This is a genomic window from Patescibacteria group bacterium, assembly GCA_018897195.1.
Taxonomy (GTDB): domain Bacteria; phylum Patescibacteriota; class Patescibacteriia; order Patescibacteriales; family UBA12075; genus JAHILH01.
In genome coordinates, this window is record JAHILH010000005.1 from 1 (window position 1) to 115343 (window position 115343).

A 115343-nucleotide genomic window follows, 5' to 3' on the forward strand; every position below is an offset into this window, starting at 1 on the left:
TACTACCACCACCTCTTGGCATTATGGTGTTAATATTTAAAACATCGCCAGGCATAAGAAGTGTCTTGGCATAATCAAGAACTATCACCTTGCCATCAGGTCCAATGTCGGCGTCGGTATAAGTGTGGGAGAAGATGATTTGTGGCGTTTTGCTCTTCCTCACTCCAGTCATCTGCGGCATTGACGGCACCGACTCTCCAAAAAGGAAAGCAAATGCTATTTTCGCACCACCGCCAACAACGCCACTGCTTTTAATTTTCGGAATGACATTATCGGCTTGAACTGGTTGAATAGCTGCCTCGGCAACACCCACGCCATCTCCTGACATAAACATAAACGTTTGCGCCATTAAACAGGTGAGCAGCATACCAACAACAACATTGCGCGGCCAGTTCTTTTTCTCGCTTTCTCCAGACTTATAAACAAAGACCAAAACTGTATAGCCGATAAGCAAAAGAAATGTGGCCTCAAATAGAACTTCGGACCGATTCATTTCCAACCAGCCAGCCTTTCCAAAATGAGCTCCAATTGTCTGACTTGTCATCATGCCAAACTTGACTACGTGGGCAACATATCCCCTCAGCAATAAGAAAATAAAAAGGCTACCAATAAACTTCAGACCAAATTTGACTATACTGCTCCAAAAATCAAGAACAATAGCATCCTTTCCGTAGATCTCCCAAATATACGGCACTACAAAAAGAAATGCCACCCAGGAAAATACTACAAAAAAAGGAAACCGTGTAAAGCCGATACAGACAATCCCGGATATAACAAGAATTGCTAGGGTAATCATCGCCCATTTCACAACCTGCTCCGGGAGCGACATAATTTTAGACGTAGCCGTAGTCATGTTCTCCTCCTTAACTTCGCAAAGCTTTTATAAGCACCTGAAACATCTCAGAAAAGAAATCGATGCTCAAGATTGTCATAAGCAAACTACCTTTTTTTCTGCTCGCATTACTTGCCTCATCGCCAGCCTTAAACGTTTCTTCGGTAACACTCTCCTTGAATCTTTTTACGTTCTCCATAAGGTCTGTAAGACCATTTGCCACTTCATCATGAAATGAAACAACAAATGATAACGGACAAAGCACCAACAGAAAAACAATAAACGCCTTCCACCAGAACCAGGTTCGATTAGTGCTCTCGAGCCACTTAGAAAAATACGAAGGGGTTGTTATTTTTTTCTTTTCCTTAGCAGCGTCTTTCGCAACAATATTTGATTCTGCCAAAAACATATTCAACTCATCATCAGTTGCAAAACAATCAAAATCAAGATGGTTGTTCAGCTTTTCCACATAAACATTCCAGTCTTCAAGCCCCTTTATTTTCTTGGACTCACACCTCTTTGATGCCGCCAAGATTGCCTTCATATCGGCAACTTGTTCATCACTTAAGTTTTTGCCACGCATCAATTTTTCATTAACTGCCTGTTGAAGATTATCATCGTAAACAGCCCGAATTTCATCGCGGACATATCGAGTTGACGTGGCGAAGATTGGCTCCCCCGCGCCAAAATACAAACCGCCGATAAACAACAAGACAGTTGACAAAGCGACTGCGTAAAAAATATTATTGTTATTGTCAACGATCTCGTTTACAGCAACAAAAAATACCATTCGAAACCGTACATTAATAGTTGCTAAAAAAAGAATCGAGCCAATGATTGTAAGCGCAGACACCAAAACAAAAAAAGTATGGTCTGCTGCAAATGCAATCAATAGCAAGCCAATGACAAAAAATATCCCGTAAGTCTTAATTCCGGTATTCATTTCGAATATCTCCTTTTTGATTCTGCCAAGCTCCGGAAATTTGCCAACAAGCCCAAGCTGGGTAGTGGCCCCCATTCTCTTTTTGGACCATCCAAATAAATCGGATAATCTGTCGTGGTTCCAATAAGCTGAACAACAATCTTTCTTCTTTCTTCCTTAAATCCGTCAGGATTCAAGGGAATGGACAAAAAACCATTAGCGTCGGTCTTATCGAAATACGTCCGCCCCTTTACGAGAATAGTATTCCATTCTCGCTTCATCTCTTCTGAAATTCTAACGTCCATGCTTCGCAGTGGTCCATTGTAAACGATTATCTGGACATCAAGATCATATAAACCATCTCGACCAACTAACCGCTCCTCAATTTCAAACTTTTCAGGCTTCTTCGGCTCTGTTGGCTTTACCGCCACAGGCGTTTCTTTATCACCAGAACCATCAATAGCATCAGAAGCTTCTTTCTTTTTTTTCCCTTTGCCCTTATAATGCGCATTAAAACATTTTGAGCAATAAGGCTTGCCTTCATAAGCTTCCTTATTACAACCATCCTGTTCGCATGTAGTCATATCCGTTCTCCTCGGTTATTTTTAGTATAAAATTGTCAAAGAGCTCACCATTGAACTCCTTTTTTTTAAATTAAAAAATTCTAGTCCAACAGATAAATATAGCACATTTTGGCAAAAAAGTCAACACTAAATCGCCTAAATCAATAAAATGGCTAATATTAAAATAGAGCTAGCTATAAACTCAATATTCCTTGACACAATCAAAATAATATGTAATTATAACACTCATAACTTATTAAAATATATTTTTAGTATTATTAATACTTGGACTCGATTTTATTAATCTTTATAGAACTCACATAAAGAGTTTTGGGGCGATTCACATCGCAAAACAGAGATTTGATAAAATTGGAGGCGATTGCTTTCCTTTGGAGTTTAATTTCTTGTGATACCAAAACAATTTATGACAACATTTAAAGACCTGGGGCTTAATAAAGCCATCCAGCAAAGTCTTGACGACTTAGGATTTACAACTCCTTCGCCTATTCAAGCTGAATCTATCCCTTTTTTACTTAGCTCAACTGAGGACTTGATTGCCTTAGCGCAAACCGGAACCGGTAAGACGGCCGCTTTTAGTATTCCAATCATTCAACAACTTGAGAATAATTCCAAGGACTTACAAGCCATCATCTTGTGTCCGACACGTGAATTGGCTTTACAAATCTCGAAAGACATCGTCGCTTTCACTAAGCATTCCAAAGAAGTAACTTCATTGGCAGTTTATGGTGGCGAGAGCATTACTAACCAAATCAGCACCTTAAGACGGGGCGTGAATATTGTCGTGGGTACTCCCGGACGTGTGCACGATTTGATTCGTCGCAAGGCTTTGAAATTACAAGATATTCGTTGGGTAGTTTTGGACGAAGCAGATGAGATGTTAGACATGGGCTTCAAGGATGACCTTGATGCGGTCTTGGCGGAAACACCAGAAACAAAACAAACTCTATTATTCTCCGCAACAATGTCGAGCAGCGTGCGTAGTATTGCTAGCAAATACATGAGTAAGCCTCATGAGATTAGCATGGGTGAAAAAAATATCGGTGCTGATAACGTTACTCATGAATACTACATCGTGCAAGCGCGCGATCGCTATGAAGCTTTACGTCGTTTAGTTGATTCCCTACCGGATATTTATGGTATTCTTTTTTGTCGAACCAGACGTGAGACACAGGAAGTAGCGGACAAGTTGAAAGAAAATCATTACAACGCTGAACCACTTCATGGTGAGATTACGCAAAATATGCGTACCCAGATCATGGACAGATTTAGAAATAGAAAAATTCAATTACTAGTAGCCACTGACGTGGCTGCGCGTGGCATTGACGTTAGTGATTTAACTCATGTTATCAACTACAACCTGCCTGATGCCAACGAGACATACGTTCACCGCAGTGGCCGAACTGGTCGTGCCCAAAAGAGTGGCACCTCAATCACAATTTTGCACCCAAAAGAAAGAAGTCGGATTATGGATATTCAAAGAAAAGTTGGTAAACCGTTTACGCAAAAACAAGTGCCCCAAGGTGAAGATATTTGCAAGAGCCAATTATTAGGTTTTGTTGATAAAATCAAAGACGCGGATGTAAATAAAGAACAGATTGCACAATACCTACCAGCGGTAAACGAAAAATTAGACGGACTAAGTCGTGAAGACTTGATTAATCATTTCATCTCATACGAATTAAGTCACTTTTTAAAAGACTACGAAGAGTCACGTGATTTGAATACTAACGCAACTAGCGGACCAGCCAAGGAAAGAATGGCCAGCGAAAACGTCGCTAGCTTCAAAATCAATTTGGGCAACCGTGATGGTTTTGATATCAAAGGTTTGTTTGGCTTAATCAATAGCAAGCGCGAATTAAAAGGTTCTGAGATCGGCCGTGTCGATGTCCTACCTGGTCATTCCGTTTTTGGTATTGATAAAAAATTCCAAGATGCGGTCTTGCAAGCCTTGAACGGCTCAAGCTACCGTGGCAAAACTCTTGAAGTTACTCAAACAACTCAATCCAACGAACCACGCCGAAAATCTTTTGGCGGTTCTAGAGGTAGCAGCTTTGGCGGATCACGTGGTGGTCGCAGTGAAGGCGGTCGTGGCGGCTTTAAGGGACGTAATGAAGGCAGAAGTGAAGGTGGAAGTGGTAGAAGTTTTGGCGGACGCAGTGAAGGTGGACGTGAAGGTGGCTACAAAAAACCCTTCGGTGGTGCTGCTAAAAAAGGAAAATCAGATGGTTCTGATGTTTTCAAATTTGGCTACACTAAGAAAACTAGAGTTAGTTAAACAAAACAAATTTAGATATAAAAAAAGCTGTTCTCATTCGAGAACAGCTTTTTGAATTTATAAAATCTTATTTTGCCTTTACGCCCAATTTAGTTAAGATAATAGACATCGGACAATAGCCAGTTAGGGCAAATAAAACCATCACCGAGCCGACAAAAACCGTTAAATAGAAAAAACTAGACGACACCTGAATTCCTAAAAAAACACTGATAGGCACCAACAAGCCAGCGATTAAAAATAATAATCTCTCAAGATACCAATGATCTATTGGTTGTCTGTAAATAGCCATAATTTTATATAATAATTAATTATAAATACATTATACCGCAAGTAAAGAAAAAAAGCTATCCGAGATGGATAACTTTTTGATTATTTTTTTCATTAACTTGTCCGCATAGGCTGCTAATTTCTTTCAGGATGCCAAATATGCTATAATGAACATAGATTCTAATAATTAAAATTTAAATTTATGAAAAAAATTATTCAAGTATTATTGATAATTATTTTAGTTACTTTTTTAATTCTAACCGCTATCGCAATTTTTAACCCCCTTAATCTTCGCACCAAGTTTATTGGCAGCATTATCAATAGCTATTTGAGTAGTAATATTAAAAATTATTCACCAACTACCGATAGTCAAAATATTGCCACAAGCTCCACCTCCACCTCCACCTCCACCGAAAGCAGTATCACGGGAACAAGTGCGGATAAACATCCTCTTCTAAATGAGAACCAAGAAAAAACCCTTGAGAGTTTTGGCGTTAATGTTTCGCAATTACCGACTAGCATAACAGCTGGCATGCAAACCTGTTTTATTGAAAAACTTGGAACAACAAGAGCTTATGAAATAATGAAAGGTGACACACCTAGTGTCGTTGATTTTTTTAAGGCTAAGGATTGTATTGGAAAATAAAATACATATTAATCATAAATTATCTTGAATAAATACAGTATTTTTTCAAATAAAAAAGAGCCGTTCTTTAAAAAGAACGGCTCTGTGTTGTTTTAGTCTTACTTTTTCTCTGATTCCCAGTAGCCTTGATTCGGCCCGATGGTTGAGATAGATGATGCAACATTCGCACCTGGGTAAAGTTTTTTTATACACTTACCAACTCTCCTGGCAAGACGCTGTCTGACCATTTCATTTCTACCAGGCTTTTCAAGCAAGCCTACAATTTCAACGATAATCTCTTCTCCCAAGCCATAGGCCATAAGATCGGGAACAAACAAACAGGTCATATCATTTTCATCCTTAAGACCAAGCTCTGAAATTGATACCACTGCCTTAACAATTGCCCTATGAAGACGATTCAATGCTTTTTCACTCTGACTGGGCGGAAGACACCATACTCTTATTACCGGCATAAAAAACCTCCTTAAAATGAATTGTTAATCAAGCTGACATTTATAAATTATAATGAGCAATAAATTATAATAACATTAAACATAAATAATGTCAACATACAACAAAGCCATGGATATATAAAAAAATAACGCTATTAATTAGCGTTATTTTCTCGTGCTCGGGAACAGGGATTCGAACCCCAATTAACTGGACCAGAACCAGTCGTCCTACCATTAGACGATTCCCGAATGATACTTATATTTTCTATTCTCTCCCTCACCCCGACCCTCTCCCGGCGGGGCGAGGGAGAATTAATTTCACTCGTTTGTTTTTAACAAACTATCCAACTACTTTCCCACCAAATGTCTTCAACAGACTATCCAACATATCGCCACCACCATTGCCACCTTCAACTTTCTCCACTGTCTCGGTGACTTGATTCTCGCGAATAATTTGCTCAGCTACTTCATCGGTCGGATCATTGTCAAAGCTAACCTCATGTGTTTCACTGATGTTTAGGGCTTCATTGACTATGGACTCGATTACTATCGTAGAACCAAAAATTTGTTTTAGGGCATCACTAACTACTGCCTTCACCGCCGGTTCTTCAATACGATCACGGTGGAATTTGAACTTAAAAAATAATTTCAAAACTCCATTCTCAACAGCACCGGGAACACAAGCACGTAAGACAAAACTCAAAGAGTGATTGTTTTTTTGCACCACCGCTAAAACATCATTCCATTTGGACATCATTTGTTGACTGCTAAAATTAACATTATCGCCCTGAGCATTAACCACTTGTACTGAATTTGGTTTCCGGGTTGGCTCTTGCCCCGTTTTTAAACCACTACCTGTGCCACTATTATCCGTAAAAACCGGGGCTGACATAGTTGGCGTTGAACATAATTCAATAATCGCCACCTCCACTGGTAATTGGATTATAAAACTTTCCTTAATTTCATTGCCAGCTTTAGTGAATTTTTCGATTGCGTTGATAACGCGACCAACCTCAATTTCCTTCAAAATTTTACTAATTTTCACTTCCACACCTTCGCCTAGCTCCAAACCAAATTTCTCAGACAATTTCAAATTAATTTTACCCAACATTATCTTACGCAACAACTCAATCAAGTCTTTTAAAAATCTTTTTAAATCTACACCTTCGTCCATCACTTTATTCACCAAGGCAATCGCTGAGGCGGCATCTTTCTTGACCAATAGTTCAATCAAAGCAATCGCTTCGCCAATGTCACTACGAGGAATAACTAGGTTTGCGTCTTCTTGGGAAATACGACGCTTGCCATCTTTTATGTTTTCAGCAATAGCGATGATTTGTCCAAAAACACTTTCCGCATCACGCATATGTCCTTCTGACTGACGAGCAATATCTTCAAGAACCAAGTTATCGATTTCGATCTTTTCACTATTGGCAATATATTGCAATTTCTTTACCACATCAGTAATGTTAATGCGCTTAAAATCAAAACGCTGGCAACGAGAGATAATGGTCGCCGGAATCTTGTGCACTTCAGTTGTTGCTAAGATAAAGATAACATTCTTGGGTGGTTCTTCAATAACTTTCAAAAGGGCGTTAAAAGCCGAAATGGACAGCATGTGAACCTCGTCGATGATAAAGACTTTAAATTTTGCGCCCGAAGTAGAGATTTTTGAGACCGCGATGATGTTCTCGCGAACATTGTCAACGCCAGTGTGACTCGCTGCATCAATCTCAATTACATCCACGCTCTTGCCAAGAGTAATTGCCTCACAGCTATCGCAGGTATTACAAGGCTCACTTTCGCCCTCCTTGCGATTGACACAGTTAATTGCCTTAGCAAAGACACGCGCAATTGTAGTCTTACCAATACCGCGTGGACCACAAAAAAGATAAGCATGGGCAATCTTGTCCTGCTCAATTTCATATTTTAAAGTAGTTTTGATGTGATTTTGACCGACTAATTCATCAAAATTCTGCGGTCGGTATTCTCTGTATATTGTCATATAATTTAATAACCGTCATCCCCGCGAAGGCGGGGATCCAGGCGCCACAGATAGTGGATACATTATTATAGAGACTAATCTAAATATAAATATTGATAATAAATAATGCTTTGTAAATTTTAATCCTCCATATACCAAAAATAATCTATGAGGTACCTGGATCCCCGCCTTCGCGGGGATGACGGGTGAAAAAAAATTGCTACATATTTAAATTGCCTAATAATTCTAATAACACAATTTAAAAATGTAGCAATTTAATAAAGATTTTAATTTCGCACAATATTATCAACGGCTGCCCATTTACTATCACCCGTCTTTGGCACCAAGACTACCACTTCATCGCCAACAGTACCACGGAAATATGTCACACTAGCAGTTAAAACTTTCAATTTAAGACCATCGGCGTTCACAATAAATGAGCCACCGCCACCTTGCTCCAAAGTACCAACCACGCGCTTGCGATCAATCGGACCGATTTGTTTGTAAACAAAAGTTCCGGTTGGTGTAATAGTTAATTTCAGAATATCACCTTCAACTAATTTTGACTTAGACGCATAATTTGCGGGAATACTGTATTGCTTACCGTCTGGGCCAATCATATTTTCACCATCAAAGACACCTTCAACAATTTTTCCTTCACCGTCATGTTCATCCTCGCCACCCTTATTAAAGCTGTCGTCATGAATCTGGCTGATTGCAATTTTGTCCAAATCGCCAATACCAGCAACACCGGAAATCAAATTTATCAATCTCTCGTTATTCTCTCTAGCATTTTCCAATAATTTTTTAATCAAAACAAATTTTGACTTACTCAAAACAACCACATCCTTATCACTTTTAACATCATCGGAGTTATCACCTTCTTCAAGCTCCAAGTCGTCAACATTGAATTCATCATCCATGTTCATGTTTGTTTCTGCCATATATTTGTGTTTTTGCCCAGCTAATTAAACCCTCCCTTTTTATTTAATAAAACTAGGTAAATTAACTAATTTTAGTTATTTTGTGGTCACCTGGAATTTAAATATTCCTGACCATACAAAAAACTTATAGTTTTTTTATATTTATTATCTAAGATAATTTATTTTATTATCTCTAATATATACCATTTATCCAGGTTTGGCAAGAGCAAATAGCAAGGGTTTTTATGTAGTAGTATTCTCATTTCGTTAGACTTCCCCTCACCCCAACCCTCTCCCGCCGGGGCGAGGGAGTCTTATTAAACACTGGTTCGACGACGAATTTCCGCCTCAATAATACTGCGATCTTGGCCAAATTTGAGACGGCTCAAAGTCTTTATTTTTTGTGCCATTCCCTCTCGCTCAATACCAGCAATCGGCCAAGGGCAATGCATGGAAAAAGGACGACTGGCCGTATTATCAATAAGAAGTTTTGTATAAACAGAATATTTTTCAACATTTAATAAATCATACTGACTAAAGACAGGACTAAATTCTTTTTCCAAAAATTCCGCATCTTCGGTGCCAATTCTAAAACTCACCATCGAACCGACGTTACCAAAAACGGCGTCCTTAATTGTCGTGTCACCCTTATTGACCATCTGTCCGATATATTGATGAGCGATGGTTAAATTCAAACTATATTTACGCGCCTCGGACAAAATAGAGCAAATTGAATCGGTGGTAAAATTTTGAAACTCGTCGATATATAAATAAAAATCCTTACGTTGTGCTTGCGGAATATCCGTACGCGACAAAGCATTCATTAAAATTTTACTAATTATGATCATGCCCAAAAGATAGGCATTCATCTCGCCAATGGCACCTTTGGACAAATCCACCAAAAGAATTTTTTGTTTATCCATAATATCGCGGAAATTGAACGAACTATTTTGTTGGCCGATAATCGGGCGCATCGTGTCATTGGAAATAAACTGTGTCAACTTGGATGTAATATAGGGCACGACATTCGCCAGGGCCGCATCACCACCCGCCTTCTCGGCTTCTTGCTTCCAAAAATCAACCACAGTTTGGTCCGCACAGCGCTCTAATTTCATTTTTCGAAAAGCTGGATTAGCCAACACTTTTGGCACTTCCATTAAAGTTGAACCGGATTCTGGATCAGACATAATCAAGAGCAAGGCATTGCGCATATATTGTTCAAAGATTGGACCACCGGTCGCCTTTAAATCGTACAACTTATCAAAAATCTTAATCATCTCATTAATTACAAAAGTTTTTTGCTCCGGATATTTCGGATCAAACTCAATCAAATTCAAAGCCATCGGCCGTTCAATGTCCGCCGGTCGGAATAAAATAACGTTTTCTGCTCTCTCGGGCGGAATGCGGGACAAGATATCGCTTACCAAGTCACCATGCGGATCCAAAACGCAAACGCCCTCACCATTAATAATATCTTGGACAGCCATATTGGCAATGAATTGTGACTTACCACCACCAGACTTACCAACTACATACATATGACGACGACGATCGTCACGCTTGATGTGCACGTCTTTTTTAACACCACGATGCACATTATAACCAAGATAAACCCCTTCACTTGGCGTGTCTACCGGTGCCGGGGCATGACGAGCAGTTAACCATAAAATATTCGGCGTCTCGGTGTCTTTTAGGGGTAGATGAAAAAGACTAGCCATCTCTGTTGTATTTAACAAAAATGATTTACCTTCATTAAAACGACGATAGATAAAATCATGAATAATGCGCTTCTTGTTGCCGGTATTAATACGGCTTGCAAAGCTGTTGCCATATTCATAAGAATTATATTGACTAAAAGCACTCGACAAATTTTCTAGATAGGTTTGCGCTCGTCCCTTATCCCGCGCTGCCACCACGATGCGTAAATTTACATCCATACCCGCACGTGCATTTTTTTCTTCAATACCTTTTAGAGCCTCTTGCTCCATTACAGTTAACATTTTTTGATTCTCGGACCTATTTGCCAAAGAAGGATCAGCCGAATGAAATACATCACCCAAAAAACCTAAAATTTTATGCAAGACCCCGGAGCTAAGTGCCTCTGATAAAGATTTTTTTTGATTAGCCTTACGAACCACCTCGCTCGCCTTGTAGTGCCAAGAATTTTTTGCACTACGAATAGTATATTGGATCGCCAAACCCTCATCTTCATCCACCTTGGACATAACATTGATCAAAGAATTTGTTGAATCAGTATCTTGCTTTAAATAAGTACGCAAAGGTAAAACAAAATGTCTTGTTGTTTTTAAAGTGCCGGCCAAAATTTCAGACTTGTGATTAAAAATATTATAATCCTTCACCTCTTCCAATGACGCGTCCGGATAATGCGCATTGATTTGTTGTTCAATATAGCGCTCTGCTCCGCGTGGGGCCACGATATAGAAATGAATCTTTTTCTTATTCGCCACAATCTCAAAAGAATAGCTATCATTACGACCATATAACCAAGCCTTAAAACCCCGCTCCGCCCGCAAGCCACCTATAGAAGAAAAGATTGTCTCACCTTTGGCAATTTCTTCGTGCAAGGATTGAACCCGATTTGTTTCATTGCCCTGGTTATTTCCTTGTTTGTCTTGAGGTAAACGGACTAAAAAAATAACGTAACGCTGAAAAGTCTTCTGCAAATATTTTTCCCGAATTATCAAGCGCGCAATATATAAAACCAAAAACAAAACAGCAAAAGCCGCCACATACCAAAACCAGCCACTCAAATCAATAACATAATCGTTGTTTATATTTTGTTGTAGTCCGTAATCCATAGACAATATCTTTAAATTAATTAATCATTGATTGAATTATTCCACAATCCCATCTCCACCTGCAATATCATCATCCTCTAATTTACTGGTCTCCGCTCTAGTCGTTTGTGATAATGACGACTTAGTCTCATTGTCATTAGCAGTAATTGTGGAACCAGTTAACAAAATCATAATTCTATTTTTATCATCATCTGTCGGCTTAATGCTAATGCTAAATTCAGCATTAGACTCCATGGCTAAGGCTGGTAGACGACTTATGGTCCAAGTTACCTCTCTGGTTGTCTCATTGTAATCAAGCGAGCCAACGGAAAAATTAGCCTTATTAGCAAAAGTTACATAGTCTGGCAATTTTGTTGTCACCTTAACATCACCAAGCTCGTGTAAGCTATTGCTCAAATTCCAATACACTTTATAGCTTGTTACTTGTCCAGCCTTTGGCGGGTTTGGTCCGGATCCTACGGGTACATTGTCAGCACTAAAATAACGCACCTGCTCGTTTAATTTCAAGTTACTATTAATCTTGTTAATGATTACATTGCTCTTGTTTTCATTTTTCTTCGCATCGGTGTTATTGCTTTGATCACCAACTGCGAACTGAGCATAACTAGTAATGGCGTAACTCTTGTCTGCGGTCATCTTCTCAACATTCAAATCCATCAAATTAATCGAAAAGTCAATTGTTCCATCTTTGTCCGGTGCAATTGATGCTAATTCCGGAATTTCATTTTTAGTCCAAATAATCATATTGCCTTTTACTTTGCCCTTGGCTGCGTCGCCCAAAGTAGTCCAGTTCAAAAAATCACCATCCAACACTGCCATCAAAACCACATCCTTCATTTCCGCATCACCGCCATTCTTATACACCAAGGAGTAATTCAAAGTATCGCCAAAATTAATACCTTGGTCGTCGCGCTTACCATTAATTATCATGGTTAAATTTAAGTCACTTTTAATCACTGACAGTTTCAATTCTTTAGAGTAAAATTTTACATACTTAGAATCACCAACCAATTTCTCAAAATTCAAAACTATAACCTGCTCCTCGGTGCCTTTCTTGATAAATTTAAATTTAATAGGGATTATTTTTTCATTGGCTGTCACCTCATCAACCTGCCAAACACCTGGTCTAATAACTGAATACTTTGCCAAATCATCACCAGCTGGTGCTGTCTTAGGTTTAACAATTTCCACATTCTCATTCACCTCCTGCGAAATGCGAAAATTATTAATGAAATTATTATCACGCGCACTGAAACGAATTGTTAAGTCATTTACCTCATCAACCAAGACATTACTAGAATAGTCCAAGTCAATATTCATCCCTATATCCTTGATTTGCGTCATCGCCGAAGTTTCTTTTTTAAATTCAGATGAAAAATTTTCCGGCATATAATCCATCTTGGCTGCCAAAATTCCTGATTTGCCCTCCTCGCCAATCATAATTCCCTTGATTTTAATTTTCCCGTTCACGCCAGCCTTAACATCGCCGATATCCCAGCGTGAATTATTCTCATTCGAAGGTGGAAAAGAATCAATAAAAATAAAATTATCAGGATAAGTGACGCTCACGACTACATTTTTCAAATTAATTGTATTGCTAGGATTGCCATAATTAATTGTATAAAAAAACTCCTCCCCAACCGTTACTTCATTTTTGGTTTCAATAGTGAAATCAACCGCGGTTGCATTCAAACCTTGATTAACAATAAATTTGTTATAAGCATAATAGCCACCGCCACCAAAACCACCCACCAAAAAAACAAACATAAAAAACCAAAAGAAAAAACCATGCTTCTTTAAAACTTTGAATTTTTTTACATCCACCATCTTGCCATCATCATCTTGATAGATTTCATTCAAGCTCTCCTCAATCTCCGCCTCATTCGCTTCATTCTCCGGACTAAAATACTCTTCACTTCCTTCTTCACTCTCCGCCTCTTCCTCAATAATGTCTGCGACCTCCTTAGTTTCTTCCGCCTTGGCATCGCCTGGCAGATTTACTTGCGTGAATTCATTCAAGCTTGATTCGCGAAGATTGATTACAACATCGTCATCATCAATCACCTCATCTGCTTGTTTTTTGTTTGACTTGTTAAACATATATTTAAATTAATTTTGAATTTCCAATTTTGAATTTTGAATGAATTTTGCTGGAAATTATAAACTTCTATATTTAATAAAATTAAAAAAACCAAAAAAAACTGAAACTAAAATTTACTTTCCAATACTCAGCAACACCATCCAGTTGCGATCAACATTCAACTTATTCCTGTAATTAAAAGATTCATTATTCTGCCATGCGACTTGCATATTAGCTGGCAATGTCAAATTACTCACAAACTCACTACCCTGTGAACCAGGTTGTTTTTGCACCAACAATTTCAAAGGCACATAACTAGAGTCATCTTCACCATTAACAATTTTTTCCCAAAATGTTTTCGGCTTCACCGGTTCAGTTTTTTGAACCTTAAAAGGTAGTCGATATCTAATTGTAATTAAAACCTGTTCACCGGGATCAACCATAGACCAGTTCGCGAAAACCGTCTTGCCCAATTCTTTATAAATCTTAGTATTACTAATGCCGTCCATGCCAAAGGTGCCTTCACCACGCATCACATCTTCATCTTTTTTCCAAGTCTCCATTGGCTTTTCAAAAAACTTTCCATCGGGCTGACTAAAACCACTTGCACTAATTAATTCACTACCTTCTGGCACATAGACACGCATCCAATTTACATTGCGCACTCCCACATGATCTTCGCCACGAATAGCCGTATGCCGTCTTTGAATTGTCAAAGTATTAATAATACTGCCGTCTGTTTGTACTTCCTTTAGGAGGGCGATGTTTTCTTTTATTTTCTTGTCGGTTTTAAAACCGGCAATATTGGTATTTGCCACCATTAGATAATCACCATCAATATTTTGAATCAGTCCCGCCCAATCGAAATCGCTTACTAACTTTTCCAAATCCTCATCAACAAAATATGTTAAAATTTGTTTTTCATTTAAGTTTTGATAGGCCGCATTCAGGATGCGCAAAAAATCCTCTCTATTTAATTCGTTGGATGCCTTCGTTATAATCAAGTTCATCATGTCGCCAATGATTTTCTTTGGCTCATGTTTTTGTGTCTCAACTTTTACCAAAGTTGAAGTCGCCGTCGTCGTCGCCATTTCCGGCTTTTGCTCAACTATGTCTTGTACTACGTCCCAAAAATTATCACTTGTAATCACAACACCATATTTCTCAGTCAAATCAAGTGGACCGATTATTTTCAACAAGTCATCCATTACATTCGGTGTAATTGCAATCACACCATCAACAGTTGGGCCGTTACTCTTTTCATAAAACCACATCAACTTCTTCGCCGACATCGCCCAATCCGGCCACCAGTTCGCATCCCAAAAATGCCAAAGTGGATTGACCAATTGTAATGGCTCTGGCGCGGCTACGCGCTCGAGGTAGCCAGCCTCGGTATCATAACTACCACCTTTCGGCACTTCCAAATTAATCATTTCGCCATTATGGAAATCCGCCAAGGCATAAGAACCGATAAAACCGCCACTACCCCGCATTTCCGTATTATTCTGAAAAACAATTAAATAACGTCGGTCTTGATCAAAGCCCAAAATCTTACGCGTGCCATCAATCAGCCTCATCGCCTCATTGAATAAATTGGAAATATCAACTGAGCTCTGCTGAAAGACGCTTACCTTGTCACGATATTCATCAGGTAAATTATTCAAGTTAATTTTTTTCAAAATGTCTCCCAACTCCACAATCTCAGCATTAGAACTATTCAAATTTTCATAAACAACATTCAAAACATCTTTCATTTTTAAATTCTGAGACTCAAACAAATCCAAGGAACCACCGATACGATTGGCAATGCTTGCCGTTAATTCACCAGCACGCAAAAAAAGATCAGCTTGTGCGGCTAACTTAATATTCTTGTTCGGCACCACTTTGGCCAAAGCACCAAAAACCAAGCTCACATTTTTGATTTCATTTTGAGCAGTTCTAAAATTATCCGCCGCCTTATTAAAATTTTTCGTCGCTTCGTCAAAATTTAAACTTGAAACATCGCCAGAGCTATTTTTCATATCATCAACTGCTGATGCTGATACACCCAATACCTCGCCTTTAAATTTCAAAAAGTCGCGATAGTGTAAATATGCTTTCAAGGGCAAAATTAAAACCAACAACAAAATCGCGAAAGTTGCCACTTGTCTTACAAAAGAAAAACGCAGTGCCGGAATAACATTCCTAATATCAAATTGAAAATGCTCTTTAGCCACCTCAACAGGCACCTCCTTGTGAAGCACTGGTCGCACTGTTTGCAAATATTGATCCTTGGCAATCCGCGCCTCTCGACGAATACGTGCCCACAGAGCAACATGGTCACGGCTTTTTTTATAAGCAAAAATAAAAGTTAAAAAGAAAAAACGAATACCAAATACAAACAGCCAACCCGTGCCATAACTAATCTTGCAAAGAAGATTAAATAAAAAATAGAAAGACAATTTCTTGTATTTCTGATGAAAAAAGAAATAATAATAACTAGAAAAATTCGGCAAAATATTTTTGAAACCAGCCAAGAATTGCTTAAAACTAAATTTAGGCAAAAGCTTTTTGAGGCTAAATTTATTTTTCTCCTTCTCAATCCGTTTCAAAACAATCTCTTCCTCACGCTTAAAATTCGCCGCCAAATCAACCATAAAACGAGAAGCCTTTCCTCCGCCCTGAATATTTAAAGTATGTTTTTTTTTCTCAAATGTCATTTACGATTTAAATTATAAATTTTTAAGCCTTACGATCTCATCAGCCTTAATCTTCGCCTCTTGTTCAATAAAAAACTTATTAACACCTGGAATAATTAAAAGCCATTTTTTTAACAGTTCAATAATCTTCCCAACTTCTAACTTCGCCTTATCTAATATGTTATTTATTTCTTTAGCCGTCTCCTCACCCTTAATTTTGAACTCTTGTTGTTTGTCCGGTGGCATTTGTATATACATATCCCGCACATCCTGTGACATAATGTCCTCAATCTCCTTCTGTCTCTTGGTATTCTGACTAGCAAAACCGCCAATCGGCTGAATACCGCCGAGCTCTCCCTCGGTTTGAATCGCATTTATCACCTCGCTGGCGGCCTGTTCCATATCCTGTCCACCCTCAAAAACTCTCTCCCTTTCAGGCAAGTTAACTCTTTCTAGATTATTTTCTACTTCTAAGCCCCCAACAATTGATTCTTTTCTCTCAATGTTGGCAAAATTTTTATCATCGGTCATAAGCAAAATCGACACTTTTTATTTCGTCGAATAAAAGTTATTAACACTGATTATTATAACATATTTTTGGGTAAAATAAAAAGAGTGTCAGTCAATTCCACTATCACAAAAGTAATTTTAAATTCTTGCAAATTAACCACAATTAACTTAAAATTAAAATATAACAAATTAATATTCATACTATGCCCATCGAACAAGAGTTAACGAAAAAAATTGTTAACCGAGAATGTTATAATGCAACCAGGCATAAAGTCGGCGCAATTATGAGAACGGACCATAATTTAGACCGATTACCTTTATTAAAGGACGCGATAAATTCCCTACTTAGGCTACCAATTATCAGCCTAATTCATATTTTAATTTACACCGATGAGGACAAAGGACTTTTTCGAAATGAATTAATTAAAGAATTTGGTGCGGAAAGAAAAAGAGTAACATTCGATGAAGTCGGTGTTGGTTGTTTTTATACCGACATCTTAAACGATGCAATCAACGAACAAACCAGACAAGGAATTGATTATTCTCTCGTCTTGTCACCCGAAGCTCATCTTTATATCACGAAAGAGAATGTCGAAAAACTGCTTAATGCCGCCAAGCAAGGATCCTATTTCACAACACTAGCACTAAACGAATACAAACACCTGATTGAAATGGGTTGTCCTGTTACCGCACTTACTCTCTATAAAAATACAGCCGTTAATTTTACTAATGTTTGGAAGATTGGTGCTACGGTAAAAGGGACCGACATGGAAGAAAATAGCTACGGCATGAGCGAAATATATGTTGCTAAAAATCTTTTAAATAATTTTGGGAATGGCAGTATTGTCATTGTTGAACCGAGCGGTGGGCACCTAATTGAATCAGATGACGCCAAAAGCAAACAATGGCGAGAGCAAGTCATGGCGACCAAGGAGGAAAGGTTTAAAAAAATGTGTGCCTTATTGCAAATTGATATCAACGAATTGAAAATGAATATTACATATCTCAAATAAGTTTAAAATGGCTAATTTTAAATAAACTATGCCTCGTACTATTGACAAATTTTCTTAAGTATGCTATAAATAAGGATTAGTTGATCTTTTACAATTTCATAAACCTTCACGGCCACTGATGTCGCCATGGAGCATTCGAATGATGCGTAAAGTCACAAATTCTAAAATTTAAACAATAAATTGAAAACCGCGTTATCGCTGTTTTTTTGTTGCCAAAATCAAGAAAGGAGATAACCATGAAACAGTATGTGACTCTCAATGTTCGCGGAAAACGTATATTAAATATACACGGAGACGTGAAATTGCGAGCGGTAGAAGATTTCTCCATGTTTTGTGGAGAAATCGCAACCATGACAAACGGCGAAAAAGAGGTAATCGGCACTGGAGAGGGACATTCCGATTTTTCTGGCCTTGAAGTTGTACTTGAACCGAGTGGTGAGCACAAATTAATAAGCTGGCAAAATCTCAATGAGACACGGATGGATATTTTTGGACAACCCAATTAGCAGTAAACCACAACAACCAATTCAAAGAATGGAGAAGAGTAATGAAAAATGCAAACGAAAGCGTAGCAGTAGTTGCACGATCATTTCAGAAAGGAAAAACCGCGGAAACGGTTGACATGGTTTCATTTCGGAAACATGTCGACGCCTTCAGGGGCGTTCTCAACTGTTCCAATGTCGATCGCCTGGTCGTAGTCACCTGCGGCGAAGGGAAATTTTCGGAAATCCCTGACGCCGACGGTCTCTACCCCACCGTCAAACACCTCACGGAAGCTTTTCCGGAGGAAGTCAAATCCGGTCGTCTGATCGTTCACGTTTGTATGAACTGGGGCAACAACCCCGGCAGCGGCGAAGCGCTCAATGACGGCCTCAAGATTGCTGAAAAGCACGGCGCGAAATATGTCCTGAATTGGTCCCCGGAGATGGAATGCAGCCAGGATCTGATCAGCGAAGCGATTGCCTATGCCGAAAAGAAAGGCCTGGTGGTCGTTGGTGGCCTGCGCCAGAACTGGTGGGAAAAACCGCAATGGAAAGTCCCGCAGAACACCCTCGCCCTGTGGCGCGTCGATGTCCTTTGCAGAATCGGTGGCTTTGCCCCAGAATGCAACGGCACCGGCGAAACGGTCGAAACTGCTGAGTTTGGCGCCGTTCCCTTGGCTGGCATGGAAGACTTCCACGCCCTCCTGCGCATCGTACGCGACGAGCCCAATTTCAACTGGGGCATGATCAAGAAAGATCCGCCCCTCAGATGGGACACGAACTTCGAGCCTGGCTCGGAACGTGAGCAGAACCACCTGAAGAAGGTCGCCCGGCAGTATATCGTCATGAAGCGATACGCTGAAATGGTTTTTCCCAACATTGCCTTTGGCGATGTCATGGATAAACTGTTTGCGAAGATGCATCTCGCGTAACGAGCAACGAACACCTTAAGCCACACTCTATAGCAAAAACTATAAAGTGTGGCTTATTTTATTTTCAATTATTATTAATTTATGTTATAATATAATCAAATAAGTTTTCCACAATTATAAAAAATGTCCAACTATCAAAAGATCTCAAAAAATATACATGAAGTTACCATTGATAACCCCAACACTGTTGGTGGTGAATTGACTTGGTTAAATATTACCGATCCAGGCAAAGCTGAGATTCAATTTTTACGCCAAAGTAAAAAACACAACTTCTCACTCGCCCATCTTCAAGCTTCCTCCACTAAGGCAACGGCGCAAAGACCTTTGGTGGAAAAAGGTAGCGACTATCTCTTTCTCATTCTCCATTTTCCCGTCATGCGCAATGGTTCGATTTTTTCAACTGAGATTGAATTTTTTATTGGCAAAGATTATGTTGTTACCCTTCATGAAAATATCAAAGTTCTAAATGATTTTTTCAGCATTTGCAAAAAAGACGGCGAACGCTTACTGTCAACCAAGCACGAATCAACGGCTGTTTTGCTTTACGAAATATTAGAAAGATTAATGGTTGATACTTATCAAGTCTTAGACAAGATGAATATCTCCATTAACAACGTTGAGAAATTAATCTTTGAACAAGAAACTAAAAAAGCCGTTTCTGATATTTTATTTTTACGACGAAATATTATTAGCACCCGTCGCATTATGCAAAGCCACAAGAATATTATCAAAAAATTAACCCAACCAGAAACTGACTTAGTTGAAGACGCAGAGGTTCGTAAATATTATTTTACCTTATTAGAATTATCCAAAAGAATTTGGGAATCCCTAGAAAACCAGAAAGAAATGATTGAAGTCTTGAACAGTACTAATGAGTCGTTAATGAATTACAACATGAATGATATTATGAAAACACTGACAATAATCTCCGTAATTGTCTTTCCGCTCACCCTCTTTGCCGCTATATTCAGCATGAAAGTTGAAAACGGCATGCCCTTTCTTACTACACCGTATGGTTTTTGGTTTATCATCGGCTTAATGGTTATTGGAGGCCTATCAATGCTTCTATTTTTCAAAAAGAAAAAGTGGTTATAAGTTAACTACAAAGACAAAATAAAAGAACGTTCAATTATTGAACGTTCTTTTTGATTATATTCCTAATGTCTTCGATTGTTTCTACGCGCACAAACTCTTCACGTATCTTTCTAGCGCCCGGCAGGCCCTGCACATACCAGCACAAATGTTTCCGCATTTCTAATATCCCAGTCTTTCCTCTCAACTTAAACGCCGATTCGGCATGTTGTAAAGCAACATCAAAAACACTTGCCGGCAATTCACCACTTTTAATTTCACTAAAAATCCACGGCTTCCCAAACGCTCCCTGAGCAATCCCCAATCCATCTGCGCCAGACTTTATTAATAAATCTTGCGCACTTTGTAAATCCTTCACACCACCATTAGCAATAATAATTCCGCCAAAATGATTCCGCGCTTGTCTAATAATTTCCGCATCCACTTCACCCACATGCATCTGCTTCAAATCCCGCCCATGAATCATTACCGCTTTCACGTCCAAATCCTTAATATTATCCAAGAATTGTAAAGCGTCCACGTCGCCGGCTTTTTTTCGAATCTTCACAGACACCGGCACGGTCGCCGTCTTCACCACCACTTCCACCACCTTGCGTGATTGCACCAAATCCTTCGCCAATTCCGCCCCCGCATTCTGTTTCGCCACCTTTGGCACAGGACAGCCAAAATTAATATCAATTCCATCCGGTTTAATTTCTTTTTCAATTATCCGCACCGCCTTTTCAAAATTCCCCTCCTCACTCCCAAACAACTGCACCACATAAGGCCGCTCCGATTCCTCAAACCGCAACATCTCCAAAGTTTTCTCCGGCGCAAAACTAAGCGCATTTACCGATGCCATCTCACTATACACCACATCCGCACCATAAGCCTTGCACATCTGTCGAAAAGCCGAATCAGACACGCCCGCAATAGGAGCGAGACAGTAAAAAGGTTTATTCAGTTTTTGCCAGAAATTATTCATAAATTATTTTTTAACAGATACCAAAATCCCAAAATCTTTTTCTAATTCAATCTGGCCAAGCTCACTCACATCTTTTAAAATAATCAGCGCATAATTGTGCCCTGCTTTCAAGTCCACACTTTGCAACGCCACGCGCACTTTTCTTTTATTCCGATTTCGAATCACCGCCAATTTAGAAATTTTCTTACTAACAATAATAGCGACCTTGGTGTCGCCATCTGTATTGGGCAAGAATTTTAACAATAAAAAATTACTCTTCCGGCCGCGACCGCGGGCGAAGAGTTCATCAAAGTCTTTCTTTCTTGTTAGTGATTGATATTTCATTATTTTTTATAGTCTTTTAAATTATCCAATATTTCCGGAAAAGCAAAATCGCCCGTCCCTTCACAGAGATGATTGCCTTGTTGCAATAAATCGTCCTCTGGACTATCTGTATTTTTAATGACAATTATATCCGCGTTAAATTTTTCTTGCATAACAACCGCGCTCTTCAAAGGAATCAAGGGATCATTATCTGATTGATAAATGATAAACTTCACGGCACTTTGTTTTACTTTTTCATAATCAAGCAGTGTATTCGTAAAACTTTCCACCTCAGGAATACCCAGTGACTCAGAAAAACCAGCAACTAAAATCGCCACGGCCGCTTTTTGTCCGACTGGCACTTGCTCCAAAAATTTTAAAATCGCAATCACGCCCAAACTATGGCCGATGAAATAAGTATTTTCATCGACGACACCAACTAATTTATTCAAATACGCAATCCATTCGTCTTTGACTGGATGAGCCGTATTCGGCATCGCCGGCACAAAAACCTCAAAGCCAAGCTTGCTTGCTTCTAGTTTTAACCAAGGAAACCAATTACTATTTGGATCAGCTTCCCAACCATGGATTATAAATAGTCTTTTTGACATAAGTTAATAGAACTTATTTACCGCAGCATTTTTTATATTTCTTCCCTGATCCACAAGGACATAAATCATTGCGACCAACTTTGTTACCATCTTCATCTTTTACCTTTTCATGAATCAAGTCAACTGTTTCGCGATGACCGGCACTGTCATCTTTTTTATATTCTGCAAAACTAGCTGAGTTATCGCTCATAGTTTTCTCGGGAGCGCTGAATTGCTTCGCCTGTTCAAGCAAACTTGGCGCTTTAATTTCTTGCGCTTGACCGCCGTGCATCATGCCAATCTTATAAATACTATACACCACTTCCTTATCAATCAAATTATTAAGTTGGTTATAAAGACCGAAGGCTTCTTTTTTATATTCAATCAAAGGATCACGTTGACCGTAACCACGTAGGCCGATGCCTTGGCGCACGCTCGCCACTGCTTCCAAATGCTCAATCCACATCATGTCAATCGCGCGAATCAAGATTGATTTCTCGATATCACTCCAATCAACGCCCAAATCTTTGAGTCTCATTTGCAATTCATCATAAACATTCTTGGCCATTCCGTATAAATGCTCAATAATCTCTGTACGCGCTTTCGCTCGGTCGAACTTATGATCACCTTCCAAAAATTTCTTTTGTAAATCATCTTTTAATCGTTCTCCAATCGGAAAAATTGTGGTCATCGTCTGATAAATCTCGGCCACATTCCAATCCTTGATTTCATCAGCTGCCGCATGAAAAGCCACCACCTGCTCAATTTCATTCTCCACCATTGTTAAAATAATATCACTCAAAGTCTTCTTTTCGCCCTCAACTTCCGTAGAGGATTCACTTAATTTATTTATTTCGGACAAAGTCAAAATCTCCAAACGCTTACGATAAATCGCTTCTCGGTGTTTATTAATCACATCATCATAATCCACTAAATGCTTACGAATATCAAAGTTATTGCCTTCGACTTTTTTCTGAGCTGATTCAATAGATCTAGAAATTAGCTTATTCTCAATCGGCATATCTTCCGGCAATTTTAAACTAGTCATAATCGACTTCATTCGATCACCACCAAATATACGCATCAAGTCATCATCCATCGACACAAAGAATTGTGATGAACCAGGATCACCTTGACGACCGGCACGACCACGAAGTTGATTATCAATACGACGTGACTCATGACGCTCAGTACCAATCACGTGCAAACCACCCAATTCTTTCACCTTGCGGCTACTTTCCTGCCACTCGGCATATTCAGGACTGTCCTTTTCTGGTGCCACACCGCCAAGCATAATATCAACACCACGACCAGCCATATTAGTGGCAATCGTAATGGTACCCAGCTTACCGGCATCAGCAATAAAGCGCGCTTCCTTATCATGATTCTTGGCATTCAAAACTTGTGGCCGTAAGCCCTCGCGCTCCATAAAATTTGCCAAGAGCTCATTCTTTGCAATTGAAATCGTACCCACTAAAACCGGTTGCCCTTTTTTATGCAATTCCTTTACCGCTTGTGTCACCGCCGCAAACTTACCCATCTCCGTCTTGTAAATTAAATCATTTTGGTCAATTCTCACATTCGGCTTATTCGTTGGAATTGACACCACCTCCAAATTATAGATCTTATGAAACTCTTCAGCTTCTGTCGCCGCCGTACCAGTCATACCGGCTAATTTTTCGTATAATCTAAAATAATTTTGAAAGGTCACTGTTGCCAAAGTTTGCGATTCACGTTGAATCTTCACACTCTCTTTAGCTTCAATCGCTTGGTGCAAGCCCTCACTATAACGACGGCCATGCATCAATCGGCCGGTGAATTCGTCAACAATAACAACCTCACCATCTTTAACGATATAATCACGTTCGTTCAGGAATAATGCATGTGCTTTCAAAGCTTGTTCAATATGATGCACTTCACGAATGCCACCAATGGTATAAATATTCTCCACGCCCAACCATTTTTCCATTTTAGTAATACCAGCCTCAGACAATGTCGCCGCTTTCATTTTTTCATCAACGTTATAGTCTTCATTTTCTATTAATTGTTTTACCAGTTCAGAAAATTTATAATATTTATCAGTTGACTCTTCTGCTGGTGCAGAAATAATCAAAGGAGTACGCGCCTCATCAATCAAAATAGAATCAATTTCATCGACAATGGTATAATAAAAACCACGTTGCACCATCTGGTCCAAGCTCGATACCATATTATCTTTCAAGTAATCAAATCCGAATTCATTATTTGTTCCATAGACCACATCGCAGCGATACGCGTCTTGACGTGGCACCCGCTTGAAGTGTTTTAACTTCTCTTCCGTCTCAGCCTCATTAATATATTCCGGGTCATACTTCAAGGCACTCTCATGAATGATCACACCCGTTGTCATGCCCAAGGCTTCATAAATACGCGCGGTCAAACCAGCACCAACTTTAGACAAATAATCATTCACGGTAATCAACTGCACACTCTGTCCAGTCAAGGCATTCAAATACAAAGGCAAAGTCGCTACCAAGGTTTTACCCTCACCAGTCTTCATCTCTGCGATCTGCCCACGGTGCAAAATAATACCACCAACCATCTGCACATCATAATGCCTCTGCCCCACTGTTCGTCGCGCTGCCTCACGCACAGCTGCAAACGCCTCCGGCAACAATGCATTTAGCTTTTCTTGTAATTCCAGCTTAGACTTTTCATCCTTATTCTTCTCACTGGCTGCCTGCAATTGATAATTAGTAATTGGTATAATACCTAGTTCCGCGCGTAATTTTGCGGTTATACCCTGAAGCTCTTCAACACTCATAGCCTCATATTTCGCCTCTAAAGCATTAATTTGATCAACAATCGGTTGCAAGCTCTTAATTATTTTTAAATTTGGGTCTCCAAAAATTTTCGTAATAATAGACATAAATGCTCAAAAAAAAGCCCATACAATCACAGGACAAGTTTATAATAAATTTATTATTGAATAATATGCTTATTATAATAGCATTAGCTAGAAAAATCAAGATTATGTGAACCCTTCTCTATTGACACATCGTTTTTTATTATATATATTGATATATTATTATAAGAACAGTAATAACGAATCATTTTTTTATTCCTTCCCCAAGCTTGGTATAAAAACATTATTTAACCTAATATTAGGAGAAATACGTCAACCAGCCATTTTTTTTATTGCAAAAAAACTTCGAATTATGCTAACTCAAGACCAACAAATTTTTGAGCAGATCAAAAAATCTCAAAACATATTGATCACTTTCAATAAAACTTGGAGTGGCGACGCTGTTGCCTCTGCTCTTGCCTTTGGTATGGTTTTGAAAAAAATGGAGAAAAAGTTCGACATCATTGCCGAAAAACTCGAAAGATCAAATACTTTCAAATTCCTGCCTAATTATAATGACATCAAAGAAAATATCGAAAATCTACGCAAGTTCATTATCTCCCTTGATACCACTAATTCTCGAATTGAAAAAATTAAATACAAAAAAGAGGAACACTCTATCGAATTCATCGTCTATCCCAGTGATGGTTTTTTCTCGCACGAAAATATTACTTCCCGCTCTGGTGAATTCAAATATGATTTAATCATCACCCTTGATACTCCAGACCTAGAATCGTTGGGCAGAATCTATGACAAGGATACAGAATTTTTTTACCAAACCCCTATCATCAACATTGACCATCATTCCAATAATGAGGGTTATGGTCAAATCAATAAAACTGAACTATCAAATATCTCCACTTCAGAAATTGTTTTCAACATCATCAATGACACTTACAAAGATTTAATTGACGAAAACATTGCGACCTGCATTTTAGCCGGTATTATTTCTAAGACCAATAATTTTAAGACTCAGAACATCACACCACAGGTTTTAACTATTGCCTCTCAGCTTATTACCCTTGGGGCTAGACGCGAGCAAATCGTCAGCAAGCTCTATCGCTCTCGCTCATTAAATATTCTCAAACTTTGGGGCCGAGTTCTGGCTCGATTATCAAGCGCAAACGACAACAAGTTGGTCTGGTCAGTTTTAACCAAACAAGACTTAATTAAAACCAGTACTAACGAAGATGAAATTCCCGAAGTTATCAATGAACTAATCACCAATATCCCACAAGCAATGATTATTGTTATTCTTTACGAATCAGAACAAAATGACCAAGTTGTTACTAAGGCCATTATTCATACTATGAAAAATATTAATAGCCTCGACTTAGTTAAAAAATATAGCCCTATCGGCACCAAGAGCTTCTCCAGAATTACTCTTGCGAAAAACCCTAAAGAAGCGGAAACAGAGATAATTGAAACTATTAAAGAAAATCTAGGCAAGATAATACAACAATAAATGTTGTCTTGAAATAAATACTTTTCAATGATATTATAATTAAAGAATGACTAAAAATTAGTCTTTTTTAATTTTACACAAAATGCTCGCATAGCTCAGTTGGTTAGAGCACGGCTCTTATAAAGCCGGGGTCGACGGTTCAAGTCCATCTGCGAGCACATAAAAAACAAAGTTCAGACTTTGTTTTTTTTTATTATCAATTTTTTCAAAAAAAACAGCGCATGGTTTTTCCCATGCGCTTTAAAACGACTAAAAAGACACTCTTAATTGCCAAGTTCATCTTCTGACACAATTCGATGAGCCAGGCCATAATGAACCGCTTCACGAGCTGACAAGGTTGCCTCCGCCCGCATCAGACTTAAAAATGTTGACCGGGATATACCTGATTGTTCCGAAATGAATGCCAGCATCCAATTCTGAGCATTACGCATTCTAATGCGTTCCTCCTCAAGCCACTCGCGACGCAAAGACCTTAAACGCTCATTCTCCCAATCAATAGCTGCGTCTAAATCACAAATAGTTATTTCATGACCGTCATTGCTAATGGCTCTTACCTCATGAAAGAAAAAAACGCCATCAGGAAGAACTAAACGCTTTTTTCCCAACAAAAAAAGAATCACCGCCGCCGATCGAACATCACGACAAACTGAGGTAAAGCTGTGTTGCAAAAGAAATGGAGCCAAGGTTGAGAAAAATTCAAAACTTCCGCCAGGCGAATCAATCCATACCATTTGCCCCCCCCCCCTCTCTTCTTTTGCAACATTTTCAATAGGCATTGAACCGAATCCAGGGAAACTTCACTTGAAAAACCAATGTTTTGACCATGCATGACATCCTCCTTTTTCTAATGAATCTTACGGGAATTCCCTCAGTCTTATATTTTATGATAAATACGAATATTAAAGAACTAAAAAATAACATTATAATATTTGTCATATTATGTCAATTATTTTCTAACAACCGACATTCTTTCAATTTCCAAAAATCTTTGCTAAAATAATAACATGAAAACTCAACAAAAAATCTTCAAAATTTTATTAGTCACCGCTCTTATTCTCGCACCACTTGTAAAAGTTTCCGCCAAGGAGGCACGCATTTTTTTATCATCTGGGTATGGAGTTTATCCGGCTGGCAAGGATATAATCACCCGCTTAATTATCAACAGCGGCGGCAATGCTGGCATCAACGCTGCTGAAGGGATAATCAAATTTGATCCGAAATTTTTAAAAATTAAAAGCATCAATAAAAAACCATCAATTTTTACTCTTTGGCCTACAGAGCCAAAATTTTCTAACGCCAGTGGCACAATTGAATTTGGTGGCGGCTCCCCGACTAAATACAAAGACACAGCTGGCCAAATTTTTACTATCACCTTTACACCTTTAAAATCCGGAAAGACTGATTTGACAATCGCCACCACTACTGCCAAAATTTTAACCGCCGATGGAATTGCTGACAACATTTTAAAAGAAAAATTTCAAAGTTTTATAACCTTTGGCAATTCCAGTGCCTTGAAATCTGCTGCATCTTTGACAAAAAAAATGTCTGGCAAAATCCTCTTACAAGTGGAAAAAAACGGTGAGGCTTGGTATGTCTACCCTACCGACAACCGTCGCTACTTCCTCGGACGTCCCGAAGATGCTTTCAATCTCATGCGCAAACTTGGCCTTGGCGTCAATCACGCCTACATAAAAAACTACAAAACCTTTCCCGCAAAAGTTCTGGGTAAAATTCTCATTGATGTCGAGGATGATGGCCGAGCTTATTACATCTACCCAGTAGACAAAAAAGCCTACTACCTTGGTCGTCCCAAGGATGCCTTTCGCATTATGCGCGAAAAAGGCTTAGGTATTAAAAACTCAGAATTAGACAAAATTGACGATTGGGCAATATAAATTCAACTATGAATTATCCAGTCCGAGGCGGGTCTGCCTTGAGCGAAAAATAAAAAAGCTATTCGTTACAGCGAATAGCTTTGTTTGTTTTTAAAAGAAATTAATTTGTTATCTCGACATAATCCAACTCTTTCTCCTTTTTATACAGAAGATAAAGCGTACCAAGACAAAACGCCAAAAAATCCATGTTGCGCTCAATGTCCTTAATCCTGGTCGTCAGAAAAGTTCGATCAGAACGAATCAAATAACAATGCCGAACATGTTCCCACTTGTAAGATTGACAACTAGCAAACGCTTTTTCCAACCAACCCTCATCATTGAAATCAATAAAGGGATACAAGGCAAGAACTGCGTCCTTGGGATTAATCTTTTTACAATAAGACATTATTGTCGTTACATGTGGCTGCAAAACATCAGCCAAACAAGGACCATTTTTATTTTTTTCAGCTTCCTCATTAACCTTCTTTTTGGCCTGAAGAATTACGGCATGGCACTCATCTACGAGTCTTAGCATATCGTCCATTAGAAATCTCCCCTTTTATAATGAACATTCAGAAAATAACCACAGACGTCGTCCATGATCACCATTTTTCCAAAGAACAAAAAAACACAATAAAATCAAATTAAGATCTTATTGCATCTAAAATAGATATTACACAATTTTCACAAAAAGTCAATATTAGCAATTTCCCTCAGTTAATATTGGCAAAAAATATGTTGGTGGACGCGGGGGGGCTCGAACCTCCGACCTCTACAATGTCAATGTAGCACTCTAACCAACTGAGCTACGCGTCCTTATTATATTATAACCTTAAACCACCGCCCTCATCGCCCAAGGCAGGTCATCCTCGTGCTGACAAGCAACAAAGCTAGTCGTCCGTTTAATTAATTTAACATATTTATTAAAAAAGTAAACACCAAGTCCAGTGCTTGATTTATATCTTAAATACTATTATAATATTAATAACTTTATAAACTATTAACCTAGTAAAAAATATGAAAAATTTTTTAAAGAAATTCTCAAATAGAAATAATGCACTAGAAGAAATTTACGAAGATGACGATATCGAAATGGAGAGTGAAAATGACAATTGGCTCAATGACGCCGAAGAAGGACAACTATCTATTGATGTTTATCAAACTCCAAAAGAAATTATTATCAAATCAACCATCGCCGGTGTTAAACCAGCTGATATCGATATTGCAATCAATAATGACATGTTAACCATTCGAGGCAAGCGAGAAATGGGCAACGAAGTCAAAGATGGCGATTACCTATTCCGTGAATGTTATTGGGGTGCTTTTTCCCGTTCAATTATTTTGCCAGTGGAGATTCAAGCTGAGAAAATCGACGCATCATTGGAAAACGGCGTTCTAACCGTTGTCCTGCCAAAAGCAAAACCCGCTAAAGAAATTTCAATCAGAGTTAAAGGAAACTAATAATATGGAAGAAAAAATTACAATTGATCGTTTTGAAGACGACAAGGCTGTACTCAAAACCAGCGATAACAAAACCATAATTTGGCCAACCAAAAAATTACCCGAGAATATCAAAGAGGGCGATGTTTTGTTATTTACCATTCAAACTGAAAACGAAAAAACCATCAGAAATAAAGAATTGGCCAAAACTATTTTAAATGAAATTTTAAATCCTACAGAATAAAACGAAATTTTGAAATATTTATTCAAAATTCAATCCGCCGCGGCGGACAAAATTCGCAACATGTTCCTATTTCACGAAAAATATAAACACCACTATAAATGGCTGAGCGTTCTCTCTGTCATTTTTTTTACAATCATTGTGGCTGTTTTAACAACCTATTCTGTTTTTGAAAAAAAATATCAAAACCGAATTTATCCCGGTGTTTTTTTGGGCACCACTAATCTTAGCGGCTTATCAAAAAATGATGCTGCGGCTTTAATTAATCAAAAAATTGATCAGATAAATCAAGATGGTATTGTTTTCTATTACCGTACCGACAACGCCCCGCTTTATCCCCTCATCTCCTCAATAGAGGGCGATTTAGCTTATCAAATTATTTATTTTGACACGGAAAAGACTGTTAACTCGGCAATTAACTATGGCCGTAACGGGAAATTTTATAACAATCTCTTAGAAAAAATTACCGCCCTGAGTTATAAATACCAAATTGCCATGGACTACACTATTTATGAGCAAGAAGTTGAAAAATTCCTAAATGACAATTTCAAAAGATTCGAAACACCGGCTAAGAACGCTGAGCTTATTTATAAATTAAACAAAAATGATAAAACCGTTACTTTCGATATCAAGGATGAGACTTATGGGCAAATTATCAACATTGCCCAAGCTAAAACCACTCTACGCGATAGACTAAACACTCTCAACCAAGAACCAATTGAGCTTAGTGCTGAAATTAACTACCCGCAAATAAACAAAACTGATGTCCTAAACATTGAGACGATGGCGCAAAAATTTTACAGCAAAGTGCCTATTACTTTAAAATACAATATCAAAAAATGGACATTGGACGCAGACGATGTTTTAGCCTGGCTGCAACTAAAACTTGACCAAGAAGCAAAAGAAAAAAAAGTCTTCATAGGCCTAAACTCCGACAAAATTAAAGATTATCTCAAAACAACCATCGCTTCAAAAATAGACAAAGAAGCAATTGATCCCAAATTCAATATCGAAAATGGCAAAGTATCTGAATTTCAAACCGGACAAGAAGGTATCGCTCTTGATATTGAGGCAACAGCCAAAAAGATTGAATTCTTTTTAAACAGCGACGAAGAAAACAAAGAGCTTGAAGTTATCACTGAAATAAAAAAATCCCTATCAGCTGTCGAAATTGAAAATCTTGGCATCAAGGAATTACTCGGCACTGGTCATTCAAAATTTACCGGTTCACCCAAAAATAGAATTCACAACATCAAGACTGGGGCCAATGCTGTCAACGGCACCATTATCAAACCAGACGAAGAATTCTCCCTCATTGCCACACTTGGTAAGATAGACAAAGACTCTGGCTATTTACCAGAGTTGGTTATCAAAGACAACAAAACCGTTCCAGAATATGGCGGCGGTCTTTGCCAAGTCGGCACCACAATCTTTCGAGGCACCGTTGATACTGGGCTACCGGTCACTGCACGCCGTAATCACTCCTATCGTGTCTCCTATTACGAACCAGCCGGCACTGATGCAACAATCTATGACCCTTGGCCAGATTACCGATTTCAAAACGACACCAATAATCACATCTTAATTTTATCAAGAATGGAAGGCTATGATTTATATTTTGATTTCTGGGGCACAAAAGATGGTCGTATCGCTACTTCCACCTACCCCACAATCTACAACATCGTCAAACCGGCACCAACTAAAATAATCGAAACGGCCGACCTTGGGCCCGGAGAGAAAAAGTGCACAGAACACGCCCACAATGGCGCTGACGCCTATTTCGACTATAAAGTCACCTATCCCCTCCTAGGCACTTCTACTGAGCCAGTGGTCAAGAACACGCGTTTCCGCTCACACTACGTTCCATGGCAGGAAGTTTGCTTAGTTGGCATTGATACCAACAAAAACAAGGCCACTTCAACTGAAACGACTATAAAAAAATAAAATTTAGCAAAATAAAAAACCCAATCACTCTCACTGATTGGGTTTTGCTTTTTTGAATCATGACTGATTCCTCACGCACTTAATATTCAACGAAACAGTAACTCGTTTTCCATCCGCGGTTTTATGCCTGATATTAATCGCATCGATACTAAATTTATTTTCTTTTTCAAAGTGTTTAAGAAGCTCAAGAATGTCGCGTTCAAGCTTTCTTGTTTGCTCTCGATGCTCTTCGGAATTTATAGTCATTGCCGACACCTCCAATTTATTAGTATTAATTCTTAGTTAAAAAAAAGACCAACTTAAGTGGGCAGGCAAGAAATTTCTGCTAGGTATTCCCGAGCCAATTGCAGTAAATAATTTTTATCTTACTTACTTCAATTGGCCCATAAAACCCTAACATTAAATCCCCATGCTTGTCGTGCCTAACCCACTCAAAATGGCCTTCCATCCTTTTTTTGATTAATAAAGTAATATATCACACCCAGAGAAAAATGTCAATAGCTATCCCACAAAACTGAGTCTTAATTGCTAATATTAAATAAAAAAATACGACCAGAAAAGGTCGTTTTTAGCAAATAAAAAAAAGAAATTATTGCTAATTTCTTTTTTTATTTAAAATTACAATTTTAACAAGCGCGCCAATCCCTCAGACAAGGGCAAATCAGTTCTTTCTAAATCCTCGTGCAAATATCTTAACAAATATTCGCGTATTGCAATTGGGTCCATTCCGTCTAATTGTACAGAAATTCGATGTTTTATGCCACTTTTGAACTCAAAATACAGATTTCGCACTTCCTGCTTCGGCTTATAGAGAACTGAAAAATTCTTTAATTCATCATAGTCATAGAATTTTCGCCCCACGATCACGCCTTCATCGGTCAAAGTTATATTTATCATCATCGGCTCCTGACCATGATTTAAGACATATAGCAAGACTGCAATAATGACAATTACGGCAAAAAGAAAGTCGTGAGTTAAAAAAGAAAAAACCAGAAAACCTAAAGCCACCAAACCGGCAATGATATACCAATTTTGAGATCGTTCATAGGCAATATATTCAGGCACATGCCAAGAAATCACCTCCTCTTTTTTTTCATTATTTTCCATTTTTTTAAATATTTTTAAATATTTGACTTTTTTCTGAATATTTTATATATTTATTATAGCAATATTTATATATCTCGTAAATAGGTGTATAAATAGAAGCAGTCTAGATATGCAATAATCTATATATCTAGTTATTTTTTTTATTGCAAAGTTTTTTGGAGAGATGGCTGAGTGGCTTAAAGCAACGGATTGCTAATCCGTCGTACGGGTTTATCCCGTACCGAGGGTTCAAATCCCTCTTTCTCCGCAGAAAAAAATAAAAATCAAAATTAATTTCGGAGGGGTGCTAGAGCGGTTTAATAGGACAGTCTTGAAAACTGTTGAACCTTCACGGGTTCCGAGAGTTCGAATCTCTCCTCCTCCGCACTTGTAAAAAACTCCGCTACGTTGCGGATTTTTTTACAAAACGAATAGCTTTCGTAGTTCAGTGGATAGAACATGGGATTGCGGTTCCCAGGACTTAGGTTCGATTCCTAACGAAAGCACAAAGCACAAAATGCAAAGAGTGAGTCGCTGCTGCGATTCGCTTCTTGCATTTTGTGCTTTTTTATTTCAACAACAACATCATCGCCTCATATTTCGGTTTAATAATTTCCTTACTCTTATCAAAATGCAACTGCTGCCATTTGTTTTCCAATTTAGTTCGCACCGACTCCTTCGCCTCAGATTGAGTTAAATTTTCGTAAACAAAAGCGGCCTTAAAGATGCCGGCTAGATTTTCAAAACTACTCAAGACATCCGCTTCCGCTATTATCTTTTCCTCGACACTATCGCAAGTATTATGTTGAGAGCCACGATGATTTAGAATACACTTTTTTATCAATGCTATCTTTTCAGCGGGATATCCTAGCTCGGTTAATTTTTCTTCAGCAACCTTCGCTCCGGTAATATGGTGGTCATCTCGTCCATAGATAATAGACCCGATATCATGCAACCAAGCAGCAATCAAAATCACCTCCTTATCCCCGCCAAGTTCATCAGCCAATCTGCCGGCATACTGAACAACGGGCACAAAGTGGTGCGGGAACGGTTCGTAGCCATATTTACTACTCGGCTTCAAACATTCAGCCTCAACAAAATTTTTAATTTCTGTAATTATATTCATAAATAAATTTATAAGTATTTCCGCCCCCTCAATTCATCCGGCAAATACTCTTGCTTCTCACTATAATTATGATCTGGCGAATATTTATAATCTTTACCATAACCTAGCTCCTGCATTAATTTTGTCGGGGCATTGCGGATGTGCATCGGCACGGGCAAGGCGCCGTGATTACGAACATCGTCGGCAGCTTTTTTGTAGCCGGTGTAGAGACTATTTGACTTAGCACATTTAGACATATAAACAACCGCTTGGGCGAGAACGACATTGCACTCAGGCATTCCCATGAAGTGACAAGCGTTGTAAGTGGCAACGGCTTGCTCTAGAGCTCGTGAATTAGCTAATCCGATATCTTCTGATGCGAAGCGAACAAGGCGTCGTGCGAGATAGAGCGGCTCTTCACCAGCTTCTAACATTCTTGCCAACCAATAGAGCGCCGCGTTCTCATCGGAACCGCGCATAGACTTATGGAGAGCGGAAATAATATTGTAATGTTCTTCCCCGTTCTTATCATACAACAAGTGGGTTTTCTGAAACGCTTGTTTAATCGTTACTAAGCTAATTTTCTCACTAATCGAACTAGCAAACTCCAAAATATTTAAAGCCGTACGCGCATCACCATTACTCATCTGCGCCAAAGCCTCACGCGCTTCCGGCTCAATCTCAATCTTCAATTCACCCAAACCATTTTCCTTGTCACCTATCGCCTTATCAATTATTTTCAAAATCTCATCCTTGTGCAAAGTCTCCAAAACAAAAACCCGACAACGGCTCAATAGCGCGTTTCGGATTTCAAAACTAGGATTTTCAGTTGTTGCACCAATCAAAATAATCAAACCATTTTCAATATGTGGCAACAGTGCATCTTGTTGCGACTTATTCCAACGATGAATCTCGTCCACAAACAGAATTGTCTTTTTTCCCTCAATCTCATTCGACTTCGCCTCCCGCACCACCTCACGCAACTCCTTCATACCGCTCGTGACAGCGCTCAAACGTAAAAACTCGGAGTTGGTCTGCTTAGCTACAATAAAAGCCAAGGTGGTCTTCCCAGTCCCAGGTGGTCCCCAAAAGACAAGAGACGGCAACTTATCCGCCATAATCGCCTGTCGCAAGATGGTCCCTTCACCAATTACCTTAGCTTGGCCAAAAAAATTGTCCAAAGTTAGTGGTCGCATTCGATCAGCCAGGGGTTTTTTGTTTAATTTATCAGTCATATAGCTATAATATACGCTCTATGTTTGAAAAATGCAATATACACAACTTGGCTAATATTAAAAATATTATTAATAATTTCAAAAATTGACAAAATCAAAAATTATGCTAATCTATATAAAATATCAACCCATAAAATTACACCAGGAGGAGCACCATGGATATCGATCTTTTAAAAAAACTCATTGCAATTATCAAAGACGGAAACTTTCTCAGGGCAGACAATATCACAGTTGTTAATTGTCTAAAATTACGTTCGCTGTGCCACGTTCTAGCCTCCGAAATGCAAATTGATATCCATATGGAAAAAAGTATTGGTGCAATTGACTATTACAAAATATGTGATAATAAAATTGTTACAGAACATAAAGATAATTTAAAAGAGGCGAAAAAAACTGTGAATGACCTCATGACTGTTGCAAGAATGTATATCAAGGAACTCTCATAACAATATCCCAATCATTACGATACCGTTGCACGTCACACTGCAACGGTCTTTTTTTTAAAATCTCGCTTTTTTATTTCAATATGTTAAAATATAAGCATGCTTACTCTTGATACCAAAATTGAAAACCTTAGCAAGGTTGGCGCAACTACCGCCAAAAGACTTAAAAATATTGGCCTGGAAACAATCCAAGATCTTTTGTTTTACTTCCCATTTCGTTATGACGATTTTAGTGAGGTCGTTACTATTAAAGATTTGCAACCGAATACGGTCGTTAATATCGTTGGTGAAATTGATTTGATTCAAAATAAAAAAAGTCTACGCACCAAGATGAATATTACTGAAGCCTTGGTTAATGACGGGACAGATACGATTAAGGTAATTTGGTTCAATCAACCTTTTATTGCCAAGACTTTGCATAATGGCGACCGCGTGTCATTGTCTGGCAAAGTAGACGGTGACTTAAATAATCTCACACTCAAATCCCCGAGCTATGAGAAAATAAATACTCAGCAAACTACGAACACCCAAGGCCTAGTGCCTAACTACCACCTCACCGCCAATATTACCCAGAAACAAATACGCTATTTAATCAAACAAGCCTTGCCGGCGGTTTATCTTGTTCCCGAGTGGATTCCAATTAATATTATCAAGCGAAACAATTTTATCAGCATTGATGATGCCTTAAAAAATTTACATTTCCCTAAAACTGAAAAAATGTTAGCAGACGCAAAACGTCGTTTGAGTTTTGATGAATTATTTTTAACCCAATTACAATCACAACTTCTTAAAAAAGAAATTACTTTTAATAATGCGCCAGTCATTGAATTTAAAGAGGGGGAAACTAAGGAATTTGTAAAATCACTACCCTTTGAACTAACTGATGCGCAGAAAAAATCCGCTTGGCAGATCCTTATGGATATGCAAAAAGATAAACCAATGTCACGCTTGCTTGAAGGTGATGTTGGTAGCGGCAAGACAATCACCGCTGTCGTGGCAATGTTCAATGTCGCTTTGAATAAATACCAGTCGCTCATTATGGTGCCGACTGAAATTTTGGCTGGACAACATTATAATTCTATTTGCAAAACTTTGAGTAATTCCAAGCTGCGCATTGCTCTGTTTACGCGCACCGAGAAGAAAATTAATACAGTCCTGGGTAAGTTGTCTAAGAATAAATTATTGGAAATAATCAAAAACGGCGAAGCAGATATTATCATCGGTACCCACGCCTTGATTCAAGAAGATTTCAAGTGTCACAACTTAGGTCTAGCGATTATCGACGAACAACATCGTTTCGGCGTTGAACAACGCAAAAAATTACTCGCCAAAGCAAACAATAATGCTCCCTCTCCTGGCCAGGAGAGCACCTGTGCTGTGCCTGGCATAAAGGTCGGGGTGAGGTTGTCACCACAAGCACAATCGCTGTCTCCACATCTACTCTCAATGACAGCAACCCCAATTCCCCGCTCGCTAGCATTGGTTCTATACGGTGAACTCGATATTTCCATTATCAATGAACTACCAAAAAACCGTAAAAAAATTATCACAAGTCTCGTCTCAGAACAAAATCGCACTGATGCTTATAAATTTATTTACAAACAAGTCAACGACGGTCGCCAGGTTTTTGTCGTCTGCCCCCTCATTGATCCATCGGATAAAATGGGTGTTAAATCAGTGACCGAAGAATTTAAAAAATTAAACGAAGTGATATTTCCCGACCTCGAAATCGCGCTCTTGCATGGCAAACTAAAATCTGAAGAAAAAGAGCAAATCATGCAAGATTTTGTCGCCAACAAAACCAAAATTCTCGTCTCCACCTCCGTCATTGAAGTCGGTGTCGACGTGCCCAATGCCACCATTATGATGATTGAGGGCGCCGACCGCTTCGGCCTTGCCCAACTACACCAATTCCGCGGCCGTGTCGGTCGAGGTGCGCACCAATCATATTGCTTCCTATTCAGCGACAGCGACTCGCCAAAGACCAAAGAAAGATTACAAGCTATGGAGAAGCACCATGACGGTTTTACACTCGCCAAAATCGATCTCAAACAACGCGGTCCTGGTGAAGTATACGGCACTAATCAAAAAGGTTTTCCAGAATTTAAGATTGCCAATTTATTTGATCACGAATTAATAGAGATTGCCCAGAATGAGGCAGCTAAACTTATAGATGAAAATCCAGAATTAAAAGATTTGCCAGACTTAAAGGAAAAAATTGAGGACTGGAAAAATAAAATTCATTTGGAATAAATAACAAAGAGACCATAACAGTTCCCTCTCCTTGCCAGGAGAGGGTCAGGGTGAGGTAGTTTTCTGTGTATAAAACAAAATTATTACATCATACCATCTTCCAACACCCCCTCACCCCGACCCTCTCCCGCTGGGGCGATGGAGACATAGCACAAACTTCTTGGAATAATAAAAAGAGCAGAATTAAATCTGCTCTTTTTTAAAATCTCAGTTATTATTCTATTCTTTCCCCAACTTCTCCTGCAACAACTGATACGCTTTTCGCGCTACATCACGATATTGAAAATTATCCATCGTGAATTGACGAGCATTGCGGCCCATTTCTTCGCGCAATTTATCGTCAGTCAATAACATTAAAGTATATTTTGCCAACTCATCGATATTAGCACGATAAGCGAAGACTTTTGGCTCATCAAACTTAATCTTGTGATCAACATCAAAACCCATGTGTTCCCAGGCCCATTCTTCGGTCAATGTGACTGTCTCGCCGACCTCAGCCAAGAAACCGGTTTTGCCATGAACAACTGTGTCCACTGGTCCACCAACATTGATGGAAATAACTGGCTTACCACATGCTTCCGCTTCCATCTGAATCATACCGAAACCTTCCAATCTGGACGGTGCTGCGTAGATATCGCAGGCGGACAATAAATATGGAATGAAATCGTGAGAGAAGGCACCGGAAAGATAAACAATTTTATCTCGATCTAGGCCTAATTCCTCGATTAAGGCTTCTTCTTCTTGGCAATGCACCTCAGAAGATTCACTCTCCCAGTGTTTAAGCACATATTTCCAGTCCTTAAATTCTTTATCAATTTTAACTAAAGCTCTGAACATTTCTTGTGCGCCTTTACTTGTTACATCGCCACCGATTGTCAAAATCATCTTCTCGTGTGGTTGTACGCCCAACATCTCACGGATCTTGGCCACTTTTGGATCACCGGCAAAAGGCTTCACTTCTTCTGGATCAAAACCAATTGGCAAAGTGACAAAATTCTTTGTATCCACGCCGTCACGTTTATAAGTATCAGTCACCCAATTACTAGTCGTAAAAACCAAAGGCAAATCACTGATAGCCTTGTGATAATTTGCCACCCAGCCATTCGCCACTAACCACGGCACAGGAATTGATCCGTTATTTTGTGGTGAAAAAATAATATCCTTGGCATAAGTCCAACAACCAATACCGATAGAAACATCAGGTTGATAAGCGTTGAACATCCATTGCTTTTGGAAGCTTGGTGAATAATGAGAAGGCATTACATCAACACCATTCTCTTTCATTCCTCTGTATAATAAATTACCCTGGATGCTAAGTCCATCCGGTTCTGGCGGATAAGCATGTAAAACTGCAACTTTCATAGAATTTTTTTTGCTGATAGTTTGTCTTCCCTCCTGTGAATTTACAAATCTATTACAAATTTACGAATAAATATATTTAATTTTTAACAATAAAGCCTTCTGGATTGGTGCAATAATTAATATCTGGGCCATCCGGCGCAAATCCGTAAATCATGGATACAATATCACGTTTCGCCTGATATTCTTCATCGGACAATTCAACCACCTTGCCACCTTCCTTGTCTAAAATAATTTCTGAGTAATCTAGCGTCTTGTCCTTCTTTTGATAATTAAAATAAAAAATCTTTTCTGGCTGTAAAAATCCTTCCTCTAGCAACTTATTTACTGCCCGATGAACTGCAATGTGTCGGCTATGGCCATACTCACCGTTTTCATTATGAGTAAAGACATATTGAAATTTTTTATTTTTTAATTTCTTGCGCAGTAACTTCTCTGCTTCTTCCGTCGCTTCATCAAGAGTCAACTCGTCAACGTCGTCCAGATCTGTCATGATACTCTTGGCACCGAGATACTCACACACACGCGCAAACTTTGGTGCGCGGTCCGCATCACTCGCACGACAGAGTGCAAATATGGTCCATCGCAAAGTCTTGTATCTCGCTATCGTGCCCCCCATCCAAATCGTCTCGTCGTCGGGATGCGCTACAATTACAAGCGCCTTTTTATTTTTTTTCAACAAGTCATTCATACTCTATATATTCTACCAAAAAACAAATAATAATTCAAATCATCTGTCCACACACAATGCGACACGCGCGCAAAGTCGTAAAGAAATCGTCTACCGTTTCTTGATAATTATTTTTGTCAGAAAAATTGCCAACAAGTACCCGACTAGCACGCCACCCAAAAGTATTATCCATTCATAGATCCCAAGACTGGTAACGTGAAAAAATGAATTTAGCGGTGTATATAAAATCATCAATTGCAGTAATACAGAAAAAGTTAAAGCGCTCAACAGCCACGGATTAGACATCCAACTTAAACCCTCAAAGCGCCTAATACTTGCGATTCTCACGAATTCATGCAGAATAAAGCCAGTAAACAAGGCAGCCCTGGCCACATTTTCGCCATGTGGCAAAATTAACACAAAGGTCGCCAACAAAATAATTGTTTTCATTATCCCAATTGAAACAATCATCAAACTCAATTGTTTATTTATAATTGGTTCGCCATTTTTACGAGGCTTCTTACGCATCACCGCCGGTCCGGCCGGATCAACGCCAAGCGCCAGAGCCGGCAAGCCATCAGTAAGAAGATTGATCCACAAAATCTGCACTGGAAACAAAATCGGCTCCTCTAAGGTAAACAAAAGTGTCGATAAAAAAATCACCGAGATTTCAGCAAAGTTGGAAACTAATAAATAATTTATAAACTTTCGAATGTTGTCAAAAATTCTTCTACCCTCACGCACCGCCACAACAATTGTTGAAAAATTATCATCTAACAAGATGATGTCACTCGACTCTTTGGCTACTGCCGAACCTTTAACACCCATAGCAATACCAACGTCAGCTTTTTTTAAAGCCAAGGAGTCGTTCACGCCGTCACCAGTCATGGCAACACGATATTTTTTTTGCAAAATATCTAATATTTTTAGCTTATGAAAAGGAGTTGTGCGTGCAAAAACATTAACACCATCGCTAAGTTTTTTTTCCAATGCCCCTGTAGTCATTTTTTCGATCTCCCAACCTTCGACAACACCCGCACTGTCCAATCCAATCAAATCCGCTACAGCTTTAGCTGTTGTTGCATTATCGCCAGTAATCATAATCACGCGAATGCCCGCCGTCTTGCAATCACTGATAACTTGCGCTGTCTCCGGGTGAGGCGGATCAGCCATGGCCTGCAAGCCTATCCAAATCAAATCATTTTCATCACTGGTTATATTCTCCAAGTCTTTATAAGCGAACCCCAAGACACGCAAGGCACTCGTTGAAAAAACTTTATTTTGTGCCAAGATATTCTCATGATCTTGTTCATTAATTTTTTCAACCTTACCGTTAAGCATAATGCGATTGCATTTTGCTAACAGTATTTCTGGCGCCCCCTTGGAGTACATCTTTAAACCATCCGCAACATCCTGAACAATCACGCTCATCATTTTTCGCTCAGAACTAAAAGACGCTTCATCAAGTCTTTTGTATTTTTTTTCAATCTCATCTTTTAAAAAACCAAAGCGTTCACCAATCTTCATTAAGCCAATCTCTGTCTGTTCACCAAGATATTTTTTCTTCCCCTCAGGATGGCCTTCCACTTTTACATTATTACAAATAACACCGCACTCCAACAAAGGGGCTGTTTCTATTTTTTCATTCTCATCCAACTCCACCGCATCAACGCCAAAAACTTTATTGTTTAAATACAAAAAACTGACCGACATTTCATTCTTGGTTATTGTGCCAGTTTTATCTGAACAGATAATATCAATCGCTCCAATTGACTCAACCACACTCAACTTTCTAATGAGGGCATTATTTTTATACATTGAATTGGCGCCCACGGCCAAAGCGAGCACGACGACTGCTGGCAATCCCTCTGGAATCGCGGCGACTGCCAAAGAGATTGCCGTTAGCAAAGAAGTATATAAATCATATTTTAAATAGGTAAAAATAAAAACAATAACAGTAATTGCCCCAGATGCCCAAAATATTTTTTTACTAAAATTCTCAATCTCTTCTTCAAATAAACTTTTACGCTCCTCAATTGATTGCAAGGCGTTCGCAATCTGACCGATTTTTGTTTGCATGCCTATTTTCAAAATCTCAATTTTGGCATTTCCCACATGAATCGAGGTGTCCATGAATATTTCCTCATTATTTTTTCTCTCTACTACTTCAGATTCACCCGTCAGTATCGATTCATCAATCTTTAAATTGTACGACTCCAAGATAAGCGCGTCGGCTGGCACAATATCACCCGCCTCTAACAAAACAATGTCACCAACCACCAAGTTGATAACTGATACTTCCGCAACATGTCCGTCACGAACAACCTGAACATTTGGAATAGAGTAATACTGCAAAGCCTCAATTGACCTTTCAGCCTTATATTCCTGAAAAAAACCGGATAGACCGGTTATTAAAACTATTATTAAAATTAAGACCGTATCAAAGAGATTGGAAGTTTGTCCAGGTAGATAACCAATAAAAAAAGAAATGGAGGCCGCCAAGACAAGAAGAATGATTAATGGCGATGTAAATTGTGATAAAAAAATTTTCCACGTGTTTGCCTTCTTTGTCCGCTTAATTTCATTTTTACCAAATTGTTTTTGCTTTTCCAAAACCGCCTCAGTGCTTAATCCTTGTGTAATCATGTAAAATTATCAATTAATAATAAATATTTATGCTAAAGAAAAAAATAAAATACCGCTAGCCACGGCAACGTTCAACGATTCCATATCTGGAGAAATATTTATTTTAACAAACTCATCAGTCAACACCTGGATAGACGAACTAACTCCATGAGCTTCACTGCCAAGCACTAAACAATACTTATTGTAGGCCTTAAAATCGCGTACATCCCGAGCGTCTTCCATTCTAGTTGAGATTATCGGCATCCTCGGTTTTATTTTTTTCAAAATTTCTAAGTCTTTATCAATATCAATATTCAATTTAAAAATCGCATCCTTGGATGCTTGGATAGTTTTAGGATTATAAAGATCAACGCAATGCTCATCTAAGACAACATTTTTAAAACCAAAGGCTAAGGCTGAACGCAAGATTGTGCCTAAATTACCCGGGTCGCTGATATTATTCAAATAGACAATTTTATCACTAAAATCGAGGTCGCGCTTTTTTATTTTATACACTGCACAAATACCAGACGGCGTCTCTAGACTAGAAAAAGCTTTATTTATTTGCTCATTGATCACAAAATAATCACCTGCTCGTTTTAAAATGTCAGGTAATCTTTCCGACTCGCTTTTCAAAAAAGTTTCAGTCACAAATAAAGACTCGAAAACAATCCCCGACTTCAAAGCATCGCTAATAATTTTCAAATTCTCCACTACAAACTCCCCCGCTTCTTCGCGATGTTTTTTTTGATTAAGTTTTTTCAAGTGCTTAATTTTTTCGTTGTCTTTGCTTATAATTTTCATACAATTTTATTGACTCCCTCGCCCCGCCGGGAGAGGGTTGGGGTGAGGGAGCCGTCACCGAAAATCTACCTCACCCTGCCCCTCTCCTATCCAGGAGAGGGAACTATATTGCTAATTTTTAATTATCTAAAATAAAATTTTCTTAAGCTCTCCTCGTCTCTCATTATAGTCCGGCAAAATACTACCAACTAAATCCCAAAATTTTTTCGAATGGTTCATCTCGCGCAAATGGCAAAGCTCGTGCACCACAACGTAATCCGCTAAATCCTTTTCTAAAAAAAGTAATTTATAATTAAAATTCAAATTCCGCTTCGAGCTACAACTCCCCCACACCTTTTTTTGATTCTTGATAAAAACTTTTTCATAGGGCAATTTCAATAAACCATTGTAGTGGGTCAATCTCTCAGTAATAAACCCTCGCGCCTGCTCTTTGTAATCCTGATACTTCTTGTCCTTAAAAAGATTGGCAAACGGATTATTCTTCGCCTTCTCAATAACCCCCACCACCCACTCGGAATTCTTTAAAAGAAATCCCTCAGCCAGCCAGCGATTGGCAAACCAGGGCACCGTCACGGTCAAACCCGAAGACTGACAATAGGAAATCCTCATCCGCCTTGAGCGCTTATTTTTTTTATACAGATAATCAACCAACTGGCCGTTTATTTTAAGTTGTTTTTTCATCTCAATTTAAATATAGGAATTTCTGAGTCAGCACTTGTGCGCATTGGTGCGCCCCAAGTACCAGCACCACTTGAAGTGTAAACCTGTAAATCACCAAAAGTATTTAAACCATGATCAAAACCTTTAAAAATAAAATCCGTAATCAAGCCAAAGGGAAACAATTGACCACGATGCGTATGTCCTGCCAAGAGCAAGTCGATGCCAGCATCAGCAAATTCATTAATCTTATCTGGAACATGGTGCAAGAGAATAGTCGGCTTAGCGCTCGAATAGTTTTGCCAAGTATGAATCTGATCTTGGTAGCTCATGCCACCCAACTGAAAAGCATAATTAATCCCTGCTAACTGCACACCATTCAAATCCACAAACCCATTGGACAAAAGATTGATGCCCACTTTTTTCAAGTCTGTATCAAGTTTTTCTTCGCCGGCATAAAAATCATGATTACCAGTAGTAAAATAAACTCCCATGGGCGCCTTAAGTCGTCCGATATGGCTAATCAATTGGTCCATGTTGCCGTCCGTACCATCAAATAAATCACCGGTAATCACAATCAGGTCTGGCTTTTCCTGATTAACTAAATCCAATAATCGTTGCACCGACTTCACACCATAGACTTGTCCAAAATGCGTGTCAGAAACCTGCATCACCCGCTTGCCCTGCCACGTCGCTGGCAAGTCCTTGAGGATAACATCAAAATTTTTCACCTTTACATCCGAGGCATGATATACTCCCCAGGAAGAAAACAAGAAAAAGAAGGCAAAAATAACAATACTAATTATTCTAAAATCAGCCCGACATTTTATCAAGCGATGCGGCCCTCTCAATACCCACAAAACAACCGAAGCCAAGAGAAAATTGACCAAATAGCCTAACCATAGAGAAGAAGCAATATAAAATAAACGAATCAACCAACTACTATCTACCCGCGCTAAAAAAGACGCCAAAATAAAACTAAAAGAAACGGCGATACCTACATAAAAAAGAATCTTAATGCCCCGTCGCTTTTCAATCGCAAAAAATCTAATTACGGAAAAATAAACAAACCAGTGCGTTCCTAGGATCACGGTCAAAACTACTGTTAGAAATAAAAAATAAGCTAGAAACATTTACTATAATAAAGATTAATAATACTTATTATACCAAATATCGAGAAAAATATCCAATTTAATCAATCTTTTCATTTTTATGCAACATTCCCAATGCAAACCAGAACAAAATGACTCCCATATGCAAACTCCACCACCAATGATCAAACATCATCATGAAAATCAGGGGCAAAAAGATGCCAATTTGATAAAGATCAACTTGATTCCTTTTTGCTCGTTCAAAAAGTTCACCAAAGATAAATTGTAATAAAGAGATAAACAAAATAAAACCAAACAAACCAACTTCCGCCCAAACTAACAAGAAAGAATTATGCACTGGTTGGTAAAACCAGTTCACCTGATCTGGTATTTTGGCTTTTTCCGCCAAAGTATAATTACCTAGGCCAACGCCGAAAAACCATTTTTCTTTAATAATACCAATCGAGTCGCTAATCAAACCACTACGTTCACTTGAAGAAATATTTTCTAACCGCGTATTACCGAACAAGCGATCGTCAACCAAGAGACCGAACTGCGAATAGAAAACCGCAAATAAAATTCCAGAAAATAATATAATTTTTAAAACTTGCAAGTAAACTAGTAAATTCTTCTTAACCACGGCTACAGCCAACATCGTAGCGACACCAAGCGCTAGACCGAGCCAGGCTGTACGCGAAAAAGTAAAAAACAGGGCTAATAGAGACGTAAAATACAAAAAAGAAAACAACAAAAAGATTTTATTAGCAATATTTTCTTCCTTATTCAAAGTTTTGATATACGCAAAAAGTAAAAATAAAATTCCTACCACCAACAATCCGCCCAAAATATTCGGATGGTCCTGTCCACCATAAGCTCGTAGCCATCTTTGCCAAATACCATCACCGCCCAAAACCTCCACCACTGAAACGCCCGCATCAGAAGGATTATGTGAAGCTAAGCCCAGCCACTTATACGCAAAACTCGACTGACTTAAGAATTGCCAAATCGCTAAAGCGGCTTGCGCAAAGATGCCCATAGCCAACCAAAAAATTACCCTAACTTTTTCAATTGGAAATTTCACCAACACAAAAAACAAACCAATCGCCAGCAAAAAACGTCCATACAAGAATAAGGCGATATGGCTATCAAAACCCGCAAAGATAGACATAAAAACAATAAACTCCAGGCCACCCACCAATGACAAAAGTGCATTTTTCATAAAAGGAACTTTCACCGTCTTTTCTTTCTTAAAACTATAAAACACAAACACCGCCAATAAGACCAAGATTAAAATATCAATGCCATACAAGCTCATCGTTTTATACTCCGAATAACCACCGTTAATCTCCCCTGCCTTAATAATCCAACGCGTTTGCAAGGGCAAGAAAAAAGCGACCGCGTAAATTAGTTTTTCAATAATTTTATTCATAATTTTTTCCATTATTTTAGTTGTCCAGCTATCTCGCTGTCTAGTTGTCTAAGTTTTATCAAATATAAATTTTTGTAATATTCTCGTCTATCATTCGAAATCAATTTTAACACGCCGTCATTAATCACTACGCGTGTATCTTTATTCATTAACTCCTTCAAAACAGGCGACATTACTTTTAATTGATAATTCTTCAAATTAATATCCAAGCCACCAATAAAAAGATCTATCACGTCGCGATAAAAAACAGAACTCTCTCGTCTAATCATTAAATCATTTTCAGTAACCGCCTCCGACCAATTCGGCATCTTATCTAAAAACCAGTTATTGGCTTGAATTAATTTATAATAATAGTTGTCACGACAATAAATCGGTAACAAATTCGCCAACCAAAAATAAAAATAAACATCATCCGCCATCATCAATTTTTGCAAATTTAAATTTTCCGTGGTCACAAAAAAACTCAAACAAATTTTATCCCTCACATTGTTTAGGGTTGGTCGCAAACCTAATAACTTCACCAAAACAACGGCAAAAAAGCGCGTAATCCAAATCCTCTTATGTTCAGTGACTATAAAAAGATCAATATCACTCTCCTCTTTCATATTATCAGACCCAATCACATTGCTAATCGCAATCATTTTAATCCACGGAATAAAACTAAAAATGCGCGCTATCTTCAAGGCCTTTTTCTGTTTCTTCTTCGCGATAATGCCTCGCTCCCTGCGTTGCTCATACAAGCTTTCGCGCCCTGGTAAAAAATAAAATCCGTCTTTCTCTTCTAAAAAATCACCCTCATCATTCAAAAAAGTCAAAATCTCGTCCAGACCACATTGATAATCACAAAACTTCCAAATTTCCATCACAGTTGGGGGAAATTCAAAGACATCAAAAAAGGCAACCACGCGCGTGATAGCCTCCTTTATTTTATTGTTTTTTTCTACTTGATTATCCATATTTTAACTAATCACCACTCTTTGGTCCGTCTAATAGCATTGCCTCAATCTCCGACTCGCCGCCGACAATCTTAATTACATCTTTATCAATCTTCTTAAATTCTTTATAGGCATTATTATAATGATTCACCGTCGTATTCATACTCGCACCTAATTTCTTTAAAAAATCATCATAACTATTAATATGCTTGCCCAATTTTTCCACGTTCACCTTAATACTCTTGGCACTCTCTTCAATTTGTAAGGCCCGTAAGCCCTGTAGGACAGTCTGCAAATAAGCCAAGAAAGATGTTGGCGACACGATAATGACATGCTTATCCTTGAAAGCATAGTCAATCAGGTCGCGTGTATTAATCTGCACCGTGCCAACTTTATTTACTAGTAAATCATAATAAATCGCCTCTGATGGAATAAACATAAACGCAAAATCCATCGTATTCTCCGCCTGCTTCACGTATTTACTCGTTTCATCGATGCGCATCTTCAAATCTTGTTTAAACAACTTCTCAAACTTCTCCCGCGTCTCCTGATCGGTCGCCGTCAAGATTCTTTCGTAATTTTCCAAACTGAATTTCGAATCGACGGGAATGATTTTGTCCTTCACAAACACCACAGCATCAACAATCGTGCCGTCCTTGAAAGGATATTGCATTTGGTAGGAATTTGGTGGTAAAACATTTTTTAAAGTTTCTTCTAAAAAATATTCACCGAGTACGCCACGTTGTTTCGGATTTTTCAAAATGTCTTGCAAGTTTTTTAATTGCTCAGAAAAATTCACGACTTGTTTATTCGTCTCATCCAACTTGGTTAATTTCTCAGTCACCTCAGAAATAAGTTTAGCCGACTGTCCACTAATCCCATGCACTGTCTTCATCGTCTGTCCTAATTGCTCCTGTGTATTGCGATATTGTTCTTGTGTCGTCCGATGTGTTTCTGCCAACTTCCGATCCAAAGTTTCTCGCAACTCTTTATTCTGATTTCCTAGCCCGGTTAAACGCTCTAACATGGTCGTTATTTTATCATCACTTCCATTACTACTATTTTTTAATAACAAAAAAATTACTACTCCGATTCCAGCAATTAAAATTATTAACAAAACTGTGATAATGGCTAAATTCATATATTCGTAATTTTTAATTCATAATTCATAATTGATTACATTTTACCAATAAAAAAACCTAAGCACAAGACCTAGATTTTATCTATAAAATATCTAATATTAGGATTAAACTGCAATTTCTTTTTTCGATTTCCAAAAGAAAAAAGCAACTACGCCAATAGTAATCGTTGGCGATATCCAACCAGGCACGTGAATCCCAAAACTATCTACCAACATTATCGTTCCCAAAAACAAAACTGAATACATCGCGCCATTTTTCAGATAAACATACTTCTTAATCCTATCAATATTGCCAATCGTTAGTTGTCGCACTACGAAGGCGCCGATACCATTTCCAAAAAGAATCAAGGGCACCGCCAATGTGAAGGCGAACGCGCCCAAAACTCCATCAATCGAAAAAGTGGTATCAATCACCTCTAAATATAAAATCTTGCTCCAATCCGACATATTGCCCGCACCACTCAATAATTTCTGCTCACCAGCTTCAGCATTTTGCTTAAAACCATGAGTAATAAAAAAAGCAGTTGAACCAACAACGGCACCAAAGGCCATCATAGTGTTCGTTTTAAGCCCATACCACACAATAACGGTTAAAATTATAGACACTACAGCATAAAACCACACTCCTTGTTCATAAAAAAATTTCTCCCCGCGTAAGCCAAAACTCTTAGTCTCCAAAAACAGCCAATGAAAAAATAAAAACACTAAAAAGATTCCGCCGCCAGCCAAAAGAATCGGCGCCGAGGCCTCAATTGCCCCCATCACCTTCGGATCACTAGAAAAAGTCGCCGTCAAAGAACCAATCATGCCCAGCTCAGGCATTACCGCCCAGACAATCAGCCATGGCAAAAGTCCGCGCACCAAAAAAACCGCAAACAACAGTCCCCAAAAAAGAAACCATTTTCGCGCCTTGGCTGACATCGTCGACAAAACCTCCGCATTGATAATCGCATTATCAATACTAGAAATAATCTCAAAAAGAGACAAACCAACAACTGTAAAAATCATTGAAAAAATAGGCATATGCTTTATTATATCTCATATATAATATTTTATCAATCTAAGTCAAATTGACTTTAATCTTTAATTGCGCTTTAATAAACAAATAAAAATAAACAGAAAAATAAAAGCCTAAGGAGGCAATCATGGAAACTTTCTTTTCAGCCAGCGGCCACTTTTTGTTTTTTAATAACTTTTTTCCAACAACCGTCCGTTGCGGCATTGCTACGAATTTTTTTGGTGACTGTAATTATTATTACGAAGGCAGAACCGAAGACTGCATCAAAAATTTGGGTAAAGTTTTTCACGCTTCCGACATTTTTATTCCATTCCCTAAAAACGAGACAACGATTATCAAGGCGCAAAAAAATGTAGAGACTGGAATAAGAAACATAAGAAGCCTGCTCAAAAAAAGAAAAGAAACACCCGTAATCCACAGGGCTGATGGTGACGGCATTATCTTGCGACACAAAAAATTCCACAAATGTCGTCCGCTACTAATCTTTCCTACCGGTGATTGCCCCATTGTTCTTTTGCACAATAAAAAAGTGAGCGCCCTGCTCCATTGCGGTTGGCGCGGTCTGCAAGGAAACATTTTATCACTGGCGGTAGAATCCCTGCTGTCACAAAAATTAATTGAGCCGGCAAAAACTAAAGCCATCATCTGGCCGGGCATTTGCCAAATGCATTACCCTGTCAGTGAAAATGTCGCCCAATATTTTCCCGACACCGTCAATGATGGTTGTCTGGATTTGGCAGGCACGGCACACAAAGAATTATTGTCCTTGAAATTTTCCCGTAAAAACATTACCATCCCAGATTACTGCTCCTTTCATTCCCAAGAAAATGAAGAAAATATTTTCTCTTCCCATCGCCGTGGCGACACAACTCGCAACGCCGTCTTTATACTCCCCGACCTCCATAACCTCTCTGAATAAGAGAGGTTTTTTCTTTTAGAAACAATGGCTTGCCAAAAAAGTATTTTTCTGCTATATTAAATACAGGTAAGTGAAAGAAAACATCGGTTAAACAAATTAACCGCAAATTTTAGCCAAAAAAAGTTCCAAACGCAAGGAGAAAGATGATGAAAAGATGGATACTTATTTCGAGTCTAGTTTTATGTTCACTGCTTCTTTTTATGGCCCATAATAGAGAAAAACAGGCGCAAACAGCACCTGCTATCAATGAGCCACCGAAAGAAACAAAATTAAGCCCAAACAACTCAAGCTTAGAACCTGATTCCGATAAAAACAAATTCCTCAGTCGGGAATATTATCGAATCGACCAATCAAGTGTCTGTGAGGATGAAAACACCCACGACACAGCAGAGCCACTCAACTTCGATTTTGATCTCAAAAAGTTCGCCAAAAAAATGCGGGAACATGACAAAATCATCGGACCTGCCTCGCAAAAACACCAAATGCCCAAAAAACTGATTGCAGCCGTTATTCGCGTTGAATCAAATTGGGACACTCTCGCCGTATCAAAAAACGGCGCCAAGGGGTTAATGCAATTAAATCCGATAACTCAAGAAGAGACCGAAGTCAAAAACCCTTTCAACGCAAAAGAAAACGTTGATGGCGGCACAGAATACCTCGGAAAGATGTGCAAAGAGTTTGGAAGCATTGAGCTTGGTCTAATTGCCAACAATATTGGACCAACACGGTTAAGAAAAATATTAGCCGGCAAAGAACGCGGTAAAATACCCCCAAGCGCAAAAAAATACGCGCAGAAGGTTCTGTATTTATACCAAAACGTTTAAATTCACTTACCTGAAAAAAACCAAGGCATAACCCTGAGAAGTTATGCCTTTTTTATTTTGCCAAAAAAATAATTTATTTCTTCGAATACGGCAAGCTCGCTGCTGTAATCGAAATCAATTCCCGCAACCACCCGCGCTCTTCAATCCGATCACCATCAATCACCATCGAAGGCTTCGCTCCTTCCCAAGCACAACCCTCTTGATAATAATCGCCAACAAACTTCTTCCCCGCCTCGGTGATTTTCAAAAACAAAGTATCATCGCAAACAAAACCAACCACCTTTCCGTCGCAATACAAAGCATACTCACCAAACATTTTTCGCGTTCTGATGTCATCCGCTGGATCTAATTGATCCAGAATAAAATCCATGGTTGATTGGCTTGTTGCCATATATTTATTCTTAAATTAAAACTATATACATCATAAAAATATCATAAAATATATAAATAGTCACGACAAATCATTCTTGACATATCTTGCGAATTGTGCTAACATTGTATATTCTACAAAAAGTAGACAGCACATTCAACAATCAATACAACTAAACAATATAAGAAGGAAAGAAATGCTTAAAAAAATCCTAATGATTATAAACGGTGCAAGAAGCAGAGAATCTTTTTTTCTAATCATCGCCTCATTTTTTCCAACGACTGATTGGAGATATAAGCTTATTGAAAAAGCTTACAATGATGCAAAAGACGCTTTTCGCGGCAGATTTCGGGACAGTGGCGACGAAAGATATTTTGAACACATCCGAGCAGTTACTCTTATCCTCATTCTTTATCTGAGGGTTACAAATTACAAACTGATTGTCGCTGCCCTTCTGCATGATATCGTCGAAGATATTCCATCTTGGACAATAGCACGCGTAACAAAAGAATACGGCGAAGAAATTGCAGCATACGTCGACTCACTGACAAAGCCAAGTCATCTCTTTAAAGACAAAGAGAAATGCAACGAAGTTTACCATCGACGATTCGAGAATGCCAGACGAGCATTTTTCCTAATCAAGCTCGCTGATCGACTTCATAATTTGCTAACCCTCTGGGCCTGCTCAAAAGAAAAAAGATTACGAAAGGTAATTGAAACAGAAATTCACTACCTTCCTTATGCCGAAAAGCATTTCATTCTTTATCATGAAATACTAGCGGCTATTGAATCGTTGAAACAAGAAAAAAAGTCCACCAAAAAGAAAACTGTGTAAACAGTAAAGGAGTAAAAATACAAAAGGCATAACCCTGAGAAGTTATGCCTTTTTAATTTACACTAATTATTAATGATTACTTTTTAATTCTAACAAGCGCTGATACTGCCACTCTCGCTCCTTTATAACCCTTGCCAGAACATCGCCTTTTTTAACATTATCTCTAATCGCTGTCGCTGCATAAATCGCCGCCACAATTGCATGACCAGGCGCATGCACCGTCGCCACCGCCTGTCCAGCCGCCCGCGCCGCGGAACGTGCCGCACTATATTCCTCAGCATCGCGCGCCGCTGCATGTGACGCCAGAGACGCCCCACGAATAACAGCCATCTTAAATACACCCGTCTTCACCCACAAACGCCCCACCGCAATCGCCAATCGCGGACGTTTGTCGCCTGTATATTTTTTCTCAAAATAAGGCAACGCCCGCTTCGCGCAATCACACGCCCAAATCACCAAGGTTTTCTTATCCGTTTTCCAGGCCAATGCAGCGATTTGTTCATCTAATTCAGTTTTGACCATTATTGGTTTTTTCATTTTTTTAAATTAATGATTGTGCTACAAAAAAGAAAAAACATGACTATCGTCCGGATGAGAATCTTTTGACAATAACAATACTTCGGAATTGCCAAAATGAAATTGTGTTAAGACATTTTTCCAATCTAGCTTATAGTAGGCAGTATAAATCATTTTACCAATATCTCCATGACAAACCAACAATACGCTTTTGCCATGACCATGATTTGAAACTTTTTCAATTATAATCTTTCCTCGTTCAACAAGATCAGGAAATGTCTCAGCACCTTCCGGATTTAAAAAATAAGTAATTGTGTCGGTCTTAATAATATCGGGAGTACACAATGATTCAATATCTTTGGCCGGCAAACCAGTTAGAACACCAAAATTTCGCTCAATTAATTCCAGCAAAACTTCAGGTTCTTTAACACCAATTGTCGAGGCAATAATTTCTGCCGTCTTTTTTGCTCTTTGCAATGGCGAACAATATATCGCCTCGAAATTCAAACCAGCCTCCTTAATTTCTTTCGCAAGCGCATTCGCCTGCTCAATTCCAAGGTCGGTTAATGGCATATCACGATGACCATTTAAAATACCTTTGATATTGTCTTGGTCTTGACCATGTCTGGCTAAATATATTTTCATAAGTTTTCTTGCGGAGAAGGAGGGATTCGAAAACTACTTTCGTGTTTTCATCAACGTCTTATAAACATTGACTTTGTTTGATATCATTGAGAAGTTAGCGACAAAACAGCTTTCTCAACTGTTCTCAAATACATTAAAATTCTCTAACCATCCTTACTGCTTTGACACAAAGTTTGCCACAATCTGTGATGAACGCAACATTGGAAGTAGTAAGGCGGGGGGGGTTAAAATTCGGAATCAAATATAAAAGGCGGGGGTATTTTATAGTGTATATACACGGCTTAGAAATAAGGATTACAAAGTCTCTTCGTACGACTGCTTGATTATTTCAAAAACGTCATCAACCTCTTTTAATGTTTTTATTTTAATTCTACCCTTATAGCCCCACATGTGGGTGCTTATATCATTTACTATTTTTTTTGGATCGTTATATTTAGGACTTCTAACTAAAACATCTAAAACGGTTTTCCCAAATTCAAATCGGATAAAACTTTTGGTTGTTCGATATGTAATACCAGTTTTCTGATTTGCCACCTCTTCAACCTCTGGCAATGCCTGAATTTTTTCTTGTAATTTATAAAAAATATCTTTTATCTCGTCTGTTGATTTATGTCGGTTGAGATGAAAATTAATATCATAAGCTTCTTCTCCTTCAACTTCTATTTGCACAATATCTTCTTTTAATTTTTTAGACTTATTAGGCATGTAAACATTTTCCAAGTATAAAATGTCCTGATTATACGGCACATATTTAATCAATTCCACACTATCCACTTGCTGAACTGCAATTATAGTCCGCTTGTCGAAGCCTTGAGCTACTAAAATTACACGTGGACTTGTCCAGTTAACCTTTATTTCCCTGCCAAGCTTATCGGCAACCAATAGATCAAAATGTCTTTTATTATTTTTAAGCCAATCAAAATAAAAAAGCCCCTGAACAAAGATGGCATTATCTTGACCCCATTTGTATTCAATAATTACTGGAGAATTAGTTTCATCAAGTGCTAAAGTATCAATTCGCCCATCGGTTGTTGGGTATTCAATCGACAAAAATCTCATACCCAATAACTGCTCAAGATTATCAGCAAAAAAATCCCTTAATTCGGCCTCGTTTTTAAAATGGTTGATATTAGAGTAAACTTGATTGGCTTTTTTGTTTTTGATTTGAAAAATTGGCATAATGTTTTGTTATTATTTCATTATATAAATGACTATTATTTTATACTTAAATTTACAGCAACTTTTGTTGCAATATTTATAATATTTTTAGCAATCACAAATAGGAGAATTTCTTATCACTCAGTAAAATCGCTTAGATTAATAATTAATGGCATAAATGTTTTTATACGTTTATCACTTATTATATTGAATGCCTCCCCCTCTACCACTCAAACATGTCAACAATATTCTCAATCGCGCCCTTGATGCGATCCACAATCCCCTGTCGCTCTAAAATCCTTGGTGCCTTGGGCAGTAAATCAACAATCTCTTGTCCTTGTGGTAATCGTTGCGTGTATAGATATTCACCAATCAGTTGCTCAATCTTTTCAACGGGAATATTTTCCGCTTGGGCGATATTCTTCAATGAGTTCGAGCGCTCACTAGCCCAGAAATCACTAAAGGCTTTTTCAACATTGTCAGACTTGTCGATCTTGGGCAGATTTTCTTCGATAAACTTTCTAATTAAATCTTTCTTCATACGCAGTTTAACATCGCGGTCGAAGATACGCAAAATCTCTTCGGTCTTTTTCTCGCGCACCGCCTTGGAGCTGATATTTTTTAAGCCCGCAATCAGTTGAATAATGTAATCAAAATTAATCACATCGCGCATGGTCAGTTCTAATTCAAAATCAATCTGATCCAAAATCGATTCCACGCTACTGTCGTGGTTTTTTCGTTCCTCGTGAATATCTAAATACTTGCTTTGGTAATCGTAAAATTCCTGCTCGGAGATGCCTAGGTCGGTAAACGAAAACTCAGCGAAGGTTTCGAGTGACGACTTAATGCGCAATAAGTCGCGGAATGATTTTACAAATTCAGCTTTTTCCTCTTCACTCTTTAGAGTGTCGATCGAATCTAGCGTTGGCACTTTCTCTCGCAACTCTACTAGTTTATTTTCAAACTCATTTTTTTGTTCTTCGTATGGCTTTTTAAATACTACTTCTTTCGCATTTTCATCACCAAAAAGTGCCAAGGCTTTGTCGGTGGCTACTTTTAAATTTCTGAATGACACGATATTACCATGTGGCTTATCGGAGTCCAACAATCTGTTCGTTCTGGAATACGCCTGAATCAAGCCATGGTAACGCAAATTTTTATCGACATACAAAGTGTTAAGCCTTGGACTGTCAAAGCCAGTCAAAAACATATTGACCACCAGAATTAAATCAACCTCCTTGTTCTTGATTCGCTTTTGTAAATCGCGGTAATAGTCATAAAATCTATCAGTAGTAAAATTGGTTGAAAATGTCTTGTTATAATCTTTGATACAATCTTCCAAGAAATCGCGTGAGTGTTTATTACCCGCTGTGCCCTCACCTGCGAATACATCCACATCCAGCATGTCAGAGCTGTCATCCTCATTGGCTTGATAGGTAAATATTGTCGCGATTTTAAAATCGTCTGCCTTCTTCTTTTTAAATAATGAATAATATCTTTTCAAAACTTCAATATTAGTTACCGCAAATAGTGCATTAAACTTTCCATTCTTTGTTTTTCGTTTCCAATCCGCCAAGACATAGTCAGCGATCTTATTCAATCGATCATCACTCTCCAAGATTTCTTTTGTATCAATCCCCTCCACCAAGGTCTCGGCAAAAATATCCGCATCCAAAGTGTCAGGATCTTTTTGTGTGTATTTGCCAACATACTCGACAGCGAAGCCAAGCACATTGTCATCAGAGATGGCATGCGTAATAATATAACGATGTAAACACTCGCCAAAAACATCAGCCGTGGTCACTCCACCAACATTATTATCGGCGAATATCGGTGTGCCTGTAAAACCAAAGAGCTGTGCCTTTTTGAAGAATTTTTTAATTCGTCCGTGCGTCTGTCCGAATTGACTACGATGGCATTCATCGAAGATGATTACCACTTTTTCATCGACCAAATAGTCGAATTGCTTTAGATACGCCTCTCGCCCAATGGCAATGTCTAACTTCTGTATAGTAGTCACAATCAATTTTCGATTCTTATCCTTGAGTTGTTTCACCAAGCTCATCGTGTTATCGGTGCCGTCCACTGAGCCATCAGAAAAAGAATTAAATTCTTTCGTCGTTTGAATGTCTAAATCCTTGCGATCCACCACAAATAAAACTTTCTTCACCTCTGGCATCTGTGCCAAAATCTGACTCGCCTTAAACGAGGTCAATGTCTTACCTGATCCAGTCGTATGCCAAATATAGCCATTCTTATCTGACTCACGCACGCGTTCCTCAATCTCTTTAACAGCATAATATTGATAAGGTCGCAGTGTCATGGGAATTTGCAACGATTCAGCTAGCACAATATACTCCGCAATCATTTCCGACACGGTGCATTTTTCCAAGAACGCATCAGCAAACTCATCCAGCTTGGTAATTTTACAGTTATCCGCATCAGTCCAATAAAAAGTCTGCTCGAATGACTGTTTCGGATTGTTAGAAAAATATTTAGTATTTACACCATTAGAAATCACAAAGATCTGCACATACTCAAAAAGCGTTCCCGTAAACGAGTGCTTATGATACCGCTGAATCTGATTAAAAGCCTCCTTCATCTCCACCCCTCGGCGCTTGAGCTCAATATGCACCAATGGCAAGCCATTAACGAGCAAAGTCACATCGTAGCGATTTTCATATCGTCCAACTTGAGTGATTTGATTGGTTACTTGGTATTCATTCTTACACCATTGATCCATATTAAAAAACCGCACATAAAAAGTGCTCTCATCGTCACGAGCTAACGCAAATCGGTCTCGCAATATTTTCGCTTTTTGAAAACGATCGCCTTTGTTTAGGTGATTCAATATGCGAGTGAACTCGGCATCGGAAAATACTGCTTGATTAAACAACTCTAACTGAGCGCGAAGATTTAGCATCAACGCGTCGTTGTCTTCAATGACAACGCCAGCAAAGCCTAGACGGTTTAGTTGCTCAATTAATGTTTTTTCTAGTTGTTGTTCGGATTGGTGGGTCATAAATTATTGTTAACATATCTCAGTAGCAATCCCGTTTGGTATATTAAAAATTCATTTTCAGAATCATTAATTTCACCATCGTTGTGCTTACTATTTTCATTAAAATATGTATCAAGATAATTAAAAATTGATCCAATTATATTTCGCACTTGTGCATCGCGTCCATCTGTTTTTAATTTTTTTTGTAATTCCAGAATATTGGCATTTAACCCTCTTGTATTTTTCATTACATATTTCAAAAACTCTTCCAAAGTCCTACGAAGACTATCTGCTGATTTTATATAATTTTTTGCTTGATAAAATTTTAATGCCTGGACAAAATGATCAGCGCTATTACTCTTTAAAAATGACAGAGGATGATCAACTAATTTGTCGTCAAGAACTTCTTCACCTTTTGGATATAAAATAACATCATCACCTGCGACCGTAATTGATAAATTTATGTCTGAATAATTAACTGCATCTAAAACTTTATCGTAAAGTATACTTCTGCTATATATATCACGACGATCATATCCAGTTCGTGATGATATTTCTAATGAAAAGATCAACTCAATTAGACGATAAAATTCTTTTTCACTATTTTCCTGATATAGCCGATTTTCTATGTTTTTACTCCACACACGATCCCCAAAGGTTTCGCTTTTCCACACTTCTTCAATTCCGTAATACTGGCAAAACAAAGAAACACTTTCTTTGCTCACATAACTATCAATATTCTTAAAAATATTTAAAATTCTTGTCTTGAATTTTTTAAATGCCTCCTCGTAAGATTCTGAGGATTCGACACTCCACCTTTTATTAAATTTCTCCATTCGTTCTCTTAGATTCATATTATTTATTTCAACAACCATCTGACCACCTCACCCACACTCTCTAGATTGAGCGATGCGTTGTTTGTTTTAATTATTATTCCAACCAAATTAAATGCAAAATATCGTGAATCTTATATATTAAAATAGTGCCTGTTGGTTATCACAAGCCGTTTCTTGTTTTTTTGCTGGCTTTATTTTATGCACAATTTGATCTTTGTTATAACTTTTTACCTCTTTTATATAAATACCTCTGTTCTGAAATACATTTCCCTTTAACTCTCCAGAAATATCGAAAACTATCCGCATATTATCCTTCACGGCAAATGCTCGCTCTTTGTTAGAAATTTGATCTTTAAAATCAGAATCTTGCATATAAAATTCAATATCATCACCATCTCTTAAAACAGATATTTCATTATAAAAAATATTATCACCATAGTATGTGCCTCTCCATGGTATCCCCTTACCCTCTTTCTTCTGCCGAACTACTGGCGAAATTAACTCAACAACCCCCTCTATATTTTCTCTAAAATACTTAGCATCTAGAATTGGTTCAATATATTTAACAAAATCATTTCGCTCAATCATTTTAGAAAAAACTTGCTCACTTTGGGCATTCTTTAGAATGGTTTCGTTATTTTTTATCATACCATCCCTGTTAAGCGTATTATAAAAATTGTTTTTTCTTTTTTTTAAAATTATGTTTCCACAAACCTCTAGAATCTTTTCTTGAGGAATGTTTTCTACTTCATAATTATTGTTTAAATCCTCTAATTGTTTCTGTAATTCTAAACATTTAACAGTATCATCGATAACCCACAAGCGACTGTCGTGTATGTGCGTCTCATGCACATCTCTATAATTAAGGTAACCAAGAACCAAACCACCGATAGTCATAACTGTTCCGACGGACACTCCTATTTTATTTTTTTTTACAAATTTTACAATGTCCTTATATGACCCTGGCTCAGGAGGTAACAGATAAATATTAAAAACATCGTCTGGAAATAAAATTTCTGACATCTCGCGAATCATCACGACAAGATCTTCGGAGCATTTATTTCTAGTATCCGCCTTAATAAAATGCTCAGAAACTCCGAAATGCGTTTCGATTATAATAAAATCTTCAATTTTAATCTCATCCAAATTCTTCATACGCCACTATTACACAAACAATCCCTGCATCAACCCCTTCTTCCACCCCTCAGCCTTTGCGATCTGTTGTTGCTTAGATTCTATTAAGTTATCGATTGATGTTAAAAAATCAGCTATTTTTTGTTGTTCAAGAATAGATGGAAATGAAAATTTAATTTTAATCATTTGTGACACCTTAACACTTGGCTGAACACCACCCATTTCAATTCTTTTAAACTGATGATTATTTCTCTTTTCCGTGAGCAAATAAAACATGAAGTTAGGATTCTCATTTTTAAAACGAAGCCCTACGATATTTTGAGCGACAACAGATTGTTTATCTCCTCTATAACAAGAACATAACGCAGTCGCGCCAACAGTCGAAAACAAAATATCATTCGGTTGTAAATATTTTCTAAACCAACTACTGAATGTTTTTTCGCTTACATATTTACTAACCCTAGAATAGTCCACAAACTTTCCCCCTAAAGAATTTACCTCCAATAGGGGTATTCCAGATGATTCAATTGGTGGCGTCTTTCCGCGATTATCAATAACAATATTTAAAACATCGCCAAATCTTTTCCTGCTCCACTCACCAAATATCAATCCGTCTTCGCCTATAAACCGAACCTCTTGCGAAAATATCTTCTTAATAATTCCTTTCCTATAACCAGCCAAAGCCTCTTTTTGCGCACGCAAATTTTCAATCCATCCATCTACTACCAAAAAATAGTTGGCAATTTTTTGTTGCTCTGACAAGGACGGAAATAAAACCCTCACAGAACCAAGATCATCTTGACCAATAGTTGTCATCGTTGCCGTCTTACCACGCGAAACTAATTGACGACGAATATTATTAATTTTCAGAAGTCTATCTAAAAACTTTGGAAATATCACACTACTATCAGGTCTCATTCTAATGATGTGTCCGTCAAATGTTATATCATTTTCATCACTGTTTAAAATGTTAGAATAAGCTATACCCTCCTTAACCAAAGATGACCGAGTAAAGAAAATATCCCCAGCAACAGCCTTGTTTCTATTAAATTCTTCACTACTCAACTCGACTCTTGTTAAATTTTTGACATTAATCTCCGTCCCAGAATACATATCTTTAACATTAATAAGTCTATAACCCGATCCAACTTTGCCAGGATCATTAAATACACCATTACTAAAACCACCCAGTTTGAGATCTTTCAATCTCCTCTCATCCCATGCACCAAAAAAACCCGAAAATCTCAACTTCGGAATTCTTTGCGCTTCTGATTGTTTAGTTTTTATTGGCATATTATTTTTAGTTACCAAAGCTTGTTCTTCTCGTCTTTCAACGATCTCAATCGCTCTACGAGCTTATACACCAATGTTGACGGATCTCTTTTTATATAAGAAGAGACTCCTTGATCATTAAAATCTTTTTCCAGTCTTTTCGCATTTTTAATAGCCACCTGCTCCTTGTCTTTTACAAGTTCATAAACATCGAAACTACTTTTCTTGTTATATTTTTTACCGAGTAGCTCTGACAACTTTTTCTCATACTGTCTTCGACCAATGGCAGTGTTTAAAAATTCAAAGTGAAGAATAAACCACAGCTCAAAACATTCATTGGAATAAGCCACATTTATACCATTATCTATAGCTAATTTTATAGATTTATCAAAATGCTCATGATCGTCCCTGTCAAAAACAACCCACCACTCAGTTGCAACATCTTCATCACTACCTTCCTCCTGTTTCATTTTAAGCACCGACTCTACCAATGGCAAAGTATGATCACCAAGACCCCAAACAACTATATCAATCTCGCTCATTCGCAATTCATCCCTGATTGAATTAAAATATTTCGGCTCCGTGTTTATGCCCTCAGTAAAAATCTTAATAACTGTATGCGGTTTGCGAATATTTATTTTTCTTGGAAATTTAGACATAATCTATTTCTTAGTGCTATGAATAAAAGGCAATGCGCCAAATCGCCCTTCGAGATATTTCTTTGAAAATTCCGTATCATTTCTAATATCAAACTCAGCCAAAGAAAATAATTTAGCGGAACCGAATTCATCTTTCTCGGTAAACCAAAACTGATCCTTAATAAACTCCCCTTTGTTTGCGAGCAGGCTGGTGTCATGTGTTGTAACGATAAGTTGGGCGTTGTTCTTGTTTATATCTTTTGACTCAAAGAGATTAACAATAAACTTGGTAAGTATCGGATGAAGACTATTGTCAAACTCATCAATAAACAAAACCTTGCCACCATCAAGCGTATCAATTATCGGACCAAGCGCGGAAAGAAACTTCTTTGTGCCTTCTGACTCTGCATCAATTAAAATCTCGAACGATCCTGATCTATTATTTTTGGCGTCATAAACTGGATGCTCAAAAAATAAAGCATTGCCCTTTTCTACTCGCTTCGTTGCAGAAAACCCCTCTTGACCATCTTTGATGTCAACAGCGCTAACATCAACCTCCTCCACTCTCCCATTGGAAATGCAAAAATCAGCAGTCCTTAAATATTCAAGAATCTTTTCTTTGTAAACCGCATCCTCTTTAAACTTTTTCACGGTAAAGTTTTGATAATTTCCAGGTATAATTCCAGAGATAATATTTATACTCTTTAGAGCCTCTAAAAAATTTAAAGCGAGCGTGCTATTAAACTGAGCCGCCATTGATAAGAACAAAGTGTCCTTACGAGTTCTGTCGCGAATCATTTCAACATCTTTAAATTCTTTTCCAATTTTTATTTCTTGTTCGTTTCGCGAAATATACATTTTTACCGACCCAGACGACGATATCTTAACTAAATCCTCTGAGACAACACGATCATGCATGATTGAGAAATTATATCGATACGCCCCTTCATTAATTCCATCAATAGAAAAAACTAACTCAAAAAAAATCGGACTTTCTCTGTTTTCCTTATTTCCCATAAAAGGAGAATAAGGAAGCATGGAATTCTCTTGTATATTTGCAGAAAATGATACAATACTCTTAAAAAAAATAAGCGCCTCTAACAGTGTGCTTTTACCAGAAGCGTTTGGTCCATAAATAAACGATGTTTTAAGAAGATTCTCACCGTTATCTTTAAAGGTGTGCTTATCATTTTTCTGCGCAACTGTAGAAAAAGTAACCTTATTTTTAAAGGTTTTAAAATTTTGCACCGAAAACTCAATAATTGAAATTTGCATATATTTTACATAATATTAATAATTACATATAAACATTATACATAAATTAATAAAAATTGCAAGTTTTTTACATTTTCTGTTATTTTAATCCATTTCTTTACCCTTGACTGATTATCTGAATAATATATAATATAAATATCAATACCTGTCACGCCTCTTAACAATGCGAAACCGACAGGTTTTTTTGCGTTTAGAACGGCTTGCCAATTCCCAGCTCATCGCAAAACTCCGCAATCTTATTTTGCAAACCAATCTCATTAGCATTCAATTTCCTCAGGCTCTCTGCCACCGCTTCAATATCAATTACCTCCTCCTCTTCAAAAGTATCCACATAGCGTGGAATATTCAAATTGTATTCATTCTCACGAATCTCCTCCATTGTTGCCCGATGGGAGTATTTCTCGATCTCTTTGCGCTCTTTGTAGGTCACAAAAATCTTCGCAATGTTATCATCAGTCAATTTGTTTTGATTCTTTTCTTTTACAAAATCTTTAGACGCATCAATAAACAGAATACCCTCGTCATCACGACGGCATTTCTTAAACACCAACACAGTAGCAGGGATTGAAGTGCCATAAAAAAGATTAGCGGGCAAACCAATTACGGCATCGAGGTAGTTTTGTTTTTCAATGATATGCTTGCGAATATGCCCCTCAGCTCCAGAGCGAAACAAGGCGCCATGTGGTAACACAACAGCCATAGTGCCATTATCCGCCAAGTGGTAAAGCATGTGCGTCACAAAAGCGTAATCAGCCGCACTTTTTGGCGCTAGTCGTCCGTATTGTGAGAATCTGTCGTCATGAGCTAGTTGCGGATCAGTGTCGCCCTTCCATTGAGCCGAGAACGGTGGATTGGCTACTATTGCCTCAGCTTTAAGATCGGCGTGCATATCCTCTTTGAGCGTATCACCGTGGCGAATATCGAAATGGTCGAAGTGAACGCCATGCAAGATCATGTTCATGCGAGCCAAATTGTAAGTCGTTGGGTTTTGTTCTTGACCGAAATAACTAACCACATCAGTGTAGTCACCGATACGAAGCAAGAGTGAGCCAGAGCCACAAGTCGGATCATAGACAGACTTAATTCGTTTCTTGTCTTGAGACACAATCTGAGCCAACAGCCGAGAGATTTGGGCAGGGGTATAAAACTCACCGCCTTTCTTGCCAGCACCAGCAGCGAATTCGCCGATCAGGTATTCATAGGCATCACCAAGTAAGTCACTCTTAGTGTCTTCCAGCTTGAAATCTATACCACTGAGCAAAGACAACACCTCAACTACCACTTCATTCTTTTGATTTTCACGAGCACCTAGCTTGGTCGAAGTTAAATCCATATCATCAAACAAACCCTTAAAATCATCTTCACTTGCTGTGCCTGCTGATGTTTTCTCAATGTCATTGAGAACATTTTTAAGATCCTCCAAGATAAATGTGTTCTCACCTTTTATCTCACCCTTGCCCTTTTTAACCAGATAAGAAAAAAGCTCGGTTGGCTTTAAGAAAAAACCGAGATGACCGATACAGCCAGTTTTAACATGTTCCAAGTAAGTCTTTCCATCCTTAGTATTTTCTTTTATTTCCGCAAATTTAAAATCCTCACTCGCCAAAAGTTTTTCATCAACATAACGCTCCAACTTCTCCGATAGATACTTGTAAAAAATAAAACCAAGAATATAATTCTTGTATTCATCAGCATTCATCTTACCACGGAGCACATTTGCCACGCCCCACAGTTGCTTTTCAAGTAGTCTTTTTTGTTCTTCTGACATAGTTTATTAGTTAAAGTTAGAGATAATAAAACATTAACGATATATTAAAATTTTACTCCAGTATTAGAGTAAAGTCAATTTCTTATTTAACACTTATTTAATACTTATTGAACAAATAAAGAGCTAATAAATAAAAAAATAACACGAAATTTTACATGGTTCGTGCTATTATTAGTGCGAATAGAATATCCGAAGATGCATTCTTTTTTCGAATTGGTTTTTATACAGAGGTCTTGCTTAGCAATACGGCATTAGTATCATAAGCATTCCAATAGAGATGGGTTGTAATAAGTACTAGCAGATCAAATCCCAAGGCTTCAAGTGAAAATAAATTAGTAGGATTGGTATATAAATCATAAAAACTATAGGCCATTAAAATTGGCATCGCACATAAAAAAAGCAAATTAAGCCATCGTCTCTTTGGTAATTTTTGAGCGACCATATAAGCAAGCATGGTTGATAATATTATAAACGATGACAATGACTCAATCTGTGCATCAAGACCATGTTGCTCAACGAGAGATAATATTAACAGAGATAATGATACAAGAACACCGCACGCTAAACACGAGGCAATAAAATAATAAGTTGTCCAAAAGCTTAATTCAGCTATTTTTTGTAGTTTCATAATTTTTGTTTTAGCTATTTAAATTTTAAATAAAAAGTCATCGCCATTTTCTATATATTGATATAACACAAAACCAATACCCAATAATACGGCAACACTACTTATTGTAAGAATATTAAAACCAAGGTCAAAATAATAAACATAAGTAATAAAGTTAAACAAGATTACTGCCAAGGATATTGATAATACAAAGGCTATACCAATAATTTTTCTAAACATTGGGGCTACTCGCAAACTAAGATACATGGCCAACGCACCTGATATACCTGGACCGAATAACTCTTTAAAGAAAATTCTATTAAAATTCATGCCTTCCGTAATGAATAGATTTTGAATAAACATGAGAGCTGACGTCAATAAACCAATAACAAAAATACTAACAATAAAAACTACCACAAACACTGGCAAAATGGCAATAAAGCGAAAAATTATTTTCCAAATATTTAATTCCCACAGTTTTTTTAATTTCATAATTTTTGTTTTAGTTATTTGAATTAATTTTATTATTTAATTATCAGCTTTTTTTAATTTCATGATTTCGATTTAATGCAAATTTATTTACAAGAATGTAAAAAAATACAATTATCAAAAGCAACAAAAATTCATTTACTATTATATTGCCCCAGTTTTTTTTATATTCATACTCCACTCGCCAATTTTTCTCCCAAGGTTTATGAAGATATATAATATCGATATTATTTACTGTTTTTAACAATATAGCCCCATATGATATATTATCAAAGTCGCTACATTCCTTGCTAATCTTTTGCTCCTCTAATTTCTGCATCTCCTTTGCCATGTTATAACTATTTTTTCTAGGACTTCCACTTTCTTCAAGAAATTTTTCCCTAAAGAATTCTAGCATATATGAATATTTATATAATTTCTTTCCATTGTCGCAGGTAATATTTTCAAAATTATCAACGCTCTTAGCCATTTGTGTATATTTTTTAAATATATAGACAGTTCCTAATAAAAAAACAATGGCTAGCAATGCAAATATCGACTTATTGATTATTTTATTTTTTTTCTTAATTTCTGTATTATCAAATATATACATGATTTTAATTTTATATATTTTTATTATTTAGATTTTCTCCATCCAGCTTCAACCGCCTCATCTTCACCACAAAACCAACTCTCGCCCCTCAATTCATCAATTTTAGTTTTGCTATAATAATTGTCACCTATCAAATGGTAAATTTTTTCACCAGTCTTTGAAATGTTGCCCTTAATATTGCACCATGGCTTAAACCAAAAAACTTGAGCAGAAACAATTACAACCAAAACAAAAATACCAGCAAAAATATATTTCATTTTATTATTATAAAAAAAAGACCGTAATAAATCCGTATTACGGTTAGCCTGGCTTAATATTGGCAAAGATTCTTTTTCTATCTTTTTAACTACTCCATCAATTCGATAAATCTTATTTTCATATTTCACAATCTCAGCACCTATGATCGTATTGATTTTATATCTGTACTGTCGAATGTGATCCTCGTCATAATCTTTCGCCCTATCTAGCTCGTCACCTATCTCAGAAATATTTGCCGATCCGTGTTTACACAAAAAAATTAGAACGCGAAAAGCATTGCCAGTTAAACAAAGCTCTTTGTCATTCTCGTCAACTATAGTTTTTAACACTTCATTTAGCGCAAAGTGCTTGTGCTTGTAGATCATTTATTGTGCATTATGTCGAGATAATTTTTGATAAAAAAACGGACACCCGACCTGCAAAAAAATACAATTGGTATCCGTGAAGATCCCGCATGCGTTTTTGGTCGGAGTGTCCGTTCCTGCGCGCATACGAAGAAATAATGCCAAAATGGCACTAATATTAAATCTTCACGATTATGAAATTGTATTTTTTTGCATTTTAATTATACCATGACTACAAAAATTTACAATACACTTTGAGAGTTATTCATCACAATAACAAGACCAAAAAAATATTCATACCAATATCATTAAAAAACCCAGCAAATATACTAGTTGACTTTCTATAAAATATGTGCTATAATATATAATATAAAATGATAGAATTCGCATCATATAGACTCAATTAAAAACATTTAGCATTAAATCTTATTTATCAAATGAACAAACAGACAATTTCAAAATTTTGAACAGAGCACTCCAAGAACAGTTACCGTTCTGATTCTTACTTGTCCATCAACGATTGATCAATAACAAATCAAATTAATATACACATCCGATGATCCCCTCCCCGCGAGATTATGGATGTTTTTTTATATCCAAAAAATATCTTACCAGCAAATCCAACGAGGATACTGCAAATTAAATAAATTATAATTAATGGTTGGAGAATTTAAATATTTCCGACCACTGTTTTGCCACAAGCATAACTTGCAATAAAAATGTATGTCCATGAAATTTAAACCGAAGTTTTTAATTATTCCTTTTCAAGTTTGTGAAAATGAAAATTTAAGAGCATCAGACAAACTTGTATATTGAATAATTCACTACTACAGCAAGATGGGGAAGAAAAAATGCATCGCGTCAAATGAAAGTATTAGAGAGTTAGTCTGATTTAAAAACGAAAGAAATGTACAAGATGCTATTGTTCGTCTGGAGTCAGAATGATGGGTTGAGCGTACATTTAGGACGATCAGTAAATCTAGAAGAACTGGAATAATATGTTACGATTTTCAACAAATTGAAAAAATGAAAAAAAACTTGATCGTGCTGGAGTGATCAATTAACCATCAGATCAGTAATAGTGATAAGGAAACAACTATATCTAAAGATATAGTTAGCGCCAATAAATTGTCGCTAGGTAATACAATTAATAATTGACCATTAACTAATAGATATAATGGTCAAGCTCTACACTGTTCCGAAAATTGCACCGAATTAATGAATAGCCAAATATCATCTAGCGCGTTATACGATCTCCATGATCAATATAATAATTACAGTTATTAATATAGCTGCAAAAAGCGATTAAACAATCACACAGTAATCATAATTTCATAAGATGGCTAAAAAAAATAAGAACAGTCAAAAAATATAACTAATTATTTTACTATTTAACGACAAAAAATCGTTAAATTCAATTAACATTATGCAAACTATTGCAGAAAAAATTTGAGTTTTAACTCGAAGACACCAAGATTGGTCGAGTTATTTAGTATTAACTGAGTTCGTCAAAGACAAACAAATGACGGCAAAGAAAATTAAAAAACTCTTTAACCGATTTGTAGATACAGAAGATTTTGACAAATCAGAAAAGAAATCCATATTAAGACATTTGTTCAACTTATCAAATGCCGTATCAAAGGAAGATGAACATAGTGATCAAGGACAAATCCAACATCATAATAAGGAAATAAATCTGAATAAGCAAAATAATGAATATGCGTTACCAGTGACCAATTTAAGACCACACATATCTGGGCGATTTTACCGCAAAAAAAATTCAAAATTGGTCGCAGGTGAAAAATAAATAACATCTTCGACCAAAGTCACCTTAATTGAATATACCGAGCTTAAATTGGTAATTTGGTATTAAAAAATGCACCTTTAAAAGAGGATTGCAATTAATAAATTTTAATCGTATGATGTTGATGTCATTGTGGCAATTACCACAATCAATGTTGTACTTTAACAATTAAATGAACAATTCAAAACACAACAAACTAATATCACCTAAAGAATTAGCGGATATCCTTGGCTTATCGCTCGCATCAATCTACAGATTAACCTGAGACAGACGAATACCTTTCTATCAGATTGGTTGAGTTCTAAGATTTAAGCAAGAGGATGTTGATAGTTATCTAAGTGATACTAGAGTTGAAATGATGAGTCTATAAATTATATGAGTGCATACAAACGAAAAAACAAATGGTGGGTAGCGTTCATGATAGATGGTCATAGAATCAGACAATGCAGTCCTGATAACACCAAGGCTGGTGCGATAGTCTTTGAATCACAGCTAAGACAAAAAATAGCCAATGGGTCGCTAACGAGAGCGAACAGTAAAGCTAAGTCCATGAGATACAAAGACTTTGTTCCAATGTGGCTAAAAGATTATGTGGAGGTGAATAGTAAGCCATCGGATATTGTCGCAAAGAAAATGATTCTAAGAGTTCATTTACTGCCCTACTTTGGTGAAATGAAAATTGATCAAATTACCAATCGTATCATTGAGCAGTTCAAAGCCATACAGCAAAGAAATAAAAAATCCCCTAAAACAATCAATAATCATTTAGGGGTATTGAGAAAATCTTTGGCAACTGCCGACGATTGGGGTCTACAGGTTACCATCCCAAAAATAAAACCACTAAAAGTAATGCTTGCCGAAGTTAGCTTTCTAACAGTTGAAGAATGTGAAAATGTTTTACAATCAGCTGATGACATCTGGCATGATATGATTCTGTTGGTAATGAAAACTGGATTGCGTTTTGGTGAATTGGTTGCCCTAAACTGGCAGGATATCGATTTTGCAAATAAGCAAATAACCGTCTGTCGATCAATCGTCAAGAACATTCCTCAAAACAGCACCAAGAGCAACAAGATTCGTCATGTGCCTTTTGGAAATGAGGTTGAACAAATGTTAATACTTCGCAAAAGTGCATCAATCAATGAATATGTGTTTTCTAATAAACACGGTGAGTTTATGAAATCAGCCACTTGCAGAACTAATTTAATTAGAATCTGTAAGCAAGTCGGTGTAACTAAAATTGGCTGGCATTTATTGAGGCATACATTCGCATCGCACCTATCGGAAAATAACATCTCACCAATTATCATTCAAAAGCTTCTTGGGCACAGCGATATCAAGACAACAATGAGATATGCTCACCTAGGAAATGAAGTAACCAGAGAGGCGGTGAAGACGCTTGAAAGACCTATTATTTTAGAAGGTTGCCACAATTTTGCCACAAAGGTAGATAATGACACAAAAACTGATAAAATAATAGAAAGATTTACTGCTAATATAAAACAAGAACAGGAATAAAACCCTGCTCTTGTACTGGCGGAGAAGGAGGGATTCGAACCCTCGGTCCGCTTTCACGGACAACGCTTTTCGAGAGCGTCGCCTTCAACCACTCGAGCCACTTCTCCAAATTTATATTTTATTTTTTTACCTTTTTCACAACCTCTTTCTTCTTCTCAACCATCAACCCCTTCACTTCCGCCTCACTCAAATATCGCCACTCTCCCACTTTCAAATCACCCATCTCCAAACTCCCAATTTTTATCCTTGCCAATTCAAGCACATCACAACCTAGAACGCCGAACATTCTACGGATTTGTCTTTTCTTGCCCTGGGTTAAGATTATTTCAAACTTATCAGTGCCAACCGCTTTGATATTTTTGGCTTTAACAATGCCATCGCCATCACCGATGTCGACACCTTGCTTAAAATCGTTTTGAATAATACGTGCCTCAAGGCCTCGACTGACAATACTGACTAAATACTTTTTTTCATGCTCATATTTCGGATGCGTTATTTTCTGAGTTAAGGCGCCGTCGTTAGTCAACAAAACTAAGCCTTCGCTATTCTTATCTAAGCGACCAACCACAAATAAACGTTCTTTGGCGTTGACTAAGTCAAAAATATTTTTCTCATCAACAAACTGGCGACTGGTACAGGTATAGCCTTTTGGTTTATTCAAAATAATATACACCAACTTTTCTTGTCTATAGATTTGCACACCATCAAGCAAAACTTCGTCGTGTTCGTCGACGCGATCACCCAGTTTTGCCACCTTATCATTAATCATTACCAAACCATCCTTGATAAAATCTTCGGCCTTGCGACGTGAACAAACTCCAGCTTCAGCGATAAATTTTTGTAATACTATTTTCATATCTTTATTTTTTATCTTCTTTATTAATCATTAAGTGCCCCATTCCCATTAAGGCTATTAATACCCAGAACATTATTGCCATATCATTCTTAAAGTACGGAACATCCACAGCTCCGTGAATTACGATTGCCGTCATTGCTGACAATAATGTAATTATTATATAGTTTTCTTTTGTACTGGAGCCGTAATTTTGAATTTTATGTTTTGAATTTTGAAGCACCTGGCGGACGCCAATATAATAAAACTTAACAATTATCCAAGTCATCAACAATGCGCCAAGTAAGCCTAACTCTGACCAGAAATTTAAGAAAATATTGTGCGGGTAAAGATAGACTTCAACTGGTCGCCAATATTTCTTTTTGTAATCGTCACTAAACAAAACTAATTTACGATGAAAGTCTGGGTCATGATCTTCGTTAAAAAATATTCCTTCTTGATGATACGGCTTCACCGCTGTTTGATAATTAGCCAGGCCCGCTCCCAAAATAAAACGTTGCGGACTTTCGGTTAACATCATCCAGGTCTCTCGCCATTGTTGCTTGCGCACTTCGCCAGAAAAATCACTTAGCGTTCCTTTTTCAACTATCTTATTGTGCACATTAACATTTACAAAAAACATAATCAGCGCAAATATTAAAACTCCCATAGTTGCTAAGCGCATTCGTTTGCCGATTAATAGACCAAACAAAATTGTCCCCGCCACAACACCCACTATCGCTCCCTCGGAATGCGCAAAGTAAATTGACAATAAAGATAAGATTATTATTACTGATAAAAATATAATTTTTAAAATTTTTTCTTTATTCAAAATTCGAAATTCGAAATTCGAAATTGCTAAGCCATGGCCTGTCATTAATAAAACTAACGGCGCCAAATAAAGACCGAGCGCATTGGGATAGGCAAAGACGGAAACTACTCTTCTTGTTTCTACAGCTGACCAAAATGGATTGGCGATAAAATCACCGGTTATTTTTTGGTAGATTGCAAAGACGGAAATCAAAAAAGCTGCAATCGTCAATGGCCAAATTATTTTCTCAAATACGGAAACCCAGCCTTCGCCAAGACTACGGCGTGGCGAAGCAAAAACATTAAACAATAAAATATAAAACAACAATGGTTCAAAAAAATACGCTTTCCAGATTCCAAAGGCTTCATTGCTAAAGCCCGCAACACCAACGGAGATAAAAGAAATAATTAACAGCAACACCATCTCAATATCAAACGGATAACGACTCAGTCCTGCACCTCCGCTGCGTCGTGTTTTAATATTTTCAATGACCTGTTTATAGCCGTTCAAAAACCAGATTGCGAAAGTCGCCAAAATCATCACCTCCAACATTGTAATGGGAATACCAACTATTTTAAATCTTAGGGTGTAGCTAGGCAACGCAAAAAGAATAAACATTATTGCCCACTGTAAATATTTTACATTTCTCATATGATTAGACTAATTCTTTATCCCTATATCTTATCACCAATATCTAAAAATATAAAGACGCCAAATGGGGCGCCTTAAATATTTTTAAGATCTAGATGTCATTAGTTGATATTTTTATTCAAGGGTCCGACGATAGCCTCAAACTCTTCCTTTTCCAAAGTCTCCTTCTCAACTAAAACCTTTACAATCGCTTCTAATTTTTCTCTTTGACCCTTGATAATAGTCAATGCCATTTGTTTGCCTTTTTCAATAAAGGCCGCAATCTCGACATCAATCTGTTCCGCCATCTTCTCGCTATAATCTCTTTGCTCATGAATCTCACGACCCAAGAAAATCATTTCTTCTTTTTCACCAAAAGTTCGGGGTCCAAGATTTTCAGACATACCATAATCAGTTACCAAGCGACGAGCCAGACTGGTGGCCTTACGCAAATCAGAGGTGGCACCGGTGGTAATTTCACCAAAAACTTCTTTCTCCGTTAGATAACCGGCTAACAACACTGCGATATCTTCCATAAACTCTGCCTTAGTGTGCATATGCTTATCTTCAGTCGGTAATTTAATCATATAACCGGCAGCTCGTCCACGAGAGATTACAGAAATCTTTTGCACTGGATCAGTGTTCGGAGAAAAATGCGCCACTAAAGCATGGCCCGCTTCATGATAGGCTGTTACCTTCTTTTCTCTCTCAGAGAAAACCTTGCTCTTGCGTTCCGGTCCAAGCATTACCTTCTCAATCGCTTCCAACAAGAATTCCATATCAATAATTTTATTATTTTTTCGTCCCGCCAAAATCGCACCCTCATTCAAAACATTGGCTAAGTCAGCGCCACTAAATCCAGGGGTACGTTCCGCAATTCTGCGCAAGCTCACATCCTTGGCTAATGGTTTTTCCTTAGCATGAATCTTCAAAATTTCTTCACGATCTTTAATATCAGGATTATCCAAAACTACTTGACGATCAAAACGTCCTGGTCGAAGCAAAGCTGGATCAAGAACATCTGGTCTATTAGTTGCGGCCATCACAATTACATTCGCACTTGGTTCAAAGCCGTCCATTTCAACCAAAATTTGATTCAAGGTTTGTTCACGTTCATCATGTGAACCACCCAAGCCAGCGCCACGACGACGACCAACTGCATCAATTTCATCAATAAAGATAATACAAGGTGCACTTTTCTTTGCCTTTTTAAACAAATCACGAACACGGCTCGCGCCAACACCAACAAACATTTCCACAAACTCAGAGCCGGAAATATGATAGAATGGCACATCCGCTTCACCTGCTACTGCTCGTGCCAACAAGGTCTTGCCAGTTCCCGGACTACCCAATAACAACACGCCACGCGGAATGCGCGCGCCTAATTCCAAAAACTTCTTCGGCTGTTTCAAAAAATCAACAACCTCTGACAATTCTTCTTTTGCTTCTTTTACACCCGCCACATCTTTAAACGAAACTTTATTCTTTGTATCTTTACCAAACTCTTTTGCCTGTGATTGTCCAAACATCATTGCCTTTGAGTTTGCTCCCTGCACTGAACGCATCATCATAAAGATAAAAACGCCGATTAGCAAAAATGGCAAAAGAATCGGCAATAAAGTTGCCATCCAGTAACCAGCCCCCTCTTCACTCTTCACAGCCACATCAATTCCGATAATTTTCTCCTTGGCAATACCGTAATTACTCATCAACTCAGAAAAAGTCGCTCCCATTTCTTTTTTAACCATTTCCTTAGCCCCATCTTTCAGTTCCACTTCCATTTCATCACCACGAATAATCACGCTTTTCACCTCGCCATTATCAACTTGCGAAATAAATTTGCCAATATTAGCATTTTCAATCTTCGTGCCTTGGCCATAAGCACTAAAAATAAGCGCAATTGCCAAAAACACCAAGATAAAAATGGAGAAATTTTTTAGTAAACTTTTCATGTAAATATATAGGCGACCGGCAACAAAATAAACAGCATCATTTTCTTTGCAAATAGCCAAAAAATCATTATTAATACCTAAATAGTGTATAATAATCGAGGTTTTTAGTCAATACATCGCCCAATAATTGACTTTTTATCACAAGCCTGCTTAAATAGAGTATCAAAGTGATTACAAGTAAAAATAAATCCAAATAAGGAGGGCACACATGAACGATAAATATTGGACCTTTGAATTTTTACTGCACATCACTGGCAAAACATACGCAGACGAAAAGGTAGAGTTAGAAAAAACAATAAAAATTCCACTTCTAGTGACCACCGAAAAAGCCGCCGAAGAACATGCCGGGATGATGGTTAAATACTTCACAACAATGGCCAAAGTGTGTGATACAAAGTATTTTAAAAAATATTGTAAATCCATTAATGACAAAGACGGTCTTTTGTTCAGTGACTTCAGAATATTCCATCAAGGAAAAAGAACCTTGCGTGAAAAAAAACTAGACCTTCACGTCCCAGAAATTACCGCCGGTCCGTGATTTCACCAAACCAGCCCCAGCAACCAGAAAGTTGCCGGGGCTTTTAATTTTACAAAATAAAAAACCCGAGGAAGTATGAGCCTCCTCGGGGTGAAAATATTTTTTTTGTTGTGGTCAGTTTTTCAGGATACAGGTGTATCCATGCGCTTTTAACCATGAGCGCTGATCAAGTCTTTTATTATTAATATCATAACAACACAAGCTAAACCAAATTATAATACATAACATGGCTACCCATTTTTCCGTCATTGTCCCATGAAATATAATAACCGGAAAAGTGCCAGCAATAAGCCAACAAAAAAAGGTAAAATAAATAAATTATGATATATGTCCACTATTTGTCGTTCTACGCCCTTGCTATGCATTACAACTTCTGCACCAAACATTCCCCCAGCAATTACACCAGAGACGAAACCACAAAGAAATTGAAATTTATTAGTCGCTATAAATCCGCTCAACTCTGGACATCTTTGCAAAATCGTAGAGCCAATAATGATAATAACCAATAGACCAATATCACCGTAGCGTGCCGCATGGGAAACATTATAAGAGAAACCTTCAAATCTTTCCCGACCGGCGTCCACAACGAATAAGGTCAATAGATAAAAAATCACAATCGTCGCCCAAATCGGCAACAACGCCAAAACTGCATAAACACCATAATAATTGTTTTCCATGACCATCTCCTTTTGTGTGGTTTTTTATATAAAATGTACGAATACCAATTTAATTCGGCAATCTTGAATATTAGCAGAAAAGCACTGTAATGTCAAGATTACTTGTGTCATTCTCTGATTATGTTATATTCATATTATAAACAAACTCCTGAATCCACGCCTTCGCGATGATAACGGAAGAAGAAAAAAATATGCGCACCCCTCAACGGAAACCCGGCATCTACGCCGGACTTAAAGCTGATCAAAATATTACTGCTGAAAAATTCCACGAATTGACGGCTAAATTAGAGAAGTTAAAAAAAGTTAGCCAACCGCGCGCGATTACCGAGATGAAGCACTCAGCTGCAGATGGCGACTTTTCCGAGAACGCCGCTTACCAAATTGCCAAGGGACGTTTGCGTGGAATCAACCAACGCATCACCGACATCACCGACCACCTAAAACGCGCCGTTATCATTGAGCACAACCAAAACAAAGACCGCGTCGAGCTCGGTCATAAAGTAACCGTCGAAGTGAACGGCAAAGAAAAAACTTTTCTAATTCTTGGCTCGGCTGAGACCAATCCTGACAACAATGTAATTTCAAATAATTCCCCCATCGGCTCCGCCTTGATGGGTAAAAAAATTGGCGACCGAGTGCAAGTGCACTTAGCCACCAAAATTGTGGAATACAAGATTATTAAAATAGAATAGAACAAGCAAAAATCAAAAATAAGTAAAACATAAAAGGATACTCAAAATAACCCCGGGGGTTTGGGGGTGTGAACTAAACGCCAGCCTTAAAATAACAAAACTCTTGCATGTGATAGTGCATTGAACACCCCCAAGACTTTTGGTTACTTTTGGTCTCAAAAGTGACACAAGCGAGAGCGCGTCGCTTAAAACAAAAAAACTTAGCAATATACGCTAAGTTTTTTTAAAATTTCCCCTCACCCCAACCCTCTCCCGCCGGGGCGAGGGAGTTTTTATGCAAAGTTTTTATTTTGTCATAATCTTATCAATAATACCGTACTTCTTCGCTTCTTCAGCCGACATGTAGTAATCACGATCAGTATCCTGTTCAATTTTGGCAATTTTTTGCCCAGTATGTTTCACTAAAATCTTGTTCAACTTATCTCTGGTTTTCAAAATATGTTCAGAACGAATTTTAATATCACTCGCCTGTCCTTCAGCCCCACCCATTACTTGGTGAATCATCACTTCACTATTTGGCAAAGAAAAACGTTTGCCCGCTGCACCAGCTGATAAAAGAACTGCGCCCATGGAAGCGGCCATGCCCACGCAAATTGTTGAAACATCAGATTTTACATATTGCATCGTGTCATAGATGGCCATACCCGCAGATACTGATCCACCTGGGGAATTGATATAAAATTTGATATCCTTATCCTTACTTTCAGCGTCAAGAAATAAAAGTTGCGCGATAATAATGTTAGCCACGTGATCGTCAATCGCCTCGCCCAAAAAAATAATTCGATCACGCAAAAGGCGTGAGTAAATATCGTAAGCACGCTCAACTTGACCTGATTTTTCAATAACTGTTGGTATTAATGTCATATATTTTTTGTTTGTTTATTCCGTCATCCCCGCGAAGGCGGGGATCCAGGTGCCTCGTATATCGTAATTAATATTAAGGAAAACTAAAATAAACAAATCGACGTTATTTATTAATATTTTTAAAAAAATTCTATATAATTATGTATTAAAAATCTGTGGCGCCTGGATTCCCGCCTTCGCGGGAATGACAAGGATTAAACAATTCTCCAATTCCCGTCCACCTCTTCAAACTTGCCATCAACAACAAATCCCGACGCCCGCTTATGACCACCACCGCCCAAAACTTGAGCCAGCTTGGAAATATCAACATCAGGATGTGTGGTACGCAAACTACCCTTAATTTTACCACCCTCTTCTTCGCGCATAAAAACCAGCGCCTTAACACCGGCAAGATTACTGAGAAAGCCGGGAATTCCCTCTAATTCTTCTTCAGTTACCCCACTATTTTTGATATCATCTTTAGTTAAAAAAGAATAAGCGAAATTATAAAAACTATTTATTTTCAAATTACTCATCGCCCGACCCCAGACACGCATCGATAATAAACTTTTGTTGCGCCAAGTGTTTTCCAAAATCATCGGATAACGTGCTCCATAGACCAACATCTCCGAAGTAATCTTAATCGTTTTTTCCGAAGTTGATTCGTAGAGCAAATTACCTGTGTCCGTGAGAATACCTGTTAAAATGCAATTAGCAAAATTTTTATTAAAGCGCACTTTATTAGCTTTAAGAAAAAAATACAACACCTCCGCGGTTGATGACGCCTTCGCATTACGTACTTCTATATTAGAATAGCTGTCAATCTTGGGATGATGATCAAATTCAATCGCGATTTGGTCTTTGTGACGATGGCCAATCTCTTTAGTTAAATTTGTCCGACTCAGACTGCCACAATCAAGCGCAATAAACAAATCGAAATCGGCAAAATTTATTCCATCACGGTCAGATTTAATTTTTTCAACGTGAGGTAAAAAATTAAATTGAAAGGGCGGAGCATCACTGCAAAAAGCGTGATATTTTTTATGTAAAGATTCTAGTAACTCAATCATTATGCCCATCGAAGAAAGCGCATCGCCATCTGGTCGATAATGGGTTACCACCAAAACATTCCGTGCTCCTTTAATTTTTTCATACGCCTCTCGGTATTTCTCTTCTATCATACATTTACTTTCCTCTTTCATCACGCCACAGCTTCAGCAACGGCGGACTCTAGACTACTCTTTATCAATTTCCTCCTGTTTTTCCCCATCATCACGCCATAGTTTTCCTAAGTCGTTTTTCTCATCCATTCTAATCTCCGCAAAAACCTTGTCCATCTTAGCTACGTAGCGTTCTTGATTATCAATACCAAAAGTTAATCTTGGCACTTTACGCATCCGTGATTTCAAGCTTAGTTTGCGAGTAAAGGCACTGGCATTTTTGCGCAACAACTTCAAAGCTGTGCCTGATAAATTCTCTGGCAAAACTGAAATATTGACATTAGCATTACTCATATCAGGCGCACATTTCACGCGAATAATCGTAATCAAGCCACCATCCAAATAGACGTCGCTATTTACAATAACCGCCAAGTCATCTTTTAATTGTTCATTTACTTTTTCAACTCGACTCATATATTAGAAAGTTACTTTTACTTCATTATTTTTATAAAACACCAACACATCACCAACTTCAACCACTATATTACCGGCATAATGCAAGCCACACTCTTCGTCAGTCTCAACCTTGTTAACATTTTGTTTGCCCGCTTGTAGGTTAGTTAATTTACCCGTGCCTACTAATTCCTTATTACGCATTACCTCAATCAGGGCGTCAGATTCAATCACGCCATCAATCACTTTACCACCGACGATTTGCGCTTCTTTCTCGGTTCTAAAAATCGCCAAGACCTTCAAACGACCTAAATCTTCTCTTTCATAGGTCACCACAATACGAGAACGCATTTCAGCTTTAACATCATTTAATAAATCATAAATAACATTATAAGCCTTAATAGAAATATTTTTTTCACGCGCCATGTTTTCGATTGCAATTGGTGTTTTGACGTTAAAACCTAAAATCAAAGAGCCAGTTGCTTCCGCTCGCTTAATATCACCATCACTAATGTTACCCAAGCCGCGGTGTACAACTTTTACACTCACATCCTTGGTATTAATTTTTTCCAAAGATTCTTCAATTGCCTCAATCGAACCCAACAAATCACCCTTGATGATCAAATTAACTTTTTCAGAGGTAGTATTTTCATCGCGTTGGCTAGTCTTATTAAAACTCGCATCAGCCGCTGTTCGTAATTTTTTCTTTTTCACGCGTTCGCCCTCGCCCACTTCCAAAACATCACCAACATTCAACATCGCGCGCAAACCAATAATTTGCACCGGTGTTGCTGGTCCTACTGCCTTCACATTGCCCTCATTATAGGTAGTTAAATTACGAATCTTGCCCACGTCCTTACCATTCATCATCAAGCTATCACCTAAACGCAAAGTGCCGTTCTGCACTAAAATTGTTGCCACTGGCCCTGAGCCTTTGCTCAAATGTGATTCAATCACCGTGCCGGCCGCATCCGCATTGGGATTGGCTTTGACATTTTCCAATTCAGTCTCCGCGGTCAAAAGAATCATATCCAATAAATCAGTAATACCGTCGCCCTTCTTCGCAGAAATCGGCACACAGGTAGTCTTACCGCCCCAATCAGTCGGGGTAATATTTAATTTACCTGATAATTCTTGTTTAGTTTTATCAATATTGGCATCTACCTTATCAACCTTATTAATCGCCACCACAAACGGCAACTTAGCTGCTTGGATGATCTTGTACGCTTCAACAGTCTGAGGCATCACGCCATCGTCAGCGGCTACCACTAAAATCGCCACGTCAGCAATCTTGGCACCACGTGATCGCATGGCTGTAAACGCTTCATGACCGGGAGTATCAATAAATGTAATAGTTTGGTTTCTGCGTACTACTTGATAAGCGCCAATATGTTGAGTAATACCACCGGCCTCACCGCCAATGACATTTGTTTTACGAATAGCATCAAGTAAGCTAGTTTTACCATGATCAACATGTCCCATTACCACAATTACTGGTGGACGATCCAACATATCTACTGCTTGCTCTTTGGATAAAATATCATCGAGTTTATTTTCCTTAACAGCCGTCTCATCTTCACCTTCTTTTCTAATCACCTCAAAGCCAAGTTCAGAACCAACCAACCAAGCTGTTTCAAAATCAATGCGCTCATTCAGAGATGCGAAAATACCGTTCTTAATCAATTCTGCCAAAATCACGTTCACGGGACTTGCTACCAAGCCGGCAAAATCACGCACTGAAATAAAAGCAGGCACAAAAACTTTTTCATGAGTCTCAATACGTACTTTCTTCTCTCTTTCTACGCGCTCTTTTTCTTCTCTTTGTTTATCTATTTTTCGCTTAATTTTTGGCCATTCTTTCAAAATCTTATTCGCGACACTTTTATTAATTTTAATCGCCCGGCCACCAATATCGAAACCTGCTTGCGATAAATAATATCTCAACTCTTGAGGTGTCACTTTTAATAATCTTGCTAGTTCTGTAATATTCATGTAGGATTGAACTAAATAATAAACTGATAAATGCGCCAAGGGGCAAATAGTTAATACTAAATAGTGAGAATTATAAAAGTCAAAGACTTTTTTGTATGGTCGGAATATTAAAATTCCTTGACCATAAAAAAGACGATTAAGTCGCCTTATTTTTCTTTAACTCTACAATGATAAACCAAAAAAGTCAAGAACAAAGCCTAAGTAGTGGATTTATTCTCATCAACAAGCCCGTAGGACCAACTTCTCACACTATTGTCAATAAATTGCGTCGAATTACTAATATTAGAAAAATTGGACATGCTGGCACGCTGGACCCCTTCGCTGACGGTCTTTTAATTTTAGCCATCGGCCGTGACAGCACCAAGAAAATTAGTCAGTTTGTCAAATTAGACAAAGAATACGTGGCCGATTTAATCCTGGGCGCCACCACAGACACTTTTGACAATGAAGGCGTCATCACCCAACACATAACAGCTAACAAACAACAGGCACCGACGGAAAAACAGGTTTTAGAGGTTTTAAATAATTTTATTGGCAAACAGGAGCAAATTCCGCCGATGTTTAGTGCCAAGAAGGTGCAGGGACAAAAATTATATGAATTAGCACGTAAGGGTATTGAAATTGAACGGCAGCCTTGTTCGATTGAAATATTTTCGATTATTTTAAACGAATACACTTATCCACATTTACGCATTACCGTACACTGCTCCACCGGCACCTACATTCGCTCCCTCGGCCATGACATCGGTCAAAAACTTGGTTGTGGCGCTTATTTAAATAAATTAAGCCGAACTAAAATTGGCAAATTTGATATTAAAGATAGTGTTACTCTCGAAAAATTGAACTCGGATAATTGGGAAGAATATATATTTAACCCTGGTGAATAGCCACTCAAATGTTGGCTCCATAGTCCCGAATGGGCTGTGGAGCCGTCGTGCAATTATTTAAATTTCCACAATGAAGTATATTATTAATTGCACTAAGGCTCCACAGGGACGCGGCCACTATGGAGCCAACTATTTATTTCCTCTTTTTCCCAAAATATGTTAAAATAAGATTAATGTTAATAACTAATCTGTAATAAATATTTCGATATTTATTTACAATAGAGAGGGGGTGAATTCATGAAGAAAAAATTATCAAATAAGGTTGCAACAATAGTTATCCTTTTCGTAACTATGTTATCCGCATCTGCCATTTTTGCATCATCAGCATTAGCGCTTGACCCTTGGGCTAGCGGTGGCGCTGGCGAACAAGCCGTAGCAGATATCGGTCTAGGCACAAAAAGTCCAGTGGACGTGGCTACCAACATAATCAACATTATGCTTGGTTTCCTTGGTATGATTGCTGTAGTAATCATCTTGCTAGGTGGATTCAAATGGATGACTGCCGCAGGTAACGAAGATAAAATCAGTGAAGCGAAAAAACTTCTAGCCGCTGGTTTAATCGGCTTAATCATTATCTTAATGTCTTACGGTTTGGCTAAGTTCGTTATTGAACAAATGATGAATGCGACTACTTCCGCATAAATTAGTTTCAAAAATTAGCTAATATTATGAATCCGCCCTGGCGGGTTCATAACCGTGAACACAAGTTCGATTGTATTCACGGTTATGAATAAATTTAATTAATAATTTATAAAATCATTTTTGATTTTAAAAAAACTCTATGTTTAAAAAAATAAGTGCATTTTTCATGATCGCTTTCTCCCTTTTTATAATGAAAGCTTCCCCATCATTAGCCGAGGTTAATATCTGGACAGGTCCGGATGGTGTTGACACTCAAGCAAGCATTGAAGGCATTGGCTTTGAAGCTAATGATCCACGAACAATGGTGGCCAACGGTATCAAGATTTTTCTTGGCTTCCTGGGCATGTTGGCCGTTATTTTAATTCTTTATGCTGGTTTTCTATGGATGACTGCTGCTGGCAATGATGACAACATCAAAAAAGCTAAACAAATTTTATCCGCAGCTGTTGTTGGTTTAGTTATTATCTTAATGTCTTACGGTCTTGCTAGTTTTGTCCTAACTCAAATCAAAACCGCAACTGGTTCATAAACTAATTCGAAAAATACACAGATGACTAAAAATACAATCATCAAAAAAATATTTATTTTCACCTTCTTATTAATGGTTGCTTTGGCAAATGTAAGCTTAGCAGCGACTGATAATACAGGCGATGATACTTTGAAAAATTTAAACAAAACTGCCAACAAAGCTTATACAGGGTCAGAAACTGGAAGCATTACAGGCTCCGTTGGTCAATCATTACCAACTCTAGTTGGAAAAATCATCGGTACCGTTCTTTCTTTTCTGGGCGTCATCTTCATGGTTCTCATGATTTATGGTGGCTTCTTGTGGATGCTGGATCGCGGTGAAGGCTCGCATGCCAAAAAAGCTAAAGACTTAATCGAGGCTGCTATCATTGGACTAGTTATCGTCATGTCGGCTTACGCTATCACCGCCTGGATAGGACAAAAACTAACTACAGGTAATTAATTATTAAATTAATATAAAATGTTAAAAAAAGCCTTAACAATATTAAATACATTGCTCATTGTGATTATTTTTTCAGCAATGTTAATGCCCAGTATTGTTAGTGCCTTTAACGTTAACAACTTTGAAGAAAGTAGTAGTCTTAAAAAAACTGGCGACGAGACTGGTCACACCAGAATGAAGGTAACTGGCTCAAACTTAGAATATACAATCCCCTATATAATAAATTCTGCACTCTCACTTGTCGGCGTTATTTTTCTAATTTTAATGCTTTACAGTGGCTTTCTCTGGATGACCGCCAAGGATGATAACAAGGCCATCGATAAAGCTAAAGAAAATATAAAAAGCGCTTTAATAGGTTTAATAATCGTTCTAGGGGCTTATGCAATCACCCAATTAGTACTTGAATTATTTAAATCAACAGTAAACACAACAGCATGATAAATATTAAAAAATACATTACAATAGTTATTCTGGCCATTATATTATTAGCTAACTCTTCTCATGTTTTAGCTCAAGGTTTAAGTAGTGCTTTTAGTGAAAGCAGCAAGCTAAAAGATATGGCTGGCGCTGGAGGCATGGGCTATAACACTGAAACCACTTCGGATATCTTAATCGGCACTATTATCAATGCCTTTTTATCTGTTCTTGGCATCATCTTCCTTGTCCTAATGCTCTATGGAGGCTATCTCTGGATGACTGACCGCGGTAACGATGACTCAGTTAAAAAAGCCAAGAATGTTATTCAGGCAGCCATTATTGGCCTAGCCATCGTTCTTATTTCCTTTTCCATCTCCTACTTTGTAATTACTAAACTGGGAGACGCGACCTTAACTAAATAAATCTTATGAAAAAAATAAAAATCACACTGGTATCACTTTTCATGTCACTATCATTCGTCAATATTGCCTTTGCAATAACTGCTCCACTCGGCAACCTAGGAAAACTCAGAGAAAAAACTAGTTTTGCAGAGGGCGAAGGAACTGATACTGCTATGGCCGAAAATATCGGCATTGGCATCAATCTTTTTTTAAGTATCCTGGGCATCATCTTTGTTATTCTAATAATCTACGCCGGCTACAAATGGATGATGGCACAAGGAGACGACGGAGAAATTAAAAAAGCTAAAAGCACTATTAATCGAGCTGTAATCGGCCTAATTATCATCATTGGCTCATTTGCCATTTGGAATTTAATCTCTAACAAACTACTTCCAGTTTAACAAAAATATGTATTCACGTTTTGAAAAAATAATTACCCCCGTATTCATCTTCATCTTTGCGCAAGCAGCAAGTGCTACGGAAATAATAAATAAAACTGCTTCCACTGAAATTCGTAAACAGACAGATGCGCTTAGTTACGGTGCTGGTTTTGATAAAAATTTACAAGTCGGCTCAGTCTTGGGCACTGTGATTAAATCTTTTTTTAGCATCATGGGTATTGTTTTCTTAATACTTGTCCTTCATGCCGGCTACAAATGGATGATGGCTAATGGCAAAAAAGACGACGTTGAAGAAGCCAAGAATAGCATTACAAGAGCTGTTATCGGCTTAGCCGTTATGGTTGCCGCCTATGCGCTTACCGCCTTTATTTTCAACCAAATAGACCAAATACGTTAACAATATAGCCACTCAAACAAAAAAAGACGATTATAATAATCGTCTTTTTTAATATCTAAAAAATATCTTACGTGATCAACATATACAAGCCTGCACTCACCAAAGTCGCGCCAATCACTTTTTGAATTAAGACTCCACCGCCCAATTCCTCTTCGCTGACTTTGGGATACTTGGCGGAAATAAAGAGCACCAGCAGAATTAAGAAAACATATTGTACGCCTTGTAAAGAATTAATCAAAGCGACATTGCCCTTGCTAATCGCCCAATTCAACATAATAAACGCGAAAGCAGCTAAAAGGCGAACAGAAAAAAAGAAAAAAAGATTACCTGATTGACCGCCACTATCACTGCGACTTTCTTTAATCGAATGACGCCAAGCTGGAATTAACAGAATGGATACAGAGGCAATAAAACTACCCAGTCGCGACCAGACAAAGGCGCCAACAAAGGGCTGGTGCATATAAATATACTTTATCAAAACGTAATAGGCGGCAAAAAATAATGCCGAGGTAACAGAATTTAGAATCAAGCGCTGCGTCGGACGATAAGCCGCGTGAATACCGCCCAAAATATCACCAAACACAAACCGTACCCGTTCCCGAACTTGCCTAAACAAATAAAACTTTGTTTGTTTAATTGAAATTAAAAGACCACCGCCAATCAAAATCAAAAAAGCTAATAATTCTCGCTCCGATAGCGATTGACCTAAAAAAATAAAGGACAAGATAAAACTAAAAACCGGCACCAGTGCCCCCACGATTGGCACTACTCGAGTAGCCTCAGATTGATGAAGGGCTTTATACCAAAAAATTAAAGTAACTAAAAAAAGAACGCCAGCTAGAATATCCAAGCCCAGCTCCTGCAAATTTGGAAGCCAAAAATCCAGTGGCAAAATAATGAAGTTAAAAATACTCCAAATGCCAACAAAAAAAGCATAAGAAATCGACGAGTGAATTTTTTTGGACAACAAAAACTTATCCGCCACATAAACACCGGCATTGATGAGATATGAAATTACTGCAATGATTAACCACATAAACGTTGTTTCTCCCTCGCCCTGCCCTCTCCTATCCAGGAGAGGTAATTAATAAATATTTTTTACAGAGTAAGCTTATTTTCTTCACAAATTCTCTTATAAACAAACGCGCTCGGTTTTATTTTTCGTTCAAATGTTTTTCGATCAACAGTATACAAACCGAACTTTGGTCCAAAACCGTCTGCCCATTCAAAATTATCCAACAATGACCAGTGGAAATAACCACGCACATCGATTCCTTCTTGAATGGCGCGATGTACCCAATATAGGTGCTCTTTTATAAAGGCAGCACGATATTTATCATGTTCGTCAGCCAGGCCGTTTTCCATTACAATAATTGGCTTGCGAAAACGTCGCAAATATTTCAACACATTATAAATCCCCTTTGGATAAATCTCCCAACCCATATCGGTCATGCGTTCATTTTTATTTTTCTTGAAGGGTGGATAACAAATGATTCGATCATGGAAATAATAATCCAAGCCGACGTAATCCATATACTTCTTAATGCGTTTCAAAAAACGATGATTCCAAAAATAATGAAAGACTTTAGCTAGTAAATTATTCAAAGGGCCCCATTTTAAAGCTGGCTCAAAATCATTTATCAAACCTGTAATGCCAACCTTGGCTTTCGGAAATAATAAGTGAATATTTTTATAGGCACGCTTATGACCTTTAACCAGATTATTAAAGGCTTTTCTGGCCTTGAAAATATTATGCCGATTCGGCGGAAACTTGCCAGACAAGTAACCATTGGCAATATGCACCATTGGCTCATTCAAAGTTACCCAGTAATCAATATAGCCGCCAAACTCTTTCACCACAAAGGCGCTATAGCGATCAAAATACATAACCGCATTCTTACCAGCCCAACCACCCTCAGCGGCAAACCAAGTCGGATTGGTCCAATGCCAGATTGTCAAAACAATTCTAAAACCCCTAAGACGTGCTTGTTCAAAAATCTCTCGATATTTCTTCACCGCTTCTACGTCCCAAACATCGTTTTCAGTCTCAATTCGCGCCCACTCAATACCAAAACGAATTGCATTGGTGTTCAAGTTCTTGGCCAAGTCAAAGTCATCGCCATAATGAGTCCAAAAATTACAAGCGGATCCGCAACTATAATCCTCTTTTTTTAATTTTTTACTTTCTAAAAATGTCTTTCTCTTCTCAGATGACTCCCACTCACTCCAATCATTGGTTACACCGCCCTCAATCTGATAGGAACTAGTCGATGTCCCCCACAAAAAACCCTCAGGAAATTGAAATTCCCCAGACACACCAGCAGGAATCGATAACAAACGATCATCAACCTGGTTACTTAACTGAGAGCTTGTTTCTATTTTTTCCTCCTTGTCCGTCTCAACTTTTACAGACGGTATTACTTTATCTTCTTCGGGCATAATTTTTAAAATTTTAATCAAAGCTTACTCTTATTATACCGAAAAAATACAAATAAAACAAAAACTTTGATATTTTCACCAAAAATAAACAAAAAACTGATAATAAGATTATCAGTTTTTTAAAATTATCAATATTTTGATGACATTATTGTATCACTTCACCGTCAACTTCTTCTGGAGCATCTACGGCACAGGTCTCAGCGTCAACGTCACAGACTGCAGCCTCATCACTAAGTTCCGTAGTATCATCTCCTGCTTCATCAATCGGACAAACATCGCCCTCGGCACATTCAACCTCCTCCTCAGTCTCTGGATTTGCTACCACGTACTCTTCAGGATTATTACATTCCACTTCCTGATCTTCTTTATTATCTTCATTACAAAGAATTTCTTCGCATTCCGGCTCAGACTCACCACAAACCAAGGCGTCACAATCCTCATCGGCCGGGTCACAAAGAGGGATTCGACTAGCATTGCGTTTCACAATCTTGTAATACCAAATATCCGCATCAGCATCACCCGTGCAGGCCTCGCCCTCCTCCATTGACTCTGGGTCGCACTCCCAAACAAAACATTGCTCAGTCGTTGGATCACAGTCTGTCTGGGCTTCAATAATATAGTCTTTTTTAATCATTATCCGCCAATAAGTCACGGCCACCGAACCGACTATCAGTAATCCGAATATTATGAAAAATATTTTTGATTTCTTATCCATTTATTTAGTTTAATTATAAATTTTTTATTTCACGCCCAAAAAAGCTTTTATCTTCTCCGCTAATTCATGGGGCACAGTCTCTGATTTGATAATATATTCAACTACCCCTAATTCATTAGCCCGGTCACGAAAATCTTTTTTATTAGTATTGGTAAAAACAAAAACTGGAACATCCCTCATTCCCTCATCATTTTTTATTTTTTCAATAATATCCAAGCCATTTTCGCCCTTCAACATGATATCAGAAAGAATCAAATCGGGCTTATCGTCAGCCAACGCTATTATCACCTCTGCGCTCGTCGAAGCCACCCTAGTCGACAAACCTCTCATGTCTAAAACAGTTTGAAAAATCATCAACTGTTCCTGTTCATCTTCAATGATTAAAACCTTGTTCATATTGGTAAAATTTGTAATTAGTAATAAATAATCAACCCTACATCTTCAAATTCGCCTGCGCTTCAATGAATTTCTTTACATCCACCTTGCCGATTTGTTTGATTGGTAATTTGATAAAGAATTCAGTGCCTTTGCCGATTTCACTCTCTGCCCAAACATCACCACCATGACCTTGAGCGATTTCCTTGATAATAAATAAGCCTAGACCGGTACCATCGACATACATTGCGGTCGCATTCTTAGCTCGGAAGAATTTTTGGAATAAGTGTGGAATTTCTTCGGCTGGAATACCGATACCGTTGTCCTTGACCGAGAAAATAACATTATCGCCATCGCGTTTGCTATTGATAGTAATCTTGGCATTATCACCCTCGCGCGTTTGCCGTATTTCTGCAGTTGCTTTGGATGATGGTGTATATTTGATCGCATTGGTAATAAGATTAGTAAACGCTTCTTCCAGATATCGACTCTGTCCCTGAATAATCGGCACGGTCTCATCCAAAGAACCAATACTCAAATCAATATTTCGACCCAAGGTTTCTACTTTGAAACCTTCAATCATCGTTTCAAAAAACTTCTTCACCTCAATATCCTCCGCCTGCTTATCCATTACATTAAATTTACTATTCGACAGCGAAGTCGCATTTAAAATATCATTAATAATCTCCTCCAGCTTATTACACTTCACCATCGCTCCATCAAAAAACTTCGTCTTTGTCTCCTGAGGTAACTTATCCATATCCCCCTGCTGAATCATCGACACCACGCCTTTGATTACCGTAATCGGTGTTCGCAGTTGGTGTGAGGCAATATTTATAAACTCATTCTTCGCTTTGTCTAATCTATCTAATTCTTTGTTTACAATTTCCAATTCCTCTCTTTGTTCTACCTCTTTTTTAACCGATTGAATTAATTGCCAACCAAGAACAATCGCAGCAAATAAAGTAATTCCGGTTAGAATTCGATTAATTGGTAACTGAATAAAGGCGAACTGCGAGGCGATAAGAATGATAATACTAACAACCAAGGCCTGCGCTGTCAAAAGTTTAATATTGAAAGCTTTATATTTAACGATGAGGTACGCTAAAAATCCCATAAAAACAGACATACCAAAATAGCCATATTGCTCAATTTTAAAAACATCCACTGAGCCATTAAACAAATTTTCAATACTCGCTATATATGTAGCAATAGAAAAGGAAAAAAGAAACAACCCCATGCCGATTGATACATACAAAATTTCACCTTTCTTTAGACTATCAGATTTTTTATATTCAGATATGGAAAAATACAAAATGCTGGTGACCACCGCCGCTGATAAAATATACACATAATTTATCATTATTTCACCCTCCATCGCGTTGCAATTAGTCAAATCAAAATTTTTGAGATTAAATCGTGTTGATAAGAGGAAAAACACTGGTAAAGTCACAATCAACCACAACATTTTCCAAAAAAATGACACATCCTTTTTTTTGATAAACACATATAGAAAATAAAAACTAAGTATGAAAATAGTAGTTAAAAATAAAAACCAAAACGACCATAAAAACATGATCAATTTAGAATCTATTTGCGTCCAGATAAGTATATCTATCACAGACCAAAGGGAAAATAAAAAAGATAACACAACAAGAATAATAGCTGGGAGTGATTTCCTGGTTTTTAACAATACAAAAATACTCAAAAACAAAGATGTTATTATTGCCGTAAAATGAGAATAGTAAATAAGAACTGGAACATTTTGGGAAAATAATCCAAATTTCAATGTACTAAATATTAATATTGATAATTCATCTGAACAATACATATGACTTGCTTGTGATATTAATTTTTATACTAAAATATTATAAATTTTAAAAATTAAAATAAAAAATTTTTAAATTGCCACGGATCATTCTCATCAACATCTTCGGCAAAATGCTTAATACGCCCTTGTAGCGGTGTCCAATCACTATATTCACCAATCATTATCCCAAGATATGGCTTCGCAATGCTTAAAATTTCTTCATGGGGAATTTCTTCTGGTTCGACAATTCCGCAATTTGGATTTTTTATTGCCCAGATCATACCAGCAAGAACTCCAGCAGATACCTGTAATGACGTTGCATTGTTATTTGGTGCTAGTTTACGCGCATCTTTTATTGAAAGCCGAGATCCGTACCAATAAGATTGTTTTTTATGACCCATCAAAAGTACCCCGAGCTCATCTACACCTTCAACCACATCCCCAATAATTACTCGTTGCTTATCTTGCTGCTTCCAGCCACGAACATCAAATTCCTGCAAAGAACGCCTAGCATCATCACATGGAGTATAAGCAAAATGTACAGTGGGGCGATATTCAGGATTATCTCCACTTCCTATCGTTAAATAATCAGCAATGGATATAGATTCATTATGTGTGATTAGAAATCCAACTTGATTGCCACCAAGAGGTGTCCATGTGCGAACAAGAGTTGACATTCCTTTGCGCTTAAGGCTAATAGCAGCCTTACATCCAAAAGTAAATCGCTCTCCATCTGTAGGAAAATATTTTTCATGACTACCCCATCCCAATTCTGGCATTTGCAAGCTTTCAACAATAAAACTGTCTACCGACCATGAATTTACAAATTCACCATGATTTTTTGGAGAAATACAAACCTGTGTATCTTCCTCGGCAATATGAATTGATTTGATATTAAGTGTTTTAGCCAACATTGCCCATCCCTCTCGTGACACAGGAATCGACTCAAGCACGCCCGTATCACGAGCAATTTGAACAAGTGCTTCTTTAACAAAGCATGAAACCAATCCAGGATTCGCCCCAAGAGTAATGACCGCTGTCGTGCTATGTGCACCATATTTTTTTTTAAGATTTAGGGCACCTTCACGAAGAGTATAGTTTAAATGTTCGTTTACGTTGCTAGCAGAATTACTCCACACCTCCGTACATGTATCGAGATAGATTACTTTTTTTTGTTGACAAAAATCAATAATATCATTACTTGAAACATCAACGGCGAGATGCAGCAGAACATCGCCCTTCTTTAAGAATGGCTTCAAAACTGATTTATAATTATCCTTCGTAAGAGGATTGACAAAAAAATTGACCCCATACTTCTTAGCAATTTTTTCTCCTCGCTTGTCACCCGTAATAATTGTAATTTGATCAGGATTTATTTCTATATGGCGCAAAATTAAGGGAAGCACTCCTTGTCCAATAGATCCAAACCCAAGAATAACTAAACGATTTGTAAATATCATTTCTTTTCAAAAAAATTTATTAATTAATTTCAATACAATATTTAACACACTTCTTGCTATTATTATATAATTAAATATGAATTTAAGCAAACAAAAAAATCGCCATACGAATAAATTCGTATGGCGATGACTGTACGCGTCAATGCATTTAAATTGACAGCAGGAATACTGCAACAAAGGCAGCAATTATTCCACCCACATTGGCAGCACTGAGACTTTCTCCAAAAACTAATACGCCGATAGAAACTGTGGCCGCAAGACTCATAACCGACCAAATAGCGCCAACAATGGCTAAGTTGTTTTTTTGGAGCATTGCTGGCAACCAGGCCATTGCGCCAAGCCCATAGGCGACGAGTATCAAGCCTACATAAATCCAGCTCGGTGAAAGAGCAAATTTCTTTGACAGAAACTCGCCTACTGCAAAGAACAAGGCAGAAATAACCAACCACCAAAAATAATGAATACAATTCAGTGAATTTAATAGCATTGTCCTCTCCTTATATGATTGGGATTACTGTAAAGAACTATTCGATAATTTCTATAATAGCATAAATAAAGAAAATTGTCAATAGGTATATATTTATATAACTAATATTAAACAAAAAATTGCATAATTTAGGGAATAAAAATATAAAACATGAAGAAATGCCTATTTCTGGTATTTTAGGGATAATTTACACCACTCCGAGAATTCGGACCAAGGAGCAATATTCTTCTATCTCCTTTTTTGCCTTGATGAAATTCGGGTCGCTCGGCAAAGATTCAATTTCAAGAAAAAAATAATAATCCCAGCCCTTGTCTATTCTTTTCCGAGAATGTAACTTAACTAGGTTTAATTTTCTCCTGGTGAGAACATTAAGCACATCACTTAATAAGCCTAGACGATCACGAGAAGCAATAATCATTAAAGTATTTTCTTGTTTTAAATTTTTAACTAGATTGTTTTTTTCATTTTTTGACAAAACATAAAACTCGGTATAATTATCCTTATAGTCCTGGATATTTCTCGCCAAAATCTTCAACCCATGTTTCTTAGCTGTTGTTTCATCGGCGATAAAAGCCACTTCCGGATCGGTTGTAGAAACAATTGCCTCAACTGAACTTGATTCAGACGCAAGAATCGCCTCTGGCAAATTAGCACTCAACCACTCCTTGCATTGACTAAGTGGCTGAACGTGCGACTTAACCTGTTTTATCAATAACACATCATCAACTCGTGCTGCTAAGCAATGATGTATTTCCTTAATATAAGATCCAACCACATTAAGAGGATAATCCAGTAAAGAATCAATCGTTTCCTGGACTACACCTGCAATCGAATTTTCCGCCGGCACAACCGCAAAATCAACCATTTCATTTTCAACATTATCAAAAACTTTTTTTATCGTGGGTGCCATTATGAAAGTTCCTGTTTTTGAAAAAATCTCTCGCGCGGCTAAATATGAATATGTCCCAACTGGGCCTAGACAAGAAATTTTGGCCACCTCCGTCTCAAGCACTGATTCATTTTCTTTCATAATTCTTAAAGAAGTTAAACATTAATAAAATCTAGCCATTTGCGATATTTAGGGATTTTTCCTCTGACAATATCTGCATAGCTTTCTTTGATATCTTTAGCAACGGTACCAATATTTCCCTTTCCAATCAATTTATTATCTATCTTTCCAATTGCGTTTATTTCTACGGCTGTTCCAGTAAAGAAAGCCTCTTCAAAATTCTTTATTTCCGCTGGCCGAATATTTTTTTCAACCACTGCAAATTTCTTATCTTTTAAAATGCGGATAACGCTATCGCGAGTCAAGCCTGGCAAGATGCTATCTCGCTTAGGTGTAAATACTTTTTTGCCTTTTACAAAAAAAATATTTTCCCCGGGGCCTTCAGCAATATTTCCCTTGTAGTCCAAAAGCAAAGCCTCATCAAAACCAGATTTTTTTGCATCCAACGCGGCGATTATCGAATTAGAATAATGGCCGGAAATCTTAGCTCCCATCACACTTGACTGCGGATGAATCCTGACATATGGAGAAATCTTTATTGACACACTATCCTTTTCCAAATACTTTCCCCATGACCAGGCCGCAATCGCGAAATGAACTGGTGCGCCAACCGGCAAAAGACCCATCTTTTCTCCGTAGAAAATTATCGGCCGAATATAACACTCCTTGAGTTTATTTTTTTTAATCAAAACTTTGGTCGCTTCCAAAATATCCCCCTTTGAATATGGAACTTCCATGCCTATAGTTTTCGCGGAATAAAAAAGTCGATCAATATGATCCTTTAATCGAAAGATGGCTGGACCATCTGCGGTGTCATAACAACGAATACCCTCAAAAACGGCGGAGCCATAATGAAGGCTGTGATTCAAAATCGGCACAGTTGCCTTTGACGAATCAATAAATTTTCCATTTAGCCAAATAAACATATAATTGATATTTAATTTTAAAAAAAGCCAATTGCAGTCTTTACAATTGGCTTTTCATCTTACTTTTTCTAAATTTATTTCTTCAATTTCTGCGCCAATTGATCCAATGGAATTATTTCACTTTCTTTCGTTGCACGATGAGAGAATTCCCCACCACCAGCAGCTAAAGACTTATTACTGATAATAAAACGTGCGCTAATTCCGATCAAGTCTGCGTCGGCAAATTTTTCTCCCGCCATGGCATCACGATCATCATAGAGTACTTCGATATTATTTCTTCGCAATTCATTGTAAAGTGCTTCGGCTTCTTCATTCTTACCTAAACTAATCAAGTGCACGGCAAATGGTGAGACTGCTTCTGGCCACATAATGCCTTTGTCGTCATTATTCAACTCCACAATCGCACCCATCAATCTCGACGGACTCATGCCATATGAACCCATGACCACCAATTCTTCTTTTCCTTCTTCATTTTTATAAGTGAGATTAAAGGCTTCGGAAAATCTGTGTCCCAAATTATAAATGTCACCAACCTCGATTGATTTGTGCCCCACCAATTCTTCCTGTTTCAAAGTTACGCCAAAGTCTTTCAACACCTCTTCATTAAAATCATCTTTGTTAATGGCGATTCTTTTTTCTTCATCAATAATATACACGACATCTTCACCTGCCTCAGAAAGAGTTTGGAATTCGTAAGAATATTTTGAAAATGAACCACCGGAAGAAATTGTGATGTAAGTCTTATCACCCATACCCAAGCGATCAAAAACGCGCATGTAAACATCTTTCATTTTTTCGTAAAACAATTCGTGTTCTTCGTGACTGCGAGAAAAAGAATACAAATCCTTCATCAAGAATTCACGACCGCGCATCAAGCCTGATTTTGCACGTGACTCATTGCGAAATTTTGTTTGGATTTGATATGGATAAACCGGCAAATCCTTGTAAGAACTAGTATGATTTTTCATCATTCTTGTTATTGCCTCTTCATGCGTAAAACCCAGTCCTAATTCTGTGCCATTTTTCAATTTTGTCTTGAACCAATTATCAACAACATCATCGCTCCAACGATTCGTCTTTTCCCAAATTTCTTTTTCTTGCAAGGCCGTCATAGTTAATTCCTGTCCACCAGCCGCATCCATTTCCTCACGAATAATATTTGAAATCTTATTAATTACTTTAATCCCTAATGGCAAATAAGCATAAGCGCCGGCTAACTCCTTGTTCACAAAACCACCACGAATTAATAATTGGGCATTCTTGCTCACCTCATCCTTTGGCGCCTCTCTTCTTGTCTTGGTAAATAAGTGTGACTGTTTCATATTATTTGAAATTTAATTATCTTTAAATTATAAGCTAATTTTACCAAGAAATTATGCCATTTGTCAATCCCCAACCACAACCAATAAAAACAAAAATATTTATAAACATTTGACAAAAAACAAAATAAATCGTAACTTATAATATCGAACTTTAACAATTTAATAAAAATTATCCAATCTCTATATGGAGAAATATCATGCTTAAATTTAAAAGACGCACATACGATAATGCCAGACAAGTTTCGCGCAGAGCCAAGGAGTTAAGAAACTTTAAATTAATTAAAGAAGCGGACATTCTTTTGCGTGCCGCCATTATTGAGTGGCCGAATAATCTATTTCTCTATAACCAACTCTTATGTTGTCAAAAAGATACCAGTGAAGCTTGGCGAATTTTCTTGCGAATTAAACGAAGTGGACTAATCGCAGATCGCTATACCTACGGAACTTTAATTAATATTTATTTTTTAGCCAGAAAGGAAAAGCATATTGTTGAAAGGCTTGACCCAGGTAACATACCTATTGACGCCCTACCGACTTATGCTGAAGCACTCAGAAAAATCAAGAGCTACGAAGATTGTATCAAATGGTGCGATGTCGCCTTGTCTCATTCTGACAAAAAAGAAATTCGCGAGCATGCCTGGATCAATAAGCTTTATTGCTATATGCACATTGACGGAAAAGAATTTCTACAAGCCATCGCCAATCCGCTACTATCATTAAATAGCCCATATTATTATCGTTATATAGCCGCGAAGGTTTATGGTGGTGCCTACGAAGATTGGGAAAAATCTGAAATTGAAGATATACTCAAAAAAGCATTAGAAAACAAAACTCACAAAAACTTGGGGACTGACATCAGCCATGCCTTAAGCATAATTCAATCATGAATCAACCAAGCCAGGTCTAGATATAAAGACCTGGTTTTTTTATTATTGATTTATCTATTTATTCTGCTACAATAGTCACATGATTTTACTCACCAGAAAAGACATCCTAGAAAACAAAGATTTTTACATTGACGAAATAAAAAACGGCAAAGTTTTTATTTATCCGACCGATACATTGTTCGGCCTCGGCATTGATGCCACAAATCAAAACGGCGTAGAGAGAATTTTCCAAATCAAAAATCGCAACGCCAAGCCCATGCTCATCATTGCACCTTCTTGGCAATGGCTTAAAACTAATTGCGTGCTTACCAAAGAGAATTATTCAACCCTAAAACAAAAACTCCCTGGTGCTTATTCGTTTGTCGTGAACTTAAAAAACAAAACCGCTATTTACGAAAAGGTAAATAACGGTCAAGACAGCCTTGGTGTTAGAATTCCCGATTGTTGGTTTACTGAATTAATCCAGCAAGCCAAAGTCCCCTTCGTCACCACCTCAGTAAATCTCTCCGGACAAGCATCAGCTTTGAAAATAAGCGAGATTCCGGAAAAAATATTAGCGCAAGTTGATTATGTCATTGACGACGAAACGTCATTGAGCGGTAAGGCTAGTACGATTATTGATTTACGTGGTGAAGAGAGAGTATTGCGATAAAATTATTTTCACTTGTTGTAAAATTAATGCAGTCGCACTTTTTTTTCACAACAATTAGTTCATGCGCATATCACTCTACGTCAAGATGATAAGCGAGTTTAATTATTTTTTTAGCAACAATAATTAACGGATCAACAGTTTTGTTATTATCAATATTTAATAAAGATAATTCTGTGCAACCCAGAATAACCATATCCGCCCCTTTATCTAACAAACGTTCAACCAAAGCATTTAACACATAAGCATTTATTTTTGTTTCCACAAATCCTGACTTCAGGCCGGTGCTACTATAAATTAATTCCGTAACCACTTCCTGAGTTTCTTTGTCTGGCAAGATTTCCTCAAAATTATACTTCTCAAAATACTTGCGATACACGCCTGATTTGATTGTGCCGTCGGTGGCCAGGAGGCCAATTTTCTTTACATCCGGGAGACATACCGACAAGTAATTTACTGTTTCTTCCACAAGATTAACAAGTGGTAAAGTCGACTGATTTTCTATTGCCTCGATTTGGGCATGCGCAGTATTGCACGCAATAACGCCAATTGCGGCACCAAAATTTTTTAACTGATTTAACGAGGTAGCAATTGATAAACTAAAGTCCTCGCCGCTTTCGAGACAGGCTGTTCGATCATTAATGTGCGGGTTGGTAAAACAAACCATTTTGATATGATCCTGGTCTTTTTGAGCCGGAGAAAATTTAATAATTTTTCTCTGTAACTCAACACCAGCCAACGGTCCCATGCCGCCAAGAATGCCCAGTGTAAAATTTTTATCAATCACTTGATTCATAGAAATGTTTTTCTAAAAATGTTTTAAAGTTTTCATAGGCAATTTTATCCTTTGCCTTTGTGCCTAATTTTTCTTCAATCTTATCAAATAAATCAGGATATTTATCAATGCCCTCTAAGTCAACGGGGGTGCCGGTAGTAATACCTCCAAAATCACTACCGATCATAACCGCGTTAGGCGCTAATTTGTACAAATATTCTGCTTGCCTAAAGGCGTCTTCCAGACTTGCCCTCGAGTTTGTGGCCAAATATTTTTTAGAAAAAAATATTCCAATTACGCCATGCTTTTTATCCAACAAAGAAATTTGTTCATCTTTGAAATTTCTAGCACCTGGACAAATATTGTATGCATTTCCGTGCGACACCATTACCGGTTTCTCACTTATCGCCATAACATCATAAAAGCTTGCCTCATTGGCATGTGCCAAATCAATTATGATTCCGAGTTTATTTATTTTTTTAATCAACTTTCGCCCAAAGTCACTCAATCCACCCTCATTATTAGCACTCGCCATAATAGCATTTCTTTTTCCCCAGACCAATCCTACTGACCGCAATCCTAGCTCGTAAAATTCTGTTAAACAATTCTCATTCTCTGGCGTTAAAAAATCTAAACCCTCAATGTGCAAGAGTAGTCCATGCTGTTCAGATTCCAATAACGTAGTCAAATCCTTTTTACCCCTCACGATAATCATTTTGTTTTCCTGAGCCAATCTTTGGTATTCGTTCAACTCTGCTCTCACCATCTCTATCAATTCTTCATTAGTCTTATTTTCACTATCAATAAAAACCGAAGCGACCACTAGCTTAACAGCTGAATCATTAATCACCTGAAATCCAGTTTGTAAAACCTCGTCCTCTTTTTTGTTTTGCTCATACCACAGTAAGTCCTGGTGAGCATCAAATACTTGTAAATTCATATATTTAAATTAATAATAAGTAAAAGATTTGAGCTGCTGTTTTTGGCAACAGCTCAAATTATCTAGGGCTTAAGTAGGCGTCGAGAATCTGCCAAAACTTTCAAAAGTGCCTGGCATTCATTCATGGAAAAATTCTCTGCCATTGCACTGACACATAGAGGTTCACCGGCCTTCAAAATGTCATAATGAGAAAAGAAGTGGCCTTCAAGAAAATCATCTTGTCCAAGAATCCTCTTGGACAGTTCATTGCCGTCGTGCATCTCGCGGGCAAGATTAAGCATCTTGCCACTAAACGGTTGACTGAGAATTTTCAACTCCTCCTGTAATTCTGGTGTGTTTTGCCTGCCCTTTTTAACATCATTCAACAGCGCTCGTTTTTCGATTACAATTCTACGATATTGCAAAAGATTGACAATCAAATCATCAAGCGCTGGCATTTCACTTTGCAAAGCTGCAAAACGAAAATTAAACGTGGGCACTACAGTCAAGCGTAGCTTTTCAGGCAACCCCTTGAACTCCGAAACCACCTTGGCATAAATCTCATTAATCTCCCTTTGCCGTGCATCGACTTTGATATAGCGCGCCATATCCGGACCAGCCAGTTCAAAAATGTCATCCCTGTCTGATGCTAGTGCCGCCAGTGCACAGTTTATTACCAACACCGCATGCAATGTTGGCAAAACTCCGTGATGAAGCGGATCAAAGTTTTTACACATAGCCAAGTTATGCAAGCTCTGCATGGTCAGACTATTTGTTTGACAAAAGAGAGACCCGATAAGACGACTATCACACTTCGAAGTATTCCCATCACGATCAACGCAACGATTAAACAGTTCAGGATAGTAAAAATGCAAAATTGCTGACAACTCTTCAACCACCTCCTCTTGTCCGAGATAAAATTGCGATTCTGTGCCAACAAGAGTTGGATACATTTTTCGCAGAACGCCGAGATGAAATTCAGCCAAATTACTATAACCATTTACCAAACCGACAGTCACGTCGCTTAAAACGCCTTGGGAAATAGGCGCGAACGGTGTTAAGACATTCCCCGCTTCACTGACTAAAAACCGTTGACCGCCCAAAATTACATGTGCCGGCCAATAATTCTTATCGTCCTGGGCTAAATTACGATCGTACAGTTGCGCTGGAAAACCAGCAGCCAATAAGGCCATGTTGGATAAGTACTGGTTACCAATGTGACTAGTTCGTGCCACAAAATAACCAGCCTGCAAAGACAGATTTAGGTCCGCTACTGTTAAATCACCACCATCAACAACCTCAATACCGCAATTTCTCATTGTCTTCCTCCCCGAATAGTGTTTAGTGAAAGCCAGACTTAAGCTCTAAAATTATAAAGAACAAAAAAGCAGCTTATTTGTAAGCTGCTTTTTTATAGTTAAATAGAGAGAGTCGAAATATTTAAACACGGAAAAACAGCCTAAAAGATGCTTGCAAATGCAAGGGCAAAGTTCTCCATGTAAAGCTGTTTATGTTTAAATAATTCATATTGATATCAATATAGCAAAAAATATTTTTTTCGTCAATGGGGTTAAAAATTTCTGTTTTAATTTTTAAAAATGTGCAATTCACTCATAGCTCTCGTCATGGCTACATAATTCAAATCTCGTTGCACACGTTTTTTTTCATTAATCAATTCAGCGTCGCAATCAGCAAAATCAAGAGTGTGTTCGTAATTAAGGAAAATTACCACATCAAATTCGACACCTTGTGCTTCGTCAATAGATAAGATGTGAACTTTGTTGTTATCTTTATATTTTTCTTTATACGGTTTTAGATAATTTAAGTCGCGATGGATTAAGCCGATTATCATGCCGTCGTTACTGCTGATTATATCATGAATGTATTTGGTTTCATCTAATTCAGAATTAATCACTTTCTCTATTACCGTCTTGCCCGATTTTATTTCCGCCGGAATAGTGACGTCATAGCCTTGGGTTCGAACATATTCCAAAATCTCTTTCGTATTGCGGTAGACCTTGAAGAGCTCCACTTTGCGGTTGCCGACAAAGTCCTCACCCACCTCTTGCCAGTCTTTCAACGTGCAAAGTTTTGTTTGTTGCGCTAAATCGCCAACATAGAGAACGGCTTGATTTTTATTGGCACAATTTTTAATCAAAGCGATTTGCTCGCTTAAATAATTTTCCGCTTCATCAATCACAATCAAGGAATATTCCACTGGCAATAAACCGCGTTTGATTTTTTCGCGACCATTTTTATCGACCGCTACATAGGTCTCCTGTCTTTTTAGGCCACCGTGTAATACGATAAACGATTTCAATAAAATCGTTAAATCAAAACGGTCCAGAACTTTTTGTGCCAGTTGTTTTTTAAACATATCCAATAAATCATCTTTGAAATATGACACATAAACTCTCGTCAAAGCCTCGGGAGAAGCGATTCCACCAGTCATCTCTTTCAAGGCTTTATTTTTTAAATATTCGTACTGATCTTTTTCTGATTCACTCTCACCAAAGCGATAAACATATTGGTAATTCATTAAGCCCAGAATCTCGCGGGCCCAATCGGAGAAAATTGTAATTGTCACATTGTTTATTCCTAATTGTGGCAGCAGATTGGAGAAATATTCTTTAGTCGAATTGTCATGCACAAAGACAATAATATTAGTGCCAGGAAAATGTTCGGCCGTATCTGGTGACTGCACTAGATAAGCAACGCGATGCAAGGCCAAGGTCGTCTTACCCGAGCCGGCCGGACCAGAGATGAGATACGAGCCATGATAATCTGCGCGAATCACCTCGTCCTGTTTTTTTTCCATTTGTTCAACAATCTCCGGCAAGACAAAAGAATTCTTACGCTGCATCAAATGCTCTTGATAAATCAATTGTCGCGAAGAGCCAATCGCCTCAGAGGCCATAAAGATAATCTTGCCATCGACAATCATAAACTGATTCTTGCGCAACATCTTGCCATGCCGCATCGTGCCATCGGGCAACACATAGCTCACATCACCTGGTTGCTCATAACGAATTAGCGACGCTGGCGTTGTCCAAGAATAAATCTGTTCCTCGGAATAACTAAATTTCGAAAAAAAGATCTCCTCCCGCGCCTTCCCGGCAAACTCAATCTCACAACCAACAAAATACGGCGAGGACTGCAACTGCTCCAACTCACCCACCCGCTGTTCCGAATACTTCAAAACCTCCGCCTCCATAATCCGATCACCGCCAGAAGAATTTCGCAAACGAGTTTTAATTTTTTTCACAGATTCCTTAGTAGTAATAAAAGAAGCTTGAATCTTCTCCACTACTCCCGAAACATGCGCTTGAGCCTGCTCAAAGAGCATTTTTTTGTTTATTGTTGGCATATTTTTAGCATAAAAAAACTGCCCTATTTCTGGGGCAGATTTGTTGCGATTATATATAAAGTTATAATATTATCTTGTCTTATTTTATTCATAAAATTATTATAGAGTATATTTTTATAAGTGTCAATTATGTTCATGGTCTTGCGCACAAAGAGAGATTATTAAAAAAATAATTCTAGCGGACAATTATTTCACGCTTTATAAATAGTATCTTAAATAAAAAAGGCCTAGCATTGTGCTCAGGCCTTTGAAAACTTAATATAATTAGATAAGCAGGAATTCATGAGGTCTTCTCCCACTTTTTTCAAACTTGGGATGACCAATGAGGAACGGGATCCAGTAATCACAGCCGTATATCGAACCAGTCATCTTATAAGCTCGGGCACGACATCCTCCTGCACATACTTTTTTGAATAATTCACAATTGGAACATTCCGACAAAGTATTAAGATCGTGTAATGGATTTTCTGCAATGGCCCGTGCGTATATCGTAGCGATACTGTCTTTCTGCAGATTGCCGGTCGGCTTCTCCGCCAGAAAGACGCACCCGAAGACATTGGCATCGTGATCAATTATCAGACCAGACTTGCAGGACGTACAGAAAGTTACTCCGTCTTCAATTTTGGCCATTTGTGATAAAAGCTCGTTTTGATGGATATCGCGAAGAAATTTTTCATCCGTTACCATTTTACCAGTAAGACAATGCGACGCTCTGCCGACCGGTCTAAGTGCCTGTATATTCAGACTACTTGCCCCAATGTCTTTTACAAACTCCGAGAAAGCATCTACATCTCCAACATTTTTATCATAGACGACCATGTTGACCTCAACCTCGAAGCCAGCATCGATGGCCATCTCAATATTTTTCTTGGTGCGAACGAAGGTGCCTTCTCCTCGCAAGTAATCATGCGAGGCCTCAAATCCATCGAGGCTGATGATAAAAGACATCCTGGCATTATTCATTGAACTCAGGAAGCGGTCCAGCAATAGACCATTTGTCACAATATTGGTACGCACATTCCTCATATTAAGAAAAGTCAGCAACCGTTCAACGGCGTAGTATGTCAGTATTTCACCACCTGACAACCTGAGACTATACATCCCCATCTTTTCCGCATCTATGATGGTTTTTTCCAGAAGATTGATATCAATGGAATGATCGCGCTTTGGATTATCTTCGTCAAAAACGCAGCAATGTCTACATAACAGGTTGCAAGAATCGGTCGGGCTAATTTCAAGGTTCTCAAAATCGCCTTCGCTAATAACGGGAGAACTGACGCCGTCTTCGGCGAAAATGGCGATACCCTCTTCCAGCGCTACCAATAAGGCAATTTCCTCTTCGGAACAAGTTACCCGAGAAGGCTTAAGACTCATTGAAATTATAAGATTGAGAGCTTTCTGATCCGCAAGGGCTTCGTCCCCGTCGGCAAGATTAATGAGTTTTATTTTTCCGTCGCTATATTTTTTTATCAGTAATCCTGAAAAAATCATTAGCTTCTCCTTTTAAAAACGGCGGGAACTATCAGTTCCCGCCGCTCAGGTCATTGGTTAGCAGTTGGACCGCTGAGTTTTACCCAGGGAATTACCAGCCACAAAAGGTTTTTCCTTCTTGGACTTCAACACTGTAATCATGCTTTTTTCACCTCCTTAATGAATATAAAATTTTATAAAGATCTACGATTGTTTGAACGTTAGCATCCAATTCGGAATTTGTCAAGGCTATACAAATACACAAAAACACCAAAAAACCGATGAAATTTCATCGGTTTTTTAAAATATCTAAATTCTATTTTACGCCCAAGTCACACAAGCGACTTTGTCGCCTTCCGACTTAAACCTCATCAATCTCACCCCTTGCGTATCACGTCCGGATTGGTTGACTGATTTAAATGGCAATCTGATAACCTGACCTTTTTCAGAGATAATGACTACATCTTTATCTTTCATTAATTCTGTATTCACCACAAAGGCATTAACTAGTTCACCGGTCTTGGTGGTAACCTTAGAAGTCTTAATACCAGAACCACCTCTGCCTTGAACCTTGTAATCAGCTAACGGTGTGCGTTTGCCGTAACCGTTGGCCATGATGGATAATATTTGAATATCACTTTGCTTTTCTTTTTCTTTATTAATCACACCCATACCAACCACGATATCCTTGTCTTTCAGTCTAATACCAAAGACGCCAGCGGCACCACGGCCCATATCACGAACATCAGCTTCCTTGAAACGGATAGCTTGACCGCCAGCGGTGATTAGTTGGATATCATCCTTGCCACCAGTTGGCTTAGTCCAAATCAGTTTGTCATCTTCCTTGATCTTGATCGCAATCAAGCCGGAACGACGGACGTTATTGAATGAGTCTAGGGTTACCTTCTTCACTAAACCTTTCTCTGTTGCGAAGAATAAGTATTTTGATTTCTTAATCTTATCTAATGGCAAGGTTGAAGTTACTTTTTCACCACCAGATAATTGCAAGAAGTTCACAATCGCTTGACCTTTGGCAATTCTCGATGCGACTGGGATTTCGTAAGCCTTCAATTGGAAGACACGACCTTTCGATGTGAACATTAAGAGGTCATCGTGGGTCATGGTTGTGAACATAAATTCAACCATGTCTTCTTCTTTGGTCGTTAAACCAACGACACCCTTGCCACCTCGACCTTGAACCTTGAAAGTATCTGGGTCCATCCGCTTGATGTAGCCATCACGAGTCATCATCACCATTGCTTCTTCGTTCGGCACCAAATCCTCCATAGAGAATTCACCAATCGCGTGAGAAACTACTTGAGTGCGACGATCATCGCCATATTTATCATTAATCTTGTTAATTTCTTCTTTGATAATATCACGAATCTTTAGTTTTGATTTCAAGATCGCTTCTAAGTCTTTGATGATTTTTAATTTCTCTTTTAATTCTTCATCAATCTTCAATCTTTCCAAGTTCGCCAAGTTCTGCAAACGCATTTCCAAAATAGCAATTGTTTGTCTTTCAGATAATTTAAATTTTGCCATCAAACTTTGCTTAGCAACTTCCTTATCTTTGGAACCACGGATGATTTTGATGACCGCATCGATATTATCTAAAGCAATTTTCAAACCTTCCAAAATGTGCGCTCTCTCTTTGGCTTTGTCTAAATCATACTGTGTCCGTCTACGAATCACCTCTTCACGATGTTTAATGTATTCTTCGAGCACCATTTTCAAAGTCAAAACTTTTGGCTGAATACCATCGACTAATGCCAACATGTTAACATGGAAAGTTTCTTGCAATTGCGTCATCTTATAAAGCGCATTCAAAACTTTCTTTGGGTAAGAATCTTTTTTCAATTCTACCACTACACGCACACCTTCTTTGTCAGACTCATCACGTAAATCACGAATACCTTCAATCTTTTTCTCCGTTACCAAGCTGGCGATCTTTTCAACTAAGGTCGCTTTATTTACTTGATATGGGATCTCCGTAATTACAATACTAAATTTGCCAGACTTGTCCTCAACGATATCTGCCTTACCACGACAAACAATACCGCCACGACCAGTCGCATAGGCTTGCTTGATTGCATTCTTGTCATAAATAATACCACCGGTTGGGAAATCAGGACCTTTCACAAAAACCATTAGGTCTTCAACAGTCGCCTCAGGATTGTCAATTAAATGATTAACGGCATTAATCAATTCACTCAAATTATGTGGTGGAATGTTTGTCGCCATACCAACGGCAATGCCCATCGTACCGTTCAAAAGCAAGTTTGGTAATTTCGCCGGCATCACGCGTGGCTCTTTGTGGGAACCGTCAAAGTTCGGCATAAAGTTCACCGTATTTTTTTCAATATCCAAAAGTAATTCTTCAGAAATGTGTGACATCTTGGCTTCGGTATATCTCATCGCCGCCGCAGAGTCGCCGTCCATCGAACCAAAGTTACCTTGACCTTTTACCAATGGGTAACGAAGAGAAAATGTTTGCGCCAAACGAACCATCGCATCATAAACAGAAGTATCGCCATGCGGATGATACTTACCCAAAACTTCACCGACTACGGTCGCTGATTTACGATACTTACCGCCAGCCCGAAGACCAACGCTCCACATCGCGTATAAGATACGACGATGCACCGGTTTCAAACCGTCACGCACATCCGGCAAAGCCCGTTGTACAATAACACTCATCGCGTAGTCAAGATAGGATTTTTCCATTTCATGACTGATTGACAAGGGTTGCACGATGCCGTAAGCGGTCATTTCTTTTTCCGCCGAAATATGATGAGACGGCTCAGCCACCACACCATCAACCACCTCACCATCAATTAATTCACCCTCCTCTTTGTTGTCTCCATTCTCCTTTTTCCTTGGAGCATCTCTTTTTATAATCCTTTTTGCCATATACGTATTTTAATTTATATATAAATTTTTAATAATTTCTTTAATAATTTTAATACTCGCTTTTTCCCCTCACCCCGACCCTCTCCCGCCGGGGCGAGGGAGTTTAAAACTATTTTTCTAATTTATTTTTTAATTCATTAATAATATCCCTTTCCTCGAAGACGCCTTTAACTGTGCCATCCTCTGTGGTGCTAGACATTAATTTCTCTTGCAATTCTTTCACTATTAATTCAGGCTTAGGGACGGTGGAGGTTGATACCATTTCAGCCTCAGTCACACCCACAACAAAATAAGTTGATGATGCCGTTGTGCTCGCTAGATCAGTTAAATTTGTTGATGTAGTAGTGCTAGTAGCCAGACTCTGATCGATTGTTGTTGTAGCCAATGTTGAACTCGCCTTAGCTAATTCTTGCCTAAGCTCATCTATTCTACCAGACACATCTTTGACTGATTCTGTTAGCTTATCAAAGGAGAAATCAGCATTAGCGCTTGGCTCCAAACGACTTTCTTCAAAAATCTTTTTCGTATCATAAATCCAAAAACCGGCAATCAAAAACATAAACACTCCAACACCGGCCCACATTATCAAAATCTTCTTCCGTTCCTCCCTTTCATAAATAGCCAGTGAATTAAGTCTGCGACTAGACTGATTTTCAGCAGCTCTTTTAGCTTTATCTGCCTTTTCTTTCGCATGAGAAGATTTAATTTCTTCTAGAATGGCTGCCTTATCATCTTCTTGGCTTCGCACAAATGACTCTCTTCTCGTTGCGGTTTTAGTTACTTTTACTTTAATATCAGCCTTTTTATTTTGCAAAACTTCCTCTTTTTTAGGTCGACCAGCTTTTCGGACCGGTTTTTTAGCTGTCATTTCTTCTTGATTTTGAATTTTAGAACTCCTCCTGGTCATAAAATTTTCTATTTAATATTATAAAAGCTAAAAATCTTTATATATAGTCGGGAATTCATCTTCCTTGACCGAAAAAACGACCCAAATTGAGTGTTTATTTATACTAATATTGTAACAAAAACAATCAAGAATGTAAAGCCAAATTCGCGAATGGAGCAATTGTCTGAATTTCACTAATTTCTGTAAAATTAGCTAAAAAATAAGAGCGCTAGTAAATGAATGTCTCTCTCATTTCACCAGAATAAAAGAATTCATAGGCTAGAGAGCCAAAACTATACTTAAGACCGTTAATTTCCAACTCAGAGCCGCCCGCTTCAGCATTATTTTTGGGCTTGGAGTTCTTGAAGCCGATGTTAAAAAGAGTGGCCATTAGCTCAGGACGGTCACCGATGGCAAAACCAGCCCCCTCCCACTGCTTTTCAAATTGCCTCACATACAATGAACCATATAGATAAGAATAGTAAGCATTTTTTTCATCAGACAAACGAGCATAACGCTCAGCGGCGATATCAGAAGATTGGAAATTTAATAAATTTTCATAAGCTGCGCCTAGATAATAATCAGAACTAGGGTCCTTTAGATGATCCTCGATATCAATCGCCGTCTTCTCTTTGATTGCCATCACACCCCAAGCCATCTTGTTGGCATTGGCTAGAATCGACAAAGGCTTGAAAAGTTTTTCATATAATTCACGTTGGGTAAAATACAGACGGAATTGTTCGACAATGCAAATGGAAACAAGCAAACGTGGATTGATGCCGGCAATCTCAGCCGCCTTTTTAATATTAGCTTCATCTTTAATAATTGCTTTCTTAATCACCTGCCACTCTTCAGAGTCAGCCCAATTGTACAGATTTGTACTAGAGGCGCTCACCATCGTAACCAAAATATTTTCATCAATCTTTTTATCAGGCGCATATTCACACGCCACATATTCCTTATAAAGTTCAGCATTATTCTTAATACGAATCTCAGCCGCAACCAACATCTTACTCAATAAAACTTCAGAATTTTTTAATTCATAAACATCAGCAATCGCAGCCGCATTATCGGGATAAGAATTTTTTAATACCGCAATCTTGCAAAGATTAACTTGTTTAAATTTCTTAATACTCTCCAAGGAGGTAATCCGCTTCTCGATTTCCGATAAGGTCAAATCAGAACTTGTTGCTCGCTCCATTATCGGCTCATAAAAACGTGCCGCTTTTTCGTAATAACTATTATTCAAGTCGACCCTGCCCGGAACATTGGTAATTTTAAATTTTACAGCCAAGTAGCCGCCAATCAATACAAACCCTGCCGCAGCCAGGCCGTAAAGAAGGATATAATAAATAATTTTAAGAAGTTTTTTTAAGGTTTCCATATCAACATTATATAGATTGTTTTGGATTTAGGCAAACAAAAAACGAGAGAAATATCTTCTCTCGCTTTTTAGAATTTTTATCAAACCGTATTAGTTTCCACAAGAAGCCGCTGCGGCAGCGTCTCCGCCTGATTCGTTAAAACCGAATCCAGCTGATGGAGATGCAGCTGACATTTCTTCTTTACAAGCATCGGGAGCATTTTCAAAACCAGAACAGATAGTATCCATCAAAGTCTTAGAATCACGGCCGGAAGAAATCTTCTCGCCATTGATTACCAAAGTTGGGGATCCGCCAACGCCGTATTTTGCGTTATCTTCCTTGTAGACATCAAAAGTAGCAAAACTACCTTTATACGTAGACTTGTCCTTGAAATTTGCACTTACTTTATATTTGGTGTCAGTAGCTGCAACGCAAGATTTAATCTTGCCAGCATCAATACCGGTTGATTTGATACAAGCATCACTTTCAGCTGCTTCACCAGCCTTACCACCCAAGAAACATTTCAAATAAGGTAACAATTTTTTAGAGTCTTCTTTTTGCACGCAATATTGTGTCATTTGTTCGTTTAATTCCTTTTCACCATGCATTGCGTAATCACAGAATTTCAAAGTGAAATCAACTTTATCGCCCAAGGCATCAAGAACTGGCAACATGCCCTTTTCGATTTGAGTGCCAAATGGACAATGACTCATTACAAAAAGCTCAACACTTGCTTTTGCTTTTTTTGTTGTCACAGAAGTTTTTTCTGGTGCTGCCGCTGCATCACCGCCATTTTTAGCCTCAGCTTCTTTTTTGGTTTCTTCAATATCCATTACTTGTGGGAAAAACTTCTTACCATCTTTTGATAAATAAGAATTAATCTCCTGACCATTTGGCATGCTTACTACCACCTTATACAGACCACCTTCTTCAGTTACTTCTTTGATGTTAACAGTGTTACCTGGTTGCATCAAATTATTGTTGATAAAATCAGCAGTTAATTTCTTAGCGTCATCAACGCTAACAGTTGCTGCACTTTTGTTTTCAATTTTGCAACCAGTAGTTACAAACACAGCCAAAAGGCTCAAAATAATGATTTTCTTCATAATAAAACATTACTCGAATATGCAAATATATTGCAATTCTTTATATTAATTAAATTAAATATCTTTTAGTATTTTACCAAAATGTGATTTAAATGTCAAAAGGTTATTTAATTAATTCCTTAAGTTTTTCCACCTCTTGCATAAAACTATCCTTATTGCTAACTTTTGTCACTTGTTCTTGTGGCATTGTCTCGTTATATGGATTTATTTTAACGCCATTTTTGACCATTTCATAATGTAAATGCGGTCCAGTTGAAAAACCAGTTGAACCAACATAGCCAATAATTTCACCTTGCTTTACCCTTTGGCCAACCTTAACAATTATCCTTGATTGATGTCCATAGTTCGTTGAATAAGTTCCATTATGTCTGATACTGGTTAAATTACCATAAGGTCCGCCCCAGCCGGCCTTAGTCACTGTGCCATTACCAACAGCTCGAATTGGTGTGCCCATACTTGCCGCGTAATCGATTGCCCTGTGACCTGTCGATACATTAAAAGCCTCAACATAGCGCCTACCCGTCGTAAACCCAGATGAAATATACCTAAACTCAACTGGCGCACGCAAGAACATTCTTTGTACCGAATTACCGTCCTGATCAAAATATCCATTATTCTCCCCGGAATAATACATGGCATATTCTTTACCGCTATTAACATATTTACCAGCCAAAACCCGACCCGGCATAACGTATTCGCCATTCAAAAAGCGCTGTTCCCAGACGAAGGAAAAAATATCATCTACACGTGGATCCATGGCAAAATCTATTGTCCATTGAAATACATCAGCCAAGGCCATAATCGCCCGCTCGTCAATATTATTATCCAAAGCGGCTTGATACATTGATGACTTCACTACACCCTTGGAGGTGATAATTTTTATTTCATAAGGGATTGCCTCTTTCTTTGATTGCCATGCAGACATCTCCGGACTACTCGAGGCGACGCCCGGCGTAATCGTGCGCCAAATATGTAATTGATCCTCGGTGTCGATCTTGTAATAAAGCTCACGCAATTCATTAGTGTCTTTATCAAACGTCAACTCGATAAATTTACCCAAACGCACCTTAGCCAAATCGTAAGATTTAAAAGCACTATCATAGATTGCCATTGCCGTAACATTGTCCACGCCTGAGCTAGCCATCAAGGCGCCGTAAGTTGCACCATCCACGATTTCAATTCTTTCCACACGGTCTTTTTTGTCTTCCGGGGCCTGAATATCAGCCTGCGCATTGCTCTCTTTGATAAGACTATTATCTATAGTATTGTTTTCTTTTTTAGATTGCCAATAAACACCGCTGACACCCAAAAATAGGAATATATATAAGATGATTTTGAATTTTTTAAACATAGAAGCATTATAGCACATTCCCCAATTCAGTATCAACCGAGAAAATATATGCCAAAAATAAACAAAAACCGCCTATCACTAGACGGTTATTTTTTTATTTTTTCGAAAAAGCACTACAGCGCGGCGGCGTCCCTTATTACCTCATCTTCATTACACACAGGGCAAAGTCCTGTCTCCAAGAATTCATAAAGCACATCGACAACTCTGTCGCTTACATCAACATTACAACTCCAACATTCACAGGTGTTATTCCTGATAACTGGTAAAATTGATTGACTAAAAATAACTGTCTCGTAAGTGTTAATGCTGTTCATCCCGGAAGCAATAATTTTTTTTAAAATAACCGCCTCCTTGGAACAATCAGGAAAATCCCTAGTCACTATTTCACTTAACAGCTTTAAAACATTACTAGTCATAAACCGCCCTCCTTTATTATTGCTTATTATCATAAAGAGCAAAAAAAATTATGCACCTTTCTCCAAAAGTGCATAAAATAAAAATACATTATTTGAGAAAAATAGTCAAACAAAAATATTTATTTATAACGTAAAGCATCAAGCGGATTCAGCTTGGACGCGCGAATAGCTGGCCAAACACCGGTCAAAAGACCAACGATACTAGAAAAACCAATAATCAATAAAATAAACCAAGTCGGTGTATAAAAAATATCCATCGCGACTCCACCCAAAGTTTTAGCCAACAAGCCTAAAAGTAAATTAAAAATACCCTGCAAGAAAAAACCAATTGCCAACCCTGCACCACCACCTAAAGTTCCAATCAAAAAAGCTTCTGTCAAAAACAATTTCTTCACATCACGATTTTTGGCTCCAATTGACTTCATAATTCCAATTTCTCTTGTTCTCTGCAAAAGTGAAATTGTCATAGTGTTAAACATGCCGATTGCTGACACAATCAAAGCAACTACACCAAAAGCGGCCAAAATGATTTGGATAATCGCAAAAATCTTATTTGCCTGATCAATAGTTTCGCTAATCGAAGATACACCGTAGCCCATATCAAAAATTTCGCCACGCAATTTGTCAACATCTTTTTGAGTTTTAGCCTTCACTTTTAATTGATTAAATTCAGAAATGTTGAAATCCTTAATGTTGGCGATATTCAAAAAGATATACGGAGAATTATCATTTTTGACCACGCCGACTATTTTAAATTTTTGAGGCAACTCTTTTAGCTCCACCTCACCTTCAACATTTTTATTCTCATCCAAGGCCCGAGAGTCAACCTCCGTTGTTGTTGCCGATGATAAATTTTCATTCCCCCCCTTGGGCACAATAATTGTCATCTTAATATCATTAACTCCTTTTGTGATATCAGTTTCAGATAAATTAAATAATTTCAAAATTGCCGTTGAGACAATAATCTCATTCTCAGTTTTATCGTCAAAGAATTTTCCCATTTCCAACTCCATGCCCGAAAGCGCAAAGAACGAACTTTTGACAAACTCCACCTCGGCGCCTCCGTTAAAATTATTAACATCAATTAAAGAATTAAAACTAACCAAGGGGCTCACTTCTGAAACCAAAGGATTCTTCACCATTCTTTCAATCAAGGGTTGATCTAATTTTAACTCCTTCGAAGTTCCTGAAATAATATCCAAGGCCAACAAAGAGTCAGAGCTGGCAATTTTATCCAGAATAACTTTTTGCAGACCATAACCCAAGGACACCAAAAATAAAATCGCACCAATACCAACGCCAATACCAAGCACGGTTAAAATTGTTCTCATTTTATTCGTCTTAAAGATTCTAGTGGAAAGTTGTAAGATATCTAATATTTTCATATTTTATTTATTTATTTCTTATACGGTTTCGATTCGGACTCTTCGCCAAACTTAATCAACATTAGTAACTCCAATTCTCTGGCGAATTTTTTGGCCACACTCTTGCCAAAACCAGCACCATTCAAGGCCAAGGGCTTGGACACCCCGTCGACAAATCCACCCTTATCAATTTTATTTTCCAAACGCATCCTAATAAACTTTTCCAAATTATCAATATTCTTCTGGATAATATGCGCTTCACTTTGTAATAATAATTGTTTTCTTATTTCGGTTACGGCATCCTCCTCTGCTAATGTACTCTCCTGCGGATTACTAACCTCTTTGTCTACATATTTCTTAATCATCTCCACCTCCAATAATATCATTTCAATCTTGTCAGCCAAAGTTTCGGCCGAACGCTTATCCAAACCAGCGCCTCCTTCCTCTATTGGCAAATCAATCAAACTAAAAACCTCTTCACGCGGAATAATTCCCATTAAGCGACGCTTAATAACATTTTCAATAAATTCAATCTGTTCCCTGGTATATTTCTGCAAAATCTGATCCGTAATCATCTTGGCCTTTAGGGGAATCCACATTGAATTTAGCTGGCTAGACGTAATGCCACCATAGATTTTTAATAAATTTCTCAATTCGACAGGAATGTTTTGGTCATCCTTAACCTTTTCTTCTTCTTTTTCTTTTTTAATCTCTGCCGGTCGCACATCATCATTCACCTCTTCTCTAATAATCACCCCATCCTTCATATAGACAATACGATTGGCAATACTTAATAATTCCGGATTATGCGTCACTAAAATAACAGTTTTGTTTTCTATCTTGCTTAAATCGCGGAAAATCTTCACTACGATATCAGCGCTAGCAGAATCCAAATTACCCATTGGCTCATCTGCCAAAATAATCACTGGATCGTTTACCAGGGCTCGAGCAATACCAACCCTTTGTTGCTGTCCACCAGACAACATCACCGGTGACTTTTTGGCATGTCTTCTAATTTCAAATCTGTCTAACAAGTCCTGCGCTTTCTTCTTACGCTGAGACCGTGAAACATTACGAAACATTTGCGGGAAAATAATGTTGTCCTCCACCGACAATGATTCAATTAAATTATATGCCTGAAAAACGAAACCGATTGTATCGGCATGGTAGTCAGCCATCTGATCATAATTAAAATTTAAAATATTCTTACCCATCACCTCAACCGTGCCCCCAACCGGTCTTTCTAGGCCGGCAATCGCGTTTACCAAGGTTGATTTACCACATCCAGATGGGCCAAAAAAAATAATTAACTCACCGGCATAAATATCGACGCTCGCATTCTTGATTGCGTAGTACTCCGTCGGCTTACCAAAATTATATTTAATATCAATATTTTTTAAGGAAATAACCGGCTGAATTTTACTTTTCTCTTCCGCTTTTACCTCCGCCATTTCACGAAATGAGAGCTCCTTTTTTACAGGCTGCTCAACCGTCTTTTCAACCGAAGCTAGAATAACTGATTCTGGATCGGACTTAAGCACTTTTTTTGCCTCAGGGACAACCGGAATGATAACGGCTTCTTTGTTGTTTTTTTCTTGAATTATTTCTAATTTCAAAATCTTTACAATTTTATCAAATTTTACCTCAACTGCATTTTCGACAGTTTTATTTGGCAAAGCAAAAGAGCTTAACCAATATAGAATATAAACTCTAATATTATCTGCTAATTTGTCATATTCCGCCTGAGAAAGTTTTTTATTTTCTGGATTTAATTCCAAAACTTTAGCCACTAAGGCATCACCGTTGCGA

The 115343-nt window shown here is 37.9% G+C and carries 108 protein-coding genes and 7 tRNA genes (1 of these 115 running past the window's edge); 35 read left to right on the forward strand and 80 right to left on the reverse strand.

Annotated features, from left to right (window positions below):
• The 3 genes from KKD45_04410 to KKD45_04420 form a co-directional block, all read right to left on the reverse strand.
• The coding region (locus KKD45_04410; GenBank protein ID MBU4309737.1) for a hypothetical protein at nt 1-853 on the reverse strand (853 nt) is incomplete at its 3' end.
• Between the two features lie 10 nt (nt 854-863).
• Nucleotides 864-1775 carry a hypothetical protein gene (locus KKD45_04415; GenBank protein MBU4309738.1) on the reverse strand — a complete coding sequence of 304 codons (912 nt, stop codon included), beginning with the start codon at nt 1773-1775 and terminating at the stop codon, nt 864-866.
• A complete protein-coding gene (locus KKD45_04420) occupies nt 1772-2338 on the reverse strand; it encodes a hypothetical protein (protein ID MBU4309739.1) in 567 nt (188 codons plus the stop codon). The genes KKD45_04415 and KKD45_04420 overlap by 4 nt, the downstream gene beginning before the upstream one ends.
• Nucleotides 2339-2741: 403 nt before the next feature.
• Between KKD45_04420 and KKD45_04425 the strand changes: the two genes are divergently transcribed.
• The gene (locus tag KKD45_04425) at nt 2742-4613 is read left to right on the forward strand and encodes a DEAD/DEAH box helicase (protein MBU4309740.1); all 1872 of its coding nucleotides are present in this window, start codon (nt 2742-2744) and stop codon (nt 4611-4613) included.
• Between the two features lie 67 nt (nt 4614-4680).
• On the opposite strand, the gene KKD45_04430 is transcribed toward KKD45_04425, so the two are convergent.
• Nucleotides 4681-4902 carry a DUF2892 domain-containing protein gene (locus KKD45_04430; protein ID MBU4309741.1) on the reverse strand — a complete coding sequence of 74 codons (222 nt, stop codon included), beginning with the start codon at nt 4900-4902 and terminating at the stop codon, nt 4681-4683.
• Nucleotides 4903-5082: 180 nt separating this feature from the next.
• Between KKD45_04430 and KKD45_04435 the strand changes: the two genes are divergently transcribed.
• On the forward strand, nt 5083-5526 hold the full coding sequence (locus KKD45_04435; GenBank protein ID MBU4309742.1) for a hypothetical protein: 444 nt from the start codon (nt 5083-5085) through the stop codon (nt 5524-5526).
• 98 nt (nt 5527-5624) lie between these two features.
• Here the strand turns inward: KKD45_04435 and KKD45_04440 are convergent, their stop codons facing one another.
• From KKD45_04440 to KKD45_04475, 8 genes are all read right to left on the reverse strand, one after another.
• Complete coding sequence (locus tag KKD45_04440) at nt 5625-5978, reverse strand: hypothetical protein (GenBank protein MBU4309743.1); 354 nt, start codon at nt 5976-5978, stop codon at nt 5625-5627.
• Between the two features lie 157 nt (nt 5979-6135).
• Nucleotides 6136-6206: transfer RNA gene (locus KKD45_04445), tRNA-Gln, on the reverse strand.
• A gap of 91 nt (nt 6207-6297) precedes the next feature.
• Complete coding sequence (dnaX, locus tag KKD45_04450) at nt 6298-7962, reverse strand: DNA polymerase III subunit gamma/tau (protein ID MBU4309744.1); 1665 nt, start codon at nt 7960-7962, stop codon at nt 6298-6300.
• A 266-nt stretch (nt 7963-8228) separates the two neighbouring features.
• Nucleotides 8229-8885: a hypothetical protein gene (locus tag KKD45_04455; GenBank protein ID MBU4309745.1), complete on the reverse strand. Its 657-nt coding sequence runs from the start codon at nt 8883-8885 to the stop codon at nt 8229-8231.
• Between the two features lie 296 nt (nt 8886-9181).
• Nucleotides 9182-11683, reverse strand: a complete 2502-nt coding sequence (locus tag KKD45_04460; GenBank protein MBU4309746.1) for a type IV secretory system conjugative DNA transfer family protein — start codon at nt 11681-11683, stop codon at nt 9182-9184.
• A 36-nt stretch (nt 11684-11719) separates the two neighbouring features.
• Entirely contained in the window at nt 11720-13783 is a 2064-nt protein-coding gene (locus tag KKD45_04465; protein ID MBU4309747.1) for a hypothetical protein, read from the reverse strand.
• Between the two features lie 114 nt (nt 13784-13897).
• A complete protein-coding gene (locus KKD45_04470; protein MBU4309748.1) occupies nt 13898-16462 on the reverse strand; it encodes a DUF4012 domain-containing protein in 2565 nt (854 codons plus the stop codon).
• A 12-nt stretch (nt 16463-16474) separates the two neighbouring features.
• Complete coding sequence (locus tag KKD45_04475) at nt 16475-16972, reverse strand: hypothetical protein (protein MBU4309749.1); 498 nt, start codon at nt 16970-16972, stop codon at nt 16475-16477.
• A gap of 182 nt (nt 16973-17154) precedes the next feature.
• Between KKD45_04475 and KKD45_04480 the strand changes: the two genes are divergently transcribed.
• From KKD45_04480 to KKD45_04495, 4 genes are all read left to right on the forward strand, one after another.
• Nucleotides 17155-17964 (forward strand): hypothetical protein, encoded by an 810-nt coding sequence (locus tag KKD45_04480; protein ID MBU4309750.1) that lies wholly within the window; start codon nt 17155-17157, stop codon nt 17962-17964.
• A 236-nt stretch (nt 17965-18200) separates the two neighbouring features.
• Complete coding sequence (locus KKD45_04485; protein ID MBU4309751.1) at nt 18201-18470, forward strand: hypothetical protein; 270 nt, start codon at nt 18201-18203, stop codon at nt 18468-18470.
• A 41-nt stretch (nt 18471-18511) separates the two neighbouring features.
• Nucleotides 18512-19378, forward strand: coding sequence for a hypothetical protein (locus tag KKD45_04490; GenBank protein ID MBU4309752.1), 867 nt, complete (start codon nt 18512-18514; stop codon nt 19376-19378).
• 123 nt (nt 19379-19501) lie between these two features.
• Nucleotides 19502-20473, forward strand: coding sequence for a magnesium transporter CorA family protein (locus tag KKD45_04495; GenBank protein ID MBU4309753.1), 972 nt, complete (start codon nt 19502-19504; stop codon nt 20471-20473).
• Between the two features lie 34 nt (nt 20474-20507).
• On the opposite strand, the gene KKD45_04500 is transcribed toward KKD45_04495, so the two are convergent.
• The 4 genes from KKD45_04500 to secA are packed head-to-tail and all read right to left on the reverse strand — an operon-like array spanning nt 20508 to nt 25235.
• The gene (locus KKD45_04500; GenBank protein MBU4309754.1) at nt 20508-21434 is read right to left on the reverse strand and encodes a tRNA-dihydrouridine synthase; all 927 of its coding nucleotides are present in this window, start codon (nt 21432-21434) and stop codon (nt 20508-20510) included.
• A 3-nt stretch (nt 21435-21437) separates the two neighbouring features.
• The gene (rnpA, locus tag KKD45_04505) at nt 21438-21758 is read right to left on the reverse strand and encodes a ribonuclease P protein component (GenBank protein ID MBU4309755.1); all 321 of its coding nucleotides are present in this window, start codon (nt 21756-21758) and stop codon (nt 21438-21440) included.
• Nucleotides 21758-22348 carry an alpha/beta hydrolase gene (locus KKD45_04510; GenBank protein MBU4309756.1) on the reverse strand — a complete coding sequence of 197 codons (591 nt, stop codon included), beginning with the start codon at nt 22346-22348 and terminating at the stop codon, nt 21758-21760. The genes rnpA and KKD45_04510 overlap by 1 nt, the downstream gene beginning before the upstream one ends.
• Nucleotides 22349-22361: 13 nt before the next feature.
• Nucleotides 22362-25235, reverse strand: a complete 2874-nt coding sequence (gene secA, locus KKD45_04515) for a preprotein translocase subunit SecA (protein ID MBU4309757.1) — start codon at nt 25233-25235, stop codon at nt 22362-22364.
• A gap of 289 nt (nt 25236-25524) precedes the next feature.
• Between secA and KKD45_04520 the strand changes: the two genes are divergently transcribed.
• On the forward strand, nt 25525-26676 hold the full coding sequence (locus tag KKD45_04520) for a hypothetical protein (protein MBU4309758.1): 1152 nt from the start codon (nt 25525-25527) through the stop codon (nt 26674-26676).
• Nucleotides 26677-26760: 84 nt separating this feature from the next.
• A tRNA-Ile gene (locus KKD45_04525) sits at nt 26761-26834 on the forward strand.
• A 105-nt stretch (nt 26835-26939) separates the two neighbouring features.
• On the opposite strand, the gene KKD45_04530 is transcribed toward KKD45_04525, so the two are convergent.
• Nucleotides 26940-27407: an ATP-dependent Clp protease proteolytic subunit gene (locus tag KKD45_04530; GenBank protein ID MBU4309759.1), complete on the reverse strand. Its 468-nt coding sequence runs from the start codon at nt 27405-27407 to the stop codon at nt 26940-26942.
• 273 nt (nt 27408-27680) lie between these two features.
• On the opposite strand from KKD45_04530, the gene KKD45_04535 reads away from it, so the two are divergent.
• Entirely contained in the window at nt 27681-28571 is an 891-nt protein-coding gene (locus tag KKD45_04535) for a cohesin domain-containing protein (GenBank protein ID MBU4309760.1), read from the forward strand.
• Between the two features lie 100 nt (nt 28572-28671).
• Here the strand turns inward: KKD45_04535 and KKD45_04540 are convergent, their stop codons facing one another.
• Entirely contained in the window at nt 28672-29094 is a 423-nt protein-coding gene (locus KKD45_04540; protein MBU4309761.1) for a hypothetical protein, read from the reverse strand.
• Nucleotides 29095-29289: 195 nt separating this feature from the next.
• Nucleotides 29290-29366, reverse strand: a tRNA-Val gene (locus KKD45_04545).
• Nucleotides 29367-29567: 201 nt separating this feature from the next.
• Between KKD45_04545 and KKD45_04550 the strand changes: the two genes are divergently transcribed.
• The 3 genes from KKD45_04550 to KKD45_04560 are packed head-to-tail and all read left to right on the forward strand — an operon-like array spanning nt 29568 to nt 32175.
• Entirely contained in the window at nt 29568-30011 is a 444-nt protein-coding gene (locus KKD45_04550; GenBank protein ID MBU4309762.1) for an Hsp20/alpha crystallin family protein, read from the forward strand.
• A gap of 4 nt (nt 30012-30015) precedes the next feature.
• Nucleotides 30016-30234 carry a DUF3006 domain-containing protein gene (locus KKD45_04555; GenBank protein MBU4309763.1) on the forward strand — a complete coding sequence of 73 codons (219 nt, stop codon included), beginning with the start codon at nt 30016-30018 and terminating at the stop codon, nt 30232-30234.
• 60 nt (nt 30235-30294) lie between these two features.
• A complete protein-coding gene (locus KKD45_04560) occupies nt 30295-32175 on the forward strand; it encodes a VanW family protein (protein ID MBU4309764.1) in 1881 nt (626 codons plus the stop codon).
• 57 nt (nt 32176-32232) lie between these two features.
• Here KKD45_04560 and KKD45_04565 read toward each other — a convergent pair whose 3' ends face one another.
• The gene (locus tag KKD45_04565) at nt 32233-32421 is read right to left on the reverse strand and encodes a hypothetical protein (GenBank protein ID MBU4309765.1); all 189 of its coding nucleotides are present in this window, start codon (nt 32419-32421) and stop codon (nt 32233-32235) included.
• A 372-nt stretch (nt 32422-32793) separates the two neighbouring features.
• Nucleotides 32794-33282: a hypothetical protein gene (locus tag KKD45_04570; GenBank protein MBU4309766.1), complete on the reverse strand. Its 489-nt coding sequence runs from the start codon at nt 33280-33282 to the stop codon at nt 32794-32796.
• Between the two features lie 157 nt (nt 33283-33439).
• Between KKD45_04570 and KKD45_04575 the strand changes: the two genes are divergently transcribed.
• The 3 genes from KKD45_04575 to KKD45_04585 all read left to right on the forward strand — a co-directional run bounded on the left by KKD45_04575 (nt 33440) and on the right by KKD45_04585 (nt 33767).
• Nucleotides 33440-33529, forward strand: a tRNA-Ser gene (locus KKD45_04575).
• A gap of 30 nt (nt 33530-33559) precedes the next feature.
• A tRNA-Ser gene (locus KKD45_04580) sits at nt 33560-33646 on the forward strand.
• Between the two features lie 49 nt (nt 33647-33695).
• Nucleotides 33696-33767 (forward strand) — tRNA-Arg (locus tag KKD45_04585).
• 62 nt (nt 33768-33829) lie between these two features.
• Here the strand turns inward: KKD45_04585 and KKD45_04590 are convergent.
• Both KKD45_04590 and KKD45_04595 read right to left on the reverse strand, forming a co-directional pair.
• Nucleotides 33830-34387 carry an HD domain-containing protein gene (locus KKD45_04590; GenBank protein MBU4309767.1) on the reverse strand — a complete coding sequence of 186 codons (558 nt, stop codon included), beginning with the start codon at nt 34385-34387 and terminating at the stop codon, nt 33830-33832.
• Between the two features lie 8 nt (nt 34388-34395).
• Nucleotides 34396-35601, reverse strand: coding sequence for a replication-associated recombination protein A (locus tag KKD45_04595; protein ID MBU4309768.1), 1206 nt, complete (start codon nt 35599-35601; stop codon nt 34396-34398).
• 155 nt (nt 35602-35756) lie between these two features.
• Between KKD45_04595 and KKD45_04600 the strand changes: the two genes are divergently transcribed.
• Together KKD45_04600 and recG are read left to right on the forward strand one after the other, a co-directional pair.
• Complete coding sequence (locus KKD45_04600; GenBank protein MBU4309769.1) at nt 35757-36047, forward strand: hypothetical protein; 291 nt, start codon at nt 35757-35759, stop codon at nt 36045-36047.
• Between the two features lie 96 nt (nt 36048-36143).
• Nucleotides 36144-38297, forward strand: coding sequence for an ATP-dependent DNA helicase RecG (gene recG, locus KKD45_04605; protein ID MBU4309770.1), 2154 nt, complete (start codon nt 36144-36146; stop codon nt 38295-38297).
• 219 nt (nt 38298-38516) lie between these two features.
• On the opposite strand, the gene KKD45_04610 is transcribed toward recG, so the two are convergent.
• The 10 genes from KKD45_04610 to KKD45_04655 form a co-directional block, all read right to left on the reverse strand.
• The gene (locus tag KKD45_04610) at nt 38517-39659 is read right to left on the reverse strand and encodes a glycosyltransferase family 4 protein (protein ID MBU4309771.1); all 1143 of its coding nucleotides are present in this window, start codon (nt 39657-39659) and stop codon (nt 38517-38519) included.
• Nucleotides 39660-39735: 76 nt separating this feature from the next.
• On the reverse strand, nt 39736-40347 hold the full coding sequence (locus tag KKD45_04615) for a PIG-L family deacetylase (GenBank protein MBU4309772.1): 612 nt from the start codon (nt 40345-40347) through the stop codon (nt 39736-39738).
• Nucleotides 40348-40437: 90 nt separating this feature from the next.
• A complete protein-coding gene (locus tag KKD45_04620) occupies nt 40438-42972 on the reverse strand; it encodes a cation-translocating P-type ATPase (GenBank protein MBU4309773.1) in 2535 nt (844 codons plus the stop codon).
• Nucleotides 42973-42999: 27 nt separating this feature from the next.
• On the reverse strand, nt 43000-43755 hold the full coding sequence (locus tag KKD45_04625; GenBank protein ID MBU4309774.1) for an RNA methyltransferase: 756 nt from the start codon (nt 43753-43755) through the stop codon (nt 43000-43002).
• Nucleotides 43756-43881: 126 nt separating this feature from the next.
• Complete coding sequence (locus tag KKD45_04630) at nt 43882-44436, reverse strand: M48 family metallopeptidase (protein MBU4309775.1); 555 nt, start codon at nt 44434-44436, stop codon at nt 43882-43884.
• Entirely contained in the window at nt 44433-45545 is a 1113-nt protein-coding gene (locus KKD45_04635) for a metallophosphoesterase (GenBank protein MBU4309776.1), read from the reverse strand. Before KKD45_04635 ends, KKD45_04630 begins: the two co-directional genes overlap by 4 nt.
• Nucleotides 45546-45603: 58 nt before the next feature.
• A complete protein-coding gene (locus KKD45_04640) occupies nt 45604-46932 on the reverse strand; it encodes an O-antigen ligase family protein (GenBank protein MBU4309777.1) in 1329 nt (442 codons plus the stop codon).
• Between the two features lie 11 nt (nt 46933-46943).
• Entirely contained in the window at nt 46944-47888 is a 945-nt protein-coding gene (locus tag KKD45_04645; GenBank protein ID MBU4309778.1) for a hypothetical protein, read from the reverse strand.
• A 7-nt stretch (nt 47889-47895) separates the two neighbouring features.
• The gene (locus tag KKD45_04650; protein MBU4309779.1) at nt 47896-49008 is read right to left on the reverse strand and encodes a DNA recombination protein RmuC; all 1113 of its coding nucleotides are present in this window, start codon (nt 49006-49008) and stop codon (nt 47896-47898) included.
• A gap of 105 nt (nt 49009-49113) precedes the next feature.
• Entirely contained in the window at nt 49114-50031 is a 918-nt protein-coding gene (locus KKD45_04655) for a DUF475 domain-containing protein (GenBank protein MBU4309780.1), read from the reverse strand.
• 122 nt (nt 50032-50153) lie between these two features.
• Here KKD45_04655 and KKD45_04660 point away from each other — a divergent pair, with 122 nt between their 5' ends.
• Complete coding sequence (locus KKD45_04660) at nt 50154-50945, forward strand: polyphenol oxidase family protein (GenBank protein ID MBU4309781.1); 792 nt, start codon at nt 50154-50156, stop codon at nt 50943-50945.
• Nucleotides 50946-51091: 146 nt separating this feature from the next.
• A complete protein-coding gene (locus KKD45_04665; GenBank protein MBU4309782.1) occupies nt 51092-51769 on the forward strand; it encodes a lytic transglycosylase domain-containing protein in 678 nt (225 codons plus the stop codon).
• Nucleotides 51770-51842: 73 nt separating this feature from the next.
• Here the strand turns inward: KKD45_04665 and KKD45_04670 are convergent, their stop codons facing one another.
• A complete protein-coding gene (locus tag KKD45_04670; protein MBU4309783.1) occupies nt 51843-52160 on the reverse strand; it encodes a TfoX/Sxy family protein in 318 nt (105 codons plus the stop codon).
• Between the two features lie 175 nt (nt 52161-52335).
• Between KKD45_04670 and KKD45_04675 the strand changes: the two genes are divergently transcribed.
• A complete protein-coding gene (locus KKD45_04675) occupies nt 52336-52974 on the forward strand; it encodes an HD domain-containing protein (GenBank protein ID MBU4309784.1) in 639 nt (212 codons plus the stop codon).
• A 69-nt stretch (nt 52975-53043) separates the two neighbouring features.
• Here KKD45_04675 and KKD45_04680 read toward each other — a convergent pair whose 3' ends face one another.
• The 14 genes from KKD45_04680 to KKD45_04745 all read right to left on the reverse strand — a co-directional run bounded on the left by KKD45_04680 (nt 53044) and on the right by KKD45_04745 (nt 67162).
• Nucleotides 53044-53511, reverse strand: a complete 468-nt coding sequence (locus tag KKD45_04680; GenBank protein ID MBU4309785.1) for a hypothetical protein — start codon at nt 53509-53511, stop codon at nt 53044-53046.
• A 21-nt stretch (nt 53512-53532) separates the two neighbouring features.
• On the reverse strand, nt 53533-54135 hold the full coding sequence (locus KKD45_04685) for a histidine phosphatase family protein (GenBank protein MBU4309786.1): 603 nt from the start codon (nt 54133-54135) through the stop codon (nt 53533-53535).
• Between the two features lie 294 nt (nt 54136-54429).
• On the reverse strand, nt 54430-55314 hold the full coding sequence (locus KKD45_04690) for a DUF91 domain-containing protein (protein MBU4309787.1): 885 nt from the start codon (nt 55312-55314) through the stop codon (nt 54430-54432).
• A 202-nt stretch (nt 55315-55516) separates the two neighbouring features.
• Complete coding sequence (locus KKD45_04695) at nt 55517-58315, reverse strand: type I restriction endonuclease subunit R (protein MBU4309788.1); 2799 nt, start codon at nt 58313-58315, stop codon at nt 55517-55519.
• Complete coding sequence (locus KKD45_04700) at nt 58312-59148, reverse strand: hypothetical protein (protein ID MBU4309789.1); 837 nt, start codon at nt 59146-59148, stop codon at nt 58312-58314. The genes KKD45_04695 and KKD45_04700 overlap by 4 nt, the downstream gene beginning before the upstream one ends.
• A gap of 120 nt (nt 59149-59268) precedes the next feature.
• Entirely contained in the window at nt 59269-60276 is a 1008-nt protein-coding gene (locus KKD45_04705; protein MBU4309790.1) for a hypothetical protein, read from the reverse strand.
• Between the two features lie 18 nt (nt 60277-60294).
• The gene (locus KKD45_04710; GenBank protein ID MBU4309791.1) at nt 60295-61557 is read right to left on the reverse strand and encodes a restriction endonuclease subunit S; all 1263 of its coding nucleotides are present in this window, start codon (nt 61555-61557) and stop codon (nt 60295-60297) included.
• A gap of 11 nt (nt 61558-61568) precedes the next feature.
• On the reverse strand, nt 61569-62195 hold the full coding sequence (locus tag KKD45_04715) for an RloB family protein (protein MBU4309792.1): 627 nt from the start codon (nt 62193-62195) through the stop codon (nt 61569-61571).
• Nucleotides 62196-62198: 3 nt separating this feature from the next.
• Entirely contained in the window at nt 62199-63449 is a 1251-nt protein-coding gene (locus KKD45_04720; GenBank protein ID MBU4309793.1) for an ATP-binding protein, read from the reverse strand.
• A 190-nt stretch (nt 63450-63639) separates the two neighbouring features.
• A complete protein-coding gene (locus KKD45_04725) occupies nt 63640-65217 on the reverse strand; it encodes a type I restriction-modification system subunit M (GenBank protein ID MBU4309794.1) in 1578 nt (525 codons plus the stop codon).
• 220 nt (nt 65218-65437) lie between these two features.
• A complete protein-coding gene (locus KKD45_04730) occupies nt 65438-65845 on the reverse strand; it encodes a hypothetical protein (protein MBU4309795.1) in 408 nt (135 codons plus the stop codon).
• A gap of 18 nt (nt 65846-65863) precedes the next feature.
• Nucleotides 65864-66316: a hypothetical protein gene (locus KKD45_04735; GenBank protein ID MBU4309796.1), complete on the reverse strand. Its 453-nt coding sequence runs from the start codon at nt 66314-66316 to the stop codon at nt 65864-65866.
• Nucleotides 66317-66359: 43 nt separating this feature from the next.
• Entirely contained in the window at nt 66360-66905 is a 546-nt protein-coding gene (locus KKD45_04740; GenBank protein ID MBU4309797.1) for a hypothetical protein, read from the reverse strand.
• A 23-nt stretch (nt 66906-66928) separates the two neighbouring features.
• On the reverse strand, nt 66929-67162 hold the full coding sequence (locus KKD45_04745; GenBank protein MBU4309798.1) for a hypothetical protein: 234 nt from the start codon (nt 67160-67162) through the stop codon (nt 66929-66931).
• A 1867-nt stretch (nt 67163-69029) separates the two neighbouring features.
• Between KKD45_04745 and KKD45_04750 the strand changes: the two genes are divergently transcribed.
• Together KKD45_04750 and KKD45_04755 are read left to right on the forward strand one after the other, a co-directional pair.
• The gene (locus KKD45_04750; GenBank protein MBU4309799.1) at nt 69030-69314 is read left to right on the forward strand and encodes a hypothetical protein; all 285 of its coding nucleotides are present in this window, start codon (nt 69030-69032) and stop codon (nt 69312-69314) included.
• Nucleotides 69315-69686: 372 nt separating this feature from the next.
• Nucleotides 69687-70829 carry a site-specific integrase gene (locus KKD45_04755; protein ID MBU4309800.1) on the forward strand — a complete coding sequence of 381 codons (1143 nt, stop codon included), beginning with the start codon at nt 69687-69689 and terminating at the stop codon, nt 70827-70829.
• Nucleotides 70830-70845: 16 nt separating this feature from the next.
• Here the strand turns inward: KKD45_04755 and KKD45_04760 are convergent.
• The 4 genes from KKD45_04760 to ftsH form a co-directional block, all read right to left on the reverse strand.
• Nucleotides 70846-70936: transfer RNA gene (locus tag KKD45_04760), tRNA-Ser, on the reverse strand.
• 11 nt (nt 70937-70947) lie between these two features.
• Nucleotides 70948-71685 (reverse strand): rRNA pseudouridine synthase, encoded by a 738-nt coding sequence (locus KKD45_04765; GenBank protein ID MBU4309801.1) that lies wholly within the window; start codon nt 71683-71685, stop codon nt 70948-70950.
• 4 nt (nt 71686-71689) lie between these two features.
• Nucleotides 71690-73123, reverse strand: coding sequence for an O-antigen ligase family protein (locus tag KKD45_04770; protein ID MBU4309802.1), 1434 nt, complete (start codon nt 73121-73123; stop codon nt 71690-71692).
• Nucleotides 73124-73224: 101 nt separating this feature from the next.
• Entirely contained in the window at nt 73225-75054 is a 1830-nt protein-coding gene (gene ftsH / locus KKD45_04775) for an ATP-dependent zinc metalloprotease FtsH (protein MBU4309803.1), read from the reverse strand.
• A 208-nt stretch (nt 75055-75262) separates the two neighbouring features.
• On the opposite strand from ftsH, the gene KKD45_04780 reads away from it, so the two are divergent.
• Nucleotides 75263-75592, forward strand: a complete 330-nt coding sequence (locus KKD45_04780) for a hypothetical protein (GenBank protein MBU4309804.1) — start codon at nt 75263-75265, stop codon at nt 75590-75592.
• Nucleotides 75593-75837: 245 nt separating this feature from the next.
• On the opposite strand, the gene KKD45_04785 is transcribed toward KKD45_04780, so the two are convergent.
• Nucleotides 75838-76269, reverse strand: coding sequence for a hypothetical protein (locus tag KKD45_04785; GenBank protein MBU4309805.1), 432 nt, complete (start codon nt 76267-76269; stop codon nt 75838-75840).
• 167 nt (nt 76270-76436) lie between these two features.
• Here KKD45_04785 and KKD45_04790 point away from each other — a divergent pair, with 167 nt between their 5' ends.
• A complete protein-coding gene (locus KKD45_04790) occupies nt 76437-76961 on the forward strand; it encodes a transcription elongation factor GreA (GenBank protein MBU4309806.1) in 525 nt (174 codons plus the stop codon).
• 285 nt (nt 76962-77246) lie between these two features.
• On the opposite strand, the gene clpP is transcribed toward KKD45_04790, so the two are convergent.
• The 4 genes from clpP to infB form a co-directional block, all read right to left on the reverse strand.
• On the reverse strand, nt 77247-77825 hold the full coding sequence (gene clpP / locus KKD45_04795; protein ID MBU4309807.1) for an ATP-dependent Clp endopeptidase proteolytic subunit ClpP: 579 nt from the start codon (nt 77823-77825) through the stop codon (nt 77247-77249).
• A gap of 194 nt (nt 77826-78019) precedes the next feature.
• Nucleotides 78020-78985: a bifunctional oligoribonuclease/PAP phosphatase NrnA gene (locus KKD45_04800; GenBank protein ID MBU4309808.1), complete on the reverse strand. Its 966-nt coding sequence runs from the start codon at nt 78983-78985 to the stop codon at nt 78020-78022.
• A 54-nt stretch (nt 78986-79039) separates the two neighbouring features.
• The gene (locus tag KKD45_04805) at nt 79040-79438 is read right to left on the reverse strand and encodes a ribosome-binding factor A (protein MBU4309809.1); all 399 of its coding nucleotides are present in this window, start codon (nt 79436-79438) and stop codon (nt 79040-79042) included.
• A 3-nt stretch (nt 79439-79441) separates the two neighbouring features.
• Nucleotides 79442-81409 (reverse strand): translation initiation factor IF-2, encoded by a 1968-nt coding sequence (gene infB, locus KKD45_04810; GenBank protein ID MBU4309810.1) that lies wholly within the window; start codon nt 81407-81409, stop codon nt 79442-79444.
• 167 nt (nt 81410-81576) lie between these two features.
• Here infB and truB point away from each other — a divergent pair, with 167 nt between their 5' ends.
• The 8 genes from truB to KKD45_04850 all read left to right on the forward strand — a co-directional run bounded on the left by truB (nt 81577) and on the right by KKD45_04850 (nt 85524).
• The gene (gene truB / locus KKD45_04815) at nt 81577-82296 is read left to right on the forward strand and encodes a tRNA pseudouridine(55) synthase TruB (protein MBU4309811.1); all 720 of its coding nucleotides are present in this window, start codon (nt 81577-81579) and stop codon (nt 82294-82296) included.
• A 291-nt stretch (nt 82297-82587) separates the two neighbouring features.
• Nucleotides 82588-82938, forward strand: a complete 351-nt coding sequence (locus KKD45_04820; protein MBU4309812.1) for a pilin — start codon at nt 82588-82590, stop codon at nt 82936-82938.
• Between the two features lie 139 nt (nt 82939-83077).
• The gene (locus KKD45_04825; protein MBU4309813.1) at nt 83078-83467 is read left to right on the forward strand and encodes a hypothetical protein; all 390 of its coding nucleotides are present in this window, start codon (nt 83078-83080) and stop codon (nt 83465-83467) included.
• A gap of 21 nt (nt 83468-83488) precedes the next feature.
• The gene (locus tag KKD45_04830) at nt 83489-83908 is read left to right on the forward strand and encodes a hypothetical protein (GenBank protein ID MBU4309814.1); all 420 of its coding nucleotides are present in this window, start codon (nt 83489-83491) and stop codon (nt 83906-83908) included.
• A gap of 18 nt (nt 83909-83926) precedes the next feature.
• Entirely contained in the window at nt 83927-84346 is a 420-nt protein-coding gene (locus tag KKD45_04835; protein MBU4309815.1) for a pilin, read from the forward strand.
• Entirely contained in the window at nt 84343-84747 is a 405-nt protein-coding gene (locus KKD45_04840; protein ID MBU4309816.1) for a hypothetical protein, read from the forward strand. The genes KKD45_04835 and KKD45_04840 overlap by 4 nt, the downstream gene beginning before the upstream one ends.
• A 5-nt stretch (nt 84748-84752) precedes the next feature.
• Nucleotides 84753-85127, forward strand: a complete 375-nt coding sequence (locus tag KKD45_04845; GenBank protein ID MBU4309817.1) for a pilin — start codon at nt 84753-84755, stop codon at nt 85125-85127.
• A 7-nt stretch (nt 85128-85134) separates the two neighbouring features.
• Nucleotides 85135-85524, forward strand: coding sequence for a hypothetical protein (locus KKD45_04850; protein ID MBU4309818.1), 390 nt, complete (start codon nt 85135-85137; stop codon nt 85522-85524).
• 67 nt (nt 85525-85591) lie between these two features.
• On the opposite strand, the gene KKD45_04855 is transcribed toward KKD45_04850, so the two are convergent.
• The 5 genes from KKD45_04855 to KKD45_04875 form a co-directional block, all read right to left on the reverse strand.
• The gene (locus KKD45_04855; GenBank protein ID MBU4309819.1) at nt 85592-86560 is read right to left on the reverse strand and encodes an EamA family transporter; all 969 of its coding nucleotides are present in this window, start codon (nt 86558-86560) and stop codon (nt 85592-85594) included.
• A 62-nt stretch (nt 86561-86622) separates the two neighbouring features.
• A complete protein-coding gene (locus tag KKD45_04860; protein ID MBU4309820.1) occupies nt 86623-87963 on the reverse strand; it encodes a glycoside hydrolase family 1 protein in 1341 nt (446 codons plus the stop codon).
• A 145-nt stretch (nt 87964-88108) separates the two neighbouring features.
• Nucleotides 88109-88678, reverse strand: coding sequence for a hypothetical protein (locus KKD45_04865; GenBank protein ID MBU4309821.1), 570 nt, complete (start codon nt 88676-88678; stop codon nt 88109-88111).
• Nucleotides 88679-88702: 24 nt separating this feature from the next.
• Nucleotides 88703-89074, reverse strand: coding sequence for a response regulator (locus KKD45_04870; GenBank protein MBU4309822.1), 372 nt, complete (start codon nt 89072-89074; stop codon nt 88703-88705).
• A gap of 37 nt (nt 89075-89111) precedes the next feature.
• Nucleotides 89112-90560, reverse strand: coding sequence for a HAMP domain-containing histidine kinase (locus tag KKD45_04875; protein MBU4309823.1), 1449 nt, complete (start codon nt 90558-90560; stop codon nt 89112-89114).
• A gap of 22 nt (nt 90561-90582) precedes the next feature.
• Here KKD45_04875 and KKD45_04880 point away from each other — a divergent pair, with 22 nt between their 5' ends.
• Nucleotides 90583-90792: a hypothetical protein gene (locus KKD45_04880; protein MBU4309824.1), complete on the forward strand. Its 210-nt coding sequence runs from the start codon at nt 90583-90585 to the stop codon at nt 90790-90792.
• A 145-nt stretch (nt 90793-90937) separates the two neighbouring features.
• Here the strand turns inward: KKD45_04880 and KKD45_04885 are convergent, their stop codons facing one another.
• The 5 genes from KKD45_04885 to KKD45_04905 form a co-directional block, all read right to left on the reverse strand.
• On the reverse strand, nt 90938-92323 hold the full coding sequence (locus tag KKD45_04885; protein ID MBU4309825.1) for a saccharopine dehydrogenase NADP-binding domain-containing protein: 1386 nt from the start codon (nt 92321-92323) through the stop codon (nt 90938-90940).
• Between the two features lie 148 nt (nt 92324-92471).
• Nucleotides 92472-92810 carry a hypothetical protein gene (locus tag KKD45_04890; GenBank protein MBU4309826.1) on the reverse strand — a complete coding sequence of 113 codons (339 nt, stop codon included), beginning with the start codon at nt 92808-92810 and terminating at the stop codon, nt 92472-92474.
• 187 nt (nt 92811-92997) lie between these two features.
• Nucleotides 92998-93840 carry an ACT domain-containing protein gene (locus KKD45_04895; protein MBU4309827.1) on the reverse strand — a complete coding sequence of 281 codons (843 nt, stop codon included), beginning with the start codon at nt 93838-93840 and terminating at the stop codon, nt 92998-93000.
• A 14-nt stretch (nt 93841-93854) separates the two neighbouring features.
• Entirely contained in the window at nt 93855-94745 is an 891-nt protein-coding gene (locus tag KKD45_04900) for a branched-chain amino acid transaminase (protein MBU4309828.1), read from the reverse strand.
• 74 nt (nt 94746-94819) lie between these two features.
• Nucleotides 94820-96067 (reverse strand): prolyl-tRNA synthetase, encoded by a 1248-nt coding sequence (locus tag KKD45_04905; GenBank protein ID MBU4309829.1) that lies wholly within the window; start codon nt 96065-96067, stop codon nt 94820-94822.
• Nucleotides 96068-96264: 197 nt separating this feature from the next.
• Here KKD45_04905 and KKD45_04910 point away from each other — a divergent pair, with 197 nt between their 5' ends.
• Nucleotides 96265-96954, forward strand: coding sequence for a hypothetical protein (locus KKD45_04910; GenBank protein MBU4309830.1), 690 nt, complete (start codon nt 96265-96267; stop codon nt 96952-96954).
• 79 nt (nt 96955-97033) lie between these two features.
• Entirely contained in the window at nt 97034-97606 is a 573-nt protein-coding gene (locus tag KKD45_04915; protein ID MBU4309831.1) for a threonylcarbamoyl-AMP synthase, read from the forward strand.
• A gap of 70 nt (nt 97607-97676) precedes the next feature.
• Here KKD45_04915 and KKD45_04920 read toward each other — a convergent pair whose 3' ends face one another.
• The 13 genes from KKD45_04920 to KKD45_04980 form a co-directional block, all read right to left on the reverse strand.
• Nucleotides 97677-98399 carry an amino acid racemase gene (locus KKD45_04920; protein ID MBU4309832.1) on the reverse strand — a complete coding sequence of 241 codons (723 nt, stop codon included), beginning with the start codon at nt 98397-98399 and terminating at the stop codon, nt 97677-97679.
• Complete coding sequence (locus KKD45_04925) at nt 98383-99318, reverse strand: membrane dipeptidase (GenBank protein MBU4309833.1); 936 nt, start codon at nt 99316-99318, stop codon at nt 98383-98385. The genes KKD45_04920 and KKD45_04925 overlap by 17 nt, the downstream gene beginning before the upstream one ends.
• 62 nt (nt 99319-99380) lie before the next feature.
• The gene (locus KKD45_04930; GenBank protein MBU4309834.1) at nt 99381-100616 is read right to left on the reverse strand and encodes a hypothetical protein; all 1236 of its coding nucleotides are present in this window, start codon (nt 100614-100616) and stop codon (nt 99381-99383) included.
• A 266-nt stretch (nt 100617-100882) separates the two neighbouring features.
• Nucleotides 100883-102664, reverse strand: coding sequence for an AAA family ATPase (locus KKD45_04935; GenBank protein MBU4309835.1), 1782 nt, complete (start codon nt 102662-102664; stop codon nt 100883-100885).
• A gap of 264 nt (nt 102665-102928) precedes the next feature.
• Nucleotides 102929-104155: a radical SAM protein gene (locus KKD45_04940; GenBank protein MBU4309836.1), complete on the reverse strand. Its 1227-nt coding sequence runs from the start codon at nt 104153-104155 to the stop codon at nt 102929-102931.
• A 300-nt stretch (nt 104156-104455) separates the two neighbouring features.
• Complete coding sequence (gyrA, locus tag KKD45_04945) at nt 104456-106906, reverse strand: DNA gyrase subunit A (protein ID MBU4309837.1); 2451 nt, start codon at nt 106904-106906, stop codon at nt 104456-104458.
• Between the two features lie 250 nt (nt 106907-107156).
• Entirely contained in the window at nt 107157-107954 is a 798-nt protein-coding gene (locus KKD45_04950) for a hypothetical protein (protein MBU4309838.1), read from the reverse strand.
• A gap of 208 nt (nt 107955-108162) precedes the next feature.
• The gene (locus KKD45_04955; protein MBU4309839.1) at nt 108163-109317 is read right to left on the reverse strand and encodes a hypothetical protein; all 1155 of its coding nucleotides are present in this window, start codon (nt 109315-109317) and stop codon (nt 108163-108165) included.
• A gap of 90 nt (nt 109318-109407) precedes the next feature.
• A complete protein-coding gene (locus KKD45_04960; protein MBU4309840.1) occupies nt 109408-110403 on the reverse strand; it encodes a thioredoxin domain-containing protein in 996 nt (331 codons plus the stop codon).
• Nucleotides 110404-110506: 103 nt separating this feature from the next.
• Complete coding sequence (locus KKD45_04965; protein ID MBU4309841.1) at nt 110507-111772, reverse strand: M23 family metallopeptidase; 1266 nt, start codon at nt 111770-111772, stop codon at nt 110507-110509.
• Between the two features lie 95 nt (nt 111773-111867).
• Nucleotides 111868-112170, reverse strand: a complete 303-nt coding sequence (locus tag KKD45_04970) for a hypothetical protein (protein MBU4309842.1) — start codon at nt 112168-112170, stop codon at nt 111868-111870.
• Nucleotides 112171-112289: 119 nt separating this feature from the next.
• Nucleotides 112290-113555 (reverse strand): ABC transporter permease, encoded by a 1266-nt coding sequence (locus KKD45_04975; protein ID MBU4309843.1) that lies wholly within the window; start codon nt 113553-113555, stop codon nt 112290-112292.
• An 11-nt stretch (nt 113556-113566) separates the two neighbouring features.
• Nucleotides 113567-115343: the 3' portion of an ABC transporter ATP-binding protein gene (locus tag KKD45_04980; protein MBU4309844.1), read on the reverse strand. Its footprint extends 593 nt past the window's final position; 1777 of the gene's 2370 nt are visible here — the last part of the coding sequence; its start codon lies off the right edge, out of view — the gene reads right to left on this strand; it ends in the stop codon at nt 113567-113569.

What these genes read in the sequence shown, in the direction of transcription:
- KKD45_04415 (MBU4309738.1), bottom strand. Translation starts at nt 1,775, where the DNA reads ATGAATACCGGAATTAAGACTTACGGGATATTTTTTGTCATTGGCTTG.
- KKD45_04420 (MBU4309739.1), bottom strand. Translation starts at nt 2,338, where the DNA reads ATGACTACATGCGAACAGGATGGTTGTAATAAGGAAGCTTATGAAGGC.
- KKD45_04425 (MBU4309740.1), top strand. Translation starts at nt 2,742, where the DNA reads ATGACAACATTTAAAGACCTGGGGCTTAATAAAGCCATCCAGCAAAGT.
- KKD45_04430 (MBU4309741.1), bottom strand. Translation starts at nt 4,902, where the DNA reads ATGGCTATTTACAGACAACCAATAGATCATTGGTATCTTGAGAGATTA.
- KKD45_04435 (MBU4309742.1), top strand. Translation starts at nt 5,083, where the DNA reads ATGAAAAAAATTATTCAAGTATTATTGATAATTATTTTAGTTACTTTT.
- KKD45_04440 (MBU4309743.1), bottom strand. Translation starts at nt 5,978, where the DNA reads ATGCCGGTAATAAGAGTATGGTGTCTTCCGCCCAGTCAGAGTGAAAAA.
- dnaX (MBU4309744.1), bottom strand. Translation starts at nt 7,962, where the DNA reads ATGACAATATACAGAGAATACCGACCGCAGAATTTTGATGAATTAGTC.
- KKD45_04455 (MBU4309745.1), bottom strand. Translation starts at nt 8,885, where the DNA reads ATGGCAGAAACAAACATGAACATGGATGATGAATTCAATGTTGACGAC.
- KKD45_04460 (MBU4309746.1), bottom strand. Translation starts at nt 11,683, where the DNA reads ATGGATTACGGACTACAACAAAATATAAACAACGATTATGTTATTGAT.
- KKD45_04465 (MBU4309747.1), bottom strand. Translation starts at nt 13,783, where the DNA reads ATGTTTAACAAGTCAAACAAAAAACAAGCAGATGAGGTGATTGATGAT.
- KKD45_04470 (MBU4309748.1), bottom strand. Translation starts at nt 16,462, where the DNA reads ATGACATTTGAGAAAAAAAAACATACTTTAAATATTCAGGGCGGAGGA.
- KKD45_04475 (MBU4309749.1), bottom strand. Translation starts at nt 16,972, where the DNA reads ATGACCGATGATAAAAATTTTGCCAACATTGAGAGAAAAGAATCAATT.
- KKD45_04480 (MBU4309750.1), top strand. Translation starts at nt 17,155, where the DNA reads ATGCCCATCGAACAAGAGTTAACGAAAAAAATTGTTAACCGAGAATGT.
- KKD45_04485 (MBU4309751.1), top strand. Translation starts at nt 18,201, where the DNA reads ATGAAACAGTATGTGACTCTCAATGTTCGCGGAAAACGTATATTAAAT.
- KKD45_04490 (MBU4309752.1), top strand. Translation starts at nt 18,512, where the DNA reads ATGAAAAATGCAAACGAAAGCGTAGCAGTAGTTGCACGATCATTTCAG.
- KKD45_04495 (MBU4309753.1), top strand. Translation starts at nt 19,502, where the DNA reads ATGTCCAACTATCAAAAGATCTCAAAAAATATACATGAAGTTACCATT.
- KKD45_04500 (MBU4309754.1), bottom strand. Translation starts at nt 21,434, where the DNA reads ATGAATAATTTCTGGCAAAAACTGAATAAACCTTTTTACTGTCTCGCT.
- rnpA (MBU4309755.1), bottom strand. Translation starts at nt 21,758, where the DNA reads ATGAAATATCAATCACTAACAAGAAAGAAAGACTTTGATGAACTCTTC.
- KKD45_04510 (MBU4309756.1), bottom strand. Translation starts at nt 22,348, where the DNA reads ATGTCAAAAAGACTATTTATAATCCATGGTTGGGAAGCTGATCCAAAT.
- secA (MBU4309757.1), bottom strand. Translation starts at nt 25,235, where the DNA reads ATGTCTATTATTACGAAAATTTTTGGAGACCCAAATTTAAAAATAATT.
- KKD45_04520 (MBU4309758.1), top strand. Translation starts at nt 25,525, where the DNA reads ATGCTAACTCAAGACCAACAAATTTTTGAGCAGATCAAAAAATCTCAA.
- KKD45_04530 (MBU4309759.1), bottom strand. Translation starts at nt 27,407, where the DNA reads ATGGTATGGATTGATTCGCCTGGCGGAAGTTTTGAATTTTTCTCAACC.
- KKD45_04535 (MBU4309760.1), top strand. Translation starts at nt 27,681, where the DNA reads ATGAAAACTCAACAAAAAATCTTCAAAATTTTATTAGTCACCGCTCTT.
- KKD45_04540 (MBU4309761.1), bottom strand. Translation starts at nt 29,094, where the DNA reads ATGGACGATATGCTAAGACTCGTAGATGAGTGCCATGCCGTAATTCTT.
- KKD45_04550 (MBU4309762.1), top strand. Translation starts at nt 29,568, where the DNA reads ATGAAAAATTTTTTAAAGAAATTCTCAAATAGAAATAATGCACTAGAA.
- KKD45_04555 (MBU4309763.1), top strand. Translation starts at nt 30,016, where the DNA reads ATGGAAGAAAAAATTACAATTGATCGTTTTGAAGACGACAAGGCTGTA.
- KKD45_04560 (MBU4309764.1), top strand. Translation starts at nt 30,295, where the DNA reads ATGTTCCTATTTCACGAAAAATATAAACACCACTATAAATGGCTGAGC.
- KKD45_04565 (MBU4309765.1), bottom strand. Translation starts at nt 32,421, where the DNA reads ATGACTATAAATTCCGAAGAGCATCGAGAGCAAACAAGAAAGCTTGAA.
- KKD45_04570 (MBU4309766.1), bottom strand. Translation starts at nt 33,282, where the DNA reads ATGGAAAATAATGAAAAAAAAGAGGAGGTGATTTCTTGGCATGTGCCT.
- KKD45_04590 (MBU4309767.1), bottom strand. Translation starts at nt 34,387, where the DNA reads ATGAATATAATTACAGAAATTAAAAATTTTGTTGAGGCTGAATGTTTG.
- KKD45_04595 (MBU4309768.1), bottom strand. Translation starts at nt 35,601, where the DNA reads ATGACTGATAAATTAAACAAAAAACCCCTGGCTGATCGAATGCGACCA.
- KKD45_04600 (MBU4309769.1), top strand. Translation starts at nt 35,757, where the DNA reads ATGGATATCGATCTTTTAAAAAAACTCATTGCAATTATCAAAGACGGA.
- recG (MBU4309770.1), top strand. Translation starts at nt 36,144, where the DNA reads ATGCTTACTCTTGATACCAAAATTGAAAACCTTAGCAAGGTTGGCGCA.
- KKD45_04610 (MBU4309771.1), bottom strand. Translation starts at nt 39,659, where the DNA reads ATGAAAGTTGCAGTTTTACATGCTTATCCGCCAGAACCGGATGGACTT.
- KKD45_04615 (MBU4309772.1), bottom strand. Translation starts at nt 40,347, where the DNA reads ATGAATGACTTGTTGAAAAAAAATAAAAAGGCGCTTGTAATTGTAGCG.
- KKD45_04620 (MBU4309773.1), bottom strand. Translation starts at nt 42,972, where the DNA reads ATGATTACACAAGGATTAAGCACTGAGGCGGTTTTGGAAAAGCAAAAA.
- KKD45_04625 (MBU4309774.1), bottom strand. Translation starts at nt 43,755, where the DNA reads ATGAAAATTATAAGCAAAGACAACGAAAAAATTAAGCACTTGAAAAAA.
- KKD45_04630 (MBU4309775.1), bottom strand. Translation starts at nt 44,436, where the DNA reads ATGAAAAAACAACTTAAAATAAACGGCCAGTTGGTTGATTATCTGTAT.
- KKD45_04635 (MBU4309776.1), bottom strand. Translation starts at nt 45,545, where the DNA reads ATGTTTCTAGCTTATTTTTTATTTCTAACAGTAGTTTTGACCGTGATC.
- KKD45_04640 (MBU4309777.1), bottom strand. Translation starts at nt 46,932, where the DNA reads ATGAATAAAATTATTGAAAAACTAATTTACGCGGTCGCTTTTTTCTTG.
- KKD45_04645 (MBU4309778.1), bottom strand. Translation starts at nt 47,888, where the DNA reads ATGGATAATCAAGTAGAAAAAAACAATAAAATAAAGGAGGCTATCACG.
- KKD45_04650 (MBU4309779.1), bottom strand. Translation starts at nt 49,008, where the DNA reads ATGAATTTAGCCATTATCACAGTTTTGTTAATAATTTTAATTGCTGGA.
- KKD45_04655 (MBU4309780.1), bottom strand. Translation starts at nt 50,031, where the DNA reads ATGCCTATTTTTTCAATGATTTTTACAGTTGTTGGTTTGTCTCTTTTT.
- KKD45_04660 (MBU4309781.1), top strand. Translation starts at nt 50,154, where the DNA reads ATGGAAACTTTCTTTTCAGCCAGCGGCCACTTTTTGTTTTTTAATAAC.
- KKD45_04665 (MBU4309782.1), top strand. Translation starts at nt 51,092, where the DNA reads ATGAAAAGATGGATACTTATTTCGAGTCTAGTTTTATGTTCACTGCTT.
- KKD45_04670 (MBU4309783.1), bottom strand. Translation starts at nt 52,160, where the DNA reads ATGGCAACAAGCCAATCAACCATGGATTTTATTCTGGATCAATTAGAT.
- KKD45_04675 (MBU4309784.1), top strand. Translation starts at nt 52,336, where the DNA reads ATGCTTAAAAAAATCCTAATGATTATAAACGGTGCAAGAAGCAGAGAA.
- KKD45_04680 (MBU4309785.1), bottom strand. Translation starts at nt 53,511, where the DNA reads ATGAAAAAACCAATAATGGTCAAAACTGAATTAGATGAACAAATCGCT.
- KKD45_04685 (MBU4309786.1), bottom strand. Translation starts at nt 54,135, where the DNA reads ATGAAAATATATTTAGCCAGACATGGTCAAGACCAAGACAATATCAAA.
- KKD45_04690 (MBU4309787.1), bottom strand. Translation starts at nt 55,314, where the DNA reads ATGCCAATTTTTCAAATCAAAAACAAAAAAGCCAATCAAGTTTACTCT.
- KKD45_04695 (MBU4309788.1), bottom strand. Translation starts at nt 58,315, where the DNA reads ATGACCCACCAATCCGAACAACAACTAGAAAAAACATTAATTGAGCAA.
- KKD45_04700 (MBU4309789.1), bottom strand. Translation starts at nt 59,148, where the DNA reads ATGAATCTAAGAGAACGAATGGAGAAATTTAATAAAAGGTGGAGTGTC.
- KKD45_04710 (MBU4309791.1), bottom strand. Translation starts at nt 61,557, where the DNA reads ATGCCAATAAAAACTAAACAATCAGAAGCGCAAAGAATTCCGAAGTTG.
- KKD45_04715 (MBU4309792.1), bottom strand. Translation starts at nt 62,195, where the DNA reads ATGTCTAAATTTCCAAGAAAAATAAATATTCGCAAACCGCATACAGTT.
- KKD45_04720 (MBU4309793.1), bottom strand. Translation starts at nt 63,449, where the DNA reads ATGCAAATTTCAATTATTGAGTTTTCGGTGCAAAATTTTAAAACCTTT.
- KKD45_04725 (MBU4309794.1), bottom strand. Translation starts at nt 65,217, where the DNA reads ATGTCAGAAGAACAAAAAAGACTACTTGAAAAGCAACTGTGGGGCGTG.
- KKD45_04730 (MBU4309795.1), bottom strand. Translation starts at nt 65,845, where the DNA reads ATGAAACTACAAAAAATAGCTGAATTAAGCTTTTGGACAACTTATTAT.
- KKD45_04735 (MBU4309796.1), bottom strand. Translation starts at nt 66,316, where the DNA reads ATGAAATTAAAAAAACTGTGGGAATTAAATATTTGGAAAATAATTTTT.
- KKD45_04740 (MBU4309797.1), bottom strand. Translation starts at nt 66,905, where the DNA reads ATGTATATATTTGATAATACAGAAATTAAGAAAAAAAATAAAATAATC.
- KKD45_04745 (MBU4309798.1), bottom strand. Translation starts at nt 67,162, where the DNA reads ATGAAATATATTTTTGCTGGTATTTTTGTTTTGGTTGTAATTGTTTCT.
- KKD45_04750 (MBU4309799.1), top strand. Translation starts at nt 69,030, where the DNA reads ATGACGGCAAAGAAAATTAAAAAACTCTTTAACCGATTTGTAGATACA.
- KKD45_04755 (MBU4309800.1), top strand. Translation starts at nt 69,687, where the DNA reads ATGAGTGCATACAAACGAAAAAACAAATGGTGGGTAGCGTTCATGATA.
- KKD45_04765 (MBU4309801.1), bottom strand. Translation starts at nt 71,685, where the DNA reads ATGAAAATAGTATTACAAAAATTTATCGCTGAAGCTGGAGTTTGTTCA.
- KKD45_04770 (MBU4309802.1), bottom strand. Translation starts at nt 73,123, where the DNA reads ATGAGAAATGTAAAATATTTACAGTGGGCAATAATGTTTATTCTTTTT.
- ftsH (MBU4309803.1), bottom strand. Translation starts at nt 75,054, where the DNA reads ATGAAAAGTTTACTAAAAAATTTCTCCATTTTTATCTTGGTGTTTTTG.
- KKD45_04780 (MBU4309804.1), top strand. Translation starts at nt 75,263, where the DNA reads ATGAACGATAAATATTGGACCTTTGAATTTTTACTGCACATCACTGGC.
- KKD45_04785 (MBU4309805.1), bottom strand. Translation starts at nt 76,269, where the DNA reads ATGGAAAACAATTATTATGGTGTTTATGCAGTTTTGGCGTTGTTGCCG.
- KKD45_04790 (MBU4309806.1), top strand. Translation starts at nt 76,437, where the DNA reads ATGATAACGGAAGAAGAAAAAAATATGCGCACCCCTCAACGGAAACCC.
- clpP (MBU4309807.1), bottom strand. Translation starts at nt 77,825, where the DNA reads ATGACATTAATACCAACAGTTATTGAAAAATCAGGTCAAGTTGAGCGT.
- KKD45_04800 (MBU4309808.1), bottom strand. Translation starts at nt 78,985, where the DNA reads ATGATAGAAGAGAAATACCGAGAGGCGTATGAAAAAATTAAAGGAGCA.
- KKD45_04805 (MBU4309809.1), bottom strand. Translation starts at nt 79,438, where the DNA reads ATGAGTCGAGTTGAAAAAGTAAATGAACAATTAAAAGATGACTTGGCG.
- infB (MBU4309810.1), bottom strand. Translation starts at nt 81,409, where the DNA reads ATGAATATTACAGAACTAGCAAGATTATTAAAAGTGACACCTCAAGAG.
- truB (MBU4309811.1), top strand. Translation starts at nt 81,577, where the DNA reads ATGATAAACCAAAAAAGTCAAGAACAAAGCCTAAGTAGTGGATTTATT.
- KKD45_04820 (MBU4309812.1), top strand. Translation starts at nt 82,588, where the DNA reads ATGTTATCCGCATCTGCCATTTTTGCATCATCAGCATTAGCGCTTGAC.
- KKD45_04825 (MBU4309813.1), top strand. Translation starts at nt 83,078, where the DNA reads ATGTTTAAAAAAATAAGTGCATTTTTCATGATCGCTTTCTCCCTTTTT.
- KKD45_04830 (MBU4309814.1), top strand. Translation starts at nt 83,489, where the DNA reads ATGACTAAAAATACAATCATCAAAAAAATATTTATTTTCACCTTCTTA.
- KKD45_04835 (MBU4309815.1), top strand. Translation starts at nt 83,927, where the DNA reads ATGTTAAAAAAAGCCTTAACAATATTAAATACATTGCTCATTGTGATT.
- KKD45_04840 (MBU4309816.1), top strand. Translation starts at nt 84,343, where the DNA reads ATGATAAATATTAAAAAATACATTACAATAGTTATTCTGGCCATTATA.
- KKD45_04845 (MBU4309817.1), top strand. Translation starts at nt 84,753, where the DNA reads ATGAAAAAAATAAAAATCACACTGGTATCACTTTTCATGTCACTATCA.
- KKD45_04850 (MBU4309818.1), top strand. Translation starts at nt 85,135, where the DNA reads ATGTATTCACGTTTTGAAAAAATAATTACCCCCGTATTCATCTTCATC.
- KKD45_04855 (MBU4309819.1), bottom strand. Translation starts at nt 86,560, where the DNA reads ATGTGGTTAATCATTGCAGTAATTTCATATCTCATCAATGCCGGTGTT.
- KKD45_04860 (MBU4309820.1), bottom strand. Translation starts at nt 87,963, where the DNA reads ATGCCCGAAGAAGATAAAGTAATACCGTCTGTAAAAGTTGAGACGGAC.
- KKD45_04865 (MBU4309821.1), bottom strand. Translation starts at nt 88,678, where the DNA reads ATGGATAAGAAATCAAAAATATTTTTCATAATATTCGGATTACTGATA.
- KKD45_04870 (MBU4309822.1), bottom strand. Translation starts at nt 89,074, where the DNA reads ATGAACAAGGTTTTAATCATTGAAGATGAACAGGAACAGTTGATGATT.
- KKD45_04880 (MBU4309824.1), top strand. Translation starts at nt 90,583, where the DNA reads ATGAAAATAGTAGTTAAAAATAAAAACCAAAACGACCATAAAAACATG.
- KKD45_04885 (MBU4309825.1), bottom strand. Translation starts at nt 92,323, where the DNA reads ATGATATTTACAAATCGTTTAGTTATTCTTGGGTTTGGATCTATTGGA.
- KKD45_04890 (MBU4309826.1), bottom strand. Translation starts at nt 92,810, where the DNA reads ATGCTATTAAATTCACTGAATTGTATTCATTATTTTTGGTGGTTGGTT.
- KKD45_04895 (MBU4309827.1), bottom strand. Translation starts at nt 93,840, where the DNA reads ATGAAAGAAAATGAATCAGTGCTTGAGACGGAGGTGGCCAAAATTTCT.
- KKD45_04900 (MBU4309828.1), bottom strand. Translation starts at nt 94,745, where the DNA reads ATGTTTATTTGGCTAAATGGAAAATTTATTGATTCGTCAAAGGCAACT.
- KKD45_04905 (MBU4309829.1), bottom strand. Translation starts at nt 96,067, where the DNA reads ATGAAACAGTCACACTTATTTACCAAGACAAGAAGAGAGGCGCCAAAG.
- KKD45_04910 (MBU4309830.1), top strand. Translation starts at nt 96,265, where the DNA reads ATGCTTAAATTTAAAAGACGCACATACGATAATGCCAGACAAGTTTCG.
- KKD45_04915 (MBU4309831.1), top strand. Translation starts at nt 97,034, where the DNA reads ATGATTTTACTCACCAGAAAAGACATCCTAGAAAACAAAGATTTTTAC.
- KKD45_04920 (MBU4309832.1), bottom strand. Translation starts at nt 98,399, where the DNA reads ATGAATCAAGTGATTGATAAAAATTTTACACTGGGCATTCTTGGCGGC.
- KKD45_04925 (MBU4309833.1), bottom strand. Translation starts at nt 99,318, where the DNA reads ATGAATTTACAAGTATTTGATGCTCACCAGGACTTACTGTGGTATGAG.
- KKD45_04930 (MBU4309834.1), bottom strand. Translation starts at nt 100,616, where the DNA reads ATGAGAAATTGCGGTATTGAGGTTGTTGATGGTGGTGATTTAACAGTA.
- KKD45_04935 (MBU4309835.1), bottom strand. Translation starts at nt 102,664, where the DNA reads ATGCCAACAATAAACAAAAAAATGCTCTTTGAGCAGGCTCAAGCGCAT.
- KKD45_04940 (MBU4309836.1), bottom strand. Translation starts at nt 104,155, where the DNA reads ATGATTTTTTCAGGATTACTGATAAAAAAATATAGCGACGGAAAAATA.
- gyrA (MBU4309837.1), bottom strand. Translation starts at nt 106,906, where the DNA reads ATGACCGCTTACGGCATCGTGCAACCCTTGTCAATCAGTCATGAAATG.
- KKD45_04950 (MBU4309838.1), bottom strand. Translation starts at nt 107,954, where the DNA reads ATGACCAGGAGGAGTTCTAAAATTCAAAATCAAGAAGAAATGACAGCT.
- KKD45_04955 (MBU4309839.1), bottom strand. Translation starts at nt 109,317, where the DNA reads ATGGAAACCTTAAAAAAACTTCTTAAAATTATTTATTATATCCTTCTT.
- KKD45_04960 (MBU4309840.1), bottom strand. Translation starts at nt 110,403, where the DNA reads ATGAAGAAAATCATTATTTTGAGCCTTTTGGCTGTGTTTGTAACTACT.
- KKD45_04965 (MBU4309841.1), bottom strand. Translation starts at nt 111,772, where the DNA reads ATGTGCTATAATGCTTCTATGTTTAAAAAATTCAAAATCATCTTATAT.
- KKD45_04970 (MBU4309842.1), bottom strand. Translation starts at nt 112,170, where the DNA reads ATGACTAGTAATGTTTTAAAGCTGTTAAGTGAAATAGTGACTAGGGAT.
- KKD45_04975 (MBU4309843.1), bottom strand. Translation starts at nt 113,555, where the DNA reads ATGAAAATATTAGATATCTTACAACTTTCCACTAGAATCTTTAAGACG.